The organism is Haloarchaeobius iranensis, assembly GCF_900103505.1.
In the GTDB taxonomy this organism is placed as follows: domain Archaea; phylum Halobacteriota; class Halobacteria; order Halobacteriales; family Natrialbaceae; genus Haloarchaeobius; species Haloarchaeobius iranensis.
In genome coordinates this window covers 1-112109 of the sequence record NZ_FNIA01000005.1, presented here as the reverse complement: position 1 = coordinate 112109, position 112109 = coordinate 1, and the positions used below count along the sequence as shown (strand labels likewise).

General features: G+C 69.2%; 106 protein-coding genes (1 of these 106 running past the window's edge). 49 read left to right on the top strand and 57 right to left on the bottom strand.

Going from position 1 to position 112109, the window contains the following annotated elements:
- Window positions 1-624, bottom strand: partial view of an RsmB/NOP family class I SAM-dependent RNA methyltransferase gene (locus BLT27_RS05880; protein ID WP_089732111.1) — the 5' portion only. The gene continues 303 nt to the left of window position 1, outside the view; only the first 624 of its 927 coding nucleotides appear in the window; the start codon lies at window positions 622-624; its stop codon lies off the left edge, out of view.
- A 94-nt stretch (window positions 625-718) separates the two neighbouring features.
- Here BLT27_RS05880 and BLT27_RS05875 point away from each other — a divergent pair, with 94 nt between their 5' ends.
- From BLT27_RS05875 to BLT27_RS05860, 4 genes are all read left to right on the top strand, one after another.
- A complete protein-coding gene (locus BLT27_RS05875; protein WP_089732110.1) occupies window positions 719-1456 on the top strand; it encodes a proteasome assembly chaperone family protein in 738 nt (245 codons plus the stop codon).
- A gap of 84 nt (window positions 1457-1540) precedes the next feature.
- Window positions 1541-2662 (top strand): pyridoxal phosphate-dependent aminotransferase, encoded by a 1122-nt coding sequence (locus BLT27_RS05870; protein WP_089732109.1) that lies wholly within the window; start codon window positions 1541-1543, stop codon window positions 2660-2662.
- A gap of 112 nt (window positions 2663-2774) precedes the next feature.
- Window positions 2775-4481 carry a bacterio-opsin activator domain-containing protein gene (locus tag BLT27_RS05865; protein WP_089732108.1) on the top strand — a complete coding sequence of 569 codons (1707 nt, stop codon included), beginning with the start codon at window positions 2775-2777 and terminating at the stop codon, window positions 4479-4481.
- 98 nt (window positions 4482-4579) lie between these two features.
- Window positions 4580-5431, top strand: coding sequence for a UbiA family prenyltransferase (locus BLT27_RS05860; protein ID WP_089732107.1), 852 nt, complete (start codon window positions 4580-4582; stop codon window positions 5429-5431).
- 87 nt (window positions 5432-5518) lie between these two features.
- On the opposite strand, the gene BLT27_RS05855 is transcribed toward BLT27_RS05860, so the two are convergent.
- From BLT27_RS05855 to BLT27_RS05840, 4 genes are all read right to left on the bottom strand, one after another.
- Window positions 5519-6181 (bottom strand): DUF7978 family protein, encoded by a 663-nt coding sequence (locus BLT27_RS05855; RefSeq protein ID WP_089732106.1) that lies wholly within the window; start codon window positions 6179-6181, stop codon window positions 5519-5521.
- Window positions 6182-6221: 40 nt separating this feature from the next.
- Window positions 6222-6758 carry a hypothetical protein gene (locus tag BLT27_RS05850; protein ID WP_217639099.1) on the bottom strand — a complete coding sequence of 179 codons (537 nt, stop codon included), beginning with the start codon at window positions 6756-6758 and terminating at the stop codon, window positions 6222-6224.
- A gap of 70 nt (window positions 6759-6828) precedes the next feature.
- Entirely contained in the window at window positions 6829-7284 is a 456-nt protein-coding gene (locus BLT27_RS05845) for a hypothetical protein (RefSeq protein ID WP_089732105.1), read from the bottom strand.
- Between the two features lie 65 nt (window positions 7285-7349).
- Entirely contained in the window at window positions 7350-8531 is a 1182-nt protein-coding gene (locus BLT27_RS05840; RefSeq protein ID WP_089732104.1) for a redox-regulated ATPase YchF, read from the bottom strand.
- Window positions 8532-8697: 166 nt separating this feature from the next.
- Here BLT27_RS05840 and BLT27_RS05835 point away from each other — a divergent pair, with 166 nt between their 5' ends.
- Window positions 8698-9228 carry a hypothetical protein gene (locus BLT27_RS05835; RefSeq protein WP_089732103.1) on the top strand — a complete coding sequence of 177 codons (531 nt, stop codon included), beginning with the start codon at window positions 8698-8700 and terminating at the stop codon, window positions 9226-9228.
- Window positions 9229-9276: 48 nt separating this feature from the next.
- Here the strand turns inward: BLT27_RS05835 and BLT27_RS19040 are convergent, their stop codons facing one another.
- Together BLT27_RS19040 and BLT27_RS05830 are read right to left on the bottom strand one after the other, a co-directional pair.
- The gene (locus BLT27_RS19040; RefSeq protein ID WP_139172262.1) at window positions 9277-9753 is read right to left on the bottom strand and encodes a hypothetical protein; all 477 of its coding nucleotides are present in this window, start codon (window positions 9751-9753) and stop codon (window positions 9277-9279) included.
- A 117-nt stretch (window positions 9754-9870) separates the two neighbouring features.
- Window positions 9871-10725, bottom strand: coding sequence for a polymer-forming cytoskeletal protein (locus tag BLT27_RS05830; RefSeq protein WP_089732102.1), 855 nt, complete (start codon window positions 10723-10725; stop codon window positions 9871-9873).
- A 103-nt stretch (window positions 10726-10828) separates the two neighbouring features.
- Between BLT27_RS05830 and BLT27_RS05825 the strand changes: the two genes are divergently transcribed.
- Both BLT27_RS05825 and BLT27_RS05820 read left to right on the top strand, forming a co-directional pair.
- The gene (locus BLT27_RS05825; RefSeq protein ID WP_089732101.1) at window positions 10829-11023 is read left to right on the top strand and encodes a DUF5800 family protein; all 195 of its coding nucleotides are present in this window, start codon (window positions 10829-10831) and stop codon (window positions 11021-11023) included.
- A gap of 92 nt (window positions 11024-11115) precedes the next feature.
- The gene (locus BLT27_RS05820; RefSeq protein ID WP_089732100.1) at window positions 11116-11361 is read left to right on the top strand and encodes a UPF0058 family protein; all 246 of its coding nucleotides are present in this window, start codon (window positions 11116-11118) and stop codon (window positions 11359-11361) included.
- 49 nt (window positions 11362-11410) lie between these two features.
- On the opposite strand, the gene BLT27_RS05815 is transcribed toward BLT27_RS05820, so the two are convergent.
- The 3 genes from BLT27_RS05815 to BLT27_RS05805 form a co-directional block, all read right to left on the bottom strand.
- A complete protein-coding gene (locus BLT27_RS05815) occupies window positions 11411-12625 on the bottom strand; it encodes a glycosyltransferase family 87 protein (protein ID WP_089732099.1) in 1215 nt (404 codons plus the stop codon).
- A gap of 1 nt (window position 12626) precedes the next feature.
- Complete coding sequence (locus BLT27_RS05810) at window positions 12627-13208, bottom strand: DUF7097 family protein (RefSeq protein WP_089732098.1); 582 nt, start codon at window positions 13206-13208, stop codon at window positions 12627-12629.
- Between the two features lie 80 nt (window positions 13209-13288).
- On the bottom strand, window positions 13289-14299 hold the full coding sequence (locus BLT27_RS05805; protein ID WP_089732097.1) for a hypothetical protein: 1011 nt from the start codon (window positions 14297-14299) through the stop codon (window positions 13289-13291).
- A 155-nt stretch (window positions 14300-14454) separates the two neighbouring features.
- Here BLT27_RS05805 and BLT27_RS05800 point away from each other — a divergent pair, with 155 nt between their 5' ends.
- Together BLT27_RS05800 and BLT27_RS05795 are read left to right on the top strand one after the other, a co-directional pair.
- Window positions 14455-15603, top strand: a complete 1149-nt coding sequence (locus BLT27_RS05800) for an XdhC family protein (RefSeq protein ID WP_089732096.1) — start codon at window positions 14455-14457, stop codon at window positions 15601-15603.
- 69 nt (window positions 15604-15672) lie between these two features.
- Window positions 15673-15945, top strand: coding sequence for a hypothetical protein (locus BLT27_RS05795; protein ID WP_139172261.1), 273 nt, complete (start codon window positions 15673-15675; stop codon window positions 15943-15945).
- Window positions 15946-15950: 5 nt separating this feature from the next.
- On the opposite strand, the gene BLT27_RS05790 is transcribed toward BLT27_RS05795, so the two are convergent.
- Window positions 15951-16553, bottom strand: a complete 603-nt coding sequence (locus BLT27_RS05790; RefSeq protein WP_089732094.1) for a nucleotidyltransferase family protein — start codon at window positions 16551-16553, stop codon at window positions 15951-15953.
- 6 nt (window positions 16554-16559) lie between these two features.
- Window positions 16560-17984 (bottom strand): dihydroorotase, encoded by a 1425-nt coding sequence (locus tag BLT27_RS05785; protein WP_089732093.1) that lies wholly within the window; start codon window positions 17982-17984, stop codon window positions 16560-16562.
- Between the two features lie 332 nt (window positions 17985-18316).
- Here BLT27_RS05785 and BLT27_RS05780 point away from each other — a divergent pair, with 332 nt between their 5' ends.
- Together BLT27_RS05780 and BLT27_RS05775 are read left to right on the top strand one after the other, a co-directional pair.
- Complete coding sequence (locus BLT27_RS05780) at window positions 18317-18862, top strand: (2Fe-2S)-binding protein (RefSeq protein WP_089732092.1); 546 nt, start codon at window positions 18317-18319, stop codon at window positions 18860-18862.
- The gene (locus tag BLT27_RS05775) at window positions 18863-21313 is read left to right on the top strand and encodes a xanthine dehydrogenase family protein molybdopterin-binding subunit (protein WP_089732091.1); all 2451 of its coding nucleotides are present in this window, start codon (window positions 18863-18865) and stop codon (window positions 21311-21313) included.
- A gap of 17 nt (window positions 21314-21330) precedes the next feature.
- Here BLT27_RS05775 and BLT27_RS05770 read toward each other — a convergent pair whose 3' ends face one another.
- The gene (locus tag BLT27_RS05770) at window positions 21331-22683 is read right to left on the bottom strand and encodes an NAD(P)/FAD-dependent oxidoreductase (protein WP_089732090.1); all 1353 of its coding nucleotides are present in this window, start codon (window positions 22681-22683) and stop codon (window positions 21331-21333) included.
- Between the two features lie 131 nt (window positions 22684-22814).
- Here BLT27_RS05770 and BLT27_RS05765 point away from each other — a divergent pair, with 131 nt between their 5' ends.
- Window positions 22815-23483 (top strand): hypothetical protein, encoded by a 669-nt coding sequence (locus BLT27_RS05765; RefSeq protein ID WP_089732089.1) that lies wholly within the window; start codon window positions 22815-22817, stop codon window positions 23481-23483.
- 228 nt (window positions 23484-23711) lie between these two features.
- Here BLT27_RS05765 and BLT27_RS05760 read toward each other — a convergent pair whose 3' ends face one another.
- Entirely contained in the window at window positions 23712-24227 is a 516-nt protein-coding gene (locus BLT27_RS05760) for an SRPBCC family protein (RefSeq protein WP_089732088.1), read from the bottom strand.
- The gene (locus BLT27_RS05755; protein ID WP_089732087.1) at window positions 24224-25129 is read right to left on the bottom strand and encodes an FAD binding domain-containing protein; all 906 of its coding nucleotides are present in this window, start codon (window positions 25127-25129) and stop codon (window positions 24224-24226) included. Before BLT27_RS05755 ends, BLT27_RS05760 begins: the two co-directional genes overlap by 4 nt.
- A 153-nt stretch (window positions 25130-25282) precedes the next feature.
- Between BLT27_RS05755 and BLT27_RS05750 the strand changes: the two genes are divergently transcribed.
- Both BLT27_RS05750 and BLT27_RS05745 read left to right on the top strand, forming a co-directional pair.
- Complete coding sequence (locus BLT27_RS05750; RefSeq protein ID WP_089732086.1) at window positions 25283-26047, top strand: cyclase family protein; 765 nt, start codon at window positions 25283-25285, stop codon at window positions 26045-26047.
- 217 nt (window positions 26048-26264) lie between these two features.
- Window positions 26265-28964: a cation-translocating P-type ATPase gene (locus BLT27_RS05745; RefSeq protein ID WP_089732085.1), complete on the top strand. Its 2700-nt coding sequence runs from the start codon at window positions 26265-26267 to the stop codon at window positions 28962-28964.
- Here the strand turns inward: BLT27_RS05745 and BLT27_RS05740 are convergent.
- From BLT27_RS05740 to BLT27_RS05730, 3 genes are all read right to left on the bottom strand, one after another.
- Window positions 28942-29523: a VIT1/CCC1 transporter family protein gene (locus BLT27_RS05740; protein WP_217639098.1), complete on the bottom strand. Its 582-nt coding sequence runs from the start codon at window positions 29521-29523 to the stop codon at window positions 28942-28944. The genes BLT27_RS05745 and BLT27_RS05740 overlap by 23 nt on opposite strands.
- 2 nt (window positions 29524-29525) lie before the next feature.
- Complete coding sequence (locus BLT27_RS05735; protein WP_089732084.1) at window positions 29526-29813, bottom strand: DUF211 domain-containing protein; 288 nt, start codon at window positions 29811-29813, stop codon at window positions 29526-29528.
- Window positions 29814-29898: 85 nt separating this feature from the next.
- Window positions 29899-31824 (bottom strand): CocE/NonD family hydrolase, encoded by a 1926-nt coding sequence (locus BLT27_RS05730; RefSeq protein WP_089732083.1) that lies wholly within the window; start codon window positions 31822-31824, stop codon window positions 29899-29901.
- A 292-nt stretch (window positions 31825-32116) separates the two neighbouring features.
- Between BLT27_RS05730 and BLT27_RS05725 the strand changes: the two genes are divergently transcribed.
- The 5 genes from BLT27_RS05725 (at window position 32117) to BLT27_RS05705 (ending at window position 37793) form a co-directional block, all read left to right on the top strand.
- Window positions 32117-33751, top strand: coding sequence for a uracil-xanthine permease family protein (locus tag BLT27_RS05725; RefSeq protein WP_089732082.1), 1635 nt, complete (start codon window positions 32117-32119; stop codon window positions 33749-33751).
- 199 nt (window positions 33752-33950) lie between these two features.
- Window positions 33951-34415, top strand: coding sequence for a hypothetical protein (locus BLT27_RS05720; RefSeq protein WP_089732081.1), 465 nt, complete (start codon window positions 33951-33953; stop codon window positions 34413-34415).
- A gap of 79 nt (window positions 34416-34494) precedes the next feature.
- Window positions 34495-35718 (top strand): molybdopterin molybdotransferase MoeA, encoded by a 1224-nt coding sequence (locus BLT27_RS05715; RefSeq protein WP_089732080.1) that lies wholly within the window; start codon window positions 34495-34497, stop codon window positions 35716-35718.
- 60 nt (window positions 35719-35778) lie between these two features.
- On the top strand, window positions 35779-36984 hold the full coding sequence (locus BLT27_RS05710; protein WP_089732079.1) for a CaiB/BaiF CoA transferase family protein: 1206 nt from the start codon (window positions 35779-35781) through the stop codon (window positions 36982-36984).
- A gap of 92 nt (window positions 36985-37076) precedes the next feature.
- Window positions 37077-37793 carry a TIGR00266 family protein gene (locus tag BLT27_RS05705; RefSeq protein ID WP_089732203.1) on the top strand — a complete coding sequence of 239 codons (717 nt, stop codon included), beginning with the start codon at window positions 37077-37079 and terminating at the stop codon, window positions 37791-37793.
- Between the two features lie 228 nt (window positions 37794-38021).
- Here the strand turns inward: BLT27_RS05705 and BLT27_RS05700 are convergent, their stop codons facing one another.
- Together BLT27_RS05700 and BLT27_RS05695 are read right to left on the bottom strand one after the other, a co-directional pair.
- Window positions 38022-38711, bottom strand: a complete 690-nt coding sequence (locus BLT27_RS05700) for an alpha/beta hydrolase (RefSeq protein ID WP_089732078.1) — start codon at window positions 38709-38711, stop codon at window positions 38022-38024.
- A gap of 3 nt (window positions 38712-38714) precedes the next feature.
- Window positions 38715-39701: a ring-cleaving dioxygenase gene (locus tag BLT27_RS05695; protein ID WP_089732077.1), complete on the bottom strand. Its 987-nt coding sequence runs from the start codon at window positions 39699-39701 to the stop codon at window positions 38715-38717.
- 104 nt (window positions 39702-39805) lie between these two features.
- Between BLT27_RS05695 and BLT27_RS05690 the strand changes: the two genes are divergently transcribed.
- Window positions 39806-40405 (top strand): hypothetical protein, encoded by a 600-nt coding sequence (locus BLT27_RS05690; RefSeq protein WP_089732076.1) that lies wholly within the window; start codon window positions 39806-39808, stop codon window positions 40403-40405.
- Between the two features lies 1 nt (window position 40406).
- On the opposite strand, the gene BLT27_RS05685 is transcribed toward BLT27_RS05690, so the two are convergent.
- From BLT27_RS05685 to BLT27_RS05650, 8 genes are all read right to left on the bottom strand, one after another.
- A complete protein-coding gene (locus tag BLT27_RS05685; protein WP_089732075.1) occupies window positions 40407-41633 on the bottom strand; it encodes an MFS transporter in 1227 nt (408 codons plus the stop codon).
- Between the two features lie 75 nt (window positions 41634-41708).
- Window positions 41709-41933 carry a DUF8119 family protein gene (locus BLT27_RS05680; RefSeq protein WP_089732074.1) on the bottom strand — a complete coding sequence of 75 codons (225 nt, stop codon included), beginning with the start codon at window positions 41931-41933 and terminating at the stop codon, window positions 41709-41711.
- A 1-nt stretch (window position 41934) separates the two neighbouring features.
- Window positions 41935-42399 (bottom strand): universal stress protein, encoded by a 465-nt coding sequence (locus tag BLT27_RS05675; RefSeq protein ID WP_089732073.1) that lies wholly within the window; start codon window positions 42397-42399, stop codon window positions 41935-41937.
- Between the two features lie 2 nt (window positions 42400-42401).
- Complete coding sequence (locus BLT27_RS05670; RefSeq protein ID WP_089732072.1) at window positions 42402-44153, bottom strand: VC_2705 family sodium/solute symporter; 1752 nt, start codon at window positions 44151-44153, stop codon at window positions 42402-42404.
- Window positions 44150-44572 carry a DUF4212 domain-containing protein gene (locus BLT27_RS05665; RefSeq protein ID WP_089732071.1) on the bottom strand — a complete coding sequence of 141 codons (423 nt, stop codon included), beginning with the start codon at window positions 44570-44572 and terminating at the stop codon, window positions 44150-44152. Before BLT27_RS05665 ends, BLT27_RS05670 begins: the two co-directional genes overlap by 4 nt.
- 76 nt (window positions 44573-44648) lie before the next feature.
- The gene (gene acs / locus BLT27_RS05660) at window positions 44649-46637 is read right to left on the bottom strand and encodes an acetate--CoA ligase (protein ID WP_089732070.1); all 1989 of its coding nucleotides are present in this window, start codon (window positions 46635-46637) and stop codon (window positions 44649-44651) included.
- Between the two features lie 219 nt (window positions 46638-46856).
- Window positions 46857-48503 carry a bacterio-opsin activator domain-containing protein gene (locus BLT27_RS05655; RefSeq protein ID WP_089732069.1) on the bottom strand — a complete coding sequence of 549 codons (1647 nt, stop codon included), beginning with the start codon at window positions 48501-48503 and terminating at the stop codon, window positions 46857-46859.
- A 156-nt stretch (window positions 48504-48659) separates the two neighbouring features.
- Window positions 48660-50588, bottom strand: coding sequence for an acetate--CoA ligase (locus BLT27_RS05650; RefSeq protein ID WP_089732068.1), 1929 nt, complete (start codon window positions 50586-50588; stop codon window positions 48660-48662).
- A gap of 213 nt (window positions 50589-50801) precedes the next feature.
- On the opposite strand from BLT27_RS05650, the gene BLT27_RS05645 reads away from it, so the two are divergent.
- Window positions 50802-51002: a hypothetical protein gene (locus tag BLT27_RS05645; RefSeq protein ID WP_139172260.1), complete on the top strand. Its 201-nt coding sequence runs from the start codon at window positions 50802-50804 to the stop codon at window positions 51000-51002.
- Window positions 51003-51086: 84 nt separating this feature from the next.
- On the top strand, window positions 51087-52226 hold the full coding sequence (locus BLT27_RS05640) for an acyl-CoA dehydrogenase family protein (protein WP_089732066.1): 1140 nt from the start codon (window positions 51087-51089) through the stop codon (window positions 52224-52226).
- A 1-nt stretch (window position 52227) separates the two neighbouring features.
- Here BLT27_RS05640 and BLT27_RS05635 read toward each other — a convergent pair whose 3' ends face one another.
- The gene (locus BLT27_RS05635) at window positions 52228-53022 is read right to left on the bottom strand and encodes a DUF3179 domain-containing (seleno)protein (protein WP_245707633.1); all 795 of its coding nucleotides are present in this window, start codon (window positions 53020-53022) and stop codon (window positions 52228-52230) included.
- A gap of 104 nt (window positions 53023-53126) precedes the next feature.
- On the opposite strand from BLT27_RS05635, the gene BLT27_RS05630 reads away from it, so the two are divergent.
- Together BLT27_RS05630 and BLT27_RS05625 are read left to right on the top strand one after the other, a co-directional pair.
- Entirely contained in the window at window positions 53127-53633 is a 507-nt protein-coding gene (locus BLT27_RS05630) for a TlpA family protein disulfide reductase (protein WP_089732202.1), read from the top strand.
- A complete protein-coding gene (locus BLT27_RS05625; RefSeq protein WP_089732064.1) occupies window positions 53630-54331 on the top strand; it encodes a cytochrome c biogenesis CcdA family protein in 702 nt (233 codons plus the stop codon). The genes BLT27_RS05630 and BLT27_RS05625 overlap by 4 nt, the downstream gene beginning before the upstream one ends.
- A 720-nt stretch (window positions 54332-55051) precedes the next feature.
- Here BLT27_RS05625 and BLT27_RS05620 read toward each other — a convergent pair.
- Complete coding sequence (locus BLT27_RS05620; protein WP_089732063.1) at window positions 55052-56188, bottom strand: ABC transporter ATP-binding protein; 1137 nt, start codon at window positions 56186-56188, stop codon at window positions 55052-55054.
- Between the two features lie 154 nt (window positions 56189-56342).
- On the opposite strand from BLT27_RS05620, the gene BLT27_RS05615 reads away from it, so the two are divergent.
- From BLT27_RS05615 to BLT27_RS05605, 3 genes are all read left to right on the top strand, one after another.
- Window positions 56343-57563: an aminotransferase class V-fold PLP-dependent enzyme gene (locus tag BLT27_RS05615; RefSeq protein WP_089732062.1), complete on the top strand. Its 1221-nt coding sequence runs from the start codon at window positions 56343-56345 to the stop codon at window positions 57561-57563.
- Window positions 57564-57681: 118 nt separating this feature from the next.
- Window positions 57682-58386 carry a PIG-L deacetylase family protein gene (locus BLT27_RS05610; protein WP_089732061.1) on the top strand — a complete coding sequence of 235 codons (705 nt, stop codon included), beginning with the start codon at window positions 57682-57684 and terminating at the stop codon, window positions 58384-58386.
- 5 nt (window positions 58387-58391) lie between these two features.
- Entirely contained in the window at window positions 58392-58766 is a 375-nt protein-coding gene (locus BLT27_RS05605) for a RidA family protein (protein WP_089732060.1), read from the top strand.
- Window positions 58767-58778: 12 nt separating this feature from the next.
- On the opposite strand, the gene nagZ is transcribed toward BLT27_RS05605, so the two are convergent.
- The 4 genes from nagZ to BLT27_RS05585 form a co-directional block, all read right to left on the bottom strand.
- A complete protein-coding gene (gene nagZ / locus BLT27_RS05600) occupies window positions 58779-60389 on the bottom strand; it encodes a beta-N-acetylhexosaminidase (protein ID WP_217639097.1) in 1611 nt (536 codons plus the stop codon).
- 56 nt (window positions 60390-60445) lie between these two features.
- Window positions 60446-61360 carry a carbohydrate ABC transporter permease gene (locus BLT27_RS05595; protein WP_089732058.1) on the bottom strand — a complete coding sequence of 305 codons (915 nt, stop codon included), beginning with the start codon at window positions 61358-61360 and terminating at the stop codon, window positions 60446-60448.
- A 1-nt stretch (window position 61361) separates the two neighbouring features.
- Window positions 61362-62339: a carbohydrate ABC transporter permease gene (locus BLT27_RS05590; RefSeq protein ID WP_089732057.1), complete on the bottom strand. Its 978-nt coding sequence runs from the start codon at window positions 62337-62339 to the stop codon at window positions 61362-61364.
- Between the two features lie 113 nt (window positions 62340-62452).
- Window positions 62453-63760 carry an extracellular solute-binding protein gene (locus tag BLT27_RS05585; protein ID WP_089732056.1) on the bottom strand — a complete coding sequence of 436 codons (1308 nt, stop codon included), beginning with the start codon at window positions 63758-63760 and terminating at the stop codon, window positions 62453-62455.
- Between the two features lie 127 nt (window positions 63761-63887).
- Between BLT27_RS05585 and dgoD the strand changes: the two genes are divergently transcribed.
- Together dgoD and BLT27_RS05575 are read left to right on the top strand one after the other, a co-directional pair.
- Window positions 63888-65039 carry a galactonate dehydratase gene (gene dgoD, locus BLT27_RS05580; protein WP_089732055.1) on the top strand — a complete coding sequence of 384 codons (1152 nt, stop codon included), beginning with the start codon at window positions 63888-63890 and terminating at the stop codon, window positions 65037-65039.
- Window positions 65040-65085: 46 nt separating this feature from the next.
- The gene (locus tag BLT27_RS05575) at window positions 65086-65829 is read left to right on the top strand and encodes an IclR family transcriptional regulator (protein ID WP_089732054.1); all 744 of its coding nucleotides are present in this window, start codon (window positions 65086-65088) and stop codon (window positions 65827-65829) included.
- A gap of 6 nt (window positions 65830-65835) precedes the next feature.
- Here BLT27_RS05575 and BLT27_RS05570 read toward each other — a convergent pair whose 3' ends face one another.
- The 5 genes from BLT27_RS05570 to BLT27_RS05550 form a co-directional block, all read right to left on the bottom strand.
- Window positions 65836-66897: a glucose 1-dehydrogenase gene (locus BLT27_RS05570; protein WP_089732053.1), complete on the bottom strand. Its 1062-nt coding sequence runs from the start codon at window positions 66895-66897 to the stop codon at window positions 65836-65838.
- Window positions 66898-67326: 429 nt separating this feature from the next.
- Window positions 67327-69171, bottom strand: coding sequence for a carbohydrate-binding protein (locus tag BLT27_RS05565; protein WP_089732052.1), 1845 nt, complete (start codon window positions 69169-69171; stop codon window positions 67327-67329).
- Window positions 69168-71057, bottom strand: coding sequence for a glycosyl hydrolase family 18 protein (locus tag BLT27_RS05560; protein ID WP_089732201.1), 1890 nt, complete (start codon window positions 71055-71057; stop codon window positions 69168-69170). Before BLT27_RS05560 ends, BLT27_RS05565 begins: the two co-directional genes overlap by 4 nt.
- A 241-nt stretch (window positions 71058-71298) precedes the next feature.
- Entirely contained in the window at window positions 71299-73113 is a 1815-nt protein-coding gene (locus BLT27_RS05555) for a S8 family serine peptidase (RefSeq protein WP_089732051.1), read from the bottom strand.
- A gap of 128 nt (window positions 73114-73241) precedes the next feature.
- A complete protein-coding gene (locus BLT27_RS05550) occupies window positions 73242-75038 on the bottom strand; it encodes a glycosyl hydrolase family 18 protein (RefSeq protein ID WP_089732050.1) in 1797 nt (598 codons plus the stop codon).
- Between the two features lie 720 nt (window positions 75039-75758).
- Between BLT27_RS05550 and BLT27_RS05545 the strand changes: the two genes are divergently transcribed.
- The gene (locus BLT27_RS05545) at window positions 75759-77693 is read left to right on the top strand and encodes an archaea-specific SMC-related protein (RefSeq protein ID WP_089732049.1); all 1935 of its coding nucleotides are present in this window, start codon (window positions 75759-75761) and stop codon (window positions 77691-77693) included.
- Here BLT27_RS05545 and rdfA read toward each other — a convergent pair whose 3' ends face one another.
- Window positions 77694-78281: a rod-determining factor RdfA gene (rdfA, locus tag BLT27_RS05540; protein ID WP_089732048.1), complete on the bottom strand. Its 588-nt coding sequence runs from the start codon at window positions 78279-78281 to the stop codon at window positions 77694-77696.
- Window positions 78282-78818: 537 nt separating this feature from the next.
- Between rdfA and BLT27_RS05535 the strand changes: the two genes are divergently transcribed.
- Window positions 78819-79373, top strand: a complete 555-nt coding sequence (locus BLT27_RS05535; RefSeq protein WP_089732047.1) for a diaminopimelate epimerase — start codon at window positions 78819-78821, stop codon at window positions 79371-79373.
- 23 nt (window positions 79374-79396) lie between these two features.
- Here the strand turns inward: BLT27_RS05535 and BLT27_RS05530 are convergent, their stop codons facing one another.
- Genes BLT27_RS05530 through BLT27_RS05505 form a run of 6 tightly spaced genes read right to left on the bottom strand, consistent with a single transcriptional unit; the run spans window position 79397 to window position 88063 of the window.
- Window positions 79397-81271: an IucA/IucC family protein gene (locus BLT27_RS05530; RefSeq protein WP_089732046.1), complete on the bottom strand. Its 1875-nt coding sequence runs from the start codon at window positions 81269-81271 to the stop codon at window positions 79397-79399.
- Window positions 81268-82743 carry a lysine N(6)-hydroxylase/L-ornithine N(5)-oxygenase family protein gene (locus BLT27_RS05525; RefSeq protein WP_089732045.1) on the bottom strand — a complete coding sequence of 492 codons (1476 nt, stop codon included), beginning with the start codon at window positions 82741-82743 and terminating at the stop codon, window positions 81268-81270. The genes BLT27_RS05530 and BLT27_RS05525 overlap by 4 nt, the downstream gene beginning before the upstream one ends.
- The gene (locus tag BLT27_RS05520) at window positions 82736-83404 is read right to left on the bottom strand and encodes a GNAT family N-acetyltransferase (RefSeq protein WP_089732044.1); all 669 of its coding nucleotides are present in this window, start codon (window positions 83402-83404) and stop codon (window positions 82736-82738) included. The genes BLT27_RS05525 and BLT27_RS05520 overlap by 8 nt, the downstream gene beginning before the upstream one ends.
- Window positions 83401-85215: an IucA/IucC family protein gene (locus BLT27_RS05515; RefSeq protein ID WP_089732043.1), complete on the bottom strand. Its 1815-nt coding sequence runs from the start codon at window positions 85213-85215 to the stop codon at window positions 83401-83403. Before BLT27_RS05515 ends, BLT27_RS05520 begins: the two co-directional genes overlap by 4 nt.
- On the bottom strand, window positions 85212-86636 hold the full coding sequence (locus tag BLT27_RS05510; protein ID WP_089732200.1) for a pyridoxal phosphate-dependent decarboxylase family protein: 1425 nt from the start codon (window positions 86634-86636) through the stop codon (window positions 85212-85214). The genes BLT27_RS05515 and BLT27_RS05510 overlap by 4 nt, the downstream gene beginning before the upstream one ends.
- 56 nt (window positions 86637-86692) lie before the next feature.
- A complete protein-coding gene (locus BLT27_RS05505; RefSeq protein WP_089732042.1) occupies window positions 86693-88063 on the bottom strand; it encodes a diaminobutyrate--2-oxoglutarate transaminase in 1371 nt (456 codons plus the stop codon).
- Window positions 88064-88402: 339 nt separating this feature from the next.
- Between BLT27_RS05505 and BLT27_RS05500 the strand changes: the two genes are divergently transcribed.
- Together BLT27_RS05500 and BLT27_RS05495 are read left to right on the top strand one after the other, a co-directional pair.
- Window positions 88403-90772, top strand: a complete 2370-nt coding sequence (locus BLT27_RS05500; protein WP_139172259.1) for a hypothetical protein — start codon at window positions 88403-88405, stop codon at window positions 90770-90772.
- Between the two features lie 247 nt (window positions 90773-91019).
- Window positions 91020-94328 (top strand): S8 family serine peptidase, encoded by a 3309-nt coding sequence (locus BLT27_RS05495; RefSeq protein ID WP_089732040.1) that lies wholly within the window; start codon window positions 91020-91022, stop codon window positions 94326-94328.
- A gap of 36 nt (window positions 94329-94364) precedes the next feature.
- Here the strand turns inward: BLT27_RS05495 and BLT27_RS05490 are convergent, their stop codons facing one another.
- The gene (locus tag BLT27_RS05490; RefSeq protein WP_175526393.1) at window positions 94365-95792 is read right to left on the bottom strand and encodes a right-handed parallel beta-helix repeat-containing protein; all 1428 of its coding nucleotides are present in this window, start codon (window positions 95790-95792) and stop codon (window positions 94365-94367) included.
- 81 nt (window positions 95793-95873) lie between these two features.
- On the opposite strand from BLT27_RS05490, the gene BLT27_RS05485 reads away from it, so the two are divergent.
- From BLT27_RS05485 to BLT27_RS05475, 6 genes are all read left to right on the top strand, one after another.
- Window positions 95874-96266 (top strand): methylglyoxal synthase, encoded by a 393-nt coding sequence (locus BLT27_RS05485; RefSeq protein WP_089732038.1) that lies wholly within the window; start codon window positions 95874-95876, stop codon window positions 96264-96266.
- A 32-nt stretch (window positions 96267-96298) separates the two neighbouring features.
- A complete protein-coding gene (locus BLT27_RS19670; protein ID WP_175526392.1) occupies window positions 96299-96436 on the top strand; it encodes a hypothetical protein in 138 nt (45 codons plus the stop codon).
- A gap of 129 nt (window positions 96437-96565) precedes the next feature.
- The gene (locus BLT27_RS19665; protein ID WP_175526391.1) at window positions 96566-96721 is read left to right on the top strand and encodes a hypothetical protein; all 156 of its coding nucleotides are present in this window, start codon (window positions 96566-96568) and stop codon (window positions 96719-96721) included.
- 60 nt (window positions 96722-96781) lie between these two features.
- Window positions 96782-96907: a hypothetical protein gene (locus BLT27_RS20375; RefSeq protein ID WP_257299128.1), complete on the top strand. Its 126-nt coding sequence runs from the start codon at window positions 96782-96784 to the stop codon at window positions 96905-96907.
- Window positions 96908-97083: 176 nt separating this feature from the next.
- A complete protein-coding gene (locus tag BLT27_RS05480; protein ID WP_089732199.1) occupies window positions 97084-97545 on the top strand; it encodes a YbhB/YbcL family Raf kinase inhibitor-like protein in 462 nt (153 codons plus the stop codon).
- 62 nt (window positions 97546-97607) lie between these two features.
- The gene (locus BLT27_RS05475) at window positions 97608-98096 is read left to right on the top strand and encodes a cupin domain-containing protein (protein WP_089732037.1); all 489 of its coding nucleotides are present in this window, start codon (window positions 97608-97610) and stop codon (window positions 98094-98096) included.
- Here BLT27_RS05475 and BLT27_RS05470 read toward each other — a convergent pair.
- Window positions 98093-98617 (bottom strand): hypothetical protein, encoded by a 525-nt coding sequence (locus BLT27_RS05470; RefSeq protein WP_089732036.1) that lies wholly within the window; start codon window positions 98615-98617, stop codon window positions 98093-98095. The two genes, BLT27_RS05475 and BLT27_RS05470, sit on opposite strands and share 4 nt — an antisense overlap.
- Window positions 98618-98680: 63 nt before the next feature.
- Window positions 98681-98920 carry a zinc ribbon domain-containing protein gene (locus BLT27_RS05465; protein ID WP_089732035.1) on the bottom strand — a complete coding sequence of 80 codons (240 nt, stop codon included), beginning with the start codon at window positions 98918-98920 and terminating at the stop codon, window positions 98681-98683.
- 560 nt (window positions 98921-99480) lie between these two features.
- On the opposite strand from BLT27_RS05465, the gene BLT27_RS05455 reads away from it, so the two are divergent.
- From BLT27_RS05455 to BLT27_RS05440, 4 genes are all read left to right on the top strand, one after another.
- Window positions 99481-99675 carry a cold-shock protein gene (locus BLT27_RS05455; RefSeq protein ID WP_089732034.1) on the top strand — a complete coding sequence of 65 codons (195 nt, stop codon included), beginning with the start codon at window positions 99481-99483 and terminating at the stop codon, window positions 99673-99675.
- Between the two features lie 614 nt (window positions 99676-100289).
- Window positions 100290-100520, top strand: a complete 231-nt coding sequence (locus BLT27_RS05450) for a helix-turn-helix domain-containing protein (protein ID WP_089732033.1) — start codon at window positions 100290-100292, stop codon at window positions 100518-100520.
- A 103-nt stretch (window positions 100521-100623) separates the two neighbouring features.
- Window positions 100624-101154, top strand: a complete 531-nt coding sequence (locus BLT27_RS05445) for a 50S ribosomal protein L16 (protein ID WP_089732032.1) — start codon at window positions 100624-100626, stop codon at window positions 101152-101154.
- A gap of 30 nt (window positions 101155-101184) precedes the next feature.
- On the top strand, window positions 101185-102063 hold the full coding sequence (locus BLT27_RS05440; protein WP_089732031.1) for an ATP-grasp domain-containing protein: 879 nt from the start codon (window positions 101185-101187) through the stop codon (window positions 102061-102063).
- Between the two features lie 39 nt (window positions 102064-102102).
- Here the strand turns inward: BLT27_RS05440 and BLT27_RS05435 are convergent, their stop codons facing one another.
- The 3 genes from BLT27_RS05435 to BLT27_RS05425 form a co-directional block, all read right to left on the bottom strand.
- Window positions 102103-102492 (bottom strand): Hsp20/alpha crystallin family protein, encoded by a 390-nt coding sequence (locus BLT27_RS05435; protein ID WP_089732030.1) that lies wholly within the window; start codon window positions 102490-102492, stop codon window positions 102103-102105.
- A gap of 68 nt (window positions 102493-102560) precedes the next feature.
- Window positions 102561-102824 (bottom strand): hypothetical protein, encoded by a 264-nt coding sequence (locus BLT27_RS05430; RefSeq protein WP_089732029.1) that lies wholly within the window; start codon window positions 102822-102824, stop codon window positions 102561-102563.
- A gap of 51 nt (window positions 102825-102875) precedes the next feature.
- Window positions 102876-103889, bottom strand: a complete 1014-nt coding sequence (locus tag BLT27_RS05425; protein WP_089732028.1) for a type II glyceraldehyde-3-phosphate dehydrogenase — start codon at window positions 103887-103889, stop codon at window positions 102876-102878.
- 218 nt (window positions 103890-104107) lie between these two features.
- Here BLT27_RS05425 and BLT27_RS05420 point away from each other — a divergent pair, with 218 nt between their 5' ends.
- The 3 genes from BLT27_RS05420 (at window position 104108) to BLT27_RS05410 (ending at window position 107037) form a co-directional block, all read left to right on the top strand.
- A complete protein-coding gene (locus tag BLT27_RS05420) occupies window positions 104108-104326 on the top strand; it encodes a hypothetical protein (RefSeq protein ID WP_089732027.1) in 219 nt (72 codons plus the stop codon).
- Between the two features lie 45 nt (window positions 104327-104371).
- Window positions 104372-105325 carry an aminopeptidase gene (locus BLT27_RS05415; RefSeq protein WP_089732026.1) on the top strand — a complete coding sequence of 318 codons (954 nt, stop codon included), beginning with the start codon at window positions 104372-104374 and terminating at the stop codon, window positions 105323-105325.
- A gap of 335 nt (window positions 105326-105660) precedes the next feature.
- The gene (locus BLT27_RS05410; RefSeq protein ID WP_089732025.1) at window positions 105661-107037 is read left to right on the top strand and encodes an NAD-dependent succinate-semialdehyde dehydrogenase; all 1377 of its coding nucleotides are present in this window, start codon (window positions 105661-105663) and stop codon (window positions 107035-107037) included.
- Window positions 107038-107049: 12 nt separating this feature from the next.
- On the opposite strand, the gene BLT27_RS05405 is transcribed toward BLT27_RS05410, so the two are convergent.
- A complete protein-coding gene (locus BLT27_RS05405) occupies window positions 107050-107688 on the bottom strand; it encodes a hypothetical protein (RefSeq protein ID WP_089732024.1) in 639 nt (212 codons plus the stop codon).
- A gap of 128 nt (window positions 107689-107816) precedes the next feature.
- Between BLT27_RS05405 and BLT27_RS05400 the strand changes: the two genes are divergently transcribed.
- The 3 genes from BLT27_RS05400 to BLT27_RS05390 are packed head-to-tail and all read left to right on the top strand — an operon-like array spanning window position 107817 to window position 109968.
- On the top strand, window positions 107817-108164 hold the full coding sequence (locus tag BLT27_RS05400; protein WP_089732023.1) for a hypothetical protein: 348 nt from the start codon (window positions 107817-107819) through the stop codon (window positions 108162-108164).
- A gap of 51 nt (window positions 108165-108215) precedes the next feature.
- A complete protein-coding gene (locus BLT27_RS05395) occupies window positions 108216-109127 on the top strand; it encodes an ABC transporter substrate-binding protein (RefSeq protein ID WP_089732022.1) in 912 nt (303 codons plus the stop codon).
- A 40-nt stretch (window positions 109128-109167) separates the two neighbouring features.
- Complete coding sequence (locus BLT27_RS05390) at window positions 109168-109968, top strand: HAD-IIA family hydrolase (protein ID WP_089732021.1); 801 nt, start codon at window positions 109168-109170, stop codon at window positions 109966-109968.
- Window position 109969: 1 nt separating this feature from the next.
- On the opposite strand, the gene BLT27_RS05385 is transcribed toward BLT27_RS05390, so the two are convergent.
- The 4 genes from BLT27_RS05385 to BLT27_RS05370 all read right to left on the bottom strand — a co-directional run.
- Window positions 109970-110203 (bottom strand): DUF7385 family protein, encoded by a 234-nt coding sequence (locus tag BLT27_RS05385; protein WP_089732020.1) that lies wholly within the window; start codon window positions 110201-110203, stop codon window positions 109970-109972.
- A 64-nt stretch (window positions 110204-110267) separates the two neighbouring features.
- A complete protein-coding gene (locus BLT27_RS05380) occupies window positions 110268-110921 on the bottom strand; it encodes a lactate utilization protein (protein WP_089732019.1) in 654 nt (217 codons plus the stop codon).
- A 146-nt stretch (window positions 110922-111067) separates the two neighbouring features.
- Window positions 111068-111415 (bottom strand): thioredoxin family protein, encoded by a 348-nt coding sequence (locus tag BLT27_RS05375; RefSeq protein ID WP_089732018.1) that lies wholly within the window; start codon window positions 111413-111415, stop codon window positions 111068-111070.
- Window positions 111416-111497: 82 nt separating this feature from the next.
- Window positions 111498-112109, bottom strand: a 612-nt coding sequence (locus BLT27_RS05370; RefSeq protein WP_139172258.1) for an alpha/beta hydrolase fold domain-containing protein, incomplete at its 5' end; no start/stop codon positions are given.

The following is a 112109-nucleotide window of genomic DNA, read 5'->3' as shown; positions in this document are numbered from 1 at the left end:
GGCGACGTGGTCCTCGCTCCAGCCGTCGAGGGCGTCCGGGTTCTTCCGGATGGTGCCCTCACAGGAGCAGGGCGCGTCGACGAGGACGCGGTCGAACTGTGGCCCCTCGTGTTCGCCCCCGGCGGCGAAGGGCTTCAGCGAGAAGTTCCGCGCGTCGCGGTTCGTGACCGCGACGTTGGTGACGCCGAGGCGCTCGCAGTTGAACCGGAGCGCGGAGAGCCGGCCGAGGTTGTTGTCGTTGGCGACGAGCGTGCCCGCATCGTCCATCTCGGCAGCGAGCTGGGTCGCCTTGCTCCCCGGGGCCGCGCAGGCGTCGAGGACGCGGTCGCCCGGCTCCGGCGCGAGGACGGTCCCCGGGATGGTCGAGACCTCCTCCTGCCCGTGGACCCAGCCGTGGATGCTCGGCCAGGTCGCTCCCGGTGTGTCCGTCTCGACGCGCACGACGTGGGGGTGCCAGTCGGCGCGCTCGTAGCCGACGCCCGCCTCGTCGAACGCGCGCTCGACCTGCTCTGGCGTCGCCTTCAGCGTGTTCACGCGGACCGCCATCGGGAGCGAGCGACGACAGGCGTCGATGAACGCCTCGAAGTCGTCGACGACATCCCGGTACCGCTCGAATGGCTCCATCGAGCACGGGTTCGCGGGCGAACGGTTTGTCGGTTTCGAACGGCCGACGCACTGGTGGGGAGCTTTTACTTCACGTCGGTGTGTCGGTCCAGATATGGGACACATCAAACAGCACGCGGAGATGGACGTCGACGGAGCGATGCTCGTCGAAGGGATGCCCGGCGTCGGCCTCGTCGGGAAGATAGCGACCGACCACCTCGTCGAGGAGTTCGACATGGAGCTGTACGGGACGGTCCACTGCGACAGCCTCGCCCCCATCAGCGTCTACCACGAGGGCGAGCGCGAACTGCTCCCGCCGGTCAGGATCTACGCGGCACCCGACGAGGACCTCGTCGCCCTCCAGAGCGACATCCCGGTGAACGCCGCCGCCGTCTCCGAGTTCGCGGACTGCTTGGTCGGCTGGCTGACGGACGAGGACATCACGCCAGTCTTCCTCAGCGGCCTCCCCGCCGAGAAGTCGGGTGTGCCGGAGCTGTTCGGAATCTCGACGGGCGACGCGGGGGGGCTGCTCGAGGAGCTCGACATCGACCTGCCACCGGAGAACGGTGTCGTCAGCGGACCGACCGGTGCGTTCCTCAACGAGGCCGGGGAGGTCGGCCTCGACGGCGTCGGCCTCGTAGTGCAGTCGAACGAGCGGTTCCCCGACCCCGAGGCGGCACGCGTCCTCATCGAGCACGGCATCGGCCCGCTGACCGGCATCGAGGTCGATATCTCCGAGCTGGTCGACCGCGCCGAAGAGATACGCAAACAGAAGGAGAAGCTCGCCGAGAAGATGCGCCAGGCGAAAGACGAGGAGAGCTCGAAGGCACAGCCGCTCCGGATGTACCAGTAGCCCGGCCGCGCTGGCCGACTGCGGTGTGAATCGATATCACGAATCACATCAAGAGTTATCCGCAATCGCTACGCTGGTTGGTGTATGACCGAGTTCTCGAACCGGGTCGAACAGGTCAGTATCAGTGGCATCCGCGAGGTATTCGAGGCGGCCGGCGAGGACGCCATCAACCTTGGCCTCGGACAGCCCGACTTCCCGACGCCCGAGCACGCGCGCTCGGCGGCCGTCGAGGCCATCCAGGAGGGCAAGACCGACGCCTACACCTCGAACAAGGGCACCGAGTCGCTCCGCGAGAGCATCTCGGCGAAGTTCGAGCGCGACCGCGGCCTCGCGGTCGAGCCCGAGGACATCATCGCGACCGCCGGCGGCTCCGAGGCCCTGCACCTCGTCATGGAGGCCCACGTCGACCAGGGCGACGAGGTCATCTACCCCGACCCCGGCTTCGTCGCGTACGAGGCGCTCACCCACGTCGCTGGCGGCGAGCCGAAGCCGGTGCCGCTCCGCGAGGACCTCACGCTCGACCCGGCGACGGTCGAGGAGCACATCACCGAGGACACCGCGGCGTTCATCGTCAACAGCCCCGGCAACCCGACCGGCGCGGTCCAGTCCGAGGCGGACATGCGGGAGTTCGCCCGCATCGCCGAGGAGCACGACGTGCTCTGTGTCTCCGACGAGGTGTACGAGCACATCGTCTTCGACGGCGAGCACCACTCCCCGATGGAGTACACCGACTCCGGCAACGTCGTCGTCGTCTCCGCCTGCTCGAAGACGTACTCGATGACCGGCTGGCGGCTCGGCTGGGTGGTCGGCTCGAACGAGCGCATCGAGCGGATGCTCCGCGTCCACCAGTACGTGCAGGCCTGCGCGTCGGCCCCGGCGCAGTACGCCGCCGAGGGCGCCATCGACGGCCCGCAGGACGTCGTCGACGAGATGGTCGCCACGTTCGAGGAGCGCCGCGACCTCGTCGTCGACGGCCTCACCGATATGGGGCTCGAAGTGCCGGAGCCGAAGGGCGCGTTCTACGTCATGCCGAAGGTGCCCGACGGCTGGGTCGACGAGGTGCTCGACCGCGGGGTCGTCGTCGTCCCCGGCGAGGCGTTCGGCGAGCACGGCGAGGGGTACGCCCGTATCTCCTACGCGACGAGTACGGAGGAGCTCGAGGAGGCGCTGGACGTGATGCGCGAAGCGACCGAGGCAGTCCGCTGAGCCGCGCGCACGCCACGAACAACCGTTTTCGTCGACTCGTCGTCCCCTCCGCGGCCGAGCCAAACTGTTTAGGTCCGACTCCATTTGCGCGTCGGACCCATACGCATCGCCAATGGCAACGAACCTGTCGCGGGACGCAGAGGTGGGGGCCTCTCGACCCACAGTCCTCGTTGTGGACGACGACGAGGACCTCGCGGACACGTGTCGATACTGGCTGGAGGACGACGACTACCGCGTCCGGACGGCCTACAGCGGGGAGGACGCACTCGAGGCGGTCGACGACGAGGTCGACCTCGTGCTCCTCGACCGCCGGATGCCCCGCAAGTCCGGCGACGAGACGCTCGACGTCCTCCGCGAGGAGGGCTACGAGTTCCCGGTGGCGATGATGACCGCCGTCGCCCCGGACACCGACATCGTCGACATGCCGTTCGACGAGTACCTCGTGAAGCCGGTCGACCGCGACGACGTGGTCGACACCGCGGACGAGCTGCTCGCGCGCTCGGACTTCTCCGAGGAGGTCCGCGAGTACTTCGCGCTGGAGGCGACCGAAGCCGCGCTGTCGACTCGCGAACGGGAGGCGCTCCGCGACGAGGACCAGCTCGTCGAACTCCAGAGCGAACTGGACGAGTCGTACGAGGCGAACGAGGAGGCGATCGCACAGCGCGAACAGCAGCTCGAGCGACTGACGACCGTCAACCGCGTCATCCGACGCGTGGACCGGGCGCTGGTCGACGCCGACACCCGGGAGGCCATCGACGCCGCGGTCTGCGAGGCCGTCGTCGGGACCGAACCGTACCGCGCCTCGCTGGTCGTGGAGTACACCGACCACAGCCGGGGTGTGAGGCTCCGTGAGGCCGCCGGCCCGGTGGCCGGGGACGCCGACATCGCGGGAGACGAGCTCGCCGGCGGCGTCGAGTCGGCGGTCGACGACGGCGAGCTCAAGCTGCTGCCCGACCCCGACGTGGCTCTGGACGGGTTCGAGGACGGCGTCGTCCTCGTCACGCCGCTGTCCTACCGCGAGAAGTCCTACGGTGCGCTCGTCGTCGGGACGGCGTCGGACCACACCATCAGCGACCACGAGACCGACGTGTTCGCCCAGCTCGGCGCGCGCATCGCCAACGGCATCACGGCCGTCGAGCAGCGCCGCCTCCTGCTCGCGGACACCGTCGCCGAGCTGGAGTTCCGCCACGGCGACCGGTCGGACCCGCTCGTCCGCATCGCGACCGAGACCGGCGGCGAGCTCTCGCTACGTGGCATCGCCTCGAACGACGAGTCCGGGCTGACGTGCTTCGTCGACCTCGTCGGGGGCGACGGCGAGGAGGCCCTCGCCCTCGCGGCCGAACTGGACGCCATCGCGAACGCACGGCTCGTGGCGGGCGGCGACGAATCGCTGCTCGAGCTCTCCGTGACCGAGGCCGCAATCGAGACGCTCTCGGCCGTCGGCGCGACCGTCCGGTCGTTCGACGTGCAGGACGGCGACGGGACCGTCGTCGTCGAGGCCGCGCCCGACGCCGACCTGAAGGCCATCGCGGGCGCCGTCCAGTCGGCGTACGACGACACCGACCTCGTCTCCAAGCGCGAGGTCGAGCGGTCGGTCCAGTCCACGGAGTCGTTCCGGCAGGGCCTCAGCGACCGGCTGACGGACCGCCAGCAGGCCGCGCTGGAGACGGCCTACTCCGCTGGCTACTACGAGTGGCCGCGCGACTCCACCGCCGAGGAGGTCGCCGAGGCGATGGACATCGCCGCGCCGACACTCCACGAGCACCTCCGCGCCGCCGAGCGCAAGCTGCTGGAGTCGTTCGTCGACGAGACGGTCTGAGCACCGCCAGCGCGGCCAGTGTTCCCGGCTCCTGCATCACTCCGGCAGCCCCGTCGCCCACCCGCGGAGTTATTGGTATCGGTGCCGAATGATACCGCATGACGTTCTCCCGGCACGACTCCGGAGTCGTCGCCGACGCCCGCGCGCTCTCCTCGCAGGTCCATCCCGTGTTCATGCTCCCGCCGCTCGCCGCGTCGTGGTTCGGGAGCGTCCTCGCCGGGGAGTTCGACGTGGTCCTCGGCGCGGTTCACATGGTGGCAGTCTTCCTCGCGGTCTACACCGCCCACGTGAAGGACGGCTACGTCGACTTCTACGTGCGCGACGAGGACGACGACCACCCCCTGACCGAGCGCGGCTGTCGAATCGCCCTCGCGCTCTCGACCGCCGGGTTCCTCCTCTGTCTCGGCGCGCTGTGGCTGTCCGTCGACCCCGTCGCTGCGCTCGTCACGCTGCCGTGCTGGCTCATCGCCTACCTCCACGCGCCACAGCTCGACACGAATCCGGTCACCGCGACGACGGGCTACCCCCTGGGCATCGCGGTCGCCATCGTCGGCGGCTACTACGTCCAGACCGCCGGCTTCGCGGCCGTCCCGGTCGCCTTCGCCGTCGTGTTCCTCGTGCTGCTGTCGGGCGTGAAGGTCATCGACGACGCGAAGGACTACGACTACGACCGCTCCATCCGCAAGCGAACCGTCGCCGTCGTCGTGGGACGCGAGCGCGCCCGGACCGTCGCCTTCGGCCTGATGGCGGTCGGGCTCGTCGCCGTGCTCGCCTTCGCCGCCGTCAGCGTGTTCCCGCCGTCGGCCGCGGCCGCCGTCCTCGTGTTCGTCCCGGTCGCAGCGTTCGCCCGCCGCGGCACCGACGAGCTGGCGACGATGCTGCTCGTGCGGGGCTGCTACCTGTTCCTCGCCGTGCTGCTCGTCGCGGTGTACTACCAGCCGCTCTCGTGACCGGCCCCACTGCGGCGGAGCTCGACGCGCTCCCGAACGCAGTCTCAGTCGCTGCGGGTCGTCGACGGGATCTGCCTGCACGGCCGACTACTTCCGGTGGCGCTGCCGGTCGCGGCGCTGCTGGCTCGGTCGGGTCCACGACGCGCGTCGGCCGAGCACCGCTCCGAGGAGGCCGAACACACAGGGGTAGGCGAGCGCGGCGAGCCCGATGGCGAGCAACGGGTTCGGCCGCAGCCGGGCCCCCTCCGGCACGCCAGGGATCGGTCCCGCGGGCTGGATGGACGCGAGCATGAGGAACACCGCCGCGACGAAGCAGTAGCCGAGTGCGACGGCGGCCCCCGCCCGGGGCCACCGCGTGTTCTTCGGCCGGCGCTTTGCCGTCCGGTAGCCCCCGACCACGAGCATCGCGGGCGGGAGGAGACACAGCCCGTACAGCAGCGGGTCCGCGGCCGCGAGCCGGAGTAGCGTGTTCCCTCCGCCCGCGACCACGGAGACCCCCTCGAGGGCGGCCCCCTCGGTCGGGACCAGGTGGGCGTTGTAGTACACCCACGCCGAGACGCGCCAGCGCCCGATGGCCGCGGCCGCGGCCCCTGCCTCGCCGGCGAACCTGGACCCGAGGATGAAGTGGAACAACCCGACGCCGAAGAGGAACGCGACCGCGCCGAACGCACCGCCCCGGACCCAGAGGAACAGCGTCGCCACCGAGTCGACCTCGGTGTCGCGGGTGAGTCGTTCGTCTCGACGTGACATTCACCGTCAGTAGCCCGCGACAGCGCATGAGTGTACTGGGTCAACCGCCGCCTTCGGCTGCGGCGCGCTGACAGCGGTCGAGCCACAGCCGCTCGTAGGCTCCCTCGCTCACGAGCCGGCTGTGGAGGTCCGCGACCGTCGTGATGTCCACGTCACGGCACCACTCCACGCACCGCCCGTACAGCTCTCGCGGGTGGTCGTCGGTGTCGTGGACGACCCGCAGCTCGTCGGCCCCGGCGAGGCTCGTGCCGAACGCCCGGGTGTGGCCGTCGATGAGCGCCCACTCGCCGTCGCGTTCGATAACCGGCAGCGGGTCGTAGTCGGGCTCGTCCGGGTCGAACCACGAGAGTACGCCGTCGAGCTTCCCCCGGTTGAGATAGGGCTGGCTCGGCTGTGGCTCGTCGAGGGGGAGAGGGTCTCGGCCATGTGGGGGGCGTGGTGGGAGCCGGGGAACTGCGATTTGGTGGTCAGTGAACGGGTTGCACGCTGGGAATCGACCGGGGACGCTATCACGTGGGCTGCATCGGCTGCGGGTTCGCCGCAGCCACAGTTTACAGTTGGTGTGAACTTCCGACATGGCACTGCGGATTTCCCGGGTCGAGGGAGCAGGGCTCTCTCACCGGTCGAGTACGCCCGTTCCCACGATGTTAGATCGTCGTCACCTCGACCGTCAGCTCCAGGGTCGTCTCCTGACCACAGTCGAGGAGTACCGAACCGTTCCCATCGGTCACCTCCGCCTCGATATCGAGCTCCGACACGTCGACATCCCCGGAGACGATGGACTCGGGCCAGCGAGCGCGTTCGACGTTCTCCTCGGTCACCGCGACCGACACCGGCTCGCCGTGGGTGACGGAGCCAGACACCGTCGCGTGTTTCGTGAACGTCCCGTCGAAGAACCAGCCACGAGTTCCGCCGTCGGTCGCCTCGACGGTTCCGTCGAACGTGAACGGGTACGACTCGACACGTGGTACCTCGGTGGTTGGCGGAGTCGACGGTGGCAACTCGCTGGTCGGTGGCCTGGACGGCGATGAGTCGATTCCGGAACAGCCGGACAGGAGCAACACCGGCGTCGCTCGGAGCACGTTGCGGCGGGTGGAGGGCATGGTTTCGAATTCCGACCCCGAATCGGAATACTTTGGGCCTGAGAACGGGGGCCTCCCGTCCGACTCTACTTCGCGGTCGAGACGATCTTCACGACATCGCCCTCCGCCAGTTCGTACGAATCGGAGATCTCGCGCGAACTTCGCGCATCGACGGCGTGCAGGTACCCATCCCCGATGTCGGAGTGGACCGCGTACGCGAGGTCGACGGGAGTCGACCCCCGAGGCAGCAGGAAGGCGTCGGGCAGCACGTTCCCCTTCGCGTCGGTCCACTTCGAGGCGTCCTGCACCGGGTAGGCCGTCAGGTGGTCGAGCAGGTCGTAGACGGCGTAGTCGAGCGCGGCCTGCACCCCCGTCCCGCCGTACTCGGCCACGGTGTCGCGCAGCCCGTCGAGCAGCTCGCGCTGGGCGTCGGACACCTCGCCGACGACGCCGAAGGACTCGTCACCGGGGTCGTAGTCGACGGCACCGGCCTCCGCGCCCTTCCGGAGCGCGAGCTCGCCCTGTGCCGTCGCCGGGATGACGGGTTTGTCGAGAGCGAGCAGGCGCTCGACGTTCCCCTCGGACGCGACGTCGGCCTTGTTGGCGACGACGACGATGGGCTTCGTGCGCCGGCGCACGTCGCGGGCGAGCGCCTCGCGGTCCTCGTCGGTCCAGGCCATCGGGTCGTCGGGGTAGTCCAGCCCGCGCAGCACCGCCTGCACGTCCGCCTGGGTCGCGCCGAAGCCGGTGAGCATGTCCGCGAGCGCCTCGTCCATGTCGAACTCCGGCGAGCGGGACTTGCGCTCGACTGACTCCCAGTTGCGGTCGACGATGCCCGCCAGCCAGAGGTCCATCTCCGACTCGATGAAGTCCACGTCGTCGAGGGGGTCGTGGCTGCCCGGCTCGACGGGCTCGCCCTTCTCGTCGGTCGCGCCGGAGGCGTCCACGACGTTGACGATGACGTCCGCGTTCGTCAGCTCGTCGAGGAACTGGTTGCCAAGCCCCTTCCCCTCGTGCGCACCGGGGACGAGGCCGGCCACGTCGAGCAGCTCCACGGGAACGTATCGCTTGCCGTCGTGGCAGTTGTCGTTCCCGCAGCGCTCGTCGCGGTCGAGACACGGACAGTCGGTCCGGACGTGGGTCACGCCCCGGTTCGCGTCGATGGTCGTGAAGGGGTAGTTCGCCACGTCGACCTCCGCCCGCGTCGCCGCCGAGTAGAACGTGGACTTGCCCGCGTTGGGCTTGCCCGCCAGCGCGATAGAGAGCATACCAGGCCGCTACTCGCGCCGCGGGAAACTGCCTTTCGGTCGGCGTCACGGCCTCCCATCAGACCCATGATAGTATGGGTAAAGTTGGCATGGACCGAGAGACTGCCACACGAAGCGGAGACAAGCCGAAACCTCCTAAAGCCCTATCGTGTGAACAGTTACACGTATGAAACGACGCGACCTCCTCGCCGCGACGACGACGACGCTGTCGACCCTGGGCCTCGCCGGCTGTGTCTCCACGCTGGGCACGGGTGGACCCGGCGGCCAGCCGACCGACCCGACAGAGACAGCGACGACACGTACCGACCCCCGCTCCGCGCCGGAACTGAGCATGGCCATCGAGACCGTCGAGGAGACCTGGCGGAAGGCCGTCCACATGGACGGCGACGAGGTCACCTCCGGCGCGACCGCCTCCGTCGAAGTCCGCGTCGACGGCGAGCGCGTCCCCGTCGTCCCCGACGCCACGTCGACCAGTAGCTTCGCCGGCACGGCCAGCCTCGACGAGCGCGATACGTTCACGTACTGGGTCGCCGACGAGGACCAGCTGAACGAGGGCGAGGCCGCCGCCGTCGACTACCCCATCTCCGTCGGGAACAAGGTGTTCTTCGAGGCCGAGGCCGGCCAGACCGTCACCGTCGTCTGGAACGGCGAGTTCGTCGAGCCCGAGGTGCTGCTGGAGACGACCATCGACGAGTAAGCAGTTCGTTCTGGTCATCGACAGGTTTTGTCCCCGTCCCAACCTGCTCTACCAATCCCAGTTGTCGTCGGAGAAACATCTGTTCGAATCCTCGTCTCCTTCGACCAGCAGCGAACCGCCGTCTCGAACTCTCACTTCGACCGCGCTCCCACGAGCTGGTTTGTCGCGAATCGCTACGTTCCCGGCACAGTCGGTGGTAACGGTCGCACGCCCGGTCCTGTCGCTGCCGACCATCGTCACCTCGACCGTCACCTGTGTGTCCGACGATAGCTGCCCCAGCGAGAACACGGTCCCAACTGCGCGCACCTCGGGCGATAGCGTAGGTGGAACGGACAGACGCTGCTGGATAACTGTGTCTTGTCCTATCGTTCCCTCGACACGGAGTCGTCGGCCTTCATCTGTGTGGTTTCGGACTCGTATCATCAACTCACGCTCTTGTTCGCCGTCAGCACCGAGACAGCCGGCGAGTCCGAAGAGCGTCGGAGTACCGAGGCCGACCAGCAGCGACCGTCTGGAGGGCTGCATCGTCGAGAACATCTATCCATCAGCCGATATGTTTTCCGATGGTACTCACCGTCGGAAACCCGAACCGGACTCCCGGTAGCCAGACGTAAACAGAGGAAGAAACGAGCGAGACTGCGACTACTCCACGTCGCGGCGCGCGATGCCCTGCATCGTGATGTTGCCCCGGGCACGCATCGTCCCGTCGACCTCCGCCCCCTTCGAGAGCTCCAGGTCCGAGCAGGAGACGTCGCCGAGGACGAGCGCGCCGGGCGCGATGCGGACCTCGCCCTTGCGGGTGGTCACGTCGCCGTGGACGCGAGTGCCCTCGCCAATGTAGATGTCGTGCTTCGCGCGCAGGCTGCCGAAGATGTTGCAGTCCTGGCCGACCTCGATGGACTCTGCGCGGATGTTGCCGTGGAGCCGGCACTCGTCACCGATGGACGCCGGCGTCGAGACACGCCAGGCGTCGTCGCTCACCGTCGCGCCCCGCGGGATGATGAGCGGCGGCTCCTCGGGGTCTTCCTCGTCCGACAGTTCGTTCACCAGGTTCTGTGCGGCCTCCTCCTCCCCGAGCAGCATCAGCTGCTTGAGGTAGACGAACAGGAAGACGATCGTCGGCATCGGGTTCCGGATGACGATCCAGCCGTTGGCCTCGAAGCCGTCCTCGATGTCCACGTCGTCGCCGACGTCGAGGTCGCCCGAGACCATCAGCTGGCCGCCGATGTGGGTCCGCTCGCCGATGAACGCGTCACGGCCGACGAGGACGTTCCCGGCCACGTCGGACCACATGTCGAGGCGGCAGTCCGCCTCTGCTTCGACGCCACCGCCGATGCGGACCCCCTCGCCCGCGAGGACGTTCCGTCCCCGGATGCCGAACTCGACGGTCGAGCGACCGCCCATGAGCACGTCGCCGTCGGTCACGAGGTCGTGCTCCTCCACCGTCGTCCCGTCGGGAATGGAGAGTTCGTCGAGTGGGTCCGTACTCAGCGACACACAGCCGTATCCGCTCTACGGCCTCTTAAACCCCGTGTCCGCGTCTGACGCCCGTCAGACGCGCTTCTGTGGGTTTTTACCGTCGCGTCACCTCCGTCCGAACATGACAACCCTCTCGTTCGACGACGACGGCTGCGACGTAGTGTACGAAGGCACCGAGTTCCGACTGGAGAGCGCGCTCATCGAGGAGGCAACGGGGAAGGACTACCGCGACGTGACGGACCACGAGGTGCTCCAGATGGTCGAGGAGAGCCCCGACCTGCGTGGGGAGCCACGGCGCGTCGGCGACATCATCTGACCGCTCGCCGCCAGGAGTGGGGCTGTAGTCCAGTGCTACGCCTCGCGAACGATGCTACACTTTTACACGGCTTGAAGAGTAATCACTGTTGGATGCGAAAACAAGAACTCCTCCACGTACACCAGCTGTTGAACCTGGTGCGTCGAGATATGGAGACGGGGGAGTCGGTTCCACCGGACGCGTTCGCGGCCTACGACACCCTCGGTGTCAGCCCGAACGCGTGCAACCGGAACAAACGAGACCACGAAGCCGCCATCCACCGCCTGCTCGCCGGTATCGAGACCGCCATCGAGGCGCGCACCGAAGACGAACCCACCGACCCGCCGCTGGTCCACTAGGCAGGTCTTCTGCGTTCGTCGGACGCGTCCCCGAGAGCCGCGGCTCTCCTCACGTGGCTGGCTCGCCGGTGGCCGTCGTCAAGTGCAACGCCACACAGGCACCGAGACAACACAGCAGGCCGTACGTCGCTGGCGCGGCGAGCGTCAGCACCGGCCGGAGCACGGCCGCGAGCAGGCCCCCGACGGCGGGTACGGCTCCCGCAGCCACGACGAACTCCCCGCCGGCGTACACCGTCGTCGACAGCGCGGCCCCCACGAGGAACAGCTGTCGGACCCGACCCCCCGGGAACGCGTACAGCAGCGCGAACAGCGGGAACAGGAGGAGCCCGACGTACACCTGGTACGACGGAAAGCCGAGGAGCATCGCGACGAGCGTCGCGAACCACGCGGTGAGCCGGCGGTCCGGCGTCGAGACGTCCCGGTAGCAGACCGCGAGCGACGGCAGCAGCACCGCGGCGGCGAAGCCGTATCGGGCCAGGCTACCGCCGCCGACGAGGTGCGAGCCGGCCCGGTGCAGCGTCAGATACGTCTCCGTCGCCCCGAGCCCGCCCGCGAACACCCCGACACCGGCGCGCTCCGAGAGCGCGACCTCGACGTAGGTCAGGACCAGGTCGGGGCCGAACAGCACCGCCCCGAGCAGGTGCAGGCCGAGGCCGACGCCCACCGCCGCAGCGACCCCGCGCCACGCCCGCCGCCGGAGCAGCCACGCGCCGACGACCACGGGAAAGAGCTTCAGGAACGCCGGCAAGGCCAGTGCCGCGCCCGCCAGCTCCTCCCGCTCCCGCTCCAGTGCGACGAAGCCGACCGCCAGCGCCAGGGCGAGGAACACGTTCACCTGCGAGAAGTACAGCGACGCGCCCCGATAGCCCGACACCGTACACGCCGCCGCCAGCAACCCCACGTCCACCCGGGACAGCGCCACGCCACGCTCGCGGAGATAGCGGACGACTACCCTGGCGAGCGCGAGCCCCGCCCCGACGTTCAGCGCCGAGAAGGTCGCCAGCGCGGCCGCTTCCGAGATGACCGCGAACGGGACGAACAGCAGGACCGAGAGGGGCGGATAGAGGAACGTGAACTCGGGGGCGCGGGCCGGCGACACCTCGTACAGCGCTCCGCCCGAGAGCCACGCGTCCGCCGCAACCCGGTACACCGCGAGGTCGAGCCCGAGGTCAGCCGGGCGCTTCAGCCAGAGCGAACCGAGCATGCTGCAGCCGACGACGACCGCCGCGAGCAGTACCAGCCGGGGTGGCGTGCGCCGGTCCATCTCAGTCCCCGCCACCGGGGGCCCCACCGCGCCGGTCGTCGCCCTCGTGGTCGTCCTCCGACCGCCGCTCCCGCGCGGTGTCGAACGACAGCTCGCGCTGCTCCCTGCTCCGGCGCTCCTCCCGTGCGGCGATGGCCTCGGCGTCCGGGTTCACGTCGTCCGTCACCCGCGCCCACGACTCGTGGACCTTCGCGTGACACCACCGGCAGAGGCACACCGTTATCTCGTGGCTCACCTCCCGGCCCGCGTCGGCGTAGGAGAGGTGGTGCTCCTCCAGCAGCGGCCGCTCGTCGGCGTCGAGCTGCATCGGCTTCGCTTCGAGGCCGCAACGAGCACACTCCCGGTCCGTCGCCGTCGCCCTGAAGTGCGGGCAGTCCCCCCAGTCCCAGTCCGGGGCCGCGTCGTCGCTGACGACCGGGCACGCGAACTCGTCGGCGCGGCGCTCCCGGGCGAACTCCGGGTCGTGCTGGGCGTGTTCGAAGGCGTACCGGCAGGTGGCCTCTCCCGTGAGGTGGTCACAGAGCGTGGCGTGCTCGTACGGGTCGTCCACCCCCACGGAGGTCCCCGTCGGCGTCTTCTCCATCGAGAGGGGGTTGGGCGGTGTGGGATTTGAAACGTCGGGTTCGCTCCACCCGAAGCAGCGAATCGAACCGTGAGGGTCCGCTAGTGGTCGGTCCGGCGTGCGACGTACACGCTGCCGCCCTCCTGTACGCGCTGGCGGCTGGTCTCGCCGAGTCGACGGGCGTGACTGGGGTTGCGCCGGATGGTGTCGGAGTCGATGCGGTCGATACCCATCTCGGCGAGCTTCTCGTCCGAGAGCTCGGAGAGGGCCTGTGGCTGCACGTCGGGGGCGTCCAACGTGAACGACATCGTGGTGTGGGTCTTGCCGAAGTTGTCGTAGGTGGTGGGTTCGTTGTCGAGCGTGATGTCCATCGTGGTGCTCTCGTTCATGTCGGCGCGGAACTTGAGATAGGTCGTGGTCTTGCCCTTCCAGGGGCCGCCGGGAAGCGGGGTCTCGTCGCCGTCGTTGTAGTGCCAGCGTCGCGTGATCTCCTCGGTGTTGTCGATGTTCTCGCTGACACCGGAGGCGACGCCGTCCAGATAGTTCCAGGTCGCCTGCCCGGTCCCCACGTAGGGGACGAAGCCGGCGCCGTACTCGACGGTGTCGAAGGCGAAGTCGTCCCAGCCGTAGGAGTCGTCGCCATCGGTGAAGCCCTTGGCACCGTACCAGCCGTCGAGGTTCTTCTGGTCGAGGGAGGTCCCGGAGCCCTCTTCGTACGTACAGACCGTCTCCTGTTCCATGATGTAGTCGATGTAGCCGTCGAGTGGGTGGTCCTCTCGGGCGGTCGTGCTGACGAACGACGAGGTCGTCATCCAGACCACCCAGCTGTCGACGATGGGCTCACCGTCTCCGTCCTCGGGGACCTGCGGCTCGTACACCTTGGCGACGGACTGGTGCTCGGTGTCGTAGTCGGTGCTGTAGGAGGTCGCGCTGTCGTCGTCGTCGTCGAACATGGGGTAGTCCGGGTACTGCCCCGGACACTCGTAGGGTGAACAGGGCGGGTCGTCGGGGGACGCGCCGGCGGCTGCCGTGCCGCCGGCAAGGAGCGCGAGGCCGCCGGCACCGAGTCGCTTGAGGACTGTACGTCTGCGGGGGGTCGCTGGGTCGGACATTGCATCGAGCGCTACTCGAACCCAACAAAAATAGCTTGTGGAGATTGCTATTAGATATATAGAACTCAGAGCGCTCAGTACCTGTATCCTCAGCCCATTCGACCGACCGGGCGGTCGGGAAAACGGCTAAACCACCTCGACTGCTAAACGATACCATGTACCAATCTACGGCGGACCCCTGGAGCGCGACCGCGCTCGACGTGAAGCGGCGGCTGTCGTCGCTCCGCGAGTCGGGCGAGCCGGGCGCGGTGGCGACGGTGGTCGACGTCGAGGGCTCGGCGTACCGCCGTCCGGGCGCGAAGATGGTACTGACACCCGAGGGCGACCATCTCGGCGGTATCACCGCCGGCTGTCTGGAGGGGCCGGTCGTCGACCTCGCGAACCCCGTCTTCGCGTCGGGCGAGCCCGTCATCGAGACGTTCGACCTGATGGACGACGACGACGAGTGGGGGCTCGGGCTCGGCTGCAACGGCGTCATCGACGTGCTCGTCGAACCGGTCGACGACTCGTGGGACGCGGTGCTCGCGGCGCTCGACACGGGTGACTCGGTCGCGACGGTGACCGCCGTGGACGGCGACGCACCGCTCGGGGCCCGCGCCGTCGTCGAGACGGACGGAACGGTCGCCACGCCGTCGGACCGGGCGGGGCTGCCCGACGGCGTCGTCGAGGCGATCCGCGACGAGGCGGTCGACTGCGCCGAGACGGGCACCTGGGTCGCCCGGACCGTCTCGGCCGAGGCCGGCGACGTGACGGTGTTCGTCGACGGCGTCGAGCCGGCTCCGGAGATGCTCGTCTTCGGCGGCCAGCCCGACACCGGGCCGGTCTCGAACCTCGCACGGCACGTCGGCTTCGCGGTGACCGTGGCGACCGCCCGCGGCGGCCACGCCGACCCGGAGCGGTTCCCGGCCGCCGACGAGGTGCTGTCGCTGCGGCCCGCGAACCTCGGCGAGCACGCCGACGAGCGGACCGCGGTCGTGCTGATGAGCCACAACAAGCTCGACGACGAGCTCGCGCTCGCGTCGGTGCTGGAGAGCGACGCACCCTACGTCGGCCTGATGGGCCCCCGGGAACGGTTCGAACAGATCCGCGAGGAGCTCGCCGCCGACGGCGTCGAGTTCACCGAGGCGCAGCTCGCCCGCGTCGCCACGCCGGTCGGCCTCGACATCGGCGGCGGGGAGCCGGTCCAGATCGCCCTCAGCATCGTCAGCGAGGCGCTCGCCGTGCTGAACGGGCGTGAGGGCGGTCGGCTCCGCGACCGCGAGGGCGCCATCCACGGCGAGCGGGAGATCATCGTCGACGACTGAACTATCGGATCTGGTACGTAAATCCACGCCCGGAACCACCGACGTCGGTGCGGCCGTAACGTGGCACCCATGTCAAACGATTTACCCACACCCGACGGGACGATGCGTGCGGTGCAGATGACCGAGGCCGGCGAGTTCGTCCTCTGCGAGGCAAAGCCCGTGATGGGGCTGCACCGCGACGGCGGCTACGCCGAGTACGCCACCGCCAGGGCCGGGGCGCTCGCCGCCATCCCCGAGGAGGCCGAGACCGCCGTCGAGACGGTCCCCCTCGCCGATGCCGAGGCCGCCTACCGCGCGATGGACGCCGGCGAGGTTCGGTACCGGGCCGTCGTCGTGCCGTAGCGGAGCTACTCCGGACACCGTTCTGCCAGCGCCTGCATGTCGTCCTCGGTGTCGACGTCCAGGTGGATGCCGGGGTCCGCGACCGCCACGCGCTCGACCGGGTAGCTGTCGAACAGCGCCCGGCCGCCACGGTCGCCCGAGACGCTCTGCAGCGTGTCGAAGTGCGCCGCGCCGAACAGTACCGGGTTCCCGCGCCGCCCCTCGGCCGTCGGGACGACGATGTCACTCCCGGTGCCCCGGAAGGCGTCGACGAGCGCAGCCACGGTGCCGGCGTCGACGCAGGGCATGTCCCCCAGCGCGATGACGGCCGCGTCAGCGCCGCGGTCGGCGGCCGCTCGCACACCGCGAGCGACCGTCGTCGCCTGGCCCTCCGCGTAGTCGGGGTTGTGGACCGTCTCGACCCCCTCGGGGAGCGCCGCGGCGACGCGCTCGCGCCGGTCACCGAGCACCGCGACGATGCCGTCGACGTTCGCGTCGAGGAGCGTCCGGGCCGCGTGGTGGACCAGCGGCTCGCCGTCGAGTTCGGCCAGGAGCTTCTGGCCGTCGCCGAAGCGCGAGGCGGTGCCGGCCGCGAGGAGGACGCCGACGACGGAGCGGGGCAGGGTCACGCCGACCTACTCCAGTTCGACGCCGCTGTCGCCGCGGTGGAGGTAGTGCCGGCCGCCGGGCTCGACCTGCAGCTCGTCGTGCTCGACGACGACCTCGCCGCCGACGACGGTGTGGGTCGGCAGGCCGGTCAGCTCCATCCCGTGCATCGTCGAGTAGCGGGGTTCCATCGTGTGGTAGAAGTCGTCGTCGACGACCTTCGACTTCTCCATGTCGACGACCACCATGTCGGCGTCGCTCCCCTCGACGAGCGCGCCCTTCCGGGGGTAGAGGCCCCAGCGCTTGGCGTTGTTCTCGGCACAGATCTCCACGAGGCGCTCCATGCTGATGCGGTTCCTGTTGACGCCCTCGCTCAGCAGCACCGGCAGGAAGTACTCGATGCCGTTGTTGTCGCCGGGGATGGCGTCCCAGATGTCGCCGTGCTTGCCCGTGTCCTTCTCCTTGAACTCTATCTTGTGCGGGCAGTGGTCCGTGCCGAGGTAGTCGACAGTGCCCTCCCGGAGCCCCTGCCAGAGGCGGTCCTTGCTCCACTCGCCACGGAGCGGCGGCGAGATCTTCCCCCAGACGCCCAGCTCCTCCTCGTCCTTCGTGTGGGTGAGGAAGGCCGGCAGCGTCTCCGCGTGGAGGTTCACGCCCCGCTCCTGGAAGCACTTGCAGATGTCGACGCCCTCCCCCGTAGACATGTGGACGATGTACGCCCGGGAATCGGTCAGCTCGGTCATGTGGCCGATCTGCTCGATCTGCATGAACTCACAGATGTTCGGGGCGGACTCCGACCACGCCCCGAGGTCGTTGCGGCCCTCCTCCTGCAGCTCCTGGCGGCGCTCGTAGGCGATGTCCTCGTTCTCGGCGTGGAACATCACGACGCCGCCCGGGATGTCGGCGACCTGCGACAGCAGGTCGTACACCCGGCCCGCGTGGGAGTGCTCGATGCCCAGCTCCGGCGCGGCGTGCTTGTACCAGTTGAAGAAAATCTTGAACGACCGGACGCCTTCCTCTGCGAGCCCGTCTACCTCTTCGAAGTGGTGGTCCTTGTGGATGATGGCGTGGTAGGCGAAGTCGATGTAGGAGTTCTCCTCGCCGGCCCGTCGGAAGAACTCCATGTCCGGCAGGTACGGTTCGGGCTGGAGCAGGAAGTTCACGACCGTCGTCACGCCGCCGTGGACCGCGCCCCGCGTCTCCGTCTCGAAGTCGTGCTCGAGCCCCTCGTGGTACTCGAACTCGTAGCGCGACAGCCCCCAGTGGACGTGCGGGTCGATGAAGCCGGGGACGAGGTAGTTCCCCCCGGCGTCGATGGTCCGGTCCGCGTCGGGCAGCGAGCCGTCGCCGCCGACCGCGGTGATGGTGCCGTCGGTCGACGCCACGCCGCCGTGGATGGTGCCCGACGGCGTGACGACGCGAGCGTCGTGGATGCAGAGGTCTGCTCGTGCCATGGTACCAAGAGACAGTATCGGGGGACTTAGAGCTATCCCAGCGAGGGCAGCGACCCGGGTGTCCTCGCGACGCGCCGACCACCGGACGCGGGCGCCACCTGGGACGCCCGGCGCGGAGCCCACCCCGACAGCGACGTCCTGCTGCCGCCCCTGCGCTCCGGCACCGTGGCCGGCGAGGTCCGGTTCCACCCCGAGACGACGGTGTACGGCGGCGGCTGACCGGCGAGCGCCGGACGGCCGGGACGGCCGCTGGTGGCCCGGAACGGGATGTTTTCACCGCGAACCACGGCAAGGCTTAAGGTCGAATCGCCGAAAGTACGATGGTATCTACCATGGGTATCGAGGACACACCTCACTCGGGGGAGCGTCCGACTCGCGAGATCTCGGTCACCGTCAACGGCGAGGCGGTGACCCGGGAGGTCGAGCCACGCCTGAAGCTCTCCGACTTCCTCAGGAACGAGTGCGACCTTCACGGGGTCCGTGTCGGCTGCGAGCACGGGGTCTGCGGCGCCTGCACCGTCTCGCTCGACGGAGAGACGGTCAAGAGCTGCCTGCTGTACGCGGTCCAGGCCGAGGACCTGGCGGTCGAGACCGTCGAGGGACTGGCCGAGGACGGCAGACTCCACTCCGTCCAGGAGGCGTTCCACGAGGAGCACGCGCTCCAGTGTGGCTTCTGTACGAGCGGCTTCGTCATGGCGACGAAGTCCCTCCTCGAGGAGAACCCGGACCCCGACCGCGAGGCGATCGAGGAGGGGCTCGCGGACAACATCTGCCGTTGCACCGGCTACCAGAACATCTACCGCGCGGTCGACCGCGCCGCCGACAAGCTCGCCGCGGACCTCGAGCCGGCCCGGGACGACGGCGAGGAGGGGGCGTAGATGTCCGAGTCCGAACCGCAGGCCGGCCAGGAGGCCGGGGGCGAGCTCGAGGGCCGGTCGTTCACCGGCCAGAGCGTCCGCCGGTTCGAGGACCGGCGCATCCTCACCGGCGAGGCGGAGTACATCCACGACGTGACGCCGCCGAACTGCCTCGAGATGGCCATCGTCCGGAGCGTCCACGCCCACGCGGAGGTCGTCGACGTGGACACGAGTGCGGCCGAGGACCACCCCGACTGCGAGCTCGTGCTCACCATCGATGACCTGAAGGAGTCGTACAACCCACAGCCCTGCGGGCTGGAGGGGTACGAGGAGTGGTCGCTCGCGGACGGGAAGGCCCGCTTCGTCGGCGAACCAATCGCCGTCGTCGTCGCCGCGGACCGCTACCTCGCCGAGGACATGGCCGACCTGGTCGACGTGACGTACGAGACGCTCGACCCCGTCGTCGACGGGATGGCGGCACGCGAGGCCGACACCCTCGTCCACGAGGACGCCGGGTCGAACGTCGCCGACAACGTGCGTCTCACGTTCGGCGACCCCGACGGTGCGTTCGCGGACGCCGACCGCGTCGTCGAGGGCACGTACGAGTGGGGGCGCGTCTCCGGTGTCCCCCTCGAGACGGCCGGCGTCGTCGCCCAGTACGACGAGGACGGCGACAGTTTCCACATCGACTGCAACATCCAGCTGCACACGCTCGTCGACGACACCGTCTACGAGACGCTCGGCCGGCCGGCCGACCGGGTCGAGCTGAACGTCCCCGCCGACGTGGGCGGGAGCTTCGGGACGAAGATCGCCATCCACCGGTACTGCAACCTCGCGTCGATGGCCGCGGAACAGCTCGGCCGGCCGGTCAAGTTCGTCGAGGACCGCATCGAGAACCTGCAGGGCGGCGACATGCACTGCTCGGAGCGCACCTACGAGATGCGCCTGGCCTGCGACGACGACGGCACCATGCGCGGGCTCGACGTCTGGTTCGTCGACGACTTCGGCGCGTGGCCGCACTACCCCGTCAACCAGGTGCTCAAGCCCCTGTCGGTGCTGACGAACGCCTACGCCATCGACGACGTGGCCTACGAGTACGACCTCGTGCTGACGAACAAGACGGCCCAGACCGCCTACCGCGGCTTCGGCGTCGACCCGCACCAGTACGCGCTGGAGATGCTGGTCGACGACGCCGCACGCGAGCTCGGTATCGACCCGACGGAGTTCCGCCGGCGCAACCTCGTCACGCCCGACCAGCTGCCGTACCGCATTCCCTCGGGCAACATCTACGACTCCGGGGACTACCCCGGCGCGATGGACCGGATGGGCGAGATACTCGACGAGAACGAGCGCTGCGAGGGCGGCCTGCTCGACCCCGAGGTCGTCGAAGAGCGCCGCGAGGAGGGGTTCTACCGTGGCACCCAGACCGCGGTCCTCATCGAGCCGGGCGTCTCGGGCTCGGACTGGACCGACCGCCAGCGCACCGACGACGAGACGCTCGCGAACCGAACCCGCGAGGACGTCGCCGAACTGCCCGAACACCTCCGGGCGGAGGTGAAGCCCGACGGAACGGTGCTGGCCTGGCTCGCCACCGACAGCTCCGGGCAGGGCCACCAGACGCTCGTCGCCCAGCTGCTCGCCGACGAGCTCGGCCTGCTCCCGAGCGACATCGAGGTGGACTACCTCGACAGCGTCGAGGCCCCGACCGAGTACGGCAGCGCGGCCTCGCGCATGGCCGTGATGCTCTCCGGAGCGAGCGTCGGCGTCGGCGAGCGGTTGCGCGAGAACCTCGCCGCGCTCGCCGCCGACCACTGGGGCGTCGAGCGCGAGGCGGTCGACTACCGCGACGGCCGCGTCGAGCTTGGCGGTATCGACGACGCGCTCTCGCTCGCCGACCTCGCGGCGCTGGACGACGAGGGGCGGACCCGCGTCAGCTACGACTACGAGCACCCCGCGACCGACTTCCCGGAGTTCGACGACGCGCTCACGAGCAAGTACCCGGTGTACCCGACCGCGGCGTACGCGGTCAACGCACCGATCGTCGAGGTGGACGTGGAGACGGGCGAGGTCGAAGTGCTGAAGTTCTACACCCTGCGGGACTGCGGGACGATGCTCAACCCGATGATCGTCGAGGGGCAGGCCCACGGCGGCATCGCACAGGGCCTCGGCGCGGCGCTCATGGAGGAGTTCGGCTACGACCAGGACTCCGGCCAGCCCCAGGCCATCACCATGTTCGACTACCTGCTCCCGTCGACGAAGAACATGCCCGACATCGAGATGGAACACACCGTCCACCCGTCGCCGTTCACCGAGACGGGCGCGAAGGGCGTCGGCGAGGGCGGGATGATAGACGCCCCCGCGGCCATCGCCTGCTCCATCAACGACGCACTCGAACCGCTGGGCGTGACCGCCGACCGCCTGCCGTTCACCGCGCACCGGGCGCGCAAGCGGCTCCGCGAGGCCGAGGAGTAGGACCGGTCGGAACGCGCTTATCGCGGCGACAGTACCCGAGCGACGAGAGCCGGGCTGAGCAGCGAGGTCGGCGGCTCCTCCATCGTCACGACCCGGCCGTAGGCGTCGGCGACGGTGGCGTCGTCCTGTGCGGTCCGGACCAGCCGGGCGAGGTAGCGCGTGAACGCCGCTTCGACCACTGACTGCGAGCCCGCCGTCGCCGCGTAGCCGAGGTCCGAGCCGACCGCCATCGACCACGCCACGTCGACGACCTCGCTCGCGCGGTCGAAGAAGCGCACCCCCAGCCCGTCGAGGCCACCGTCGGCGAGCGTGTGGTGCAGCACCAGGGCTTCGAGCGACGCCACCGACATCCCCTGGCCGTAGACGGGGTTGAAGCTCGCGACGGCGTCGCCGAGGACGACCAGCCCGTCCGGGAACCGGTCCAACTGCTCGTAGTAGCGCCTCACGTTCGACGGGAACGGGTAGCTCTCGACACCGTCGCCGACCCACTCGCGCTCGTCGAGCAGCCGCGCGAGGTGGTCGACGGGCAGGCTGTCGGCGAACCCGTGCAGTCCCTCGGGCTCCGTCGGGGGGTCGTCGCCGTGGACGCCCTGGAGCGTGACGAGCCAGCGGTCGCCCTCGACGGGGAACGCGCCGCCGCCCCTGGTCCGGGGTGCCGTCGGCGGGACGAAGAAGGCTCGCCGGTCCGCGGACGGTCGGTCGACGACCGCCGTCGAGTACCGGACGTCCACCGTCACCTCCTCCTCGGGCGGGCGCTCGTAGCCGTGCTCGGCCAGCCACGCCGGCGTCCGCGACGTGCGCCCCGTCGCGTCGACGACGAGGTCCGCCGGGAGCGTGCTGGTGCCGTCCGAGCGACCCGACTCGACGACCACGCCGTCGACGGCCGTCCCGGCGTCGGCGAGCTGGTAGTCCACGAACCGGCATTCGGGACGGAGCCGGACACCGTCGACCGCCGCCAGACACCGCCGCGTGACCGCCTCGAACAGCGGCCGGCTCGCCGCGTACATCGGCCGGCGGCGCGGTCCCGGTTCGAGGTAGCCGCCGTCCTCGTAGTGGACCAGGTCGTGCGTCCAGTCGAGCACCAGCCCGCCGTTCGAGAGCAGTTCCTCGGCGAAGGACGGAAATAGGTCCGCCAGCGTCGCCCGCCCGGCCTCGAGCAGCACGTGGGGCTGGTGGCCCTGGGGAACCCCGCGGCGCGGAACCGGGTCGTCCGCGAGCGCGTCGCGGTCGAGCACCGTCACCCGGTCGAACGCGTCGGCGACGGTCCGCGCGGCGACCAGCCCGGCCATGCTCGCGCCGACGACGACGGCGTGGTCGCCCTGTCGGGCCACTGTCGACTCCTCGTAGCGCGGCACGTTCGCCAGCGTCATCCGGTCGAGGTGAGGGCCGCCACCGGATATAGTGTTACGGAACCGCAGCGTCCGGCCAGTTGGGGGGCTTGTGTCGGAGACGGGGGCGCAACCGGGACAAAGCACTTGCCGGAACCGTCGCACGCTATCGTATGTCCCTCCGCAGACGGCGGCTCCTCAAGTCGGCGTCCGTCGTCGTGACCGGGGCCATCGCGGGCTGCAGCGTCGCGTCGAACGACGCGCCCGACACGACCGACGACCCCCGCGCCACCGGGACGACCGGTGCCCCGGACTACGGCCCGCTCCGGTTCCACGCCGACATCGTCGAACAGGCCTCGCCCGACGCACCGGCCAGCGCCGCGTTCCGGATCGAGAACGCCGGCTCCACGGACGTCGTCACCCGACCCGGCAGCCACGGTGCCGCCCCGTTCGAGTACCTCGAACCGCTCGCCGGCGACCCCGGCGAGTTCCTGCTGCTGCCGACCTCGACGAGTCGCGTCCAGCTCCGTCGCGGCGAGCCGACGAGACGGGACGGCTGCTGGCGGATCATCGACGCCGACGACGGCACGGCCTACCGGAGCCGGATCTCGACATCGGTTCCGACAGCGGTCCCCGCCGGTGCGTCGCACACGGTCCGACACGAGGTGTACTACCGCGGCCCGACCGACGGCTGTCCCACGCCCGGGGAGTACCGGACCGACGTCACGGTCGAGTACGGGCGGGACGACGGTGACGGCTCCGTGGAGTTGCCCACGCAGCGGGAACTGACGTGTCTCCTCCGGGTCGACTCGGAAGGGGAGCACTCGCTCTCGCTGTCCTGAGGCGCTCCCGGTTGGCCTCGGCGGCGAGCACCCGCCGGCTGGATTCGACGCCGGGGACGGCGCCCACGCGGCCGACTGGTTCGCAGAGCGGCACCACGTTCACCCCGGAACCGCAGCCGATGTCGATGACGGCGTAGCGGAGGTCGACGGACATCGGCTTCGTCGACCGTGAGACCGAGCCACAGGGTCGAAAAGTCACCGGCCTGGAGCCGTCGGGACGGTTGCGGTCTACTCCCCGGCGTCGACCTCGACCACCGGCTCGGCGCCCTCGGCCCCCTCCAGCCGCGATTCCGCCGGCTCGCCCTCCTCCGCGGTCGCCTGGAGGTCGTCGAAGAAGTTGTTGACGAGTCGGGTCGTGACGCCGCCGAGCGCGCGCTGGCCGAGGCTCGCGATGAGCCCCGACACCTCGGCGCTGGCCGTCCACGTCGCGAGGGTGCCACCCGCCTCAGTCGGCTGGAGGTCCATGTGTGCGGCCGTCTCGAAGGCGTTCCGGCTGGCGTTGCCGACCGCGCTCATCCGGAGCGTCGAGGGTTTCGTCGCCTCGACCACGGTCACCTCCACGTCGAACGTGGGGCTGACGCTGCCGACCTTCACCGACATCACGGCCTCGAGGTCGGACGGCGAGTTCTGCTTCAGTTCCTTCATGCCGGGCGCACAGTCGGCGATGACGTCGGGGTCTGTGAAGTACGGCCACAGCTCCTCGGGCGGCATGTCGAGCTCGAACTCGCCCTCGAACTCGATCACGCTGGCTCACCTCCCGTGCCGCAGGCCCGGTCGTACGCCGTCTCGAGCGCCCGACGGCCGTACTCCCCCGCCACGTCGAGCTTGAACTCGCGGTCGGCGTGCATCTCCTCGGACGGCTCGGCGGCCTCGCGGGCGGCGTCCCCGGCCTCGTCGAGCGTCGCGTCCGAGAGCGGCTCGCCCTCGACGGCGGCCTCGGCGTCGGGGACGTGCAGCGGGACGTCCGCGGCGTTCGCCAGCGCGAGGCGCGCGTCCTCGACGACGGGCGCGTCCGCGTCGGGGTCGTCGACGCGGACCGACGCCCCCGCCGAGATGGTCGGCCAGGTCTGTGCAGCACGTTTCAGCTCGTCGAACGCCATCCCGGTCCGTTCTGGCGGGAACGGCCCGCGTGGCACCGAGACCGACTCGATGAGCTCCGCCTCGGCCATGTCGGTGAACATGTAGGCGATGAAGAATTCACGGGCGTCGACCGTGCGTGTGCCGTCGGGGCCACGGAGCGTGATGTCGCCGTCGAGCGCGACCAGGGCGGCCGGGTAGTTGCCGGCCGGGTCCGCCTCCCCGAGGCTCCCGCCGATGGTGCCGCGGTTGCGGACGCTCGGGCCGGCGATCTGTGCGGCCGCCTCGGGCAGCATCGGGACGTGCTCGGCGAGTCGCGTCGACTGCGAGATGCTGCGGTGTGTCGTCAGCGCGCCGACGCGGACCGCGTCGTCCTCGACCGCGACGAAGTCGAGCTCGTCGATGCGGCTCAGGTCGACGATGTTCGCGGGCGTCGCCAGCCGGTTCGACATCACGATGCCGAGCGACTGGTTACCTGCCATGAACTCTGCCTCCTCCAGCTCGGCCGCGAGTTCGACTGCTTCAGCGGGCGAGGTGGGACGGTGGTACTGGAACTGGGCTGGCTTCATTGTGGCTGTTGGGACTGACCGACTCGGGCGGTGTTCGACGAACGATACCCAATACCACGGCAGGACGCCGTATTAAATCTTGGCGTGTGTGAGCACACCGCTTGTCGGTGCAGCGGCGAACTTTCATTACCTCCCGCCGTGTGGTTCACTGTCATGCTCGACGGCTACGAGATGCACGACCTGACGCAGCCGTGGTCGCAGGACACGCCGGCCTGGCCCACCTACGATAACCCGAAGATCTGGTACGAGAAGAGCCTGGACACGGAGAAGGTCAACGGCCAGAAGATCGAGTTCATGAACCACACGGGGACACACCTCGACGGCGAGAAGCACTTCATCGCCCACGGGCGTGACATCGAGTCGATGTCGCTCGACGAACTCGTGGGCGACGCCGTCGTCGCCGACATCTCCGACGAGGTCGGGGACTACGACATCTACACCAGCGAGATGATAGAGGACGTCTGCGACGTGCGCGAGGGCGACATCCTGTTCATCCACACCGGCTACCAGGAGTACGCCTGGCACCGCGAGGCGGCCGACCCGCACGCCTTCTTCTGCAAGCACCCCGGCCCGAACATGGAGTTCGCGGAGTGGTGCAAGGAGATGGACCTCAACTACCTCATGCTCGACTGCGGGAGCGCGGACCACCCGATGAACACGGTCATCCGCGACGTGCGCCCCGAACTCGCCCGCGAGGCCCGCGAGAAGCACGGCGTCGACGACCTCGACGAGATATTCCCGCCGGAGGGCTACCAGCTGATGCACACCGAGCTGTTCCCCGAGGGCATCGTCCACGTCGAGAACGCGCAGGTCCCCGCGGAGCTGCTGAACGAGCGCTGCCAGATCGGGACGTTCCCGTGGCGCTTCCGCGGCGGCGAGTCCTCGGTCTCCCGGTGCGTCGCCTTCACCGAGGCCTGAGCGGCCGTGTCGACCCAGCGTGCGGTCGCCCTCGACGAGTGGAGCGGCGACCTCGGGGGCGAGACGGGCGACCGACCCGAGCCAGGGCCCGGGGAGGTCCGGGTTTGCGCGCGCCTGCGGCGTCACGACCGACGTGGCCTCAACTCTCCGGACGGGCAGGCGGTGCCGGCGACAGTAGCCCTAACTTCCCGGCCCCCGTCGTCCCAGTCGACACCAGATGGCGTGGCACACCGAGGACGTCGAGGCGGTGTTCGAGGAGCTCGACTCGTCGCCCGACGGGGTCGACCCCGGGGAAGCGGCACAGCGGTTGGCGGAGCACGGGCCGAACGAGATACACACCGAGGCGGCCCGCGGGCCGCTGCGGGTGTTCCTCTCGCAGTTCACCAGCGCACTCATCTGGGTGCTGCTCGCCGCCGCCGCGCTCTCGCTCCTCGTCGGCCACGCCGTCGACGCCGTCCTCATCGCCATCATCCTGCTCGCGAACGGTATCTTCGGCTTCGTCCAGGAGTACCGCGCGGAGCAGAGTCTCGATGCGCTGCGGGAGCTGTCCGCGCCGGAGGTCGTGGTCCGGCGGGGCGGGGCGGAGCGGACCGTCCCCGCGTCCGAACTCGTGCCGGGCGACGTGCTGGTCCTCAGTGAGGGCGACGTGGTGCCGGCCGACGCGCGCCTCGTCGAGACGCACTCCATCGAGGTCGACGAGGCCGCGCTCACCGGCGAGAGCGTCCCCGTCGAGAAGTCCCCCGGCACCCTGCCCGCGGAGACACCCCTCGCGGAGCGCTCGAACACCGTCTACCGGGGCACGAGCGTAACCCGGGGGCGCGCCGTCGCGGTCGTCGTCGAGACCGGGATGGAGACCGAGGTCGGTGCCATCGCGACCGAGCTGCTCACCGCCGCGGAGACACAGACGCCGCTCCAGCGTAGCCTCGACGCGCTCGGTCGGCGGCTCGGTTTCGCGGTCATCGCGCTCGCCGGCATCGTCATCCCGGTGCTCGTCTACGGCGGCACGTCGTGGGTGCAGGCCGGACTGACGGGCGTCTCGCTCGCCGTCGCGGCCATCCCCGAGGGACTGCCTGCCATCGTCACGCTGACGCTCGCGCTCGGGGTGCGCAAGATGGCCGACGAGAACGCGCTCGTCCGCACGCTGCCGGCGGTCGAGGCGCTCGGGTCGGTCGACGTGGTCTGTACCGACAAGACCGGCACCCTCACCGAGGGCGAGATGCGCGTCCAGGCCGGCTGGGTGGCCGACGAGACGGTCGACCTCGCTGACGGGTCGGACGACGGCACCGCGGACACGGGTTCCGCCGCCGAGCCAGCCAGCGACGGCGGCGAGGTGCCAGACACCGCCGACCCGGTCGCAGCCGCTGAGACGGGCGACCGCGTGGGCCTCCTGCTGGAGATCGGCGCAGTCTGCAACGACGCGACGGCCGACGACGGCGACCCGACCGAACGCGCACTCGTCACGGCCGCCGCGGACCACGGCATCGACGTGGCGGCGCTCCGGGAGGCGCGCGAGCGCGTCGACGAGATATCGTTCTCGGCAGAGCGCAAGCGCATGGCGACCGTTCACGACGACGTGGTGTACGTCAAGGGCGCGCCGGGCGTGGTCCTCGAACGGTCGACGAGAATCCTCACCGCTGACGGCCCCGTCGAGCTGGACCAGGCGACCAGGGACCGCGTCAGCGAGCAGGTCGAGACGTTCGCCGACGACGCACTCCGGGTGCTCGCGTTCGCGTACAAGGACCGGAGCGACGACGGCGATACCGAGGAGAACCTCGTCCTCGTCGGGCTCCAGGGATTGCTTGACCCGCCTCGCAGGGAGGTGCGGGACGCCATCGCCGACACCCACCGCGCCGGCATCGGCGTGAAGATGATAACCGGCGACAACGCGGTCACGGCGGGCGCCATCGCCCGCGAGGTCGGCATCGAATCGGACGTCATGACCGGGAGCGAGGTCGCCGCGCTCTCCGACGAGGAGCTCCAGGCCCGGGTCGAGGCAGTGGACGTGTTCGCCCGCGCCGAACCCGTCCACAAGGTGCGCATCCTCCAGGCGCTACAGGCGGTGGGCTACGACGTCGCGATGACCGGCGACGGTGTCAACGACGCGCCGGCGCTGAAGAACGCCGACGTGGGCATCGCGATGGGTATCCGCGGCACCGACGTGGCCAAGCAGGCCAGCGACATCGTCCTGCTCGACGACAACTACGCGACCATCCGCACCGCCATCAGCCGCGGGCGGAAGATCTTCGACAACATCTGGAAGTTCGTCGCGTACCTGCTGAGCGCGAACGCCGCCGAGGTCGCGCTCGTGTTCATCGCGTCGCTCTTCGGCTACCTCGTCCTCCCGGCGGTCCAGCTGCTCTGGATCAACCTGCTCACCGACGGCCTGCCGGCACTCGCACTCGGCACCGACCCCGCCGGCGACGTGATGGACCGCGAGCCGCGCAGCCGGACCGCCGGTATCATCGACCGCGAGATGCTCACGTTCATCGGCGGTGCGGGACTCACCGTGACCGTCGTGATGCTCGGCCTGCTCGTCTACGTGCTCGACGGCGCGGCCAGCGTGACGCCGTACGCCATGACGATGGTGTTCACCGGCTTCGTCGTCTTCGAGTTCCTGAAACTGTACGTCGTGCGCTGGTCGCGGGGGACGCCGCTCGTCTCGAACCGGTGGCTCGCGCTCGCCGTCGGCGCGTCGCTCCTGCTCCACCTCTCGGTGCTGTACACGCCCCTCTCGGCGTACTTCGGCACCGTCGCCCTCGGGCTGGCCGACTGGGGCGTCATCGGCGCGGCGCTGCTCGTCGGCCTCGGCCCGCTGCTCGCCGTCGGCTCGCTGGTGCGGCGGCACACCGGCCACCAGGAGGACGACGATGACAACGACGGCGAGGGCGGCGGACTTACCCCGGAAGCAGCAGGTTGATGGCGGCGACGACGAGCCCCGCGACCCCCATCCGCGCCGCCGAGACGTACCACCGGTGCCCCGAGATGGAGCCCATGTACGCGCCGAACGTCGAGAGCACGCCGACGCCAAGGGCGACGCCGACGACGGCGGCCTCGGCCATGCTGAACACCGTCCCCTCGAACAGGAACGGCGAGAGGGGGACGAGCACGCCGATCAGCGGCCCGAGCCCGCTCGCGACGGCGTGGAACAGTCGCGCGCCGCGCTGCTCGCGCTGGATGCGCGTGTCGTCGAGGTCGGTGAGCATCGCGCGCTCGATGCGGCGTCTCTCCGCGCTCGTCTCGGCGCGTTCGATCTCCCAGACGCTCCAGACGGCCGACGTGGTGAGCCCGACCGCCGCGCCGAGGCCGATCTTCACGACCGTGATGCCATCGGGCACCCCGGTCAGCACCGCGCCGACGACGACCCCGATGCTGGTGAGCGTCCCGTCGAAGCCGTTCGAGATGAAGTACCGGCGGGCGATGGAGCGGACGTCCTCCTTCCCGAGCAGCCGCAGGAGCCGCTGGTAGGTCGAGGGCACGGTCAGTCCTGCGGGGTCCGGCGGACCTCGACGACCTGCTCCCCGCAAGCGACCTCGTCGACCGAGTGGACCGTCGCGCCGAGGCCCTCGACGGTCTCCTCGACCGCGTCGAACTCCACGGACTCGCCCTCGATGGAGAGCTTGACGTTCTGTACCTTCTTGTCGAGCTCGATGAGCGACGACGTGACGCCGTCGACGCTCTCTACATCCGAGAGCTGTCTGGTGAACTCGACGAGCGGTGGCTCGTGTGGTTTCAGGACGTCGACGACGAGACGGCGGACGGGAGCCATGGGGGCACCTTCCGGGGCTGAGGGCAAAAGCGTGGCTTCGATTCCGGCCCGGTGGGAGTCGCCGGCCAGCTCCGCGGTGTCGCCATCACTCCGTCGGCCGGACCGGGAGCTCGACGTGGGTCGGGTTCTCCGCCTCGTGGAAGACGGTGTTCTCCGCGACGCGCGTCTCCTCGCCGCCGTAGAGCGGCCCGCCGGTGTTGTGGTTCACGTCGAAGCGCGGCCAGTTCGAGGAGGAGACGTCGAGCCGGATGCGGTGGCCGGCGTCGAAGCGGTTCGCGGTGTCGTACGGCTCCATGTAGAACTCGTAGACGGTGCCGGGGTCGAGCAGGTCCGGCTCGTCGCGGTACCCCCGGTAGCGCCCGCGACAGATGGAGTCGGAGAGGTTGAGCGCGTAGCCGTCGGGGGAGCCCTCGCTCGCGGGGTACTCGTCGATCAGCTTCGCCGTGAAGTCGGTGTCCGGGCCGTCGGTCGCGCCGTAGACGCGGACGCGGATGGGCCCCGCTATCTCGACGGGCTCGTCCAGCGGCGGGGTGCGGAACACCTGCACGTCGTCGCGCTCCGAGAGGGGGCCGTACGGCTCGTTCGCGCCGAAGGTCCCCTCGTGCGTGCGCTGGTCGTAGCCGCCCCGCCCCGCGAAGTCGACGATGTTCCGGTCGCCGAGCGGGTACGCCTCGACGGACTCCTCGCGCGGCTCGTAGGTGAGGTAGGAGGAGGTGTTGCCGCCGATGGTCGGGACCGGGTCGTCGGGGTCGAACTCGTAGGTCGTCGCCGAGTCGGTCGCCGTCGGCGGGTCGGTGGAGAGCGTGCCGTCGCCGTGGGCGTAGAACCGCGTCATCTCCGTGCCCGCGGGCGGCCACTCGTCGGCGCTTCGCCACTCGCCGCCGTGGAACAGCTGGCCGTCGTCGGTCCGGTGGCCGTCGCCGGTGCCCATCAGGAAGTACTCGACGCGGGGCTGGTCGCTCCAGGCGTCCTCCCCGCGGAGGTAGTGGTCGAAGAAGCGCTTGCGCGTCTCGCGGTACTTCCGTGTCGCGTTCTCCCCGAACGCGAGGTCGCCGGCCGTCGGGTGCTCCCACGTCAGCGGCGGAAAGAGCAGTTGCTCGCTGTGGTCGTGGCCGCCGGGGAGCCGGGCGAGGTGGGTCCACGGCCCCAGCAGCAGGTAGTGGTCGGCGTCCTTGCGGTCCGCGAGGCCGACGAAGCTGTCGCAGGTCGCGCCGGTGTAGGAGTCGTACCAGCCCCCGGCGTAGACGGTGGGCACGTCCGCGCTCTCGTCGTAGTAGCGCTCGAAGTTGACGCCGGGGTTCCGCCAGCGGTCGTCGCTCGCGCTTCCCGTCTCCATGATGTCGAACGCCCACTCCTCGTACGCCGGGAGTTCGGCGAGCGCCGTCTCACCGCGTTCGACCGGACCGTCGCGCAGGACCTCGCGGAAGTCCACGTCAGCGAAGGTCTGCTGGACGTCTGGGTCGGCGAGGCTCTCGTGGGCGAAGCCCGCCCCGAGCGTGAACGCCCAGGAGAGCCAGCGCTGCTCGAACGCGCCGTTGTGCCGGAAGGTCTTCTCCCGGCCGTTGGCCGCGCCCATGTTGACGAACATCCCCGCGAGGCCGTCGGGGTCCTGCGTGGCGAGCGCGCTCTGGACCCACGCCCCGTAGGACGTGCCCAGCGTGGCGACCTGGCCGTCGCAGTAGTTCCGTTCGGCGAGCCACTCGACGGTGTCCGCGCCGTCCTCGGCCTCGTTGACGTGGATGTCGAACTCGCCCTCGCTGTCGAAGCGGCCGCGCACGTCCTGGATGGCGATGACGTAGCCGCGCGAGGCGTACCACTCGCCGTGCCGGGTCCGTCCGCCGGTCTTGTCGTACGGCGTGCGGTCGAGGATGACTGGCCGTGGCTCGTCGACCGGCTGGCGGGTATCGGGGTCGGCGGGTCGGTAGACGTCCGTGGCGAGCCGGGTCCCGTCCCGCGTCGGTACCATGACGTTCAGGTCGGCGTGGACGGCGTAGCGCGATTCGTTTGTCATGCTCCCACACACCGCCACGGCCCGCAAATAGCTTACCCCGCCGTCGGTCCCGCGCGACGAGGCTCGCGGCACACGGGGGCGACCAGTTTCAGTTTCTACGTGTCTGGGCCCGTGGGGTAACTGGTTGGGGTTCTGTGCTGTCCAGAACGGGGGCCGAACGTGTCATACAGCCCGTTTCCCGGCTTCAACGGCCAATTTGCCGTCCGAAACGACGACAGTTTTAATTACGATGTTTCTGATTGAAGCGGTATAGTGTGGCAGGTGGACACGTGGCACACTATCGGAGGCACGCATGAGTAACGAAGACGACACCGACGACCTGGAAGAGTTCGAAGAAGCAACGACACCGGAGGGGCCACAGGCGAGCCCCGAGGAATCGGCGGAATCCGATTTCGTCGAGTACGGAATCGAGGACAAACCACCGCTTTTGGAGTCGATTTTCCTCGGCTTCCAGCACTATCTGACGATGATCGGTGCGACGGTCGCGATCCCGCTCGCACTCATCAGCGTGATGTCCCTCCAAGGAGTCACCATCACGGACAGCCAACAGGCACAGCTCATCGGGACGTTCTTCGTCGTCTCGGGAGTCGCGACACTCGCACAGACGACGATCGGGAACCGGTACCCACTCGTGCAGGGTGGAACGTTCTCGATGCTGGCACCAGCTATCGCGATAATCTTCGCGCTCACCGCGGACGGTGCCGGCTTCGAACTCGTGATGCGCGAGCTTCAGGGCGCGATCATCGTCGCCGCCCTGGCGGAAGTCGTCATCGGCTACGCCGGCATCATGGGGACGCTCAAGCGCTACCTCTCGCCGGTCGTCATCGCACCGGTCATCGCACTCATCGGGTTGGCGCTGTTCAACACGCCACAGATAATCAACCCGACCGGGGCCGAGACCAGCCAGCAGAACTGGTGGCTCCTCGGTCTGACGCTCCTGCTCATCGTCGCGTTCTCACAGTACCTCGACAAGTACAGCCGCTACGTCCGGCTGTTCCCGGTGCTGCTCGGTATCGTCGCCGCCTGGATCGTCGCTGCCGCACTGTCGTTCACCGGGATGTACAGCGAGGGTGCCGTCGGGTACGTCAACTTCGAGGCAGTGACCAGCGCAACGCTCATCCAACCGGTCACACCCCTGCAGTGGGGCATGCCCGAGTTCACGCCGGCGTTCGCCATCGGGATGTTCGCCGGCGTCGTCGCATCGATGGTCGAGAGCTTCGGTGACTACCACGCCGTCGCACGGCTCTCCGGGGTCAGCGCGCCGAGCAAGAAGCGCATCAACCACGGCATCGGGATGGAGGGCCTCGGCAACATGTTCGCCGGCGTCATGGGGACGGGCAACGGCTCGACCTCCTACTCCGAGAACATCGGTGCCATCGGTATCACCGGCGTCGCGTCGCGCTACGTCGTCCAGGTCGGTGCCATCGTGATGCTCGTCGTGGGCTACGTGGGCTACTTCGGGCAGCTCGTCGCGACGATTCCCGCCCCCATCGTCGGCGGGTTGTTCATCGCGATGTTCGGACAGATCGCCGCAGTCGGTCTCTCGAACCTCAAGTTCGTCGACCTCGACTCCTCGCGGAACGTGTTCATCATCGGGATATCGCTCTTCGCGGGGCTCGCGATACCCGCGTACATGGGCACCTTCAGCGGGCCGGCCGAGTTCCAGACCGGTATGGAGAACGCGGCAGTCATCGGCCCGGTTCTCGGTGAGAAGCTCGTCTCGGATACCATCTTCGTCGTCGGCTCGACCGGGATGGCAGTCGGTGGGCTCATCGGGTTCGTCCTCGACAACACCATCGACGGGACCCGGGAGGAACGTGGCCTGGAGGACTGGGAGCGCATCGCCGAGGACGAGGGCGACTTCCAGTCCATCGTCGACCGGCTCGGTGGTGGGAGCGACGACGAACCCGCACCCGGTGCGGACTGAGTCGTCCACCGGCCCCGACGGTCCTCTGTTACCGAACGCTCGGTGCCGGACTCACTCGGACACGACGTCGACGTTGCACGTGTACTCGTCGGACACCGAGTTGTAGTGTATCGTGCCGGTCTCGCCGCACATCAGCTGTGTGGTGACCTCGTTCGTCGCGTCGGTGTGGTTAAGTGGACGTCGTGACTCGTGGTACCTGATGTCTGGGTCGCAACTCGACAGCGTCCTCCCCAGCGGCGAAGCACTCCGCTACACGGAGACCACGCGCTCGGGTGACCCACTGGGGCTCACGGACGAACGGCTACTCGTTCGGGTCGACGGGACCGTGACGAGCGTCGCGTACGACTCCATCGACGAGGTGACCGCGCAAGAGGTCGACTGGTTCGTCGGCGTGTTGAGCGTCGGGCTCGTCGGGTTCGGGCTGCTCTCGGTACAGCGAAACCCCCTCCTCGCCAGTGGCTTCGTCCTCGCAGGCGTCGTGAGCCTCGCCCTCGTCTACCGGAAACGGGGGAAGGTGGCGGTGAACGTCCACGACCGGCCGAAGCCACTCACGTTCCGCCTCGACGACGTACAGACGTTCCTCTCGCGGCTCGAGTCCCACATGAACGACTACGAGCAACGGTTGCACGAGCAGGGTGCTCCGTCCACCGACGGTCCCGGGTAGGTTTGCGCGTTCGAGCATCGCTCGACCGACGAGCACTGCCGTGACAACCGTTAACACGAGCCGGGGCGAAGCCGCGACCATGACCGACGACCTCCTCCCACGTGACCGCGCCGTCGAGCGCCTGCTGTCCCTCCGGGACGACGCGCTGGCCGCCCACGGCACCGATACCGTCGGTCCCGACGCGGTCGCGGGCCGCGTGCTGGCCGACCCCGTCGTCGCACCCGACGCCGTCCCGCCGCACGACTACGCGACGATGGACGGCGTCGCGTGCGACGCCGCCGACGACTACCCGCTCGCCATCGTGGGCGACGAGGTGACGCCGGACGACGACCCGCCGGAACTCGGGCGGGGCGAGGCCGTCCGCATCGCCACGGGCGCGCCGCTGCCCGACCGCGCGACCGTCGTCGTCAAGCGCGAGGACACGACAGTCGAGGACGGCGAACTCGCCGGCCCCGACCTCGCGCCCGGCACGCACGTCTACGAGCGCGGGAGCACCGTCGCGGCCGGCGAGACGGTGTTCCAGGCCGGCGAGCGCCTCTCGCCGAAGGACGCCGTGCTGCTGGACGACCTCGGTGTGGGGTCCGTCCGGGTTCGCGAGCGCGCGAGCGTCGGCGTCGTCGCGACGGGCACGGAGATACACGAGGGCAGCCAGCCCGACCGCGACTCGAACATGCTGCTCGGGCTGGCCCGCTCGTGGGGCCACGACGCCGTCCACGCCGGCACCGCGCCCGACGACGCCGACGCGGTGCGGGCGCTCCTGGCGGAGGCCGCCGAGGCCCACGACGTCGTCGTCTCGACCGGCGGCACGAGCGTCGGCCACGGCGACCACGTCGTCGACGCGCTGGCCGCGCTCGGCGGACTCGTCGTCCACGGCGTCGCGCTACGGCCCGGCAAGCCCGTGACCGTCGCGCACCTGCCCGAACACGACGCCGTCGCGGTCGCGCTGCCCGGCAAGCCCGTCGCCGCCCACACCGCCGCCTGTCTCGTCGCGCGGCCGTTGTTCACCGCCTCGCGGTCGCTCCCGACGGTGGCGGCGACCGCGACGGTCGACCTCGATGTCCCCGAGACGGACACAACCGGCGGAACGGCGGTCGAGTACGCCGTCCCCGTCGCCCTCGACGACGGTCGGACGACGCCCCTCGGCCACCCGGACTCCGGGCACGTCATCTACGGTCGGACGTTCGATCCGAGCGTGCTGGCCTCGTCGACGCATGCGACCCGGGCCGACGGACTCGTGCTCACACGGGACGGGTTCACGGCTGACGAGACCGTCGCCGTCGTGCCGTACGGGGCGGTCGAGTAGGTGTGAGTGGTGGCCGCCACGGGGCGAACGTTTTTGCCGTGGGGCGCGTCCACTTGTGTCATGGACCCCGACGGCCAGATTCTCGACGGTGTCACCGTAGTCGACCTGACGACGTTCGTCACGGGGGGGTTCGCGTCGCTGATGCTCGCCAACCAGGGCGCGGAGGTCATCAAGGTCGAACGCCCCGGTGTCGGCGACGACAACCGTCACTCGGGTCCGCCCTTCATCGACGGCGAGTCGCCCTACTTCTGGACCATCAACTACGACAAGCGCAGCGTCGAGCTGAACCTCAAGCACGAAGCGGGCCTGGCGGCGCTGTACGACATCGTCGCCGAGGCGGACGTGTTCGTCCAGAACTACCGACCCGGCACCGCCGATAAGCTACACGTCGACGAGGAGTCCATCCGCGACGTGAACGGCGACGTGGTGTACTGTGCCATCTCGGCGTTCGGCCAGACCGGGCCGTGGCACCAGCGCCCCGGCTACGACCTGCTCGTGCAGGGGATGAGCGGCATCATGAGCGTCACCGGCGAGCCCGACGGCCGACCCGTCAAGGTCGGGCTTCCCCAGACCGACCTCATCACCGCGATGTGGGCCGCCTTCGGCATCGTGACGGCGCTGTACCGGCGCGAGGTGACCGGCGAGGGCGAGTACATCGACCTCGCGATGCTCGACGCGACGCTGCCCTGGCTCACGAAGCAGGCCGGGAAGGTGTTCGCCGGCGAACAGCCCGAGCGCATGGGAACGAAGGACCCCGTGCTCGCACCGTACCAGACGTTCGAGACGGCCGACGGCCACCTCAACGTCGCCTGCCTGAACCGGAAGCTCTGGCGCGGGCTCTGTGACGCCATCGGGCGACCCGAACTGGCCGACGACGAACGGTTCGAGACGAACGCCGACCGCGTCGAGCACATGGACGAGCTGGAGGCCGAACTCGCGCCGGCGTTCGCCGAGCGACCCACCGACGAGTGGATGGACGTGCTGGTCGAGGACGCGGGCATCCCCGCCGGGCCGGTGAACGACCCCGAGGACGCGCTGTACAACGAGCAGACCGAGGCGCGAGGCGTGCTGTCGGAGCTCTCCGACGGCGAGCGGACGGTGCCGGTCATCGAACATCCGCTGCACTACGGCACGGCCGAGAGCGGCTTCGACCGCCTCCCACCGCAGCTCGGCGAGCACACACGGGACGTGCTCGCAGAGGTCGGCTACGACGAGGCCCGGCTCAACGAACTCGCCGCCGCGGGCGCGTTCGGCGGCGCGGAGTGAGTGCCACGCGGCCCGGTTATCAATATTAAAAACGGAAGGCGTTGTCATCGGTATGAAAACACATTAGTCGGATGGCACTCGACACCACTCGTATGGAGTTCGACATACGGAAGCGACCGAGCAACGCGATACTGCAGGTCACGATGGAGCGGGGGGAGTCGATGAAAGCGAAGACCGGCGCGATGGTCAGCCGGAGCGAGACCATGGACACGGAGGCCAACGTCGGCGGCGACGGCGGGCTCGGCGGCATGGTCAAGAGCGCAGTCAGCAGCAGCAAGGACCTCGTCACGAACGAGTTCACGGCACGCGAGTCCGGCGCACGCGTCGTGCTCGCGCCCGACCATCCCGGCGACATCGTCGCGTTCGACCTCGCCGAGACGGGTCGAATCAAGTCCCAGTCCGGTTCGACGCTCGCGTGGGGGGCGAACGTCAACAAGTCCTCGGCGATGAACGAGGCCGGGAACCTGTTCTCCTCGGGCCAGCTGAAGGTGCTCGCGCTCGACGGCACCGGCATGGCGTTCCTCTCGGCGTACGGCTCGGTGTACGAGGTCGACGTCTCCCCGGGTGACCCGGCCATCGTCGACGAGGACCACCTGGTCGCCTGGACCGACGGCCTGAACCTCGACCGGCAGAAGGACGGCGGCGTCAAGTCCGCCATGCTCGGCGGCGAGGGCTACGTCTCGAAGTTCTCCGGCGACGGCCGCGTCTGGCTCCAGACGCGCGACCCCATCGTCTTCCAGAACATGGGGGGCGGCGGTGGCGACGAGGAGAGCGGCGACGGTAGCCCGAGCGTCTCCGACTTCCTCTGAGGCGACGGCCCACCGCGACCGCGTTCTTGCAGACTGGAGACGAACGAGTACCGCCCGGTTCGACGCTTCCGCGGACTGTCCACGGAACCGACGGGCGACGGCCAGCTGTCTCGCTGGCGGCGGAGGCACGACAGATGTACCCCCGGTTGTATGCTCCTCATGGAGCCCAGCCTCCTCGAACAGGCCGGCGTCTCGCTCTGAGCCGTCCGGCACCCGCGCCGGGAGCGCTCAGGGCTCCAGCAGGTCGTCCAGCAACTCCCGAACCACGTCGAACTCCGCCTCGCTGATGCCGTGTTCCAGCCCCTCGTAGACGCGCTCGGTCACGTCGCCGTCGAGCGCGCGGAAGAGGTCGGCAGTCGCCCGAATTCGCTCGACCGGGACGTACTCGTCCGCGTCCCCGGCGCCGACGAAGACGGGTGTGCCGGCGAGCGAGCCGTCGGTCCCGGACGGCCGGGCGCGGCCCACCGGGCCGACGAGCCCGCCCGAGAGCACGACGGCGCCACCGAGCCGTCGCGGACGGCGGCGGAGGAGCTCCGTGACGACGGCCGCACCCTGCGAGAAGCCGAAGAGCACCGTCCGCTCGGGCGGGATGCCGGCGTCGTCGGCCTGGCCCAGCGCGCGCTCGACCGCATCGACCGCCGAGGAGAGGTGCGGTTCGTTGCGCTCGACAGTCCCCCGCCCGTCGTAGGGGAACCAGCGGCTCCGTGCCGCCTGCGGCGCGAAGAACGCGACCCCGTGCCGGTAGAACGATTCGGCGAGGTTGACGACCCCGTCGGCGGTCGCCCCGCGTCCGTGGACGAGGACGACGGCGACCTCGGCGGCCATGCTCGGTGCGCCGGCGGTGACGACCGGCTGGTCGGCGTGGGGGTCCGGCTCCTCGTCGCCCGCCGCGGCTGCGTCGGTGTCGTCGCCCGCCATCGCTCAGTCCAGCCCCGGCGCGGAGAGCGGCGGGAGCTGGGACTCGATGAGCTCGCGGTCCTCCTCGAACCAGTCCGGCAGGACCAGCGACTCGCCGAGCGTCTCGACGTCCTCGTCGCTGGTCAGCCCCGGCGTCTCAGTCGCCAGCTCGAACAGGATGCCGCCGGGGTCCCGGACGTACAGCGAGTGGAAGTAGTTGCGGTCCCGCACCCGCGAGACGTCGAAGTCGCGCTCGCGGAACAGCGAGTGCCAGTCGTACAGCTCGTCGACGCTGTCGACGCGGACCGCGACGTGCTGGACGGTGCCGATGCCCTCGCGACCGTACGCCGCGCCGCGGTCGAGCACGTCGACGACGGTGGCGTGGTCGCCGCCGGCGCGGTAGCGGACGCGCGTGCCCTCGGCGTCGTCGCCGTCGCGCTCGTCGGACTCGGCCCCCGCCGGCTCCTCGCCGACCAGCTCGAAGCCGAGCGTGTCGAGCATCCCGGCGGTCGCGTACGGGTTCGCCGACAGTGCGGTGACGCCGTGGATGCCGCGGATGGCGTGCTCCGCGGGGACGGAGCCGTCGGTCCAGGGCTCGACCGGGCTCTCGGCGGCGACGAGTTCGATGCTGGTGTCGGACGGGTCCGAGAACTGGAGCAGGCGCTCGTCGAAGCGCTCGACCGGCCCCGTGAACTCGATGTCGTGGTCGTCGAGGCGGTTGGCCCAGTACGCCAGCGACCCGGGGGGGACGGCGAAGCCGACCGACGCCCACTGTGGCTTGCCCAGGCGTGCGGGCACGTCGTTCGGGTACGGGAAGCAGGTGAGGACGGTGCCCGGCTCCGCGGTGCGGTTGCCGTAGTAGAGGTGGTAGGCGAGCATGTTCTCGTAGTTCACCGTTCGCTTGACGAACCGCAGGCCGAGCACCCCGACGTGGAACTCGACGTTCGCCTGTGGCTCGCCGACGATGGCTGTCACGTGGTGGATACCGGGCGAGTCTGTGAGCGTCGGCATTGGTCGTGGTTCGCGGGCCGACCCATTGTACCTGCCGCCGCTTCGTGACACCCTGACGGGGTCCCGGGACAGCTTTGGGGCCGCCGCCGAAACCGACGGCCACCATGGAGTACCTCCCGGCCCTCCGCGAGTACTGCGAGTTCGGCCCCGAACGCGTCTACATGCTGGTCGCGCTGGCACGGTCGAAGGAGAACGAGGGACGCGACCCCGACGGGCCGTCGGCCATCCGGAAGGTCGTCCGCGACGCGGACGGCCTCGACCGCGCGGTCGCGGAGCTAGACCACGCCGTCTCGCGGTTCGACGCGACGTACCGGCTCTACCTGACCGCCAACGCGCGCGACACCCAGCAGGCGCTGTTCGCGCTCCGTCGGTCGATGGACGACTGGCTGGAGGCGCGGCTCAACGGCTCCGAGGACGTGCTGCGGAAGTTCGGGCGGGTCGACAGCGAGTTCAAGTCCACGCTGCAGTCCGACGGCTGCCGCGACGAGACGAACTTCGTCTTCGACCTGGACGACGCGACGGCGGCCGACGCGGACGCCCTCGAAGCCGACCTCCGCGAGCGGACGACGGTCCAGCTCCGCCGGGAGACGCCGAACGGGTTCCACCTCGTCACCGCCCCGTTCGACTACAACGCGCTGGCGACCGACCTCGAGTACGAGCTGAAGACCGACGGGCTGGTGTTCGTCAGCTACCTCGGCGAGTGAGTCAGTCCGCCGGGGCGTCGTCGACCTGCGGGTTCAGCGAGCCGGTGTGGCTGTAGACGCCGACGAGCAGGACGACGCCCGCGGCGAGCGGGAGGACGGCGCAGGCGGCGTACACCGGGACGAACCCGAACGCCTCGACGGCCGGGAGCCCGACGAGCGGGCCGAGCCCGCCACCCACGTCGCCGAGGACGTTGTTCGTGCCCGTCGCACGGCCCATCCGGTCGCCCGGCGTGAGGTCCGCGAGCAGCGCGAGGAGCGGGCCGCCGACGCCGCCCTGGCCCGCGCCGATGAGCAGACACCCGGCGAGCAGGCCCGCTGCGGAGCCCGCCATCGAGAGCACCAGGAAGCCGGCACACGCGGCGACGAGGAACGCGAGCACGATGGGCACCCGCGCACCGACGCGGTCGCTCAGGCTCCCGCCGACGAGCATGAACACCGAGCCGGCGAGCACCGTCCCCGCCATGAGGAACCCCGAGGTCCCCTGTGCGGTGTAGCCGAAGACGGCGATGCCGCGTTCGCCGAGGAAGACGACGAGCGTCGAGAACAGCACGCCGACGTACGAGAAGTACAGGCCGAAGTTGACGAGGCCCGCCGTCAGCGCGGGGACGCTCCGGTCGATCTCCCAGGGCTTCACCGAGGACTTGGCCTCGGTCGCGTGGGTCTCGGGGACGATGGCGTAGGCGAGTCCGCTGGCGACGAGCGCGAACGCGGCGGCGACGGAGAACGCGACCGGGACGCTGTAGAGGTCGCTGACGACGCCCCCGAGCACGAGCCCGGCGGGGAAACCAAAGGTGATGCCCGCCCGGACGAACCCCATGCTGGTCCCCCGCGATTTGGCCTCGCTGACGTCGGCGGTGATGGTGTACGCCGTCGCGAACACGAGCGCGCTGCCGAGCCCCCAGGCGACCCTCGCGAGCAGGAACCACGCCTCGGGGGCCGCCGCCTCGATGGCGACGTTGTAGCCGAGCGTCGCCACCCCCTCGATGGCCAGCCCGGCGATGAACGGTTTCCTGGTCCCGATCCGGTCGACGAGCGCGCCCGCCGGCGCGTTGGCGACCAGCCTGACGAACCGGTTCGCGCTCAGGATGAGCCCCACCATGAACGACGAGATGCCGAGCACCGCGCCGAGGTTCGGCAGGATGGGGAAGACGACGCCGCCGCCGAACCCGACGAAGAACGTACAGGCGATGACGGCGGCGACGACGGCGCGCGGTCGGGTGGCCCGCATGGCTCGGACGTGGACGGGGCCGCACAACTGTCCGTCGGTCCCGGCGAGCCGCCGGGTCGGCCCCCTGCTGCCCGGCTACGGCTCGCTGCCCCGCCGCCGCGCACCGGCGAGCGACCCGAAGAAGCCGTAGTAGGCGACCACGCCGCCGGCCAGCGCGAGGTGGTACGCCCACCGCGGGCTGCCGAGCCCCCGGAACAGCGCGGTCACGACGGAGACCCAGACGACCGCGAACGCGAGGTCGACGGCCATCCCGGAGCGGTGCTCGCGGACGTGGTCGACGAGGCTGGCGGTGTCGACCATCTCAGTCGTCCTCCCCGCGCTCGTCGACGACCATGACGGGCCGGTGCGTCGAGCGCAGCACGTTCTCGGTCACGCTCCCGAGCAGCACCCGCCGGACGCCCGAGCGCCCGTGGCTGCCCATCACGACGAGGTCCACGTCGTGGTCCTCGGCGACGTCCGCGATGACCTTGTGGGGCTGGCCCGCCCGGAAGTGCGCGCTCACGTCGACGTCGCGCTCGCGCCCCGCCTCGACGACGTGGTCCGTCGCCTCGCGGGCCGTCGCCTCCAGTTCGTCCATCTCGCCGAAGCGGCCGGACCGGACGCGGTCGACCTGTTCGGTGCCGAGGCTCAGCTCGAGCGCGTCCGTGTCGACGACGAACAGCGTGTCGACCGTCGAGTCGAACCGCTCGGCGATGGCGAGTGCACGTTCGACGGCGAGTTCGGCGGTTTCGCTACCGTCCGTGGGGATGAGGATTCTATCGTACATCGTCAGTCCTCCGTGGATTCGTTCGTATCGTCGGCAGCGGCGTCGGGGTCGTCGGCAGCGGCGTCACCGTCGAGGGCGGTGCCACCGTCGGTCACCGCGTCGGTGCCGCCGTCAGTGGCGGCGACCTCCTCGGCCGACTGCTGCTGTCCCATCGGCTCGGGGCTGTGGCACTGCCGCACGATGCGCTTTATCTCCTCGTCGGGCTCCGCGGTCGCCATCGAGACGAGGATGGTGACGGCGAAGACGATTGGCGTCCCCGCCAGCGCGGCCCCGATAGCCGGGAAGACGTCGGCGTAGAGGGGCACGATGGCACCGCTCTCGCCGGCGGTGAGGAAGCCGACGTACGCCGGCAGCACCTCGTTGACGATGGCGGCGAGCCAGATGAGCAGGCCGGTCGTCATGCCGGCGAGCGCGCCCTGCCGGTTGGCGTTCTCCCACCACAGCCCGAGGAAGAACATCGGGAACAGGACGAGCCCAGCGAGGCTGAACGCGTAGGAGACGAGCTCGCCGACCAGCGCGGGCGGGTCGAGCGCGAACAGCGTGACGACCGCACCGAGACCGACGATGGTCGCGCGGCCGACGAGGAGCTGCTGGCGCTGGCTCGCGTCGGGGTTGACGATGTTCGTGTAGATGTCGTGGGCGGCCGCCGACGAGGCGGCGATGAACAGCCCGGCGGTGGTCGCGATGGCGGCCGCGATGCCGCCGGCGGCGACCAGTCCGACGAACCAGGTCGGCAGGTTCGCGAGCTGGCTGGCGATGACGACGATGACGTCACCCTCCGCGCCGGACATCCCGTTCGCGCCGTACACCTCGCCGACGTTGTTCGCGTAGAGGTCGGTGCCGAAGGCGGCGAAGGCGGGTGCGGAGAGGTAGAGCAGGCAGATGAAGAAGAGGCCCCAGACGGTCGACCAGCGCGCGGTGCGCTCGCTCTCGACGGTGTAGAACCGGACGAGCACGTGCGGGAGCCCGCAGGTGCCGACGATGAGCGAGAAGGCGGTGGCGACCCAGATGTAGACGCCGCCGGTCGCGAACGGCTCGGTGAACTCGGCGTCGAGCTGTGAGAGCAGCGCGCCGTACTCGATCTGCGGGGCGACGGTGGAGTAGCCCTGGGTGAAGCCGACGGCGTACAGGCCGGCGAGGAACGCGACGATGAGGATGACGTACTGCACCGCCATGTTCTTCGTCGCCCCGAGCATGCCGGAGAGGGCGAGGTAGCCGACCGTGATGGCCATCAACAGCACGACCATGGTGACGTAGTCACCCCCGAAGACGTAGATGCCGACGAGCCCCATCCCGCGGGCCTGCCCGACGGAGTAGACGAAGCCGATGAGGATGGTGGTCAGCGCGGCGATGGCCCGCGCGGCGTCGGAGTCGAAGCGGTCGCCGACGAAGTCCGGCGCGGTGTACTTCCCGAACCGGCGCATCTGCGCGGCCAGGAAGATGAGCAGGATGAAGTAGCCCGTGGACCAGCCGACGACGAACGCCAGGCCGTAGTAGCCAGAGAGGGCGATGAGCGCCGCCATCCCGAGGTACGACGCCGCGGACATCCAGTTCGCGCCGATGGCCATGCCGTTCTCGACGTTGCCGATGGAGCGCCCGGCGACCCAGAGGTCCTCCGTGTCCGCGACGCGGAAGGCGTAGCCGATGCCGAGAAAGAGCAGGAGCATCAGCGAGACCATGATGGCCGGCACGAGTTTGAACGAGGCGTTCAGCGCGTCCGGCAGGAGCTGGAGCGGTCCGACTGCCGTCGTCATTCGTCGGTCCCTCCGTCGGTCGCGGGGACGGCGTCGGCGTCAGGCTCGGCCGTCCCGCCGGTCGAGTGGTCGATACCGTACTTCGTGTCGAGTTTGTCGCGCTGCCGTGCGTAGACGAACGAGAGCAGGAGCGCGCCGCCCGGCGCGCCGATGGCCGTCAACAGGTAGTGCAGCGGGAAGCCGAGGAGCGTCGTGCTCGTCATGAGGTCCGTCGCGAGATAGGTCGCGACGACCGGGCCGAAGACGAACAGGGCCCACACCGCGAACATCGTCCAGATGACCTTGAGGTGGTCCCGCATGAACGGCGTCGCGGGTTTGAACAGGTGTATCTCCGCGTCGAGGTAGTCGGCGGTGTCGTGGCCGCCGTCGGTCTCGACGGGTGCGTGTGCCTCCGTGTCGTGAGTGTCTGTGTCTGCCATGGTCCGTGTCGTGGTCGTGTGTCGTGTGGTCGTCAGCGGTGCAACAGCGGGAGCGAACGGTCGCGGGCCGGGACTGTCAGTCGTCCCCGACGCTCGCGGCGATGTCGTCGACGATATCCGGATTCCGCAGGGTGGAGGTGTCGCCGAGCGCCTCGCCGTTCGCGATATCCTCCAGGAGTCTGCGCATGATCTTGCCCGAGCGCGTCTTCGGCAGTTCGGGCGTGAAGACGACGGCCTCGGGGCGGGCGATGGGGCCGATGGCGTCCTCGACGGTGTCGATTATGTTCTCGCGCAGTGGCTCGTCGGGGTCGTAGCCGTCCTCGGTGATGACGTAGGCGTAGACGGCCTCGCCCTTCACGTCGTGGTGCCCGCCGACGACGGCGGCCTCCGCCACACCGGGCACGCCGACGATGGCGCTCTCTATCTCCATCGTCCCGAGCCGGTGCCCGGAGACGTTGAGGACGTCGTCGACCCGCCCCAGCACCGTGATGTAGCCGTCCTCGTCTATCTTCGCGCCGTCCTCCGGGAAGTACACCCAGTCGTCGGGGTCGTCGCTGTCGGTGTCGGAGTACTCGCTCCAGTACTCGGAGACGAAGCGCTCGTCGTTGTCGTACAGCGTGCGGAGCATCCCCGGCCACGGTCTGTTCACGGTGAGATAGCCGGCCCGCCCCTCCTCGACGGGGTCGCCGTTCACGTCGACGATGCGGACGTCGAGCCCCGGGAGTGGCGGGCCGGCCGAGCCGGGCTTCATCTCGCCGACACCGGGGAGCGTCGTCACCATCATGCCGCCTGTCTCGGTCTGCCACCAGGTGTCGACGACGGGACAGTCCTCGTCGCCGATGTGCTTGTAGTACCACTTCCAGGCGCGCGGGTTGATCGGCTCGCCGACCGTGCCCAGCAGCCGCAGACTCGACAGGTCGTGCGCCGCGGGGTACTCACTCCCCCACTTCATGAACGCACGGATCGCCGTCGGCGCGGTGTACAGCTGCGTGCAGTCGTACGCGTCGACGATCTCCCAGAGGCGGTCCTTCTCGGGGAAGTCCGGGGTCCCCTCGTACATCACCGACGTGGTGCCCAGCGAGAGCGGGCCGTAGACGATGTAGCTGTGCCCGGTGATCCAGCCGATGTCCGCCGAACACCAGTACGTGTCCTCGGGCTCGATGTCGAGCACCGCCTGGCTCGTCCAGGTGACCCACGAGAGGTAGCCGCCGGTGGTGTGTTTCACCCCCTTCGGCTCGCCGGTCGTGCCGGAGGTGTACATCAGGAACAGCATGTCCTCGGCGTCCCGGGACACCGGCTCGACGGTCGTGCCCTCGTTCGCCGCGACGAGGTCGGCGTACGCGTGGTCGTGCTCGCCCGTCGGGTGGTCGTAGGCGTCGCCGAGGCGGTCGACGACGACCGTCTCCACGTCGTGCTCGACGCCCGCGAGGCCGTCGTCGGCCTTCGCCTTGTGTTCGAGCGCGTCGCCGCGGCGGTAGTAGCCGTCGCAGGTGATCAGGTACTCCGAGTCGGCGGCGTTCATCCGCGTCGCGAGCGCGTCCGCCGAGAACCCCGCGAACACGACCGAGTGCGGCGCGCCGATACGGGCACACGCCAGCATCGCGATGGGGAGTTCGGGCACCATCGGCATGTACAGCGTCACCACGTCGTCCGCCTCGACGCCCAGGTCGCGCAGACCCGCGGCGAACTCGTTCACCTCGCGGTGGAGCTCCGCGTAGGTGTACGTGCGGTTCGCTTCGTCGGTCGGCTCGCCGATCCACTCGATTGCGGCCTCGTCGCCGCGTTCGTCGAGGTGGCGGTCGAGCGCGTTGTACGAGGCGTTCAGCTGACCGCCGGTGAACCACTCGAAGAACGGCGGGTTCGAGTCGTCGAGCACCTGGTCGTACGGCTCGTCCCAGTCGAGCAGGTCCGCCGCGCCCTCCCAGCACGCTGGCCAGTTCGCCTCGAACTCCTCGTAGATGTCCGGGTCCGAGACGTTTGCCTGCTCGACGAACTGTTCCGGTGGCTGAAACGCTGCCGTCTCCTCGAGCCGCGCCTCGAGGTCGACGTCGGGGTCGTCCGACATATGCCATCAGCCGACATGGCACGTAAAAAGCGGGGGCGCTAATCGGGGCTGGTCTGGTCCCGATCCAGACGGAACGGCCGTTCTCGGGCGCTCCAGCGGCTGAAACACGCGTTCGGCTGTCGCGGGTTTCTCCCCTGGCCGTCACCGTTGGCTTCGGCTCGCCACCGGCCGTCTCTAGACAGTTAGCCGCCGGTCGCGCTCGCCGCCGCCGAGCGGCGGTCAGCCCTCGAAGTACGCGTCGAGCAGCTTCGACTGGGCGACACGGAGGTGATTGTGCAGCGTCGGCGATGCGACGTCCAGCGAGTCCGCCAGCTCCTCCGCGGTCGACTCACGGGGCCACTGGAAGTAGCCGCCGTGGTACGCCGCCCGGAGGACCGCGGCCTGGCGCTCGGTCAGGTCGTCGCGCAGCGACGTCGAGAAACCCGCGCCGGGGTCGACCGTGCGCTCGACGGTCTCCTTCGCGCCGAGGCTCGCCGCCGGGTACTGCTCGGTCAGGGCGTCGACCACCGCACGCACGTCGGCGTCGGCCGCGACGGTCGCGACGAGCGAGCCCGCGCCGTCCTCGGCGACGTAGGACTCGACGCGGGCGTCGAGCTCGACGAGCGTCAGTGCCGGCGAGGACGCCAGCGCGAGCTCGACGACCGGGCCGTCGGCGGCGTCGTCGACGTAACGCACCCGTTCGACGCGCTCGTCGTCGGCGAGTGCGTCGGAGACGGCGTCGGGTGTCGCTCCCGCGACGACGGCGTACAGCACCAGCCCTGGGCCGCCCGGGACGACGCCGGTCACCTCGACGCGGTCGGCCGGCCCGGTCGAGATGTCGACGAGGACGGCCGCGGGGTCGCGGACCGAGAACCGCAGTTCGGTGACCACGTCGGCGACGAGCCGGCGACGGCGACGGAGCGCGTCGAGTGCCCGGCCGGCCAGTCCGCCAATCGCGACGAGGGCGTCGGTCTCGGCGTCGTCGACCGGCCTCGCGACGCCGACGCCGAGCAGCCGCTCCGCGCCCTCGGTCGCGCCGAAGGGGACACAGACGGCCACGTCGTCGCCCCCGAGGTCGAGGACGCGGTGTGTGCCGGACCGCAGGACAGCGTGTAGGTCGTCGGCGTGGTCCGCGAGGATGGTGTCGACGACGCCCCCGTCGAAGCCGGCGTGTGCCTGCCGCGCCAGCCCGTCGTCGGTCGCGCGGGCGACCCACGCCGACTCGTAGCCGTCGACGGCCACGAGACGGTCGCAGAGGCGGGTGGACAGCTCGTCCGTCGTCGTCACGGACGCGAACTCGCCGGCGAGCGTCGCGAGGAGTGCCACGGCGGCACGCGACCGGGCCGACAGGGTACCGTCGTCCGGCCCGTCCGCGGCGAGTGCCGCCGCGAGTTCGACGCCCGAGGGGTCGTCGAGGTAGGGCGCGAGGCCGGCGACGCTGTCGAACCCAGCCGCCGCAGCGACGACGCGCGGGTCGACGCCGGTCCGGAGGTGCCGGAGCAGGAACCGCTCGCGGAGGTCCCGGCTCGACACGTCCGCGAAGCGGGCTTCGCCCGTCGCCTCGGCCGCGCGGTCGGCCACTTCGCGGACGAGCATCTGCACGCGCCGCGGCGACACGTCGACGACCGGTTCCTCGGGGGCGCAGTCGGTCGCGTCGACGTACAGCCGGAGGTCGTGCGCCACGTCGGCGGGCAGGAACGCGGTCCGGTCCGGGAGGTCGAGCAGGAACGCGTCGTCGACCGGGACGACCGCGTCGGGCGTGACCTGTGTCACCTCCGCGGGACGGAGCCCGGCCTCGCCACAGAGGCGGCAGACGAGGTCCTCGCGGTGGCTCTCGGCGTGCCGCCGCAGTCGCTCGTAGCCAGCGTCGCCGAGGTGCCGACTCATCTGTTTCGTGGTTCCACAGCCAGCGAAATAGTTCTACTGCCTCTCGCATGCGTTCACCGGCAGTATAGAGTAGTAGCCCCTGTTGTCCCTCGGCTCCGGCCTGATTCGTTTCGCTTCCCTGCTGGTGACGAAACGAGGTCGACGAACCGGAGCGAGCTACTCGCGCTGGCGCGCCTCCAGCTCGCCGACGACCTCCGGGTTGCGCAGGGCGCTCGTGTCGCCGTAGTCCTCGCCGTTCGCGATGTCGCCGAGCAGTCGGCGCATTATCTTGCCGGAGCGCGTCTTCGGGAGGTCGGGCGTGAACACGACCTCGTCGGGCGTCGAGCCAGCGCCGATGGCCGCCGCGACGGCCGCGTCGACGTCGTCGCGCGCGACCGCGGCGCCCGCCGGCCCGTCCTCGGTGGTGACGTAGGCGACGATGGCGGTCCCGATGTCGGGGTCGTCACGGCCGATGACCGCCGCCTCGGCGACGCCGTCGACCTGGACGATGGCGTGCTCGATCTCGGCGGTGCTGAACCGCCGACCGGCGACGTTGAGCACGTCGTCGACCCGCCCGAGCACGGTGACGTAGCCGTCTTCGTCGACGACCGCCTCGTCGCCGACGCGGTAGCGCCAGCGCTCGGGGGCGTCCGCCACCGCGCCCCAGTCGCTGGCGGTCGCGAGCTCGCGGGCCATCGCTGGCCAGGGTCGGTCGACCGAGAGCCAGCCGCGCTCGCCGGGCGCACAGACGGCGTCCGCGCCGTCGCGGACGGTCGCTTCGATGCCGGCCAGCGGCCGACCGACCGACCCGGGCCTCATCGATTCGACGCCAGGCAGGGTCGTCAGCAGCACCGCGCCCGTCTCGGTCTGCCACCAGGTGTCGACCACCGGACAGTCGCCGCCCCCGACGTGCTCGTGGTACCAGTGCCACGTCTCCGCGTCCAGCGGCTCGCCGACGCTCCCGAGCAGGCGCAGGCTGGACCGGTCGTGGGCCTCGGGGTACGCCGTGCCCCACTTCATGAACGAGCGGACGACCGTCGGCGCGGTGTAGAGGACGTTCACGTCGTTCGCCGCGACGATCTCCCACGGGCGGTCCCGGTCGGCGGCGTCCGGGCTCCCCTCGCTCAGGACCGTCGTCGCGCCGAGCGAGAGCGGGCCGTAGACGACGTAGGAGTGTCCCGTGATCCAGCCGAGGTCGGCGGTCCCCCAGATGGTCGTCTCGGAGTCGACGTCGAGGACGCGCTCGGTCGTCCAGGCCACCTGTGCGAGGTAGCCGCCCGTGGTGTGGGTGACGGCCTTCGGCTCGCCCGTCGTGCCCGATGTGTACATCCGGAAGAGCGGGTCGGACGCTCCGCGTGGCACCGGCTCGACGGTCGTGCCCTCGTGTGCGGCCAGGAGGTCGTCGTAGCGGGCACCGTCCTCGGTGTGGCTGCTCCCGGCCGCGAGCCGGTCGACGACGACCGTCGCGTCGAGGTCGTACGGGAGCGCCATCCGCGCGTTGTCGGCGCGGCGGCGCTGGTTCACCGCCTCGCCGCGGCGGTAGTAGCCGTCGCAGGTGACGAGGTAGCGCGAGCCCGCACGCTCCATCCGAGTGGCGAGTGCGTCCGCCGAGAAGCCGGCGAAGACGACGTTGTGGACCGCCCCGATGCGGGCGCAGGCGAGCATCACCGCGACCGCCGCCGGCATCGAGGGGAGGTACGTCGTCACCACGTCGTCCTCGCCGACGCCGAGGTCGCACAGCCCGGCGGCGACGGCGTTCACCTCGTCGAACAGCTCGCGGTACGTGTACGTGACGCGCTCGTCGAGGTGGCCCTCCCAGACGAGCGCGACGTCGTCGCCCCGCTCGTCGAGATGCCGGTCGAGACAGTTCACGCAGGCGTTCAGTTCACCGCCCACGAACCAGCGGAACGGCGGGCCGCCGTCCCCCGAGTCGAGGACCGTGTCGTACCCGCGGTGCCAGTCGAGCCGGTCAGCCGCCGCGGCCCAGCAGTCCGGCCACGGCGCGTCGAACGACGCCGCCTCGGCCGCCGCCACGTTCGCCTGCGTGACGAACCCCGTCGGTGGGTCGACCACGTCGCCCGCCTGCGGTCCGTCCGGCGCAGTCATCGGTTGGACATACGGGTTCGGCCGCATAAGGCTTCGGCCCCACGGAGTGCCGGCCGACGCGCTGACGCCTAATAACCCCTTGCAGCCACCCCACCCCTACCCATGTTATATGGCAACAGACTCCGTGTATTAAGTATCATTAGGGTAAAGCAGTCGGTCGAGTACGGTTAACGATGGTAATCAAAACAGTTTCACGCACACAGTGTAAACCAGATGCGGGGCAGATTGCACCCGCGACGCCATCGTCCGTCGCCGGCCGCTGCTGAAGGCGGCCGGGCGGGGACCGGACTCGCGCTCACGGCGGGCTGCCTCGACAGCTTCGCCGGGAGCGGTGGTGGCGGACGCGAGGAGCTCGACGGGCTCGAACGCATCCGCGACGACGAGTCCGTCCGCGAGGTGTACCTCGGAACGTGAGCCGATCCGATCGACCCTGCACGCTCAGTTAACAATCGTAACTTTCTGGAACAGGTTCTTTACGATGGAATACGTGGGTGGGGTATGTCGTTCCAGCTATCCGACGAACAGCGGGCCATCCGCGACGCGGTCCGCGAGTTCGGCGCAAACGAGATCAGACCCGTCGCCCGTGAACACGACGAGGCGAAGCAGTACCCACACGACCTCGTCCAAGAGGCCGCCGAGTACGACCTCGTCGCGCCGACCATCGACCCCGAGTACGGCGGGGCCGGGATGGACCTGCTCGAGAGCGTCGTCGTCACCGAGGAGCTCTGGCGGGCCGACCCCGGCATCGGGAGCGCCATCGGCTCCCGGGGCTTCGGCTCGACGATGATACAGGAGTTCGGCGACGACTGGATGAAGGCGGAGTGGCTCCCCCGGGTCGCGAGCGGCGAGTCGGCGACCTGCTCGTGCATCTCCGAGCCCGCCCACGGCTCGAACGTCGCCGGTATCGAGACGCGCGCCGAACGCGACGGCGACGAGTGGGCCCTGAACGGCACCAAGATGTGGATTACCAACGGGACCGTCGCCGACGTGGCCGTCGTCATGGCCAAGACCGACCCCGACGCGGGTCACCGTGGCATCACCGCGTTCCTCGTCCCGACCGACCTGGACGGGTTCGAGACGACGAAGATAGACAACAAGCTCGGCATCCGCGCCTCCGACCTCGCCGAGATCGTGCTGGACGACGTGCGGGTGCCGGCCGAGAACGTCATCGGCGAGGTCGGCAAGGGGTTCTACCAGCTCATGGCCTTCTTCGCCGACGGCCGGACGAACGTCGCCGCACAGGCCATCGGCACCGCACAGGCCGCCCTCGACGCCGCCGTCGACTACGCCGCCGAGCGCGAGCAGGGCGGCCAGCGCATCGGGGAGTACCAGGCCATCAGACACAAGCTGAGCGAGATGGCGACGAACGTTGAGGCCGCCCGGTCGCTCGCCTACCGCGCCGCGACCCACGTCGAGGACGGGGACGACGACGTGGCCGCGAAGTTCGCCAGCATGGCGAAGCTGTTCGCCAGCGAGCACGCCGTCGACGTGGCCGACGAAGCGATCCAGGTCCACGGCGGCGCGGGCTTCGTCACCGACCACCCCGTCGAGCGGTTCTACCGCGACGCCCGCATCACCAAGATCTACGAGGGGACCAGCGAGATACAGAAGAACATCATCGCCGACCGGCTGCTGTAGCTCACTCGCTCAGCTCGGAGTGTGGCGCGGGCAACAGCACGTCGGTTTCCGGCTGTGCGGCGCGCCACTGGCCCCAGGTCGAAAGCGTCGAGGGACGGATGGTCAGCCGGGTCCCGGTGTGTGGGCCGCAGATGGCCGTCGCGAGCAACTGGCTCCAGTAGCTCTCGGTGGCGGTGTCGTACAGCACGAGGTTGGCGGTGTTCCGGACCGACTCGTTCTCGTCGGGCACCCCGCGGCTCCCCGCGACGAACACGTCGCCGCCCCGCTCCGCGGACCGCGAGTGGATCTCCGGCGGGACCCAGAGCTGGCCGGAGGCGTCGAACGTCAGGGCCTCGCCGTCGACGACCCGGGAGGCGACCATCCCGCTCCGACAGAGCGGGCAGTAGGTGACGAGGAGCGGCCCGCCGAACTCGTCGTTGACGACCTCGTGTCGCCAGAAGGCGTCGATGGGGTACGCCCGGGCCGCGCCGTCGGCGACGACGCCGATGACCGCGCGCTCCTCGCCGAGTGTCGGCTCGCCGTAGACGAACTCGTTGTCCGGGTCGACCGCGCTCCAGTCCGACGCGAACGCCGGCTCGACGATGCCGCGGATGCCCTCGACGACGGGGGCGCTACAGATGCTCGCGGGGTTGCCGTTCGCCGCGAGCGAACTCGGGTCGACGGCCGTCGTCGGGCGGCTCGTCGGCGACCCATCGCCGTCGCTCCCGTCGAACCGCGCGGTACAGCCAGCGAGCGCACCGACACCCGCAGCAGCGGTCACGGCGAGGAGCCGCCGTCGGCTGGTCGTCCCCGTCACGCTGGAGGCGTAGGTACGACGGCGGCATAACCCCCCTGCGGTCGTGCGACACGGTCTCACGACCGGCGCAAGGCTATTGACGGGTGCTCCGTCTACTGTGGCGTATGCACCCATCTCGTCGGTCTCTCCTCCGCGCCGGCGGCCTCGGGCTGGCGACCGGGCTGGCCGGCTGCCTCGACTCGTTCCGTCCCGGCGGCGGGACGAGCGACGACCTCGCCCTGGCGTCGGTGGACGTCGGCGGCTCCCCCGGCGGCGAGGTCGTCGTCCAGCCAGCGGGCAGCACCGTCGTGCTCGACTTCTTCGCGACGTGGTGCCAGCCGTGCAAGCCCCAGATGGCCGAGCTCGGCGCGGTCCGCGAGCAGTTCCCCGACCTCGCGATGCGCTCCGTCACGACCGAGTCTGACCGCGACGCCGTCCGGGCGTTCTGGCGCGAGTACGACGGGAACTGGCCCGTGCTGCTCGACCCCGAGCTGCAGGCGTCGAGCACCTACGACCCGCGTGGGTTCCCCACGCTGTTCGTGTTCGACGCCGACGGCGAGCAGGTGTGGAGCCACACCGGCCTCGCCCGCTCGCAGGACATCGTCGCCGCCGTCGAGCGTGCCCGGTCGTGATCGGGGGCTCGCAGCTCTCCTTCGCGTTCAGCGCCGGGGTGTTCACCTTCCTCGCACCCTGCGCGTACCCGTTGCTGCCCGGCTACGTCGCGTACTTCCTCGGCGAGGGCGACGGGCAGTCGACCACGCCGCCGCTCGTGACCCGCCTGCGCCGGGCCGTCGTCGTCGCGAGCGTCACCAGCCTCGGCTTCTTCCTCGTGTACGCCGTCCTCGCCGGTGTCGCCGGCGCCCTCGGCGCGAAGGCCCTCTCGAACGTGAGCACGCTCGAACTCGTCGTCGGTGTGTTGCTCATCGGCCTCGGGCTGGGGATGGCCAGCGGCCGGTTCCAGCCGTCGATGCACCTCCCGCTGCCCGAGCGTCGCCGCTCCGTCGGCGGCTTCTTCGCCTTCGGGGTCGTCTACGCCGCGGCCGCGGCCGGCTGTACCGCGCCGCTGTTCGTCGCCATCGCGGGCGTCGCGCTGAACGCGAGCCCCACCGGCGCGGTGCTCCTCTTCGGCGCGTACGCGACCGGCATGAGCCTGCTGATGCTCGCGGTGACGCTGCTCGCCGCGCTGGGGCGAGCCGCCATCCTCCAGCGGCTCTCCGCCTCGACGGGCCGGGTCACCCGCGTCGCGGGCGTCGTCCTCGTCGTCGCCGGAGTCGTCCAGCTCTACTACTACCTCGTCGTGTTCGACGGGCTAGCGACGCTCGGGCTGTAGGTCAGGGGTCCCCCGCCTGCGGCGCGGACGACGCCGGGTCGGCCGTCGTCCCCGGCCCCGCACCGCGTCTCGCCGTCGGGCCCCCGAGCACTGCCGCGCCTATACGTTTACTTTTTTATATAGATATCTTCTCAATATATTGGTAGTCGTGAATCTCTGCCAGCCGTTCGGTCGACCGGTCGCGGTTCAGCACCAGAACCACCACATATCCCCCCAATACACCGTTCTATGGGGTTTTCTCCATCGACACTTCGTTGTCACGCCGCGTCCAGCTGGGAAAGCTGGTCCTGTGTTCGAAGCTCCCCTTAAGCTACGCAGCAACCTTCTCCAGCCTTTTTCTACCGTCTTTCACCAGCCAGGCGCACTGGAGGAACTGGAGCAAGTAAATAGGTTCGAAATATGAAACTAATCTATTACGGTGATTTTTCTATCAAGTCATGACGGTAGGTGGTTGCGCACGGTGCAGTGGCTGGTCGGTCGGGACCAGCAATCCCAGCGAGCGCGTCGTCGGGCAACGACGCGCCGCGGGAGACGGCGGACACGGAATGGGTCAGACGGGTAGAGCGACGCAACCGGCGGTCCACGTGGTGGCAGATGGACACGCGATCGCGTCGCGATGCGTCGGAACGTCGCGGTCGCTGCACGTGCTACTGGCGTCGCGACGTCCCGTTCGTTACGATGCGAGCAGTTCGTATAAATCTGGCGAACCCGCAGCCGCGGTCACCGTGCACGGACCGCGGCCGTCTCGTCGTCCACGGTGCCGTCGCTGGTCTTCAGCGACTCCCCCGTCGTGATGTCGAACAGGTGGCAGTCCGCCTCGTCGAAGGTGAACCCAACCGTCTCGTTCCGGTCGTAGGTCCGGCCACTCGGTGCCGTCGCTGTCAGCTGTCGGTCGCCGCAGTTCAGCGTGACGTGAGAGAGATCGCCGAGCGGTTCGACGAGGTGGACCGACGCCTCGACGACGTTCTCACCCGCCGGGTCGTCGACGATGCGGATGTCCTCCGGGCGGACGCCGAGGGAGACCTTCGGCCGGTCCCCGATGGCTTCGGTGGTCTCCGCGGAGACGCGGTACTGGAACTGGTCGTGGACGAGCAGTTCGCCTTCGACGACGACGTCCAGGAAGTTCATCGACGGCGCACCGATGAACCCGGCGACGAAGCGGTTCGCCGGACGGTGATAGCACTCCAGCGGGGTGCCGACCTGCTGGAGCTCGCCGTCGTCGAGGATGGCGATGCGGTCGCCCATCGTCATCGCCTCCGTCTGGTCGTGGGTGACGTAGACGGTCGTCACGCCGAGGTCGTCCTGGAGTGCTTTCAGCTCGGTGCGCATCTGCGTGCGCAGCTTCGCGTCGAGGTTCGACAGCGGCTCGTCCATCAGGAACACCTCGGGGTCGCGCACGATGGCTCGGCCCAGCGCGACCCGCTGTTGCTGCCCCCCGGAGAGTTCGCGCGGGTGGTCGTCGAGCAGGTCCTCGATCCCCATCGTCTCGGCGACGTCCTCGACCTTCCGGTTCCGCTCGTCGGCGTCGAGGCCGGTCGTCATCTTGAGGCCGAAGCCGATGTTCTCGCGGGTGGTCATGTGCGGGTAGAGCGCGTAGTTCTGGAACACCATCGCGATGTCGCGTTCGCGGGGCTCCAGGTCGGCGACGGAGTCGCCGCCGATGCGGATGTCCCCCTCGGTCACGGACTCCAGCCCGGCGATCATGCGCAGCGTGGTGGACTTCCCGCAGCCGGAGGGGCCGACGAGGACGAGGAACTCGCCGTCCTCGAGCGTCAGGTCTACGTCGTCGACCGCGAGCACGCCGCCGCTCTCCCCCGGATAGGTCTTACTAAGGCTAGCCAGCTCTAACTGTGCCATGGCGTACCGTGTCGATTCAGGTCGCGCCTATTTAATCCTTTATGTGACCGCAGAACTCCCCGGGCTGCACCGAGGCGAATCTTCTTATACCCCGACAGAATTACTACGAGGTACCCGACTGCCTCGGCCACCAGCGTGCCGAGTGTGCTCAACCATGTCAGACCAACGCCACAGGAGCCACGCCGGCTCCGTCTACGATGAGTTGAACGTCCCCACCGTCGTGAACGCCGCCGGAACGAAGACCCGTATCGGCGGGAGCCGCATCCGTACGGAAGCACTCGACGCGATGGGCGACGCGGCCGAGGAGTTCGTCGAGCTGGCGGACCTCCAGGCGGCCGCCTCCGACCGTATCGCGACCGTCACCGGCGCGGAGGCGGGCTACGTGACCAGCGGGGCCGCGGCCGGGCTCTGTCTCTCCGCCGCGGCCGCCATCGCCGGGTACGACGTCTCCGTGATGGACCGACTGCCCGACACCGACGGGGTCCCCAGCGACATCGTGATGCCCCGAACCCACCGGACGGGCTACGACCACGCCTTCCGGACCGCGGGCGCGGACATCGTCGACGTCGGGACGAACGACCACCACCTCGGTACCGGCTCGACCAACGTCGAGCCCTGGGAGCTCGCGGCGGCCATCGACGAGGACACCGCCGCGGTCGGCTACGTCCAGAAGTCCTACACCCAGCCCCCGCTGCCCGTCGTCGCCGAGGTCGCCCACGAGCACGACGTGCCGGTCATCGTCGACGCCGCCGCCGAGGTCCCCCCCGTCTCGAACAGCTCCCGGTTCGTCGAGCAGGGGGCGGACATGGTGGTCTTCAGCGGCGGCAAGGGCATCCGCGGCCCGCAGACCACGGGCATCGTCGCGGGCAAGCGGGAGTACGTCGAGTCGATCGCCCTCCAGCACCTCGACATGCACGTCGCCGCCGACGCCTGGAACCCGCCCGAGCGGCTTGTCGACCCCGACAACGTCGAGGGTGTCCCCCGCCAGGGCATCGGCCGCCCCATGAAGGTCGGCAAGGAGGAACTCGTCGGCCTGCTCTACGCCCTCGACGCGTTCGTCGAGGAGGGCGAGTCCCGCGTCCCGGAGTGGCAGCGACGCGCGGACAGCATCGCCGACGGCCTCGCCGCCGCCGGCGTCCCCACCCAGGTCACGCCCGGAAACGAGACCAGCGTGGCCCCCGAGGTCGTCGTCGCCGTCGACGAGGCCGGGACCACGGCGACCGAGCTGGTGACCGACCTCCGGGCCGAGCGCCCCCGCGTCTACGTCGGTGCGGACCGCCTCGACGCCGGCGAGGTCGTCGTCAATCCGATGTGCCTCACCGACGACGAGGCCGACTACGTCGTCGAGCGCATCGTCGCGAACGTCCCCACCTGAGCACCCTGCGTCCCGAGCTGACGCGGCCCTCCCTCTCCCACACGCGTTCCGCCTATTCCTACCGCGAGTGCCGCCGCGAGGGGAACCTATTTGTGCGTCATCGTCGCATCGTGGAACGATGCATCTGTTAGCGATAGTCGCACATCCAGACGACGCTGCGATATTCTGTGGCGGAACGCTCGCCAAGCACGCCGACCGGGGTGACCGGGTCACGGTCGCCCACATGACACGGGGAGAGTACGGTGGCCTCGGCTCCCAGTCGGAGGCGGCGGTGGCAGAGACCCGCGAGGCGGAGGCCCGCGCCGCCGGCGAGGTCCTCGGCGTCGACGACGTGACGTTCCTCGACTTCGAGGACGGCCGCGTCACCGACTCGCTCGCGAACCGCCTCCTGCTAGTAGACGTCCTGCGCGAGCACGACCCGGACCTCGTGCTGACGCACTTCCGCGACGACATGCACCCCGACCACCGCGCGACCGCCGGGCTGGTCACCGACGCCTACTACATGGCGTCGCTCCCGCTGTGCGAGACGGACCACCCGCCGTGTGACCCGGACAACGTGTACCACTTCGGGAAACCGACCTCCTCGTTCGAGCCCGAGACGTTCGTCGACGTCTCCGACCACCTCGACCGGAAGCTCGACGCGCTCGAACGCCACGAGTCACAGGTCGAGTTCCTCGTCGAGCACGGCGGCATCGACGCCGAGTTCGACAACCTCGCCGAGAGCCTCCGCGCAGAGGGGCTCGTTCTCGGCAAGCAGGCCGGCTGCACCGCCGCGGAGGGGTTCGTCCCGCTCCACGAGACCGCCCGCGACTACCTCGACTGACAGCCATGCGCGAACTCACCACCGACGACGCACCCGAGAGCATCGGCCCCTTCTCGCAGGGAATCGAGTCCGACGGCCGCATCTACGTCTCCGGCCAGGGTCCCATCGACCCCGACACCGGCGACGTCGTCAGCGAGGACGTGCGCGAGCAGACCCGCCGCACGCTCGACAACCTCGCCGCAGTCCTCAGCGCGGGCGGCGCGAGCCTCGACGACGTCGTGAAGGCGACCGTCTTCGTCAGCGACATGCGCTACTACGACGCGGTCAACGAGGTGTACGGTGAGGCGATGTCGCCGCCATATCCCGCCCGCAGCGCCGTCGAGGTCGTCAAGCTCCCCGTGGACATCAAGGTCGAGATCGAGGTCGTCGCCGAGGCCTGACCCGGTCGCGACTCATTCTGGCAGCGACATCGGCAGTTCGCCGGTCGCCGTCGCCGCCCCGACCACGACCGCCGCGAGCGCGTCGACCGTCGCGGGGTCGTAGCCGTAGCCCGTGAGGTACGTCCCCGCATCGGGCAGCGCTGCGACGTCGTAGGGGTCTCGGAGCGAGACGACGACGAGGTCGACCGGCGCGTCGGCCAGCGCCGCGACGGCCGCCCGCTGTGCCTCGTCCGCCCGGGCGCGGTGCGTGGCGACGACGACCTGCGCGCCGGGGTCGAACGACGGGGTGTACTCGTCGCCCGTTACCGCGTGCGAGTACACCTCGACGCCCCTGTCCGCGAGCGCGGCGAAGAACGCCCGCGGGTCGTAGCGGTCGTCCTCGGCGTCGGACTCTCGGCCGCCGTCGAAGCCGACGACGTGGCACGGCACGGACGGGTCGAGCGGGAGCGTCCCGCCGCGGTCACGCACGACCGTGACGCCCGCGCGGGCGACCTCGCGTGCGACATCACGCGCCGCGCCGCCGGCGACCTCCCACGAGGGGGCCGCCTGCTCGTCGTCCGGCGTCACGCTCCCACCGGACGGCTCGCGCTCCATCGCGCCCCCGGCCGGCGCGTACCGGCGCTTGTGGCGACGGACGCGCTCGAACGCCTCGTCGACGCGCCCCTCGTCCAGCCGCCCCGACTCGACGGCTTCGACCACCGCGTCGATGGCCCCGCGCTGTGCGCCGGGCGAGTGCGAGACGAGCACGACGTCACAGCCGGCCTCGATGGCCCGGATGGCACCCTCCTCGACGCCGACGGTGCCAGCGATGGCGTTCATCTCCAGACAGTCGGAGACGACCAGCCCGTCGAAGCCGAACTCGTCGCGGAGCACGTCGGTCAGCAGCGTGCGCGAGAGCGTCGCGGGCAGCCCGTCGTCGCCGGTCACCGCCGGGAACGCGATGTGGGTCGTCATCAGCGCCTCGATGCCGGCGTCGACCGCCCGACGGAACGGCCGGAACTCGACCGCGTCGAGCCGCTCACGGTCGTGGTCGACGACCGGGAGCGAGCGGTGTGAGTCGGTGTCGGTGTCGCCGTGCCCGGGGAAGTGCTTCCCGCAGGCCGCGACACCCGCGTCCTGGAGCCCGTCCGCGAACGCCGCGCCGAGCGCGCCGACGCGGTCCGGGTCGTCCCCGAACGACCGTACGCCGATGACTGGGTTGTCCGGGTCGCTGTTCACGTCCAGCACGGGCGCGAGGTTCGTCGTGACGCCGACGGCGGCGAGCTCGCGGCCGACCGCACGGCCGGCGCGGCGAGCCAGGTCCGGGTCGTCGGCCGCCCCGAGCGCCATCTGGCTGGGAAGCTGGGTCCCCCAGTCGAACCGGGAGACGACGCCGCCCTCCTGGTCAGTCGCGACGAGCAGCGGGGCACCGGTGGCCTCCAGCGCGAGCGACTGCAGCTCGCGCGAGCAGTCCGCGAGCTGGTGCGGGCGCTCGACGTTGCGACTGAAGTAGATGACGCCGCCGAGGTGTCGGGACTCGATCAGGTCCTCGATGGCCGGTGTGGGACGGGGCCCGTCGAATCCTCCGACGAACAGCTGCCCGACCTTCACCTCGGTCGGGACCGACTGCACTGGACGCTCCATGACGGCAGGTCGCTCGACCATGTCGGTTCGACCGTCGGGGGCCGGCGTCTTAGTTCCTACTCCTTGACGCTGCCCGTGGTCAACCCCGCGACGATTGGCTTCTGGAACAGCACGAACAGCAGCAACAGCGGGACCGTCGCGACGGTCGAGGCGGCCATCATCTGCCCCCAGTACGTCTGGCTCTGGGTCTCGAACTGCTGGATGCCGATGGCGAAGGGCGTGACGTTCTCCGAGCCCAGCACCGACGCGAACAGCACCTCGTTGAACGCCATCAGGAACACGAACATCCCGGTGGCGGCGATGCCCGGCGCGGCCAGCGGCATCACCACGCGGAACAGCGCGCCGAGGCGCGTGCAGCCGTCGATGCGTGCGGCCTCCTCCAGGGCCTCCGGGATGGTGTCGAAGTACCCACGCAGCATCCAGATGGCGAAGGGGACCGTGAACGTCGAGTAGAGGAACACGAGGCCGTGGTAGGTGTCCTTCATCGGGAGCCCGACGTGTATCTGGACGTTGATGAACAGCAGGTACATCGGCAGCAGGATGAGCACGCCGGGGATCATCTGCGTGCCGAGGATGGAGAGCTCGAGCTTGCTCTTGCCCGGGAAGTCGTACCGTGAGAAGGCGTAGGCCGCCAGGCTCGCGACGAGCAGCGAGACGACCGTCGTCGCCGACGCGATGATGAGGCTGTTCGTGAAGTACTCCACGAGCGGGAACCGCGACCACATCTCCACGTAGTTCGACGGGTGGAACGTCCGCGGGACCAGCGAGGGGTTCTCCGTCATCACCGCGCTCCGCGGTTTGAAGCTGTTCATCACCATCATCCAGATGGGGAACAACGCGAACACGAGTATCAGCCCGAGCGCGAACCGCGAGACGGCCGTGACCAGCAGCTCCCGGCCCGCCTTCGTCAGGCGCAGCTCCGACGGGACGCGACCCTCGGCGGCCTCGTCCGTCCCGGCCGACCCGAGCATCTCAGATGGCACCCCCGTCGAACTCGCCGCCGATGATGCGCCGGTAGTAGGCGTACGCGAGCACCATCGCGACGAGGAAGAGGACGGTGCTCATGGCCGCGCCGAGGCCGAACGACCAGTTCGAGAACGCGTAGTTGTAGATGAACAGCATGAGCACCTGGCCGGAGTCGCTCGGGTTCGAGCCCAGCAGGATGTACGGGACGGTGAAGTTGATGAACGACCAGACGGTCAGCAGGAGCACGATGACGACCGAGACGGGCTTGAGCTGTGGCAGCGTGATGTATCGGAACTTCTCCCAGCGCCCCGCGCCGTCGGTCTCGGCGGCCTCGTACAGCTGCTCCGGGATGGACTGGAGGCCGGCGTACAGCATGATGGTCGCCCACGGGAAGTTCTGCCACGTCCAGACGACGGTGATGGCGACGATGGACCGGGGACCGATGAGCCAGAAGAACGTCCCCTCGACGAGCCCTGCCGACCGGAGCAGGTGGTTGATGATACCCGTGTCCGAGCGGAACATCATCTGCCACGTCAGCACCGCCGGGACGGCGGGCGCGATCCAGGGGATGAGCACGAGCGTGCGGGCGATGAGATTCCCACGGAAGTCCTCGTTGAGCAGCAACGCGGTGCCGAGCCCGAGCGTGTAGATGCCGACCACCGAGCCCGCGGTGAAGATGACGGTCTGCTTCAGCGAGCTCCAGAACTCCGCGCCGACGATGGTCGACGGGTCGAAAATCTTCGCGTAGTTCTCCAGGCCCACGACGGGCGCGGTCCACCACTTCGAGATGAACTGGGCGTCGAGCTCGACGAAGCTGATGTAGAACCCCCACCCGATGGGCAGGAAGTGGATGATCGCCATCATCAGGAACGCCGGGAGCAACAGCTTGTACGCGAATCTGGTGTCCGCGTCGAGCGACGGCCGCAGCCGGCTTGCCCACTCGGGGGTCCGGCCGGCGACGCCGCTTCTGACGGCTTCGAGCATGTGACACGAGTTCTCACTGCCCGTATATATCGTTTTCTACAGCGACACCGCCGAAATAATCGCCCGACGCGTCGCTGTTCGGCCCCCGACGGGCCGTCCGTCGATACGCCGCGTCAGTTCTCGTCGAGGACGCTGTTGGCCTGCTCCGCCGCGGTCTCCAGCGCGTCCCTGGTGTCGCCCTCGCTCCAGCCCCCGCTGACGGCGCTGGTGAGCACGTCGGTCACGGCGTTCTTCATGATACCCTCGACCTGGCCCCAGCCGAGCACCTGCGGGAACGTCTGTGCGACCGGCAGGACCTCGTCGGCGAACGTCTGGTAGAGCTCCCCGGCGAACTGCTCCTGCTCGAAGCCGTCCTCGATAGTCGGCAGGAAGCCGGTGTTCGCGGCGATCTCGGCGTTGACCGACGGACGCATCAGGTACTCGAGCCACTGCGCGGCCTCGTCCTCGTGGTTCGTCCACGGGTGGATGCCGACGAGGTTGACGCCGTAGAACGTCGCCGAACTCCCGCCGGGGCCGACCGGCGGCTTCGCCACCGACATCGACTCGCGGGTCGCGTCGCTCTCGGCCACGACGCGGTCGACCGTGTTGAGCGCGCTCCAGGTACTCGCGATGCGGCCGTTTATGAACGCACTGTCGCGTGCCGGGCCGTCCCACTCGGCGGACGACTCGGGGGCGACGCCGTGGGTCGTCGCGAGGTCCTTGTAGAAGTTCAGGGCCTCGACGGCACGGTCGCTGTCGAACTGCGCGGTCGAGTTGTCCTCGGAGAGGAGCGAGCCGCCCGCCTGCCAGACGAGCATCGCGTAGTACTGGGTCACCGCCCAGTTGTTCGCGCCGGGCAGCCCGAACAGGTTCTTCTCCGGGTGCGCATCCGAGAACTGCTCGCCCTGCTCGACGAGCTCGTCCCATGTACCGGGCGCGTCGGAGATGCCGGCCTCCTCGAGCATGTTTCCGTGCATCAGGTGCCCACGCGGCCCCCAGAACCACGGGAAGCCGGCGGTGACGCCGTCGTACTCCGCGATTCCGGTCGGCTGGTCGAACACCCCGTCGAGCGAGATGTCGAGCTCGTCGAGGTCGAGCCACGCGTCGGACTGGATCTGCTGGGGCATCCACGTCGAGGCGATCTCCTCGACGTCGGGGCCGTCGCGACTCGTGATGCTGTTGAGCTGCTTCTGCTTGGCGTTGCCCCAGCCCATTGTCTCGAGTTCGACCGCGATACCGGTCTCCTCCTCGAACTTCGCCGCATGCTTCTCGTAGAACGATTCGACTCCGTCCGTCGCGAAGTGACGCGCCTGCAGGGTGACGCCGCCGCTTCCCGAGCTGGTCAGCTGTCCCAGACAGCCAGCCACGCTCAGTGAAGCGGTCGTCCCAGCCCCCGCGAGCAGCGTCCTCCGGGATACCGAAGGTGTACTATCGTCTCGCATAGCCGTTAGCACAATTGCAAACGGAGTATAAATAAGTACCCCTCACGGTAACGACTAGCAACCGGGGCACAGGAGCGTGTGACCGACACCACGCCCGTTTATGACCGCGTAGCCGGAACACGTCGCCATGGAAATCACGGGCTACGAACTCTACGAAGTGCCGCCACGCTGGCTGTTCCTGAAGCTGGAGACGGACGAGGGCATCGCGGGCTGGGGGGAGCCAATCGTCGAGGGCCGGGCGAAGACAGTCAGGACCGCTGTCACGGAGATGCTCGACAGCTACCTCGTCGGCCGTGACCCACGGCGCATCGAGGACCACTGGCAGGCGCTCTACCGCGGCGGGTTCTACCGGGGAGGCCCCATCCTGATGAGCGCTATCGCGGGCATCGACCAGGCGCTCTGGGACATCAAGGGTCGGTACTACGACGCCCCCGTCTACGAACTGCTCGGCGGGAAGAGCCGCGAGCGCATCCGCGTCTACCAGTGGGTCGGCGGCGACCGCCCCTCGGACGTCATCGAGGAGGCCGAACGGCTCGTCGACTCGGGGTACACGGCGCTGAAGATGGACGCCACGAACCAGACGCGCCACATCGAATCCCCGGCGGTCATCGACGAGACGGTCGACCGCATCCGGCAGGTGCGCGAGGCGCTCGACGATACGGTCGACATCGGCGTCGACTTCCGCGGCCGCGTCTCGAAGTCGATGGCGAAGACGCTCACCGACAGGCTGGCCGACCTCGACCTGCTCTTCATCGAGGAGCCGGTGCTCCCCGAGCACAGCGAGCACCTGCCCGACATCGCGGCGCAGTCGCGGACCCCGCTCGCGACCGGAGAGCGACTCTACTCCCGCTGGGACTTCAAGGAGCTGTTCCGGGGCGGCGGCGTCGACCTCATCCAGCCCGTCGTCTCCCACGCCGGCGGCATCTCGGAGCTGGTGAAGCTTGCGAACATGGCCGAGGCCCACAACGTCGCCATCGCACCGAACTGCCCGCTCGGCCCCATCGCGCTGGCGGCCTCGCTCCAGGTCGACACGGTCGTCCCGAACCTCGTCGTGCAGGACCACGGCTTCGACGTCCACTCCGCGGAGCGTGGCCCGGCCTACGACTACCTCGCCGACACCTCGGTGTTCGACTTCGAGGAGGGCTACCTCGACACGCTGGACGAGCCGGGACTCGGCATCCGCATCGACGAGGAGACCGTCGCGGAGCGGTCCACGGTCAACGTCGAGTGGTACAACCCGACCTGGCGCAACGAGGACGGGAGCATCGCCGACTGGTAATTTCGTCACGCGAAATCCTTAACCGAGAACACGTCGACGTACCGGTATGACCGAGAGCGACCAACCGGCGACGCTCACCGCACCGCGGAAGACGTTCGCCGTGGTGGAGGCGATGGCCGACGCAGGGGGGACGGTCCGCGTCACCGCGCTCGCGGACGAGCTCGGCTATACGCGGAGCACGACGTACAAGCACCTCGCGACGCTGCGCGAACTCGGCTACGTCGTCAAGGAGGGCGTGGAGTACTCGCTGTCGTACCGCTTCGTCTCCGTCGGCGAGCGCGTCCGACAGGGCTCGGCGCTGTACCACGCGGCGAAGCCCCACGTCGACCAGCTCGCCGAGACGACCGACGAGACGGCCGGCATCGTCGTCAAACAGGGGTCGAGCGCGGTCGACCTCTACCAGTCCACGGACCACCCGTCCGAGGCCGTCCTCACCGCGCCGGAGCTGCACTGCAGCGCGCCCGGGAAGGCCATCCTCGCCCGGCTCGACGCGGCGGCCGTGGACGCCGTCGTCGAGGCTGACGGGCTGCCCGCGCGCACGGAGAACACGATTACCGACCGCGAGGCGCTCGACGCCGAGCTCGCAACCGCACGGGAGCGCGGCATCACCATCGAGCGGGGCGAGCAGCGTGAGGGCATCCACGGCGTCGCCGTCGCGTTCGAGACCGACGAGACCGTCGCCGCCGTCTACGTCGCCGGCCACGCCGACCGCCTCAGCAGCAAGCGACTCGAGGAGAACGTTTCCGGGATGGTGCTCGGGACGGTGCGTCGAATCGAGGAGTCCCTCTGAGACGGGCTACAGCGGCGCGAATTCGACGGCGGTCTTGATGGTCCCGTCATCGGTCGCGAACGCCGCCGCGGGCTCTTCGGCGGGGACGACCGTCGTCACGAGGTCGTCGACGAACCAGTCCGGAAACGCCGCGACGGAGTCGATGGCCGCCTCGAAGTGCGGGACGTGCGAGTTGACGCTGCCGACGAGCGCCTTGTTCTCCATGACCAGCTCGCGGTGGACGCGGCCGCCGTCGACCTCGAACGTCCAGTCCTCGGGCACACCCAGCAGCGCGCCGACGCCGTTCGGTGCGAGCGCCCGGACTGTCTCGAAGGCGTGTTTCGCGTGACCGGTCGCCTCGACCACCAGGTCGGCTGGCTCGTGGACCGCCGGGACGTCCGGAACCGGGGTCTCCCGCGAGTCGACGTACGTCGCCCCGAGCCCCTCGATGACGTCGATTGTCGGGTCCGGCCGGTCGCGCCGACCGAGGCAGTACAGTCGGTCGAAGCTGTCTGCGACGAGCGCCAGCGTCAGCAGCCCGAGGGGCCCGTTGCCGAGCACGAGCGCCGACTCCGGCCGCCAGTCGAACGCCGAGCGCGCCGAGAACGCGTGGTCGAGCGCCTTCTCCGCGTTGCTCGTCGGCTCGACCAGGAAGCCGTGGGACGCGAGCGACTCGGGGATGGGGACGAGAAACTCGGCGGGGCTGGTGAAGTACTCCGCCATGTACCCGTGTGCGCCGACGATGCCGCGTTCGAGGTACCGGCCGTCCGGGGCCATGTCGGGCTCGCCGCGCTCGAAGTACTCGTTCGTCCCCTCAGGTGGCCGACGGACGGTCGGGACGACGACGTCGCCGACCTCGAACCCGGTCCCGTTCGGGTCGACGACGGTCCCGACGGCCTCGTGGCCGAGTATCTGGTAGTCGTCGCCCGCGGGGAAGCCGCCGTGGTTGCCCGCGATGACCTCGTGGTCGGTGCCGTCGACGCCGACGCGGTGCGTCTCGACGAGGACCTCTCCCGGGCCCGGCTTGGGCTTCGGGACTTCCACGACGCGGGGCGTCTCCTCCCCGCGGTGGACGGCTACCGCGCGCATCTTCCCCCGGCGGTCGGTCTGCTGGGGTGGTCGTCTCGCTGCGATACGTCGTCTGCTCGGTGGCCCGCACCGGGGCGTGTCCGGCACACGTCGCTGGTGCTGGGCCGTGGTCGTCCGGTCGCCATTATGACGTTCGTCGTGGAGTCGAGACAAATAAGTTCGGGTCGGTCGGCGGACGGAAGGAACCGCCACTCGGGCGAGGGTATCCGCCGCCGATGCCGCTGCGCTCGTGCCGACGACCGACGCGGCGAGTGCCGGTGCGTTCCCGAGGCAGGTCCTGCGCTTCCGTGTCGTGGGTGCCTGCTGCGAGACCGTCCACGCCAGGACGGCTGCACACAGGCTGCATGCATATCGCCTCACACGTCAAATAATTGTACGCGGTGCGTGACGGCACGCGAACCGGCGGGCTCGGCCAGGCCCGCGCTCCGGTCAGTTCCCGACGCGGTTGTACAGCTCGATGGCGTCGACCACGTCGTCGTTCAGGTCCATGTCGGTCTCCAGTTCGACGTGGGCCGTGTCGGCAATCATGTCGACGACCTGCTGGCGCTGCTCGGCCGTGTCGAACTTCTGGTGCAGCGGTTCGCCCACGCTGATCTCCAGCGACCAGTACTGGCCGGGGTAGGCCGTCCGCATGTTGTACGGCGAGTCGTGGTACGCCAGCCTGACGGCGTACGCCGACAGCGTCGAGTCGACGTCGGCGTACTCGTCGGGGACGTGCTCGTCGGGGAGCGTTATCTCGACGATGTCGCGCTGCGGGTGGCCGTAGCCGGGCTTCGGGCGCTGCTCGTTGTTGTACGCGCCGGCGGACATCGTCTTGCCGAAGTTCGCCGGACCGAGCCACCAGACGACCGCGCCGTCGAGGTGGTACGGCACCGGGCCGGTGTTCTCGAACAGGAGCACCTGGTACCAGAACCAGTCGCTGCCGTGGACCTCCGTGCTGACCTCCATCGGCGCGTTCGCGGTGAAGCTATCGCCACCCAGCGGCTCGCCGGTCGCCGGGTGCGTGTTCTCCTGCAGCGTCTCCAGCAGCGCGCTGTCGTAGTTGTCGAGGTACTCGAAGTCGTCCGACCACGCGGGGTCGTCCTGCGCCTGGAAGTAGACCCGGTCGCGCTCGGCGACCTCCTCGTCGTCCTCCCCGCGTGCGTCCGTGGGCCAGGGGTCCTGGACGAGCGCGGATGGGTCGTTGCTCGCGGCGACGGGGCCGGCCGTCTCGTCCCAGGCCGCGTCGCGCCCCGGCCCCTGGAACGTCGGGGCCTCCCGCTCGTCGGGCAGGAGCATCAGCCGCGGCAGCAGCTGGGCGACGGCGTGGTCCGGCAGGCCGGCGGCGCGGAACTCGCTGGCCCAGTCGAGCGCCTGGGTACCGAGCGAGCCGAACTGCAGCGAGCCGTCCTCGACGTTGTTCCGGATCGCGTCGAGGTCGACCGCGAAGTCGGCCGCCTTCTCGTCGTCCGGCCACGCGACCGCCGCCGTGGCGTGGCCCCCGTGGCCCCCGCCGCTGTCCACCTCGTCGGGCATGAAATCGAGGAAGACGTCCGGGATGTGCCGCTCCTGGTAGTTCGGCAGGAACTCGGCGATGGTCGTCTCGGGCGTGAGCTCGTCCGGCGGCTGGTCCTCGGGCTCGACGGTCAGCGTCGTCTCCGCGCTCGCGGTCGCACCGTCGGCACCGGTCACGGTCAGCGTGACGGCGTACTCGCCGGGGTCGTCGAAGGTGACGGCCGTCTCGACGCCCGTGACGGGCTCGCGGTCGCCGACGGCCCACTGGTAGGACGCCACGTCGCCGGTCGAGCCGGAGCCGTCGAGGGTCACGCTCTCGCCGACGGTGACGGTCGTCGCGCTCGCGTCGATGGCCGCCGCGAGCTCCTCGCCACCGCCGCCACCGCCGTCCTCGACCAGTTTCCAGGGCCCCCACTCGCTCGCACCGGGCTCGTCGCCCCGCGTCCACCACTTCGCCTCCCAGACGGACTCGTCGTGGGTGACCCGGTCCCCCTCGGTGTACGTCGCGTCCGGGCTCCAGGCCGGCGGCCCGTCGCCTCCACTGCCGCCGTCGACCGGTTCGATGCGGGTCCAGACGTTGGCCGCGATGGTGGGCTCGTCGCCCTTCGTCCACCACTCGGCCTCCCAGACGTACCCCTCGTACACGACGCGGTCGCCGCCCGTGTAGACCGTGTCGGCGTCCCACTCGGGGGGCGTGTCCGAGGCCGCCGAGGCCGCCGAGGCCGCCGCGCTCGCGCCGAGGAGCGAGGAGACCGACCGGAGGTACGTCCGCCGTCTCATGGCTTGGCCTCGTTGATGGTGTCGATGAGCGTCTCGTCGTAGTCCTGGGAGAGCTCCCAGAACATGACGCCACCGAGACCCTCGTCCTTCGCAAGCTGGACCTTCTCCTCGATGGAGGCGGGGTCGTCGTAACTGATGAAGACGCCCTCGTACTCGTTCCAGAGGTAGGGCACCTGGCCCTGCTCGTTCACCTGCTTCTCCCAGCCGTCGGCCCCCTCGTAGTTCGCGGCGAGGTCGCCGTAGTCGTACGCGCCGGTGTTGGCCTGGTCCGGGCCGAGGAGGTCGTTCCACGTTCCCGGCGGGATGACATCGTTCTGGTGCTCGGGGTCGCCCTGCTGCCAGTCCGGCAGCGAGAACGAGTCCCAGATACCGTCCTCGACGATGCAGCCGCGGCCGTAGAACGGCAGGCCCATCACGAGGCTGCCGGGGTCCTCGACGGGCTCGCCGTGGTCCTCCCACTCCATCCAGTCGACCCAGTATCCCTGGTTCTTCCATATCTCGAGGGTGGTCTCCAGGGTGTACTGCTGGGCGTCGCCGGAGGGCGGATAGTCGTCGGGGGTCCCGTAGATCGGCGCGTTCAGCCCGGCGGTCTCGTGCCAGACGCCGGTGAAGTCGTACGCCATCATGTAGATGTCGTCGACGACCTGCTCGACCTCGCGGTGGTTGATGAGCGCGGCGTTCCAGTCGGAGCCGCCGTTGGCGACCGAGAGGTAGTACGTGCGGTCGTCCTCGGCCTCGGCCTCGTCGAGTCGCTCGCGGACGGCCTCGAGCAGTTTCACGTGGTTCGCCGGCCCCTCCGAACTGCCGCACTCGCAGACGCCGCGGTTCGGGCCGGGGTGCTCCCAGTCGATGTCGATGCCGTCGAAGTCGTACTCGCGCATGAGCGCGACCGCGGTGTCGGCGAACTGCTGCCGGCCGCTCGGGTCGTCAGCGGCATCCTCGAAGCCGGGTGAGAGCGCCCAGCCGCCGATGGAGAGCTTGAGCCGCGTGTCCGCCGCCGGCCCCTGCTTCAGGTCGGCGAAGGACTGGAGCAGCGACTCGTGGTCGACCTCGCTGTCCGGGATGGTGACCGTGCCGTCGGGCTGCACGTCCAGGAACGCGTAGAGCACGTCTGTCACCTTGTCGAACGGGACGTCCTCGGGGTAGTAGCCGTAGTCCTCGTTGCCCTTCCAGCTCGGATAGTAGCCGACGACCTTGAACTCGTCACCGGCCGCGTTCTCGTCGACCGTCAGCGTGTCCGTCGCGGTGTCGCTCGCGCCGCTCCCGTCGGTGACGGTCAGCTCGACCGTGTACTCGCCCTCGTTCTCGTAGGCGTGGCTGACGACCTCGCCGGTCGCCGTCGCGTCGTCGCCGAACGCCCACTCGTAGGACGACACGTCGCCCTCGGAGCCGCTGGCGTCGAACTCGACTGCGGTGCCGGGTTCGACGTAGCGATCACCCACGGTGAACGACGCCGTCGGGCCGGCCGGTTCGTCGGGGTCCTCGACGGGCTCGACCTGGGTCCAGACGTTGGCCTCGACGGTCGGCTCGTCGCCCCTCGTCCACCACTCGGCCTCCCAGATGTAGCCCTCGTAGGTCACCCGGTCGCCGCCCGTGTACGTGGCCTCGGCGCTCCATGCCGGCGGCAGCTCGCCGCCGCCACCGCCGCCGTCGACGGGCCCGATCTTCGTCCACACGTTCGCGCTCTCGCTCGGCGTGGTGTCCTTCGTCCACCACTCGGCCTCCCAGATGTAGCCGTCGTAGACGACCCGGTCACCGCCCGTGTACACCGTCTCCGAGTCCCACTCGGGCGGCGTGTCCCCCGCCGATGCTGCCGCGCTCGCGCCGACGACCGACGCGACGAGTGCCGATACGTTCCGTAGGTAGCTGCGTCTGTCCTGTGTCATGGTCGGATTCCGGTCCACCGGAGTCGTGCGTGCGGTCGCGGCCGCCCCGCTACCGACGGCCGGTGCCGTCGACCCCACGCGTGCTCGTGGACGCTGGCCGAATCTTCCGGCCAGAAGATAATAAGTATTCTTCTACGAGTTAATCTAACTATATTTGTACTGAAAATAGAGATGCTGCTCGTCGGCCCCCACCCCATCGGTGGGACGGGGACGGGCGGTCAGTCACCGACGGCGGACGGCCTCACTGCGAGCCCTGGCAGTCGCCGAGCATCTCCCAGACCGGCGCGCTCGTCGCGGGTTCGGTGCCCCGGGTCCACCACTTGGCACGCCAGAGCGTGCCCTCGAAGACGACCTCGTCGCCGTCGGTGTAGACGGTCGTGCCGTCCCAGCTCGGGATGCCGGAGCAGTCGGTGCTGGGGTCGTCGTCCTCGACCATCTCCCAGACGTTCGCCTCGCTGCTAGGTTCGGTGCCCTGGGTCCACCACTGGGCCTCCCAGACCTTGCCGTCGTACGTGACACGGTCGCCCTGGGTGTAGACCGTCTCGGGGTCCCACGCGGGGTACTCGCCACCACCGTCGTCGGAGACGGTGACGGTCTCGGTAGCCGTCGCGGTGTTCCCGTCGTCGTCGGTGACGGTGAGTTCGACGGTGTACTCGCCTGCGGCCCCGTAGGCGTGGCTGGCCGTGACGCCGGTCGCGGTGGCCCCGTCGCCGAACGCCCACTCGTAGCTCGCGATGGTCCCGTCGTCGCTGCTGCCGGACGCGTCGACCGACACGGTCTCGTCGACGGCCGGGTCGGTCGGTGAGACGGTCAAGGAGGCGGTCGGGTCACCGCCGCCACCGTCGCCGACGATGTTCGCCGCGTCCACGCGACCGTCGCCCTGCTTCTCCTCGCCCAGGCCGACGTCGACCGCAGTGTCCTGGAGCTGGCTCCGCAGTTCCTCGGCGGAGAGCCCGGGGTTCGCGGAGAGGCCGAGCGCCGCGACGCCGCTGGTCGCCGGACACGCCATCGAGGTGCCGGAGAGACGCTCGTACGACCCGCCGGGGACGGTCGAGAGCACGTCGACCCCCGGTGCGACCACGTCGAGGTCGGGCCCGTACTGGCTGAAGCTCGCCAGGTTCTCGTTCTGGTCGAGCGCGCCGACCGCGACGCACTCGCTGTATTTCGCCGGGTAGGCGACGCCGCGCTGACCGCTGTTCCCGGCGGCACAGATGGGCAGGGTCCCGTTGCTCAGCGCGTAGGAGACGGCGTCCTTGAGCGTCTGGCTGTAGCCGCCGCCCCCGAGGCTCATGTTGATGATGTCGGCCCCCTGGTCGGCAGCCCACTGGATGCCGTCCGCGATGTCGCTGAGCGACCCGCCGCCGCCCCCGCCGAGCACGCGGACGGAGAGCAGCGTACAGTCGGACATGCCGGCGACGCCCGTGCCGTTGTCGGTCGTCGCGGCGGCGATGCCGGAGACGTGGGTGCCGTGGTTCTCGCTCGCCGCGTTCGGGGCCGGGTCGCCGTCGTCGTCGACGAAGTCGCACCCGTCCTCGCTGCCGAAGCGGGCCGAGAGGTCCGGGTGGGTGTAGTCGGTCCCCTGGTCGACGACCGCGATGGTGACGCCCTCGCTGCCGAGGGTGGTGTCCCACGCCGACGGGGCGTTCACCTGCTGTGGCGCGTACTGCTGCCCGTACTGCGGGTCGTCCGGCGTCAAGAACGCGTGGTACGTCGCGTTCTCCTCCACGTACGCGACGCCCGACTGCGCGCGGATGCCGGACGCGGTGCTCGACTCGCTGCTGGCCTCGGACCCCGGGACCCGCACCGCGAGGTAGCCGAGCGTCTCGTTTCGGTGGACGACGCTCGTGTCGGACGGGGTGGCCGACTCGACGGTCGACGCGGCCGCCGAGACGCTGGCCGTCGGCTCGACGCCGACGAGGAGTTCGTCCTCCTTCGGCCCTGGCTGCCGGCCCGGGGTCGCACCGGCGACGCCGCCGATTCCCGCGGCAGCCCCGAGGGCACCGAGTGTTCTGAGGAAGCTACGCCTGTCTCTGTCGTAGGGTTCGTCTTCGGACATGCTGGTAATTGCGAACTGTGGTTGCTTTCGGTGGTTGTTCAGACCGTATACGACCAGCGCCCCGGACATCGCCCGTTACGGGAGCGACGGACGGGAGCGGGCCGCGATGTCATGCAGCGGTGCCGGGGTCAGAGGTGGTCGAGGACCGTGTCGAGCAGCACCTCGTTCTTGTCGCCGGAGAACGTCCAGAACATCATCCCGCCGAAGTCGTTCTCGACGGCGTAGTCCGTCTTGATGCCGACTGATTCGGGGTTGTCGTAGCTGACGAGGACGTCGTTCGACTCGGAGTAGATCCAGGGGACCTTCGCGGTGTCGTCCCAGTAGTACTCGTACTCGCCGCTGGGTTCGAGGTTCTGGTCGATGTCCCAGAACTCCATGATGCCGTTGTCCTGGCCCCAGGTGCCGTCGGGCGAGCCCTCGAAGGACTGGTAGAGCCCGCCGTTGTCGCTGCTGGCGACGTTCCCGAAGCTGCGCCCGTAGAACGGCAGCCCGAGCGAGAGCTGGTTATTGTCGAAGGCGGTGTCGGCCCAGAACGACATCGACGCGTCGATGTTGAAGTCGTCCGCGCGCGGCGACGGGTCGTTCTCCTTGTAGTACAGCGGGGCCTGGTGGTTCGTGTTGTCGTCGAACGCCCCGTGATAGTCGTAGGTCATCACGTTCAGGAAGTCGAGCGCCTGGGCGTTCGCGGCGTGGTCTAGCCCCTCGTTCTTGTTGGGGTCGGCCGACAGCGCGGTCGTCAGGAGGTACTCCTGTCCGTCCTCGTCCTCCGCCTCGTCGAGCTTCTGGCGGACCGTCTGGAGGAGCTCCGTGTACCGCTGCTTGTCGCCATCGCGGACGATGTTGCCGGACTTGCCGCCGCCGCCGGGGTACTCCCAGTCGATGTCCAGTCCGTCGAAGTCGTGCTCGCGCATAATCTCGACGGCCGTGTTCGCGAAGCGCTCGCGGCTCTCCTGGGTCTGGGCGGCGTTCGAGAAGTACTTCGAGTCGTTCCAGCCGCCGATGGAGAACAGGAACTGCGTGTCGGGGTCGTCGACGATTTCGTCGAAGCCGGTGTGGTCGTGCCAGGACTCCGGTTCGAGCACGCGCATCGCCGCGTTCTCGCTGATGTAGTTCACCGCCCCGTCCTGCTCGACGGTGAGGAAGGCGTAGTTGACGTGGGTGACCTTGTCCAGCGGGATGTCGCCGGGATAGTACTCCCGGTCCCACTGCGACCACTGCATGTAGTAGCCGACGACACGGTCCTCGGTCGGGGTGCCACCGTCGGCGACGATAGTGTCGGTCGCCGTGTCGCTCGTCCCGCTATCGTTCGTCACGGTCAGCTCGACGGTGTACTCGCCCGCCGTTGCAAACGTGTGCGAGACAACCTCGCCGGTGGCGGTCCCGCCGTCGCCGAAGCTCCACTCGTAGCTGCTGATGCTGCCCTCGGAGCCGCTGGCGTCGAAGTCAACCTCGGTACCCGGGTCGACGACCGCCTCGCTCGCGGTGAACGACGCCGTCGGGCCGGCCGGTTCGTCGGGGTCCTCGACGGGCTCGACCTGGGTCCAGACGTTGGCCTCGACGGTCGGCTCGTCGCCCCTCGTCCACCACTCGGCCTCCCAGATGTAGCCCTCGTAGGTCACCCGGTCGCCGCCCGTGTACGTGGCCTCGGCGCTCCATGCCGGCGGCAGCTCGCCGCCGCCACCGCCGCCGTCGACGGGCCCGATCTTCGTCCACACGTTCGCGCTCTCGCTCGGGGTCGTCCCCCGGGTCCACCACTCGGCCTCCCAGATGTAGCCGTCGTAGACGACCCGGTCACCGCCCGTGTACACCGTCTCCGAGTCCCACTCGGGCGGCGTGTCCCCCGCCGATGCTGCCGCGCTCGCGCCGACGACCGACGCGACGAGTGCCGATACGTTCCGTAGGTAGCTGCGTCTGTCCTGTGTCATGGGTTGGATGACGAGGCCACACTCGTCGCTTCCGCGACCGTGCCGTAGTGTGCGACCTCGGCAGTAGTTTACGGTGGCTATATTAAAAATCTATTCTAGCAAACTATATAATTCACATACGTAAATACTGCAAATAATATACCTGTCGCTCTCGCGGCGGCGGTCCGGCGAGCACGGATCGCCAGCGACACCGGAGCTAGTGGTGATGTGGATTGGTATGCGTTCACAGCCGACAAAAGTCTATCGGCGCCGGACGTGGCCGATGTCGAGCCGCCGAATTTCGTCATAGTGACGATCGGGCCGCGAGTCCCACCCGACCCATCCGGACGCGAACCGACCGGAAAACGGGGTGAAACCCACGACGTGGGTGTCGTGGAACGCATCTCGCCGGCAGGAGCCAGCGCGGTCGGTTGCGAACGCCACCCACTCCGGAATTTCGTAATGCGAAATCAGTGCGCGGGTCGACCGCACCATCTCCGTCCTGGGACAACCCACAATCGCCCGACGGACCGGCCAGACAGCGCCTGGCGAGCACCGCTCCGGGGGCTCGTGACCGACGCGCATCGACGACTCCCCCCCGGACCGTTTCGTCACGTGAACAGGTCCATCGATGGAGTACTCCGGCCGAGCCCAGTCATAACAAGAGTACTGCTGTTATTCTCCGCGTATGCGGGTGCCCGACCACGAACGTTTATATCCACCACGTTCGACGTGCGGAACATGGATTCGGTAGAGACTGCAGACCATGCGGTGTTCTCGGTGTCGAACGTCGGCGGCATCGACGACGCGACAGTCGAGCTCGAACGGGGCGTAACAGTCCTGTCCGGGCGGAACGCAACGAACAGGACGTCGTTCCTCCAGAGCGTCATGGCCGCCGTCGGTAGCGACGACGCCAGCCTCAAGCGCGACGCCGACGAGGGACGCGTCGATCTCGAACTGGGTGACGAGACGTACACGCGGACGCTCCGACGCACCGCCGGTGGGACCGTCACCACCGATGGCGACCCATTCACCGACGACCCAGAACTGGCCGAACTCTTCGCGTTCCTCCTCGAGGACAACGAGGCCCGACGGGCGGTCGCGACGCGTGGCGACCTCCGCGAACTGCTCATGCGCCCCATCGACACGACCGCCATCGAGCAGGAGATCGCCGACCTCGAACGGGAGAAGGCGGACCTCGACGAGCGCCTCGACGAACTGGACTCGCTGAAGGGAGAGCTCCCGGAACTCGAGGCCGAACGGACCCGCATCGAGGACGCCATCGACGAGAAGCGGGCCGAGCTGGCCGAGGTCGAGGGGCTCATCGAGGACGCCGACGCGAGCGTCGAGGCCAGCCAACGCGAGAAACAGGCTCTCGAGTCGAAGCTCTCGGCGCTCTCCGAGACGCGCTCGGAACTCGAGTCTGTCCGCGGCGACATCGAGTCCCAGAAGCGCAGCATCGAGTCGCTCCGGGCGGAGCGGAGCGATGTGGAGAACGAACTCGCGGAACTGCCCGAGACGCCGATGGGTAACAGCGCCGACCTCGAACGCGAGATAGACCGACTCCGGACCCGAAAGAACGAGCTGAACGCCCAGCTCTCCGAGCTCATGAGCATCGTCGAGTTCAACGAGGAGCTGCTCGACGGGGACACGAGCCTGCCCGACGACGTGGGCGGGGACGACGAGGACGGCGCGCTGACGGACCAGCTCGTCGACGACACCGTGACCTGCTGGACCTGCGGGACGCGCGTCGAGGCCGACCAGGTGGCGGCCACCGTGGCGGAGCTCCGTTCCGTCAGGCAGGACCGGCTCGACGACCTCGCCGACGTCGAGGACGAGATAGAGACGCTCCGCGAGGAGCAACGCGAGCTCGAACGGGCGCAGTCCAGCCGCGAGTCGGCCGAGTCCCGCCTCCGACGGGTCGAGGACGAGCTCGACCGACGCCGCGACGCCCTCGACGACCTCCAGGCGCGACGCCGCGAGCTGACCGAGGACATCGAGGCACTCGAGGCCGAGGTCGACGAGCAGCAGACCCGCGAGCACGGCGAGGTGCTCGACCGCCACCGCGAGGCGAACCAGCTGGAGTTCGAGATCGATGGACTCGAGGACGACCTCGCGGACGTGGAGGCGGAGATCGAGCGTATCGAATCCCGGCTCGACCGTGAGGCGGACCTCCAGGGGGAACGCGACGCGGTCGCCGACCAGCTCACCGACCTCCGGACCCGCGTCGAGCGCATCGAGCGCGACGCCGTCGAGGCGTTCAACGAGCACATGGAGACGGTGCTGGGCGTCCTCGACTACGACAACGTCGAACGGGTCTGGATCGAACGACGGGAGACCGACGGCGGCCGCGGGGGCGACGTCGAGTCGACGTTCGAGCTCCACATCGTCCGGAGCACCGCGAGCGGCACCACCTACGAGGACACGGTCGACCACCTGAGTGAGAGCGAGCGCGAGGTGACGGGGCTCGTGTTCGCGCTCGCGGGCTACCTCGTCCACGAGGTGTACGAGTCAGTCCCGTTCATGCTGCTGGACTCGCTGGAGGCCATCGACGCGGAGCGACTGACCGACCTCGTCGCGCACTTCGCCGACTACGCCGACTTCCTCGTCGTCGCGCTGTTGCCCGAAGACGCCGCCGCCCTCGACGACGACTACCGCTACGTCACCGAGATATAGCTACGAATCGCAGTCGCACCCGCCCGTCTCCAGCACCTCCGTCGCCTCGAACTGCGAGCCGCAGTCCTCGCAGTAGACGGTCACGTCGACGAACAGCCGGTACTCCCCGAGCGTGAGCCGGTCCGCCCGCCGGCCTCGGTCGAGCCGCTCCTCCGTGACCGAGGCGAGCCGCCCACGCAGCCGCTCGATGCTCTCGACGTCCTTCGCGCGCTGCTCCTCGGCCGACCGCCCCTCGTAGCTCGCCCCCCGTGCCTGGACGTAGGTCCGGATAGACTGGTACGAGACGAACTCGCCGCGCAGTTCGTCCACGTCGATGCCCCGGTCTGCGAGCTCGACCTCGACCTCCGTCCGCACCCCCGCGCTCGCGTCGTCGTCGGTCAGCGCCTCGTGGTAGCGCTCGACCTGCGTCGGCCCAACGTCCGGAAGCTCGGCCGCCAGCAGCCGTCGGTTGAACGCGTCGGCGAGCTGTCGCAAGCTCTTCCGTTCGTCGTCCGGGCGCGTCCACTCCTCGACCAGCCAGTCCCCGTCGAGGTCGTGCTCGTCGATCAATCGCGCGACCTTGCCGCGCCGGCTCCCGTCACCTGCCATGTCCCCGGATTGTCGGGCTATCGGGAAGTAGCTTGCGAAACGTAACATCAGTACGGACGTTAGGTTTGGGGATGGTCGGCCGGGCAGAGCACGCGCAGGAGCTATCAAAATATTACATATGAGTTATATTTCTGTACTAGCTTTGATTATAAATTATTTCTTGTAGTATTCTATAACGTGGTTATTCTGAGAATAAATACTGTTTTGCTAATTATATAGTCTGAATACGGCCTCAATATTTAAAATCTAATTTTTTCTTGTGAATTTTATTATCTAGTTCGTGTCATATTATCTGCTTAATAACCATAAATTTCCTTATCTTAAAGACAGACAGTACTGTCGAGCACCGCCGGTAGCGTCACCGGCCCGTGGCACCCGTCGAAAGGTGAACTCTCCCTGTGGGCGGACCGGACGGCTTAAGTTTTAGGTCGACCTAAAACTGGCTATGTGTCCCCCGATTCCCGTACAGCAGACGACCCGCCTTCACCGGAATCGACCCGCCGAACACCCGAAACTGGAACTCGAGGTGAGGATCAGATGAGTGACCGCCCGGCCCGAACCTACCGTACCGCGGGGCGCGCGTACCTCGTGGTCGATACACAGGCGTGCATCGCCGACCGGCGGGCGTTCGCCCGGTCGCGGTGTCGAGCAGACGGCGCGCCGGCGCTCGACGGTGTCCTGTTCTGTGCGCTGGAGGAGCGATACGACCCGCCACGCGTCGTGCTGACCGCCTACGGACCCGACGGGACGACCGAAGCGGTTCCCGCGAACGGAGCACTCTGTGCGGCACGGTGGGCGATGGACCGGGCCGGGACCGACGCGGTGATGCTCGACACGCTCGCGGGCACGCGGCGGGCGGAGAGCCACGGCCGGGAGGTGTCGGTGGAGGTCGGTGACAGGGTCGCTCTCCCGACCCACGCGACCGGACTCGCGGTGTCGCTCCCCGAGAGCCGGCCGCCCGTCGTCAGGGGTCCGGTGTCCGACGGGCGCGATGATAGTCCGTGGACTGCCGACTCGTCGTGTGACGACGGCGGTGGCGGCGAACCGGATGACTGGACGACGGACGGGGCCGCACAGACCACGGACCGGTGACCGCTACAGCCGTCGCATGACGCTCAGTCGTCCGCGGGGCCCGGCCGCGGCGCCTCCACCGCATCGACCTCGTCGAGGACGTTCGTCACCGAGCCGTGGACCGACGCGTGCGGCCGGCCGGGCGCGTCGTCGTAGCCGTAATCGAAGATGCGGTTCCGGTTCAGTGCGAGCTTGAAGAACTTCGGCTGGAACATGTCGAACAGCTCGAACCGGTCCTCGAGCTCGGGGAACCGCGCCTGGTAGTCGAGGACGGCCCGACGGGCGTGCCCCCAGAACCGCTCCTCGGGGTACCCCTCGCGCTCGACGAGGACGTCGGCGACGTACCGGAGGACGCAGACGAACAGCCCCCCGAAGATGAACTGACAGAGCCCCTCCGGTGGCTCCTTCCTGAGGACGTCGTCCATCCCGGCGGTCAGCCGGTCGAGCTCGGGGAGTGGCTGGTCGCTCACGTTCACGTCGTCGACGAAGTCCTTGACCGCCAGCCGCGAGGGACGGCCGTCCGAGACGACCAGCATCGCGTTCTGCCCGTGCGGCGAGAACACCGTCCCGTACTTGTAGAGGAAGTGCAGCAGCGGCGGGAGCACCGTGTCGAAGAACTCGGCGAGCCACTCGTCGAGGGTGAGACCGGAGGCCTCCACCAGCCGCGAGAGGTAGGGGACGCCCTCGCCGTCGACGTGCATGAGCGCCGAGAGCGTGACCACCTGCTCGTCGTCGTCGAGGAACGTGTAGACGGACTCGCGCCAGACCGCGCCGAGGAGCTCGTGGTACTGGTACGGCGAGTCGTCGACCGCGGTGAAGTCGCCGTGGTCGTAGTGGACGCCGGCTATCTCCCCGGGGAGGACGACACCCTGCTCCTGCAGGAACGCGTCGTCCTCGTAGATGTCGGTGATGTACTCGGTGACCGTCGGCGCGAGCTTCGTCCGCTCGCCGGGGAGCCCGCGCCAGACGAGCGTGTTGAGGATGCGCATCGGCACCTTCACGTGGTGCTTCTCGTCGTGGTCGACGTTGACGAACGTCCGCACCGACTGCTGGGGGAGGTACTCGTCGGGCCCCTCGCCCAGCGGGACGACGTCGTCGGCGGCGATGTCGCCGGCGAACAGCGGCACGACGCTGTTGGACCACTGCCAGTCGTGGACGGGCAGGAAGTAGTAGTCGTCGGGGTCCAGCCCCTTCGTCGCGAGCCGGTCACGGAAGCGGCCGTAGTGGTCGCCGAGCTCGCCGCGGACGAGCGACTCGTGGTCGTGGTCGTCGGTCGCGACGAACGTCGCCCGCTCGCGGCTGACGGCGGCCCACGAGAGCGTCACGGGCTGTTTCAGCTCGGGGGCGTACTGCCGGTAGTCGTCGTAGCCCCACCCGAGCCGGCCCTTGTTGTAGGTGATCCACGGATGACCGTCCATCTCGCCCTCGAGGTGCGCGTAGTCGAGTTCGGTCGGGTCGAAGCCGTCGCGCTCGCGCCGCCGGGCCTCAATGTGAGCGTCGGCGAGCAGCGTCCGTCTGTACTCGCGGACGAGGTTCCCCTCGGTCAGCCCGTCGAGGTCGTCGGTCGAGGCGCCGAGGTCCCGCAGCAGCCGGAGCGGGTCCTCGACCGGCCGCCAGCCGTCGTCGCTCCGTCGCTCGACGGTCCCCTCGTGCACCGACAGGGTGTCGAGCAGCCGCTCGCTCGCGGCGAAGCGGTAGGCGGCGTCGCCCAGCTCGAAGCGATAGCGTCCCCAGTCGTCGTGGTCGGCACGGCTCGTGTCGGCGTGCACGTCGTCGGCCCTCCCGTCGGCCACGGGCTCGGGGACGACGATCGTCTCGTAGGCGAACTCCTCCACCATCTTCGTCAGGAGGCGGCGCTCGACGGTCTCCCATATCTCGGGGCGCAGTGCGTCGTCTCGGAGCGTGTCGTTCGGGTTCATCTGTCGTCGGAGGTAGCTGCGGTGGTCGGTTCGCCCGCGCGCTGGCGGGTCGCGCCCGGGGCGTGCTCAACGAACTGTTCGACCGAGAAGTCCTGGTAGACCGTGTCGCTGTCCTCGGGGTAGCGCTCGCGACCGAGGAGCCGGTTGACGAACCGGGCGTTCCGGTCCGGCCCCAGCCCGAGGTCCGGGACGCCGACGCCGTGCGTGTGGACCTCCGCGTTCTGGAGGAACACGTCGCCGGGGTGGTCGATCGCCAGTCGGTGGTCGGCGGTGACCGCGAACCGCCCCCGCTCGTCCCAGTGGATCGCCTCCTCGAGCGGCTCGAGGAATCCCGGGACGGGTCGCTCGTAGCCGGTCCCGAGGACGACCACCTCGCTCTCGTGGACGAACGACTCCTCGGCCTGCCACTGGTGGCAGTCGAGCGCGTAGCCCTGGCCGGTCGCCACGATGTCCCGGACCTCGGTCATGGCGAACAGCCCGACGTCGGGCGCGCGGTCGCCGACCGACCGCCGGTAGAGCAGGTCGTAGATGGCGGCGCTCGTGTCCGGGTCGACGCCCTTGTACAGCAGGTCCTGGTCCGGGATGAGGTCGTCGCGCACGTCCTGGGGCAGGTCGTAGACGTACTGCTCGTACTCCGGCGCGAAGTGCTGGAGGCCGAGCTTCGAGTACTCCATCGGGAAGAAGCCGTCCGACCGGGTGAGCCAGTCGAGCCGGTAGCCGTGGTCGGGCTGGCGCTCCAGCAGGTCGTGGAACACCTCGGCCGCGCTCTGGCCCGAGCCGACGACCGTGACAGAGTCGGCGTCGAGCGCGCCCGCCCGCTCGTACCGGTACCGGGCGGTGTGGAACACCTCGTCGGTGGGGTGGCCCTGCAGCGACTCGGGGACCTGCGGACGGGAACCGACGCCGAGTGCGAGGTGCTCGCCGCGGTACTCGAACTCCTCGCCGGTCTCGGGGTGGTGCGCGCTCACGAGGTAGTGCCCCTCGTCGGCGGTGCCGTCGGGGTCGTCGCCAGCCCCGTGCCCCCCCGGCGCGACCCACTGCACGGAGGTCACCTCCCGGTCGAAGCGGGGGCTGTCGAGGCGCTCGGCCACCCAGCGCAGGTAGTCGTCGTACTCCCGCCGCGGGGTCTGGAACGTCTCGTAGAAGTAGAACTCGTAGATACGGCCCGTCTCGCGCAGGTAGTTGAGGTAGCTGTGGGGGTTCGTCGGGTCGACGAGCGTCACGAGGTCCGCGAGGAAGGGCACCTCGAGCGTCGTCCCCGCGAGCAGCATGCCCTCGTGCCAGTGGAACTCGGCGTCGCGCTCGCAGAACACGGCGTCGACGTCCGCGTCCACACCGTCGAGCAGCGCGGCGAGCCCGAGGTTGAACGGGCCGACGCCGACGCCGACGACGTCGTGGACCCGCTGGTCGTCGGTGCTGGCGGAGGACGCCGCATCGGTTCCCGTCGCGGCGTGGTCCGTCGTCTCAGTCATCGCTCCCTCCGCGTGCGAGCGTGGCGGGCGAGCTCGCGAGCAGCGCGTCCTCGAACGCCTCCCGCTCGCAGACCATCAGCAGCGCGTCCTTCTCGGCCTCCTCGAAGTGGAACTCCTTGCGTGGCTCGAAGCCGCACTGTCGGAGGACGTGGATGACCACGTCGTTGCGGGCGTCGGGTTCGACCACGGCGCGCTCGGTCTCCGGGTGGGAGAACTGCATGATGCCCAGCGCCCGGATGAGCGCCGTCGCGTAGCCCCGGTCGAGGTACTCGGGTGGGCCCACGAGCAGATGTGCGCCCTGGTCGGCCGGGTCGGCGTCGTAGTGGTTCGCGAGGTCGTCCGCTGCGGCCCAGTACACCTCCCAGTAGCTCATCGGGACGTGGTCGACGTAGCCGATGTACGGCGTCATGTGGTCGTCGGCCAGCTTCTCCGCGAGCCGGTCGCGGAACTCCGGCAGCGGCAGGTCGAGCTGCCAGAACGGCTTCACGTGGTCGTAGCCGAGCCACGCGTGGAGCCGCCCGAGGTCCCGCTCCATCGAGGCCGGCCGGAACGATACCGTCCGTTCGATGTCGCGGTCGTACCGCTGGAACACGTAGTTCGACCGGATCGTCTCGTCCGGGCCCGGTGCGTACGCCAGGTCGTCGGGGTCGGATGCCGTCATCTGTCGAGTTCGGTGACGAGGGGGTTGGTCACGTTCTTGTACACGGACTGGTTCTCGATGTCGTTCTCCAGCTCGTCCATCCCGCGGAACCGCGTGAGCAGGTTCGCCTTGCAGGGCACGGTCGCGGAGTCGAGGAACAGGTCGAGCACGTTCGACGCCGCGTGGTCGTACCGGTCGCGGGCGCGTTCGAGCTCGTCCCGGAGCGCCCCGAGCAGGCGTCGCTCGTCGACGACGCCGGCACAGCCGAGGGCGTTGACGACGCCGAGAGCGTTGTTCTGGAGGACGTAGTAGCCCATCGCGATGTCGGTGAGGAGGTCGGGTTCGACGGTGCCCAGCCGGTCGCCGACGCCGGGCAGGTACCGCTCGACGTCGGCCGCCTTCGACTCGGGGAGGTAGAACCCCTGGTTGTCGCGGTAGCGGAACGTCTCCGGATAGCCGTCGTCGTCGAGCGTGAGCACCGCGTTCTGCTGGTGGGCCTCGACGCCGAGACCGCGGTCGAGGTAGAGCCAGAGGACTGGCCGCACCGACCGCTCCAGATACCGGCGGTACCAGTCGAGCGCGACGTCGGCGGTGCTCCGGCCCTCCCGCTCGGCGATGGTCCCGACGAGCCGCCCGATGCGTGACTCGCCGGCGATGGCGTCCTGGCAGAGCGAGACGACCGGCGTCGCGTTCGTGGTGCCCTCGCCGCCGAAGGGGTTCGCCCGCAGCACCGTCTCCAGCCCGGACTCGGGGCCCTCGCCGACATCGAGTGCGAGGTACGCCGGGTCCCGGACGACGTCGAAGTCGGGGAAGCGCTCGGCGAGCGCGTCGCCCAGCTCGGTGTCGAGGAGCTCGGCGACGGCGACGCCGCGTTCGAGCTCCCGGCGCTTGTTCGTCCGCACGGAGTTGGTGATGCGCACCGAGAGCGACGACTTCACCATGAACGGCGCTGCCGGGCTGTACAGCGTCCTGACCGAGGTGGTCGGGTGGAACGTCTGGCCGACCTGCCCGAGGTGCTCGAGCCCGTCGCCCAGGTGGCGCGCGACGTGTGGCTGGTCGCGGAGGTAGTCCGCCTGCCACGGGTGGACCGGCAGCAGCACGTCGTCGCTCTCGACGTGCGTCTCCACGAAGTCGGTCGTGACGGCGGGGTCCTCGCGGAGCGCGCTCTTCACCCACTCGGCGGCGGACGTGTCCAGGGCGGACGCCGTCGCCACCAGCTCGGGGTCGGCCCGCACGTACGACAGCGGGAACGACCCGCGGAGCTCCGGCGCGTACGTCGCCCGGTTCCGCTCGGCGATGCCCGCCCGGCTCTTCGGGGTCGGGTGCCGATGGTGGCCGAAGACCAGCGCCTGCTCGGCGTCCCGGAACGACAGCCGCTCGGCGTACAGCCGGTCGTCGTCGCCCGCCCGTGCGTCGACGAACGACGCGACGGCGCGCTTGCTCCGGAGGACTCGTTCGAGCAGCTCCTCGGGGACCGCGTCGCCGTCCTCGGTACGGCTGAGGTCCCGCACGACGAGCGCGGCGAGCGTGGCCGCGTCCGCGGGGTGGACCGAGCCGTCCGGGAGCCGGTACCGGACCGGCGTCTCGAACAGGTGGCGCTCGGTCGGCGAGCGGTACGCCAGCGGGGCGAGCAGGTCGATGCCCTGGGCGGGCAGCGTCGTGCGGGCGAGCCCGTCGGCACCGGGGTCGACGCCGCCGACGGCCTCGTCGACGACCTCGTACGCCCCGGTCTCGCGGAGGTAGCTGTTGAGGAACGCGTGGACGGCCGCATCGTCGGCCCGGGCGTCGGGGTCGACGTCGGCCGTCGCTTCCGCCTCGACGCCGAGGCTCATGCCGACACCTCCCCGGCGAGGGCGTCGGCGCCACACTCGCGCAGCACGTCGAGGGTCGCGGCGAGGTCCTCGACGGTGCAGGTCGGGTTGAGCAGCGTCCACTTCAGGCTCTGGACGCCGTCGACCTCGGTCCGGGCGACGAGCGCGCGCCCGTCCTCGAGGAGTCGTTCCCGGACCGCCGCGTTCAGCCGGCCGACGGCCGCGTCCGCCATCCCCTCGCGGGGGCGGTACCGGAACACGAGTGCGTTCAGCGTCGGGTCGTGCAGCCGCTCGAAGTCCTCGGCCGCGTCGAGGAGCGCAGCCGCCTCGTCGGCCAGTTCGAGCGTCCGCCCGACGAGGGTGGCCATCCCCTCGCGGCCGAGGGCGCGGAACGCGAGGTACGGCTTCAGCGCGTCGAACCGCCGCGTCGTCTGCGTCGACTTGGCGACGAGGTTGGGCACGCCGCCGTCGTCGTGGGCCTCGGGGTTGAGGTAGGCCGCGTTCCGGGCCATCCACTCGAAGTCGTCCCCGTCGCGCAGCAGGAACGCCCCGCAGCTGATGGGCTGGTAGAACAGCTTGTGGAAGTCGACGGCGATGGAGTCCGCCCACTCGATGCCGTCGAGCAGCGACGCGTACTCGTCGGTGAGCGCGACCGCACCGCCGTAGGCCGCATCGACGTGGAACCAGCAGTCGTGGGCGGCGGCCCGCTCGGCCAGCGCGTCGAGCGGGTCGATGCTGCCGAAGTCGGTCGTCCCGGCGGTCCCGACGACCGCGAACGGCTGGCGGGACATGGCCTCGAGGTCGGCGAGCGTCGCCGCGAGCGCGTCCGGGTCCATCCGCTGCCGGTCGTCCGTCGGCACCGTGACGACCGCGTCCTCGCCGAGCCCGAGGTGGTGAGCGGCCTGCTGTGCGGTGAAGTGGGCCGCCTCGGAGCAGACGACACGGAGCGCGTCGGCCTCGGCGGGCAGCCCCGCACTCTGGACGTTCCGCCCGAAGACCCGGGCGCAGTAGCGGTCGCGGGCGAGCAGGAGCGCCTGCAGGTTCGACTGCGTCCCGCCGCTGGTGAACACGCCATCGCCCTCCTCCGGGAGCCCGAACAGGTCACAGAGGGCGTCGACGACCCGCTCCTCGAGGACGGTCGCCGCGGGTGCCTGGTCGAACGAGTCGAGCGACTGGTTCGTCGCCGTCAGCAGCGCCTCCGCTGCCAGCCCGGGCACCATGGGCGGACACTGGAGGTGTGCGGCACAGCGCGGGTGCGACGTGGCGACGGAGTGCGGCAGCACGGCCGCGGTCACGTCGTCGATGGCGTCCGGGAGCCCGACGCCCTCCTCGGGGAGGACCGGCTCCGCGACGGCGTCGGCCAGCTCGGCCGGCGACAGGCCGGAGTACGGCCGCTCGCGGTCGGCCACCTGCGCCAGCACCGCCTCTGTCGTCCGCTGCATCGCCGCCCGGTACGCCTCGTCACCCCCGCGTGAGCCGAGGAACGTGTCGTCGACGGTCACGCCGCCACCCCCGGCTGGTCGGCCGCACCGACGACGGCCTCGACGGCCGCGTCGAAGATGCTCGCGACCTCGTCGACCTCGACAGCGGAGATGGTCAGCGGCGGGAGGAACCGGACCGTCGCGCTGTCGCGTCCGCCCAGTTCGACGATCAGCCCGCGGTCGAAGCACGCCGCCTGAACGGCCTCGGCACGGTCGCCGTCGGGTGCGTGCGGCCCGGCCCCCTGCCAGTCCGCGTCGGGGTCGACGAACTCGACGCCGAGCAGGAGCCCCCGACCGCGCACGTCGCCGATCGCGTCGACGCCCGCGGCGGTCTCCGTGAGCGCCGTGCGGAGCCGGTCGCCCATCTCGGCCGCGTGGTCGGCGATGTCGTGTTCGATCACGTAGTCGATGGTCGCCTCGCCCGCCGCCATGGCGAGCTGGTTCCCGCGGAAGGTCCCCGCGTGGGCGCCGGGCTCCCAGACGTCCAGTGCCTCGTCGTAGACCACGACCGCGAGGGGGAGCCCGCCACCGATGGCCTTCGAGAGCGTGACGACGTCCGGCGTGATGCCCGCGTGCTCGAACGCGTAGGTCGCGCCGGTCCGGCCGAGGCCGGCCTGTATCTCGTCGACGACGAGCGGGACGTCCCGCTCCCGCGTGATGCGCCGTATCTCGCGGAGCCACGGGTCCGGCGCGGGGACGGCACCGCCCTCGCCCTGGACGGGTTCGAGTATCACCCCGGCCGGGTCGGTGATGCCGCTCTCGGCGTCGTCCAGCAGGTTCTCGACGTACTCGCTGGCGACCTCGTGACCGGCGTCGCCCCCGATACCGAACGGGCACCGGTACTCGTACGGGAACGGCAGGTGGTGGACGTCGTGCTGCGTTCCCCCCACGGAGGACTTGACCTCGGTGTCGCCCATCAGCGCGAGCGACCCGTCGGTCATCCCGTGGTAGGCTCCCTGGAACCCGAGGATGCTCCGGTTCCCCGTGGCGGTGCGGACGAGCTTGAGCGCGGCCTCGACGGCGTCGGTGCCGGCGGGGCTGCAGAACTGGACCCTCGCTCGCTCCGCGAACTCGTCCGGCAGGCTCGCGAGCAGCGAGTCGACGAACCGCTCCTTCGCCGGCGTCGAGATGTCGAGCGTGTGGAGGGGCCGGTCCGCGTCGAGCACTCGCTCTACGGCCTCGACGACGCGCGGGTGGTTGTGCCCGAGCGCGAGCGTGCCCGCACCCGCGAGGCAGTCGTAGTACTCGGTGCCGTCCATGTCCGTGACGACCGTACCCTGTGCCTCGCGGATGGCCAGCGGGAGGTGCCGCGGGTACGACCGCGCGCTCGACTCGCGGTCGGCCTGCTGTGCCAGTATCGCGTCGTTCCCCTGCTGCTGGTAGCTCACGCGTCCGTTCCTCCGCGGTTTCCCGCATCGTCTCTGTGCCGAATTACCTTTGGTAGTTCCATATCTCGCATCAGATTTTAGGCTAGCCTAAACAGGTATAAGTGCTGTGGTTTTTAGGCTTGCCTAAAGAACTGATGACATTTTGCAGTAACATATTTCGGTTGCGCTCTTGCCAGCAGTACGCCGGCTTGCGACCGACTCGGCCGGAAACTACTACTCATCACCACGAGCAGTCCAACTCAGATGCTGAGAGGAGGGACCGTTCCAGGTCGGTCAGCCGCCGCACGGGTCGGGGTCACGCTCTCGAATCTGTATCGAGTACTCCTGTATCCTGGTGTCGTGACGCACGAACTCAGTCACGCCGCCGTCTGCCGTCTTCTCGGAATCGAACTGCAGGAGGTAGTGCTGTTCCAGTGGCCGGGCAGCTTCACCAGGGACATCGTCGGACGGGCGTACGTCAGCCACGAGGACGTCGATTCGACCTTCGCAGTGTTCGGGGTCGCAGTCGCACCACTGGTACTGAGTACAGTCGGGTCCCTCGGCGGCTTTCTCCTGGCGAGACTCCTGCTCTTCGGTGCGCTCCAGCCATCGAACCCGTCTGGTTTGACGCTGGACCGGTACGTCGAAGCCCTGTCCGGGGCACCGCTACAGGTCTCGCTCCCGGCCATGGCCGCGTTGTGGCTCGGCGCCTCCTTGGCGTTCACCGGCTTCCCGAGCAAGACCGACCTGGCGAACGTCGGCCGTCGGCTCGACAGACTGGCTACCATCAGGGGCTCGTCGAAGGGGCTTGACTACCTCCTCCGACACGGGCGGGCCGAACTGGCGACGTTCCACACCCTCGGTCTCGGCGTCGTCGGTCTCTTCGGCGTCGGCGCCCTGCTCTCGGTCGCGCTGGATGACCTCGTGTTCCTGCTGCTCCTCGGGGCCCCGGTCCTGCTGGGCGAAGTCGCAATGGGCGAGGTGGACCGCTTGCCCGACCGCAGCGTCGACCAGTACAACCGACTGCGGCGCCTCTCACGCGATGCCTACGATGGGAAGACCCTCTCGGACGAAGAGCTCGCTGCGGTGGTTGGTTCGCTCAACGACGACGACGACCGCCCGATACGGGAACTGGCAGTTCACTGCGTCTATCACGTCGCTGACGGCCAGCCGGAACTGCTGGACGACTGGCACAACGAGCTCCTGACCGGTGCCGAGACGGAGCCGTCGTACCGACTCAGAGCCGCCGTGCTCGGAGCACTCGGGGAAGCCGCGGATCGTGTCGACGACACGGAACGGCTCGCCGCCACCAGCCTCTCCGCCGTTACCTCGGACCACGAGGACCTCGTCCTCCAGGCGCTTCCAGCTCTGATGTCGGTCGCCGACGACGAACACGCGCTAGTCAGGGAGCGGGGCACCGACCTGCTGGGCACGCTCGGTCGGTGGGACATGGCCGATGCCGGGTTTCTGGTCGTCCTGTCGAAGGCCTACGCGGCCAACACAGCGTCACGACCGTCGCCATCGAATCCGGTGGGTGGGGACGACGAACCGGATGCGGCGCACGCACCGACGGACAAGGAACTCGTCTCCCGGGTCGTCCCACCGGGCGGCGAACCGGTCGTGAGTGCGGCGTTCGATCGACTCGACCACACCGAATGGCACCTCCGGAGTGCCGCCGTGGAGGCGCTGGGGCGGCTTGGTGAGAGCGAGTCCCCGACGGCAGGAGCTGTCGCTCGAACACTCGTCCGACAGCTTGACGATGAAGAGTGGCGTGTCGTCGACGAGGCGCTGAACAGGCTCCAGAAGGTCGAGGCTGCGGAACCGGGCGCGACGACGTTACCGACCGAGCGTGTCGCGGAACTGCTCGACTCCGACCACGAACTGCTCCGTCTCGGCGCGTTGCACTGGCTCCGAACGGTCGCGGAGACGGACGTAGACGCGGTGGTTCCTCTCGTCGATGCGATCTGTGTCCGCCTCAACGACCCCGAGCCGGGTTTCCGGAACAAGGCTGCACTCGTGCTCGCTACCGTCGCCGACGAGCAACCGGACGCCGTCCTGCCTGTGAGGGAGGCACTGTACGACACGCTGACAGACGAGAACAGGAGGGCTCGTGCACACGCGGCGCTCGTGCTGGCCAGACTCGCGGAGCATTCCCCTGCCGCGCTCCTCCCCGAACTAGAACGTCTCCTGCAGTTCGCGGCGGACGACCTCTCGAACGGGAACCTCGCGTTGGTGCCCGCCCATCTGGCCGACGAATACCCCGAGACCGTCGCCGACTCGGCCGCGGTGCTACGACCACACCTCGACAGCTCGACCGACGCCACGCGGGTCAACGCCACCTTGCTGTTCAGCCGACTCGCCGAAACGCAGCCGTCGGTGGTCCAGCCCTCGGTACCGGCGATAAAGCGCTGTCTCGACGACGACAACCCGAAGGTACGGGAGAACGCCGCCGAGACGTTCGACGCACTCGCGACGGTGCGACCAGACCTCGCCGTCGACGCACACGGCGAGCTGCTGGCACTCGTGTCGGCGGACACGACGGCAATCAGAGAGGCTGCAGCGGGTACCGTCGTGTCCCTCGCCGGGTCGTATCCACTCCTGTTCGAGGCACACGTGGGGACACTCGTGTCGATGCTCGACGACGAACGGCTCCGCAACGAAGGGCTCGTCGCGATCAAGGCAGTCCACCACGGCCGACTCGCCCAGTCATCGGCCCTCACGTCCGAGTGAGGGAGTTGCTTCAGGCGAACCGTTCCGGTCCCGTGCCGACCGCCACCAGCAGCTGAATGAAGCACGGCTACGGACGACTATCGAACTAGACCGAGACGGTCGAAACCAGGGAATAATTTGTTTTTCCTAGCTACTAGCACCAATTCTTTTGAGGTTAAATTCATCTTCTGTCTTCCAAATATTTAACCCCCGGTACGCCAACAATCCACGTGCACTGTCGAACACGGTTCGACACCGACCAACATCAATGACGAGATCACGACTCCTCGCGGTCCTGTTCGTCTGCATGCTGTCGCTGTCCATCGTCGCCCCAGCGGTGGGCGCGACGGCGGCGACACCGGCGACATCGTCGTCGCCGTCCGAAGTGGCGGACACGACCGCGGCCAGTACCGAATCAGTTGCACCGAGCGAGAAGATACACAGCTCCCTCCAGAACAGCGAGGGGACCATCGAGGTCATCGTCCGCATGGAGGACGCCGAACTCGGCCAGAGCGTCAGCCAGGCACAGGCCGTATCGCAGCTCCAGCGACGGGCCACACGGAGCCAGGAGCGCATCGTCCGCTTCGCCGACCGGCGCGACGGCGTTACCGTCGAGAACCGCTTCTGGATCACCAACGCGATGCTCCTCAGCGTCGACACGAGCGAGGTCACATTGACCGAGATCGCCGAGATGCCGACGGTCGAGGAGCTCCACGCGAACTTCGACGTGCAGACCCCCGAGCCGCGCGAGGCGTCCTCGGCACCCGAGGCGGCCTCGACGAGCGGCTACGACACCACGTACGGGCTGGACCAGGTCAACGCGACGGAGGTCTGGGACAGCTACGGCACCCAGGGCGAGGGCGTGAAGGTGGCCGTGCTCGACACGGGTATCGACCCGTCCCATCCCGACATCGACCTCTACACCGAGGAGCCCGGCAACGCGACCTACCCCGGCGGCTGGGCCGAGTTCAACGGCAGCGGTGCCGTCATCCCCGGTAGCGAGCCGTACGACGCGGACGGACACGGCACGCACACGTCCGGGACCGTCGCCGGCGGCGACGCCAGCGGCGAGCACATCGGCGTCGCGCCCGGCGCGACCCTCATCCACGGTGGCGTCCTCACCCCCGAAGGCGGTACCTTCGCCGCCATCCTCGGTGGCATGGAGTGGGCCATCCAGGAGGACGCGGACGTGATGAGCATGAGCCTGGGTTGCATCGTCGACGACACCGCGTGCTACACCGACTCCACCATCGAGCCGATACAGAACGCCGAGGCGGCGGGCACCATCGTCATCGCCTCCGCCGGCAACGACGGCGAGGGCTTCAGCAGTTCGCCCGGCAACGTCTACGACGCCGTCGCAATCGGCGCGTCCAACGAGAGCTACGGCATCGCCGACTTCTCCAGCGGCATGACCGTCAACACGAGCCAGGCATGGGGCGACGCCGCCCCCGAGCACTGGCCCGACCAGTACGTCGTGCCGGACGTCTCCGCGCCCGGCGTCGCTGTCAAGAGCGCACAGCCGGGCGGCAGCTACGCGGAGCTCTCCGGCACGTCGATGGCCGCACCCCACGTCGCGGGCGTCGTCGCGCTCATGGAGTCCGCGGCCGGTTCGGACACGCTGAGCAACGGCGACATCCGGACCACGCTGCGCGAGACCGCCTGGAAGCCCGAGGGTGAGCCCGCCGAGAACGACACCCGCTACGGCTCCGGTCTCGTCAACGCCAAGGCCGCCGTCGACACGGTCGCCCTCGAACAGGGCGTCGAAGGGACGGTCACCGGTCCGGACGGCACCCCCGTCGAGGGAGCGACCGTCGTCCTCGGTGACGGTCGCTCCGACACGACCGACGAGAGCGGCCAGTACAGCATCGTCGCACCGAACGGCACCTACGACGTGACCGTCAGCGGCTTCGGCTACGAGTCGGCGACGACGACGGTGACGGTCGACGGCGACTTCACCGCCCAGAACGTCTCGCTCTCGCCGACGCTCGACGTCGAACTGCTCGACGGGCAGCGCGACATCGTCGAGGGTGGCGAGAACGTCACGCTCACCGTCCGCGCGGCGAACCTCGAGTCGTACACGGCGACGCTCGCCGACGGCTACAGCGAGGCGGACGCGACCCTGTACGTCGACGGCCAGGAGGTCCCGTGGGGCGAGAGCATCGGTGGCGAGCCCACGACCGGGACCGGCACCATCACCATCACCACGGCCGAGGGCACCAGCGGCAACATCTCGGTCACGCACACCTTCAGCGGGCTCGGTGAGACCGTCGAGGTCACCACCGGGCCGAGCGCGGTGTACGGGAGCGTCACCGACGTCGCCGTCGTCGAGGACAGCGGGTCCAACGCGGCCGGTATCGTGGAGACACTCGACGGGTCCCTGCCCGACGCCTACCGCGTCACCAGCGTCGACTCGTCGACGGCCGTCGCGAACGTCGACAGCTACGACGCGCTCGTCGTCCAGAACCTCGACCCCGCGAACGCGGGTTCGTTCACCGCGGCAACTGCCGACGACTCGACCGGCGTCGTCTACCTCGACAACTACGGCGGCGTGGACACCGCGAGCAACGGCATCGACGCCCGCGCCGTCGCGCTCGACGACCCGGCCAACACCAGCTTCGGCTACGGTGACGGCGTTCTCTCCTACGAGGCGACCGCCGAGCACCCGATCCTCGACGGGGTCGCCGCACCCGGCGAGAGCGTCCAGCTCCAGCAGTCGACCTCCTTCAACACCCATTCGTGGTTCAACGACACCGACGCGCAGGTGCTCGCGAACCTCGAGACCGCCAACGCCGGCGTGAAAGGCGCCGGTCTCGCCGTCGACGAGGAGCGCCGTGACGTGCTCGCGGCGACGCTCGGGCGCTGGTCCTACAGCCCCGACGGCTCCTACACCGCCGCGGCCGACCAGCTTCTGGCGAACTCCGTGCAGTGGGCCGCCGGTGACTCCGTCGTCGAGCCCGCGGGGACGGTGGACGTGACGGAGACGACGGTCCAGCCCGGCGAGTCCGGCAGCGTCACGGTCCGCTCGCAGGACCTCTCGGGCCTGGCCGGCTACCAGGCCAAGCTCACGTTCAACGCGAGCCGACTCCAGGTCACCGACGTCTCCGGCGTCGACATGGCCGACCCCGTCGTCAACATCGACAACGAGAACGGCGTCGTCTACATGGCACAGGCCCAGGCCAGCGGCGTCGACGCCCCCGAGTTCGTCGACGTCCAGTTCGACGTGCTGATGGACGACTACGACCGGTCCGCCAGCGTCGAGTGGGTCACCGAGGACTCGCTGGTCACGTACACCAACGGGACGGCACCGACGGTCGAGTACGAGGCTGGCGCGGTCGAGACCGCGGCCTGTGCGGCCGGCGACGTGAACCAGGACGGCTCGCTCACCGTCCAGGACGCGACGCTCGTCCAGCAGTACATCGTCGGGCAGGAGCCCGCGAACTTCCAGGCGTCCTGCGCCGACATGAACGGCGACGGCCAGGTCACCTCCGCCGACGTCACCCTCATCCTCGAGGAGATCGTCGGCGACAACGTCGTCGCGCCGCAGTCCGCCGACGGCAGCCTGGCGCTCGCTGCGTAACGCAGGCCAGCCACGACGCCGATTTTTTCGCGGCGGTCAGAGCTCGTAGTTCCGCTCGACGACGAGGTCCGACTGCACGTCGATGCCTGCGCCGTCGGTCACGTTGCCGGTGACGACGCCGGCCGAGCACTCTTTGACCTCGAGACGCCCGCGGTCGCCGCTGCACGCGAACAGGTTGTCGCGCACGAGGAGCCGCTCCGCGCTGGCGAGCAGCCCGACATCGTTCGGAACCCGTTCGAACGTGTTGTGCTCGACGACGAGGGTCCGGAGGCGGCGACCGGTCTCGGTGAACCAGGTGAGCGCCTGGGGACCACCGCCCTCGAAGTGGTTGTTCCGGACCCGGACGCTCCCGAGGGATTCGTCGGAGTCGAAGAGGACGTGCGCCGAGGTCTCGGTGGCGTCGATGTCGGGGAGGACGAACGTGTTGTCGCTGACGTGGACCGAGTCGACGGTCGTGTCGGCGAACTCTATCTGCCCGGAGGCGACGTCGGGCAGGTAGTTGTCGACGAACACGTTGCCAGTGACGACGATGCGGCCGCCCTCGGCGTCCGAGTCGTCTATCTTGATGCCGTGGCCGTTGCCCTCGAAGTGGTTGTTCGCGACGACGGCGTCCGTGGCGGCGAGGTCGAACACGTCGCCGGTCTCTTTGGCGTTGTTCAGGAACGTCGAGTCGACGATGCGGACGTGGGGGGCGGAGGTGTGGTAGCCGTGGCGGTCGCTGTCGCGGACGACGCAGTTCTCGATGGTGACGTAGTCGGCGTCGTCGTCCTCGCCGATACCGTAGCCGCCGTCGCCGTCGACGCTCTTCCCGCCGAAGATGACGCAGTCTCGGAAGGTCACGTGGCGAGTGTCGGCCCGGACGTCGGCGGTTCGAGTCCGCGCCGTCCGTGCGTCCTTGTTCGCATCGAGGACGAGGCCGCGTACCTCGACGTGCTCGGTCGTGCCGTCACGGGATTCGACGGTGAAGTCGGCCTGGGACTCCCCGTCGTCGCGGGGGTGGTCCTGGAACGTCAGCCACGCGAAGTCGGAGCGGACCTCGGTGTGGCTGCTGCTGACCGACAACTGGCGGTCCGGCGTGTACTCCGCGCGACGGATGAACACCCGTCCACCAGTCACGCGTCCGCTCGCCATCGCGTCGAACGTCGCCTGCAGGACGCGGCCGTCCTCGCCGCCGGCCGCACCGCTGAACTCGACCTCGAGCGTCTGTCCGTTGTAGGCCCGGATCTCGCCGTCTTCCTTCGTGACGACGTAGGCTGCCGGAAGCAGCCCGGAGCCGTCGGCGACCGGCTCCTGGGTGGTCGTCTCCGCCTGCTCGGTGGTCCCTGCAGTCGGCTCGGCACTGGTCGTGTCGTCGCTCCCGGTCGCCGTTCCGGCGTCGTCGCTGCCCGAGCAGCCCGCGATGCTGCCCATGCCGATGGTCGCACCCGCACCGAGCAGCCGGCGTCGCGTGACGTCTTTTTCCATGCGAGTTCGTGTCATTCAGCGAGTATAGTTGTTTCCGCCGTCGGAGGAACGCTCTTGCCGGCAGCGCCCGACACGGGAGACATGACACGCGTCGCGCTCATCGCCCACGACGACGAGAAGCCGGAGATGCTCGACTTCGCCGACGCGCACCGCGAGTACCTGGCGACCATCGACATCGTGACGACGGGGACGACCGGCACGCGGATCCAGGCGGAGACCGGGCTCGACGTCGAACGCAAGGCGTCCGGCCCGATGGGCGGCGACCTCCAGATCGGTGCCGAGGTCGTCGACAAACGGCTCGACGGCATCGTCTTCCTGCGCGACCCGCTCACCGCACAGCCCCACGAGCCTGACATCTCGGCGCTGTTGCGAATCTGTGACGTGCACGACACGCCGCTGGCGACGACCCGGTCGGGCGCGGAGTACCTGCTCGCCGGCATCGCGGCGGAAGACGGCGTGGAGCTCGAGCGCTGAGCGAGCACCGACGCCCGACGCCCCGCTGCTCGGTGACGGTCGACACCACCGTCCCCGCCGACGGCGAGGTCGTGCTGGCGTTCCGCCTCGAACCCTCGGGTCACTGCGGCAACGGCCTCCACGCGGACACGTTCTTCGAGGGACGGAACATCGACGTCGAGCGGGCCTGAGTCGGCGGTCTTCCTCCGCTCGAACCCCCACCTCACTCTCCGGGCTCGCTGTGTCGGCCCCACCGCTACCGGCGTGGGCTTGCTGTGTAGGCCGGTGCTTGAACCCGCTCGCGGCCGTCTCTCCGGTCCATGAGTGACGAAACCCATGGCATCGACATCGAGGAGGACACCGAACTCGAGACAGCGGACGACGCGGCCGGGGCGGAGCGCGAGGCGGCCGCAGCCGAGGCGAACGAGCAGGAGAACCCCCACAACCACCGCGACGAGGAGCCGTTCCAGTCGTAGCGAGCGGGTCGTATCGGGCCGCAAGCAGGCGCTTCGCAGTCGTCGACCCCATCCACCATCATGAACGCATCCACAGTCGCCATCGCAGCTGGTCTCGGACTGTTCGTGCTCCCGATTCCCGGTACGTTCATCACCGGTGCACTGGTCGTGCTGGCCGGCGGCCTCGCGCGCTGGCTCGGGTCGTAGGTCCCCCTGCTCCCGGCTTTTTGTACCAGTACGACGAACTAGCGACCGTGCAGGAGCGGTGCGACCGGCCGGCCACTCGGCGGACGGTCGGCGCGGCAGCGTGTGCGCTCGCGGCCGGCTGTGTCGGTCTCGACGGCCCGTCGCCCGAGAACCCCGCACGTGGGGAGGTGACCCAGATGACAGCACTCGAACTCACGAGCCCAGCGTTCGACGACGGTGAACAGATACCCCGGAAGGACGGCTATCGGGCCGAGAACGTCAACCCGCCGCTCGCCATCGACGGCGTGCCCGACGAGGCGGTCTCGCTCGCGCTGGTGATGGACGACCCCGACGCGGTCGAGCCCGCGGGGAAGGTCTGGGACCACTGGGTGGTCTGGAACGTCCCGCCTGACCGGCGGGAGATTCCCGAGGACTGGACGCCCGGCGACGCGATGGAGGGCACCAACGACTACGGCGAGGTGGGCTACGGCGGGCCGAACCCGCCGGACCGCGAGCACCGCTACCGGTTCAAACTGTTCGCGCTCGATTCGTCGCTGTCGCTCCCGGCCGACACCGACACCGACGCCGACGCGCTCGGCGAGGCGATGGCTGGCCACATCGTCGGACAGACCCAGCTCGAGGGGACCTACCCCGCCTGAGTTCGCGGCGACCACCGCGAGTCGTCCGAACCATTACGTCGGTCGTGTCTGAACCTCGCTGTATGCCAATCGTCAACGACGACGACCTGGGATGGACGACGGTCGGCGACGGCGAGGACGCCCTCCGGCGGAAGAAGCTGGCCGACCCAGCCGGCGGCGAGGCGCTCGGGTGCAGCCTCTACGAGCTGCCCGAAGGCGGCAGGTCGTGGCCCTACCACTACCACACGGGCAACGAGGAGGCGATGTACGTCCTCGACGGCGAGTGCACGCTCCGGCTCGACGGCGAGATGGTCCCGCTCGAGGCGGGCGACTACGTGGCGCTCCCGGCGGACGAGCGCGGCGCCCACAGGGTGGTCAACGACAGTGAGGGGCGCGTCAGGTACCTCGCGATGTCGACCATGACAGAGCCGGACGTGACGGTGTACCCCGACTCCGAGAAGCTCGGCGTGTTCGCCGGCTCGCCGCCGGGTGGCTCGGACGAGCGCAGCGTCCACGGCTACTACCGCGTCGACGACGACGACGTGGACTACTGGGAGGGCGAGGAGGCCTAATCCCACTCGAACTCCAGCCCGGAGCAGTGCGGCCGGTCCTCGAGTTCGGGACAGCCCTCGCAGTCGTCGAGCGCGGTCACCCCCTTGTAGCCGACGTACGGGACCAGGAAGCCGACGAACAGGACCGCCCCGACCAGCCGGTCGCCCGGCCGGAAGAGCGGCGGGAGCGCGGCGACGGCGAGTCCGACCGCCAGCAGCGCCTTCGTCAGCATCCGCCAGCGGATGCTTCGGACGTCGAGCAGCGCCTTCGAGACGAGCAGGGGTGCGGCCAGTGCCCCGGCGACAGCGTACAGCGCGACCGTCGGGACGGCGAACACGCCCGGGACCACCAGATAGAGCAGCGACAGGAGCGAGAGCGAGACGAGCCCGACCGGGTAGACGACGAAGCAACCCAGACATAGCTGTGCGCCGTAGAGCTCGAACGTGTGGTGCGAGTAGTACGCACAGGACGGGTGGTGGGCGAGTACGATGGGCTTTCGCTGCCAGACGTACTGCACGAGCCGTTCGAGTGGGTTCGACATGTGAGCGGTATCCGTTACTGACCGGAGTGGCGACCGACAAAAAACTACGCCAGACGGGTGGTCCTAGAACTCCTCGGTCTCGCCTGCGGTCCCGTGCTCGTGGCCCATACCACCGGTGTCCTCGAGGTCCTCACCACAGTTCGGACAGGTGTTCGCACCCTTGCGAACGGCCTCCCGACACTCGGGGCAGACCCACATCTCCTGCTTGTTGCTGATGTAGTAGTAAATACCAACGGGGAGGCAGAGGAACAGCCCCACGATCAGCCCGGCCATGCTTCCGTCGAATTCGGATGTCGTCTCCATACAGGGTTCAAATCAAAGACTGGTCACTTAAATGTGTCGTCGGTGAGACCTTTCCACGGCGGTGCAGAAGAGGGTTCGTCCCGGCGCGCGGAACTCAGCGCGACGCGGCCTGGTTGACACCAGACTGGATCCAGTACCAGGACAGCACGCCGAAGACGAGGAACAGGATGAACAAGATCTCCTTGTGCTGGTCGGTGATGGCCTCCGCGGCGTCGGCAATCTGCTAGGCACAGACGAAGTTCAGCACCGGGATGATGCCGAAGGTGGGCGTCAGGTTGTCGCCGCGTCTAGCTGCTTGGCCGTACTGTAGAACCAGTACAGCGGGTAGAGCCCGACCGTGACGACGGCCGACCTGCATGCCGAGCGATTTCTGTTCGAGTGCCGTGCGGTCAGTCAGTTGAGCCCCTACTGATTCGGCCGAGCGGTCGTTCACGGTCGCCCGCGCCCCGAAGACCCCCAATAGGTGCTTATTCGCCGGAAATCTGCCGTTTCGGGAGCCCAGGGTCGCTCGAACCGAACGCGGAAGCCTTATCGGTCTCCCGCTCGTTGGTCCAGTTGCAATGGCGAAAGGCAAGGTTGACTTCTTCAACGACACTGGCGGCTACGGTTTCATCGAGACTGAGGACGCGGACGAGGACGTTTTCTTCCACATGGAGGACGTTGGCGGACCGGACCTCGAAGAGGGACAGGAGATCGAATTCGAGATCGAGGACGCCCCGAAGGGCCCGCGCGCGAAGAACGTAACCCGTCTCTGAGCGTCGCTTCCTAACGGACGACCACGATTCGATTTACGCTCGCGCCTCTTTCGGCGCGAGCCACAACTTCGACCACGAGGAGCACCGCTCCTCGCATCCATCCTCGGCACGACTGCTCGACCGCGAGTGACGACACTCGGCGGCGGGCACGCCGGCCCCCTACACGAACGAACAGTTTCTCGAGTACGTGCACCCCACTAACACACATTTGCACAGATTTTCTGAGCTTTCTACCGATAGTAGCACTATTATAGGAATATAAGTGTCCAATCTTGCTCTATTGGGCAATATTTTAATACATCAGCACGTATCATCGAGTGCAGCGGTGACCCGCTGTGCGCTGGAGTGCACCTGCCGACGCGAGTCCGCAGGGTCTCCGTGTGCTGCCGTCACTCATGCTCTGACGGCGGCCGTGAGTGGCTGCACGGCCGCCGTCCCCGTGTCCTACACACCGACGAGCGACCGCGTTCTGCGCCTTCGATATCTCCGGCTCCTACTGAGTGATACATACCCGCTCGTGAGAAAGTGTATCATTATGTATCGAAGGTAGTATTAGGTATTTTCACCGCATGGGGCATAACTTTATATCTGATGCAGACATCGTTTGTAGTACGATGAGCACCCAACGCGCCGTCCTCAGACAGACCACCGAACCGATTCCGGCCGAGCTGACCTCGCCGACCGCGAAGCTGATCTACCTCTATCTCGACACCACCGGGCAGTCGACCGTCGACGAGATGCAGCAGTCGCTCGACATCCCGAAGCTCGCACTGTTCTCGGTCCTCGGCTCCCTGACCGACACCGGGCTCGTCGAGTGCGACGGCGACTGCTACGCCGCCAGCTGAACCCGCCGTCCCGGTCGCTGCGACCCTGCGACCGACCGCTTTGTCGCCGGCTCCGCTTCGAAGCCTTTATTCGCGCGCTCGGCCTCAGTTGCCCGTAATAACCATGTCCGACAAACCGGCGTCGATGTACCGGGAGATTTCCAAGCCCGCGTACACCCGACGCGAGTACATCACCGGCATCCCCGGCTCGAAGATCGCACAGCACAAGATGGGCGACACCGCCAGCGACCCCGACGACTGGCCCGTCCAGATCTGGCTGGTTCTCGAGGAGGAGTGCCAGCTGCGCCACGGCTCGCTCGAAGCCTCCCGCCTGTCGGCCAACCGCCACCTCATCAAGACCCTCGGCGAGGGCAACTACTCGATGATCCTGCGCAAGTTCCCGCACCACGTCATCCGCGAGAACAAGCAGGCCACCGGCGCCGGCGCCGACCGTGTCTCCGACGGCATGCGCCAGTCCTTCGGCAAGATCGTCGGCACCGCCGCCCGCGTCCAGAAGGGCGAGCGCCTGTTCACCTGCTGGTGCACCGTCGACCAGGCCGCCGAGGTCAAGGACGCCTTCCGCCGCGCCTACAACAAGATCTCCCCGCCCTGCCGCGTCGTCGTCGAACGCGGCGAAGACAAACTCATCGCGTAGGCTTTTCCCGTCGGGGTCGAACCCACTCGCATGGTCGACCTCGCAGTCGTCAACCGCGCCGAGACGTTCGAGCGGATGCAGTCGCCGCTCGCCGAGCGCGGCATCGCGGTCCACCACGTCCAGGTGAAAGAGCGCACAGTCCCGCTCTCGGCCGGAGCGGCACCGTTCTCCGCCGAGCAGTTCGACGCCGGCTTCGTCTACCCGGGCCGGATGATGGAGGGCGGCGTCGCCGACGCGCTGCTCGACGTCCCCTGGCTCAACGGCCGCGACGCGGTGCTCGCCTCGCGGAACAAGGCGGGCGTCCTCGTGCGGCTCGAACGCGCGGACCTCCCCGTTCCGCGGTCGGTGTACGTCTCGAACCCGGCCGACGAGTCCGCCGTGGCCGAGGCCGTCGAATCACTCGCCCCGCCGGTCGTCCTCAAGCCGAACTCGACGACGAGAGGCATCGGCGTCGCGAAGGTGCCGGACCTCGATTCGGCGCTCGGCGTCACGGACTACCTCGACCTCGTCCACGACTTCCGCGCGACGGGCGACCGCTCCTATCTCGTCCAGGAGTTCGTCCCCGACGCGCGTGACTACCGCGTGATGGTGCTCGACGGCGAGTACGTCGGCGCGGTCGAACGTCGGCTCTCGGACGCGGACCGCGAGGCAGGGCGCTGGAAACACAACGTCCACCGCGGAGCCGAGGCGACGCCGGTCGACCTCGACCCGGAGTACCGCCGGCTGGCCGAGCGGGTCGCCGACGAACTCGACATCCGGTTCCTCGGGGTCGACCTCCTGGTAGGTCGGGACGGCGTGCTGGTCAACGAGACGAACGCGCGCCCGACCATCGACGACGCGGCGAAGTACGAGGACGGGTTCTGGGACCGGCTCGCCGACGCCATCCGGGAGACTGCCGAGGTGGCGTAGCCGGGGCTCGCGGTGGAGAAAACGGAGGACGGTGGGTCGCTACTTCAGGTCGATGCCCGCGGAGGTGTCCAGTCGCTCGAAGACGACCTCGAGGACGCCGTTGTTGTAGGTCGCCGTCGCGTTGTGCTCGTCGACGCGGCTCGGGAGCTCGACGCGCTCGTGGTACTGTCGGTGCTCGCTCTCCGCACCGATGGTGAGCGCCTCGCCGTCGCACTCCAGCTTGATGTTCTCTTTCTCGACACCCGGGAGGTCCGCCACCACGCGGATCTCGTCGTCGGTCTCGTGGATGTCGACGTGCGTGTCCGAGCCGAAGCCTGCGTCGCCCTCGAACTGCATGTCGACCGACCGATCGCCCATCATCTCGTTCATCATCCGCTCGATTTCCTTGAAGAAGTCGTCGAACGGCTCGTCACGGTCGTCACGACGCATGGGCCACCCTAACGGCCGTCACGTCAAAAGCCTTCTGTCCCGGTCAACGTCGCCGGTTCTGGGCCGTGCTAACGCTCGAAATCGGCGAGTGCGCCCACTCCGACGACGACGTTGACCAGGCCGGCCAGTGCGGGGAGCAGACTGACCCCGCAGTCGTTGCAGTCGTCCTTCCAGCCGATTGCCAGCGTGTCGAGGTGGAGGACCAAGTCCCTGACTCCCTGGTCCGGCCCGGTACAGTCGGCGGCAGTACAGCTGATGAAGAAAGCCGAGGAGACGCCGAGCAGGATACCCGCGACGACGAGACCGAGGCCGAACCGGACGTTCCGTGCCATCGTGACCGGCCGGTTCGACCGAGCCGCGTAAAAAGCTGTGCCGCCGCTGACCTACAACCCCATCCCGAGGGCCTCGTTCGTCGTCTCGATGCTCTCTGCGGCGTCGCTCTCACCGAGGATGGCCCGCACCGCGTCGACGTTCTCGGGCACCACGTCGGACTCCTGGTGGATTGCCTGGAAGAGGTAGCAGTCGTTGTCCTCCATCGTGATGGACTCGCCCCAGATGCAGTTCTCCCAGATGTCCGCCCGCGGCCGGCCCACGTCCTGGGCGTACTCCTTGAGCTTGCCCGCGCCGTCGATGGCCATGTGCTCGTCGATGACGAAGGTGCGGGACTGGGATTCGAGCAGCTCGCGGACCTCGTCGGCGTCGGGCGCGGACTCGAGCTCGACGTTGATGCTGTGGGTGTGCATCAGCGTCGCGGGGACCTTCAGCCCGAGCGTGTCGATGGCCAGGTCGGGGAAGATGGTGTTCACGTCGGGGCCGTGGTGGCTCGGCAGGCTGACCGGGTTCGGCAGGATGTCGTTGATGGGACCGCGGCCGGTCTGGGCGGGGTCGCCGCCGCGACGGACGAGCGTCGCGCGCACCTTCTCGATGCCGTACTCCTCCTGGAGCGGCGCGACCAGCCGGGAGAGGCCGGTCGTGTTGCAGGAGACGACGCGGGCCACGTCCGCGCCGGTCGTCTCGTCGAAGTTCGCGCGGGCGTTGAAGCTCACCTCGGCGGCGTCGGCGTCCTCACCGCCCTGGAGCAGCGCGGGCGTGTCGTGCTCGCGGTACATCGCCACGTTGTCCGCGCCGATGCCGGACGGGCAGGCGTCGACGACGACGTCCGCGGTCGCGACGAGCTCGTCGACGGCCCCGGCCAGCTCGATGCCGGCGTCGTCGAACTGGTCCATCCGGTCCTCGATGGCGGCGTAGAGGGGGTATCCGTTCTCGACGGCGGTCTCGGCCTCGAAGTTCGGGCGCGTCTTCGCGACGCCGACGACCTCCATGTCGGGCTGGGCGCGTACCGCGTCCGCCACGCGCTTGCCGATGGTACCGTAGCCGTTGATGGCCACCTGAATCATACCCGAACGTCGATAGCCCCGCGAGATAATCGTTTCGAGGCTGTGCCCTACTTCGGCGGCGAGTAAGTCCTCCCGAGCTGACGGCGGGGTCGGTGACTCGGGGCGCTAATCGCCCGTTAGCCGAGCAGTGCTGATTTCCTTGATAGGTCTAACAGTTCATTTCTCCCAGTATACGATGAAAGAACTTTTGTCGAGTATCGGCGTAGGGGGAAGCAACCATGCTCTCCGCGGGGCTGTTCATCGCCGGGCTGGTGCTGTTCGTCGGTGGGGTGAGTGCTATCCGGACCACGCCTGGCGAGACCGAGCCCGCGGACACCTTCCTTACCGGTCGGGGACGCCGCCACCACCGCGACGGCCCGATGGACTACGTGCAGGTCGACGGGGCCGTCCTCGGTATCCTCGGGCTGTTCGTCATGCTCGGGACGACGCTGTTCTGAGCGCAGACGGTAAACCCTAACAGGGCTCCCGCCGACCGGTCGGATATGACCGACCTCCGCGAGCCCGCAGAAACGGCAGTCCGCCAGTGCCTCGACCTCTCGGCCGACGAGTCCTGTGTCGTCGTCACCGACGACAAGCGCCGCCCCATCGGCGAGGCGCTGTACGAGGTCGCCAGCGAGATAACGGACGACGCGACGCTCTGCTGCTACCCGCCGGGGGACCAGCACGGCGAGGAGCCACCCGCCCCCGTCGCCGACGCCATGGCCGCAAGCGACGTGTTCCTCGCGCCGACGACCAAGAGCATCAGCCACACCCGCGCCCGGAGCGAGGCGTGCGAGGCCGGCGCGCGCGGCGCGACCCTCCCCGGTATCACGGAGGAGGTGTTCCTGACCGGACTGGACGCCGACTACGCGAACATCGCCGCCGAGTGCGAGTCGATGCTCGCGCAGGTCGAAGACGCCGACGAGATCCGGGTCACCACCGAGCTCGGCACCGACATCACGTTCGAGCCCGGCGACCGCGACTGGCGCTCGGACACCGGCATGGTCCACGAGCCCGGCCAGTTCTCCAACCTCCCCGCCGGCGAGGTGTTCGTCTCCCCCGAGACCGCCACCGGCACCTACGTCGTCGACGGCACCATCGACCCCCACGGCCTGCTCGACGAGGGCGAGACCGTCACCATCGAGGTCGCGGACGGCTTCGTCACCGCCACCGACTCCGACGAGATCGACGCGATGCTCGAGACCGCCGCCGAGGCGGTCGGGCAGGACGCCTACAACCTCGCCGAGCTCGGCATCGGGACGAACGTCGCCGTCACCGAACTCGTCGGGAGCGTCCTGCTCGACGAGAAGGCCGGCGGCACCGTCCACATCGCCTTCGGCGACGACGCCGGCATCGGCGGCGACACCAGCGCCCCCCTCCACCAGGACGGCATCATCCGCGACCCGACAGTGTACGCGGACGGTGAGGAAGTCGAACTGCCGACGGTCGAATGGTGACACCGCGAGACGGCGAGGGAGTCGAACTGCCACCCGTGGAGTGAGGCTACTGGAGTACAGTTTCGGACGGATTTTTCGCCCGAAAGTTTACAATCAGTGTAAACCCTGGCCGGCGTCGATACCGAATCAGCCGGCAGGCGCGCGGTCTGGCGAACGTGCCGAGCGAAGCGAGGCCGTTCGCAGACGCTCGCGCTCGGGGCTTTCTGGCTGTTCGCGGTTCCAGAGACTCCCACTACCGACAGAGCGGTTACACGAATCGAGCCACAGTTACTCAGCCGACAAATCGCGTTACCGACGGCCAAAACTAGTAGTACCAAGTCCGCGAATCACGGGACATGGAGCGCATCAACCCAGCGACCGGTGAGCACGTTGAGACGGTCGCCGAGCACGACGACGAGGCGGTCGAAGAGCGTCTCGCGACGGCGGCAGACACCTACGAGTCCTGGCGCGAGGTGCCGATGAACGAGCGGCGGCAGCTGCTGGAGGAGGCCGCCGACGTGCTGCGCGAGAACGAACAGCACTACGCGGAGCTGATGACGGTGGAGATGGGCAAGCCCATCTCGCAGGCGAAAGGCGAGGTGCGCAAGTGCGCGTGGGTCTGCGAGCACTACGCGGAGAAGGCACCGGAGTACCTGCAGGACGAGGTCATCGGCGGGGCGAGCCACGCGACGACGTACGTCCGGCACGAACCCATCGGGCCGGTGCTGGCAGTGATGCCCTGGAACTTCCCGTTCTGGCAGGTGTTCCGGTTCGCCGCGCCGAGCCTGGCGGCGGGCAACGTCGGGCTGTTGAAGCACGCCTCGAACGTGCCGAAGTGCGCGCTGGCCATCGAGGAGGTGTTCCGCGAGGCGGGCTTCCCCGAGGGGGCGTTCCAGACGCTGCTCGTGGGCGGCTCGGCGGCCAACGAGGTCATCCGCGACGACCGCGTCCGGGCGGTGACGCTGACCGGGAGCGAGTTCGCGGGCAAGCAGGTCGCCAAGACGGCCGGCGAGGAGCTGAAGAAGACCGTGCTGGAGCTCGGAGGCTCGGACCCGTTCCTCGTCCTCGACGACGCGAACGTCGACGCGGCGGTCGAGACGGCGGCGACGGCACGACTGCAGAACAGCGGGCAGTCCTGCATCGCGGCGAAGCGGTTCATCGTCCACGACGACGTGTACGACGAGTTCGTCGACGAGTTCGTCGCGGAGATGGACGCCTGGACCGTCGGCGACCCGATGGACGAGGAGACCGAGGTCGGCCCGCAGGCGCGCGAGGACCTGATGCAGGACCTGCACGACCAGGTCGAGCAGAGCGTCGACGCGGGCGCGGACTGCCTGCTCGGCGGCGAGCCGATGGACAGGGAGGGCTACTACTACCCGCCGACGGTGCTTGCGGACCTCGAACCTGACATGGCCGTCGCCTGCGAGGAGACGTTCGGCCCGGTCGCGGCGGTGTTCCGCGTCGAGAGCGAGGCCGAGGCCGTCGAACTCGCGAACGACTCGCCGTACGGGCTCGGGGCGTCAGTGTGGACGGACGACCTGGAGCGCGGCGAGCGCGTCGCCCACCGTATCGAGGCCGGTGCGACGTTCGTCAACGAGATGACGAAGTCCGACCCGCGCCTGCCGTTCGGCGGCGTCGGCATCTCGGGCTACGGCCGCGAGCTGGCGGCCGACGGCATCCGCGAGTTCGTCAACCGGAAGACGGTGTGGGTGCAGGCGGCCGACGACGAGTAGCCGGCTCAGCTGTCAGCTTTCTTCCCGGCTGAGTTCGAGCGAGAACCCCCAGTCGAAACTGCGGTACTCCTCACCCTCCGACGACGCGGCACGCGTCGAGATGGTGTCCGCCCAGCGGTACTCGCCGGGCTCGAGGTAGCCGTCGACCCGACCGTCGTCCCATATCTCGTACGTGTTCCGAACCGACTCGCCGGGCTGGTACTCGACCCGGCGACAGCCGTAGCCGCCGAACCCCTGCTCACCAGTGGGGAGGCCCCGTCGCATCCAGCCCTCGTCGTGCGGCGTCGCCGTCGAACCGCTCTTATCCGTGGATTCCAGCCACAGCCCGCGCGGGGCGCTCGAACAGGTCCGGCGGTTGAGTATCGCGCACGACCCCTGCGTGACCGGCAGCGCCGTAGCGTCGCCGACCACCGTCGTCTCGACCACGATTTCAGCCGTCTCCGAGGCGGTGATGCGGTCGTCGAGGACCCGAACGTCGATCGTGACGCCCGACTCGTCGGGGACCGGATCGACCCCCAGCAGTGAGATACGTCGCTCGTCGTCGACGGGATTCGCGGGGTCGCCGGTCCCGATGCCGACCGCCGCGAGACAACCGCCGAGAGCGGCTGCGCCCGCGGCACCGACCGCCGAGAGGAGGGCTCGCCGGTGCATACGTCCGGTAACCGTTGGCAACGGTGAAAATATAGGGGTGGGTCCCGGCGGCTCCGAGTTCGACCGTCGTATCCCGCCGTCGACCACGCTTCGGCAGGGCTAAACCGCCTGGGCGTCACGCCCCGGACATGAGCAGGGAAGCGCAGTTCGACCGCGCGAAGTGGCACCTCGCCGGCGTCATCGTCGGCTTCGTCGTGCTGGTAGTGGTGGTCGTCGCGACCGGCGCGTCGGTGCCCGCGCTGGGGCTCGACGCACCCTCGACGCGGTTCGCGGCCATCGGCGCATTCCTCGCCGCCGTCGGCGGCGTCTACACGATACACGCGAAGATAGTGACCATCTGGCTGACCGCCCGGACGCAGGGTATCGACGACCTCGAAGCGGTCGAGGTAACCGACGAGGACGTGTCACAGCGCCGCAACGGCGCGCTGCTGATGTTCGTCGGCGGGGTGGTCGTCCTCCTCGTCGGGTTCCTGTAGCGCCTCGTTCTCGACCGTCGATTTATACCGTCGCCGCCCCGAGCACCGAGCATGAACGTCGTGACGCTGCTCCCCTCCGCCACGGAGGTCGTCTTCGCGCTCGGTGTCGAGCCCGTCGGGGTCTCCCACGAGTGCGACTACCCGCCCGCCGCCGCCGATCTGCCCGCCGTCGAGTACAGCCGCATCGACGCCGACGCCTCGACCGCCGAGATCGACAGGCAGGTGCAGGAGGCCGAGGAATCGGGCGGCGTCTACGGCATCGACGTCGACCTGCTGGACGAGCTCGACCCGGACCTCGTCGTCACGCAGGGCGTCTGTGACGTCTGCGCCGTCGACGAGGTGCTCGTCCACGACGCCGTCGAGCGCATCGACGCGAACCCCGCGGTGCTGACGACGGACCCCCACAGCGTCGGCGACGTGTTCGACGACGTGCGCGCGGTCGGTGCGGCGCTCGACCGCGAGGAGCGGGCGGCCGACCTCGTGGCATCGCTCCGCGAGCGCGTCGAGCGAGTCCGCGAGCGCGCGGCCGACGCCGAGCGCAGGCGCGTCGCCGTGCTGGACTGGACCGACCCCGTCATGGTCGCTGGCCACTGGGTGCCCGAACTCGTCGCGGCCGCCAACTGCGAGTACGGGATGGCCGACACTCGCGACCCCTCGACGCCCCGAGAGTGGGTCGACGTCCGGGAGTACGACCCCGAGGCGCTGGTCGTCGCCCCCTGTGGCTACGACCTCGCCCAGACCCGCGAGAACCTCGCCGACCTGACCGACCGGCCGGGCTGGGACGAGCTGACGGCCGTCCAGAACGGCGACGTGTGGGCCATCGACGGCAACCACTTCCTGAACCGGCCGGGCCCGCGCGTGGTCGACTCGCTGGAGCACCTCGCGGGCGTGCTCCACGACGGGTTCGAGACGCCGAGCCGCGACGTGGCCGCACCGCTGTCGGAGTTGGCCGCGGCGCGCTGACCGGGAAGCGTTACGGCCCCGCCGCCCCAACCCCCACCCGATGACACGACGCGCGGCAATCGTGGACCTCGACGGCACGGTCTGGCGCGGCGAGACGGTGATTCCGGGCGCGGCCGAGGGTATCGACGCGCTCGTCGACGCCGGGCTCGCCATCCGGTTCGTCACGAACAGCACGAGCGTCGACCGCGAGGCGTTCCCCGACACGCTCGAATCGATGGGCATCCCCGGCGACGTCGGCGGCATCTCGACCGCGGCGTCCGCGACCGCGACGTACCTCGCCGAGCACCACCCCGACGCCGAGGTGTACGTCGTCGGCTCGGACGTGCTGTACGACGAGATCCGCGAGGCCGGCCTCACCGTCGTCTCGGGGCGGGACCCGTCGTCGCGGCCGCGGGACGTGCCGCCGGCCGACGTCGTCGCCGCCGGCAAGGCCTACGACATCGACTTCGCCCTGCTCACGGAGACGCTCCGGGCGTTCGACCAGGGGACGCTGTTCGTCGCGACGAACACGGACCAGACGTTCCCCACCGAGGAGGGACTCAAACCCGGCGCTGGCTGCACCGTCGGCGCCATCGAGGGGATGACCGGCCGCGACCCGCTCGTCGTCGGCAAACCCTCGGAGCACATGGCCGACGCTGTCACCGAGCGCCTGGGCGTCGCGCCCGGAGAGTGCCTCGTCGTCGGCGACAACCTCCACACGGACATCCTGATGGGCGAGCGCGCGGGGATGGAGACGGTGCTCGTGCTCACCGGGGCGACACGACGCGAGGAGATCGGCGGCTCGGGCGTGGAGCCCGACCACGTCGTCGACTCGCTCGGCGACGTCGCCGGGATACTCTGAGCTACTGCTTGTGCGTGAAGATGACCGCCTGGTCGTCGACGGTGCCGACACAGAGGTCGAGCTGCATCGTGAGGTCGAGGCTCGTCGGGTTCTCCTGGCAGACCACGAGGTCGTCGAACGGCTCCCCGCAGGCCGGACAGGCGACCGCGACCGTGTTCTGGTAGCTCTTCACCGACTGGTTCTCCTCCCGTAGCGTCAGCGACGCCACGAGTTCGTCGAAGTCGACGTCCTCCATACGTCCCCGTAGCGGGGCACCGTACATAAAATCAGACGCGTTGCCAGGTCGGGTCGCCCCCGGCTCAGTAGCCGAAGTCGTCGCGGACGAGGACGACCGTCGTCCGGCCCGCCTCGTTCTCCTGCCGGTAGACGAGCTGCTTGGCGACGACCGAGCCTGCACCGTAGGCGTCCTGCGCCCGTGCGTCCTCCAGCGGGAAGACGAACTCCTCGAGGCGCTCGAAGGCGGCGTCGAGGTCGTCGACGATCTTGTTCACGCCGGAGACCAGCAGCAGGTTGCCGGCGGCGAAGGGGTACGCGCCGATGCGGCTGCCGGAGGCGTCGGCGGCGACGAGTGCGCCCGTCTCGGCGATGGCGTTGACGCTGCCGAGGAAGTAGTCGGCGGCCTGGGCCTCGCGCCGGAACTGCTGGCGCTCCGCGTCGTCGTCGATGCTCCATACCTGCCCGGCGAGGTTCTCCCAGTCGTGCTCGTCGCCGTTCAGGTAGTCGACGAAGCCGATCTCCTCCAGCGTCGTGGAGTGGCCGTTCATCACCGACGCACCGGCCGGGATGGCGTCGACGACTGTGTCGAGGGCCTCCTCTGCTGTGTCGACGACGACGACGTCGAAGCCCCTCGCCTCGAGGTTCTCGACCGTCGCCTGGATGGTCTCCTCGTCCGGAAGCTGGTCGTACGATTCGTCCGCGGATACCGTCGTGAGATACTCGGCTTTTTCAGACATGATGAGGTGTGGGTCTCGCGACGGTTGGAGCCGTCACGCGTCGACTCACACTCGGGGCGGAACCCTCATAACTGCTCTCGGACGACCGTGTAAGCAAGTTACAGCGGTGTTACGACACGCGTTCACGCGGCCCTGTGAACCGCCGTTCAGCGCTCGCTCTCCCCACCCGACTCGACGAACGTGACCATCCGGTCGGTCTCGACGAAGCCGTCGGCGAGCGTCGCGACCTGTTCGCCGTCCCGGAGCAGGACGAACGTCGGCGTGCTCCGCACCTCGAACCGGTCGAGCAGCGTCATGTCGTCGCCGGGGTTGGCCATCGCGACGGTCGCGTCGGTGACCCGGGCGACGGTGCCGATGACGGGCTCCATCGCCTGGCACTTGCCACAGCCGTTTGTGTACAGTTCGAGGAGGACGAGCGGCTCCGCGGCGAGGAGGTCGTCGAGTTCGTCGGCGTCCGCGAGTCGGACGGGCTTGCCGTCGCTTCGTGTGCTCATACCGTCAGTACCCCGTCGAACAACCTAATGGCTCCGCCGCGTGACGCGGCCCGCGCATCACCGTCGAAACGGACGGCGTCGCTCACCGTCGCGCCGGCACGGCCGCCGCGAGGTCCTCCCAGGCGTCGGCCGCCGCCGGCACCGTGTCGGCCAGCGAGAGGAAGCCGTGTGGCGCGCCGGGGTAGTGGCGTCGTTCGACGGTGCCGCCGGCGTCGGTGAGCGCGTCGGCGTACCGCGCCCCGTCGTCACGGAGCGGGTCGCAGCCGGCGGTGACGACGACCGTCGGCGGCGAGTCCGCGAGCGACGACGGTCCCCCACCGGCGGCCGGAAGTGGCGAGAGCCGCCGGTCGTCGACCGGAATCGCACCGTCGTCGCGGTACAGCCGCCAGAACCACTCGATGTCCGCGCGGGTGAGCAGCGGCGCGTCGGCGTGCTCCGCGTGCGACGCCCCACCGAGCGTCGGGTCGAGCATCGGGTAGAACAGGACCGCGATGTCGACCGCGGCGTCGGCGCGCAGCGCGGCCATCGCCGCGAGGTTCGCGCCCGCGCTGGAGCCCGCGACGCCGACCTGTGCCGGGTCGACGCCGAGCTCGTCGGCCGACGCCACGGTCCACTCGACGACTGTCGTCACGTCCGCCAGCCCCGCCGGACACGGGTGCTCGGGTGCGAGCCGGTAGTCCACCGAGACGACGAC

Bases quoted from the DNA above. Each gene is read 5' to 3' on its own strand.
- BLT27_RS05875 (WP_089732110.1), top strand. From the start codon at position 719: ATGGGACACATCAAACAGCACGCGGAGATGGACGTCGACGGAGCGATG.
- BLT27_RS05870 (WP_089732109.1), top strand. From the start codon at position 1,541: ATGACCGAGTTCTCGAACCGGGTCGAACAGGTCAGTATCAGTGGCATC.
- BLT27_RS05865 (WP_089732108.1), top strand. From the start codon at position 2,775: ATGGCAACGAACCTGTCGCGGGACGCAGAGGTGGGGGCCTCTCGACCC.
- BLT27_RS05860 (WP_089732107.1), top strand. From the start codon at position 4,580: ATGACGTTCTCCCGGCACGACTCCGGAGTCGTCGCCGACGCCCGCGCG.
- BLT27_RS05855 (WP_089732106.1), bottom strand. From the start codon at position 6,181: ATGTCACGTCGAGACGAACGACTCACCCGCGACACCGAGGTCGACTCG.
- BLT27_RS05850 (WP_217639099.1), bottom strand. From the start codon at position 6,758: ATGTCGGAAGTTCACACCAACTGTAAACTGTGGCTGCGGCGAACCCGC.
- BLT27_RS05845 (WP_089732105.1), bottom strand. From the start codon at position 7,284: ATGCCCTCCACCCGCCGCAACGTGCTCCGAGCGACGCCGGTGTTGCTC.
- BLT27_RS05840 (WP_089732104.1), bottom strand. From the start codon at position 8,531: ATGCTCTCTATCGCGCTGGCGGGCAAGCCCAACGCGGGCAAGTCCACG.
- BLT27_RS05835 (WP_089732103.1), top strand. From the start codon at position 8,698: ATGAAACGACGCGACCTCCTCGCCGCGACGACGACGACGCTGTCGACC.
- BLT27_RS19040 (WP_139172262.1), bottom strand. From the start codon at position 9,753: ATGCAGCCCTCCAGACGGTCGCTGCTGGTCGGCCTCGGTACTCCGACG.
- BLT27_RS05825 (WP_089732101.1), top strand. From the start codon at position 10,829: ATGACAACCCTCTCGTTCGACGACGACGGCTGCGACGTAGTGTACGAA.
- BLT27_RS05820 (WP_089732100.1), top strand. From the start codon at position 11,116: ATGCGAAAACAAGAACTCCTCCACGTACACCAGCTGTTGAACCTGGTG.
- BLT27_RS05815 (WP_089732099.1), bottom strand. From the start codon at position 12,625: ATGGACCGGCGCACGCCACCCCGGCTGGTACTGCTCGCGGCGGTCGTC.
- BLT27_RS05810 (WP_089732098.1), bottom strand. From the start codon at position 13,208: ATGGAGAAGACGCCGACGGGGACCTCCGTGGGGGTGGACGACCCGTAC.
- BLT27_RS05805 (WP_089732097.1), bottom strand. From the start codon at position 14,299: ATGTCCGACCCAGCGACCCCCCGCAGACGTACAGTCCTCAAGCGACTC.
- BLT27_RS05800 (WP_089732096.1), top strand. From the start codon at position 14,455: ATGTACCAATCTACGGCGGACCCCTGGAGCGCGACCGCGCTCGACGTG.
- BLT27_RS05795 (WP_139172261.1), top strand. From the start codon at position 15,673: ATGTCAAACGATTTACCCACACCCGACGGGACGATGCGTGCGGTGCAG.
- BLT27_RS05785 (WP_089732093.1), bottom strand. From the start codon at position 17,984: ATGGCACGAGCAGACCTCTGCATCCACGACGCTCGCGTCGTCACGCCG.
- BLT27_RS05780 (WP_089732092.1), top strand. From the start codon at position 18,317: ATGGGTATCGAGGACACACCTCACTCGGGGGAGCGTCCGACTCGCGAG.
- BLT27_RS05775 (WP_089732091.1), top strand. From the start codon at position 18,863: ATGTCCGAGTCCGAACCGCAGGCCGGCCAGGAGGCCGGGGGCGAGCTC.
- BLT27_RS05770 (WP_089732090.1), bottom strand. From the start codon at position 22,683: ATGACGCTGGCGAACGTGCCGCGCTACGAGGAGTCGACAGTGGCCCGA.
- BLT27_RS05765 (WP_089732089.1), top strand. From the start codon at position 22,815: ATGTCCCTCCGCAGACGGCGGCTCCTCAAGTCGGCGTCCGTCGTCGTG.
- BLT27_RS05755 (WP_089732087.1), bottom strand. From the start codon at position 25,129: ATGAAGCCAGCCCAGTTCCAGTACCACCGTCCCACCTCGCCCGCTGAA.
- BLT27_RS05750 (WP_089732086.1), top strand. From the start codon at position 25,283: ATGCTCGACGGCTACGAGATGCACGACCTGACGCAGCCGTGGTCGCAG.
- BLT27_RS05745 (WP_089732085.1), top strand. From the start codon at position 26,265: ATGGCGTGGCACACCGAGGACGTCGAGGCGGTGTTCGAGGAGCTCGAC.
- BLT27_RS05735 (WP_089732084.1), bottom strand. From the start codon at position 29,813: ATGGCTCCCGTCCGCCGTCTCGTCGTCGACGTCCTGAAACCACACGAG.
- BLT27_RS05730 (WP_089732083.1), bottom strand. From the start codon at position 31,824: ATGACAAACGAATCGCGCTACGCCGTCCACGCCGACCTGAACGTCATG.
- BLT27_RS05725 (WP_089732082.1), top strand. From the start codon at position 32,117: ATGAGTAACGAAGACGACACCGACGACCTGGAAGAGTTCGAAGAAGCA.
- BLT27_RS05720 (WP_089732081.1), top strand. From the start codon at position 33,951: ATGTCTGGGTCGCAACTCGACAGCGTCCTCCCCAGCGGCGAAGCACTC.
- BLT27_RS05715 (WP_089732080.1), top strand. From the start codon at position 34,495: ATGACCGACGACCTCCTCCCACGTGACCGCGCCGTCGAGCGCCTGCTG.
- BLT27_RS05710 (WP_089732079.1), top strand. From the start codon at position 35,779: ATGGACCCCGACGGCCAGATTCTCGACGGTGTCACCGTAGTCGACCTG.
- BLT27_RS05705 (WP_089732203.1), top strand. From the start codon at position 37,077: ATGGAGTTCGACATACGGAAGCGACCGAGCAACGCGATACTGCAGGTC.
- BLT27_RS05700 (WP_089732078.1), bottom strand. From the start codon at position 38,711: ATGGCGGGCGACGACACCGACGCAGCCGCGGCGGGCGACGAGGAGCCG.
- BLT27_RS05695 (WP_089732077.1), bottom strand. From the start codon at position 39,701: ATGCCGACGCTCACAGACTCGCCCGGTATCCACCACGTGACAGCCATC.
- BLT27_RS05690 (WP_089732076.1), top strand. From the start codon at position 39,806: ATGGAGTACCTCCCGGCCCTCCGCGAGTACTGCGAGTTCGGCCCCGAA.
- BLT27_RS05685 (WP_089732075.1), bottom strand. From the start codon at position 41,633: ATGCGGGCCACCCGACCGCGCGCCGTCGTCGCCGCCGTCATCGCCTGT.
- BLT27_RS05680 (WP_089732074.1), bottom strand. From the start codon at position 41,933: ATGGTCGACACCGCCAGCCTCGTCGACCACGTCCGCGAGCACCGCTCC.
- BLT27_RS05675 (WP_089732073.1), bottom strand. From the start codon at position 42,399: ATGTACGATAGAATCCTCATCCCCACGGACGGTAGCGAAACCGCCGAA.
- BLT27_RS05670 (WP_089732072.1), bottom strand. From the start codon at position 44,153: ATGACGACGGCAGTCGGACCGCTCCAGCTCCTGCCGGACGCGCTGAAC.
- BLT27_RS05665 (WP_089732071.1), bottom strand. From the start codon at position 44,572: ATGGCAGACACAGACACTCACGACACGGAGGCACACGCACCCGTCGAG.
- acs (WP_089732070.1), bottom strand. From the start codon at position 46,637: ATGTCGGACGACCCCGACGTCGACCTCGAGGCGCGGCTCGAGGAGACG.
- BLT27_RS05655 (WP_089732069.1), bottom strand. From the start codon at position 48,503: ATGAGTCGGCACCTCGGCGACGCTGGCTACGAGCGACTGCGGCGGCAC.
- BLT27_RS05650 (WP_089732068.1), bottom strand. From the start codon at position 50,588: ATGACTGCGCCGGACGGACCGCAGGCGGGCGACGTGGTCGACCCACCG.
- BLT27_RS05645 (WP_139172260.1), top strand. From the start codon at position 50,802: ATGCGGGGCAGATTGCACCCGCGACGCCATCGTCCGTCGCCGGCCGCT.
- BLT27_RS05640 (WP_089732066.1), top strand. From the start codon at position 51,087: ATGTCGTTCCAGCTATCCGACGAACAGCGGGCCATCCGCGACGCGGTC.
- BLT27_RS05630 (WP_089732202.1), top strand. From the start codon at position 53,127: ATGCACCCATCTCGTCGGTCTCTCCTCCGCGCCGGCGGCCTCGGGCTG.
- BLT27_RS05620 (WP_089732063.1), bottom strand. From the start codon at position 56,188: ATGGCACAGTTAGAGCTGGCTAGCCTTAGTAAGACCTATCCGGGGGAG.
- BLT27_RS05615 (WP_089732062.1), top strand. From the start codon at position 56,343: ATGTCAGACCAACGCCACAGGAGCCACGCCGGCTCCGTCTACGATGAG.
- BLT27_RS05610 (WP_089732061.1), top strand. From the start codon at position 57,682: ATGCATCTGTTAGCGATAGTCGCACATCCAGACGACGCTGCGATATTC.
- BLT27_RS05605 (WP_089732060.1), top strand. From the start codon at position 58,392: ATGCGCGAACTCACCACCGACGACGCACCCGAGAGCATCGGCCCCTTC.
- nagZ (WP_217639097.1), bottom strand. From the start codon at position 60,389: ATGGAGCGTCCAGTGCAGTCGGTCCCGACCGAGGTGAAGGTCGGGCAG.
- BLT27_RS05595 (WP_089732058.1), bottom strand. From the start codon at position 61,360: ATGCTCGGGTCGGCCGGGACGGACGAGGCCGCCGAGGGTCGCGTCCCG.
- BLT27_RS05590 (WP_089732057.1), bottom strand. From the start codon at position 62,339: ATGCTCGAAGCCGTCAGAAGCGGCGTCGCCGGCCGGACCCCCGAGTGG.
- BLT27_RS05585 (WP_089732056.1), bottom strand. From the start codon at position 63,760: ATGCGAGACGATAGTACACCTTCGGTATCCCGGAGGACGCTGCTCGCG.
- dgoD (WP_089732055.1), top strand. From the start codon at position 63,888: ATGGAAATCACGGGCTACGAACTCTACGAAGTGCCGCCACGCTGGCTG.
- BLT27_RS05575 (WP_089732054.1), top strand. From the start codon at position 65,086: ATGACCGAGAGCGACCAACCGGCGACGCTCACCGCACCGCGGAAGACG.
- BLT27_RS05570 (WP_089732053.1), bottom strand. From the start codon at position 66,897: ATGCGCGCGGTAGCCGTCCACCGCGGGGAGGAGACGCCCCGCGTCGTG.
- BLT27_RS05565 (WP_089732052.1), bottom strand. From the start codon at position 69,171: ATGAGACGGCGGACGTACCTCCGGTCGGTCTCCTCGCTCCTCGGCGCG.
- BLT27_RS05560 (WP_089732201.1), bottom strand. From the start codon at position 71,057: ATGACACAGGACAGACGCAGCTACCTACGGAACGTATCGGCACTCGTC.
- BLT27_RS05555 (WP_089732051.1), bottom strand. From the start codon at position 73,113: ATGTCCGAAGACGAACCCTACGACAGAGACAGGCGTAGCTTCCTCAGA.
- BLT27_RS05550 (WP_089732050.1), bottom strand. From the start codon at position 75,038: ATGACACAGGACAGACGCAGCTACCTACGGAACGTATCGGCACTCGTC.
- BLT27_RS05545 (WP_089732049.1), top strand. From the start codon at position 75,759: ATGGATTCGGTAGAGACTGCAGACCATGCGGTGTTCTCGGTGTCGAAC.
- rdfA (WP_089732048.1), bottom strand. From the start codon at position 78,281: ATGGCAGGTGACGGGAGCCGGCGCGGCAAGGTCGCGCGATTGATCGAC.
- BLT27_RS05535 (WP_089732047.1), top strand. From the start codon at position 78,819: ATGAGTGACCGCCCGGCCCGAACCTACCGTACCGCGGGGCGCGCGTAC.
- BLT27_RS05530 (WP_089732046.1), bottom strand. From the start codon at position 81,271: ATGAACCCGAACGACACGCTCCGAGACGACGCACTGCGCCCCGAGATA.
- BLT27_RS05525 (WP_089732045.1), bottom strand. From the start codon at position 82,743: ATGACTGAGACGACGGACCACGCCGCGACGGGAACCGATGCGGCGTCC.
- BLT27_RS05520 (WP_089732044.1), bottom strand. From the start codon at position 83,404: ATGACGGCATCCGACCCCGACGACCTGGCGTACGCACCGGGCCCGGAC.
- BLT27_RS05515 (WP_089732043.1), bottom strand. From the start codon at position 85,215: ATGAGCCTCGGCGTCGAGGCGGAAGCGACGGCCGACGTCGACCCCGAC.
- BLT27_RS05510 (WP_089732200.1), bottom strand. From the start codon at position 86,636: ATGCAGCGGACGACAGAGGCGGTGCTGGCGCAGGTGGCCGACCGCGAG.
- BLT27_RS05495 (WP_089732040.1), top strand. From the start codon at position 91,020: ATGACGAGATCACGACTCCTCGCGGTCCTGTTCGTCTGCATGCTGTCG.
- BLT27_RS05490 (WP_175526393.1), bottom strand. From the start codon at position 95,792: ATGGAAAAAGACGTCACGCGACGCCGGCTGCTCGGTGCGGGTGCGACC.
- BLT27_RS05485 (WP_089732038.1), top strand. From the start codon at position 95,874: ATGACACGCGTCGCGCTCATCGCCCACGACGACGAGAAGCCGGAGATG.
- BLT27_RS19665 (WP_175526391.1), top strand. From the start codon at position 96,566: ATGAGTGACGAAACCCATGGCATCGACATCGAGGAGGACACCGAACTC.
- BLT27_RS20375 (WP_257299128.1), top strand. From the start codon at position 96,782: ATGAACGCATCCACAGTCGCCATCGCAGCTGGTCTCGGACTGTTCGTG.
- BLT27_RS05480 (WP_089732199.1), top strand. From the start codon at position 97,084: ATGACAGCACTCGAACTCACGAGCCCAGCGTTCGACGACGGTGAACAG.
- BLT27_RS05475 (WP_089732037.1), top strand. From the start codon at position 97,608: ATGCCAATCGTCAACGACGACGACCTGGGATGGACGACGGTCGGCGAC.
- BLT27_RS05470 (WP_089732036.1), bottom strand. From the start codon at position 98,617: ATGTCGAACCCACTCGAACGGCTCGTGCAGTACGTCTGGCAGCGAAAG.
- BLT27_RS05465 (WP_089732035.1), bottom strand. From the start codon at position 98,920: ATGGAGACGACATCCGAATTCGACGGAAGCATGGCCGGGCTGATCGTG.
- BLT27_RS05455 (WP_089732034.1), top strand. From the start codon at position 99,481: ATGGCGAAAGGCAAGGTTGACTTCTTCAACGACACTGGCGGCTACGGT.
- BLT27_RS05450 (WP_089732033.1), top strand. From the start codon at position 100,290: ATGAGCACCCAACGCGCCGTCCTCAGACAGACCACCGAACCGATTCCG.
- BLT27_RS05445 (WP_089732032.1), top strand. From the start codon at position 100,624: ATGTCCGACAAACCGGCGTCGATGTACCGGGAGATTTCCAAGCCCGCG.
- BLT27_RS05440 (WP_089732031.1), top strand. From the start codon at position 101,185: ATGGTCGACCTCGCAGTCGTCAACCGCGCCGAGACGTTCGAGCGGATG.
- BLT27_RS05435 (WP_089732030.1), bottom strand. From the start codon at position 102,492: ATGCGTCGTGACGACCGTGACGAGCCGTTCGACGACTTCTTCAAGGAA.
- BLT27_RS05430 (WP_089732029.1), bottom strand. From the start codon at position 102,824: ATGGCACGGAACGTCCGGTTCGGCCTCGGTCTCGTCGTCGCGGGTATC.
- BLT27_RS05425 (WP_089732028.1), bottom strand. From the start codon at position 103,889: ATGATTCAGGTGGCCATCAACGGCTACGGTACCATCGGCAAGCGCGTG.
- BLT27_RS05420 (WP_089732027.1), top strand. From the start codon at position 104,108: ATGCTCTCCGCGGGGCTGTTCATCGCCGGGCTGGTGCTGTTCGTCGGT.
- BLT27_RS05415 (WP_089732026.1), top strand. From the start codon at position 104,372: ATGACCGACCTCCGCGAGCCCGCAGAAACGGCAGTCCGCCAGTGCCTC.
- BLT27_RS05410 (WP_089732025.1), top strand. From the start codon at position 105,661: ATGGAGCGCATCAACCCAGCGACCGGTGAGCACGTTGAGACGGTCGCC.
- BLT27_RS05405 (WP_089732024.1), bottom strand. From the start codon at position 107,688: ATGCACCGGCGAGCCCTCCTCTCGGCGGTCGGTGCCGCGGGCGCAGCC.
- BLT27_RS05400 (WP_089732023.1), top strand. From the start codon at position 107,817: ATGAGCAGGGAAGCGCAGTTCGACCGCGCGAAGTGGCACCTCGCCGGC.
- BLT27_RS05395 (WP_089732022.1), top strand. From the start codon at position 108,216: ATGAACGTCGTGACGCTGCTCCCCTCCGCCACGGAGGTCGTCTTCGCG.
- BLT27_RS05390 (WP_089732021.1), top strand. From the start codon at position 109,168: ATGACACGACGCGCGGCAATCGTGGACCTCGACGGCACGGTCTGGCGC.
- BLT27_RS05385 (WP_089732020.1), bottom strand. From the start codon at position 110,203: ATGGAGGACGTCGACTTCGACGAACTCGTGGCGTCGCTGACGCTACGG.
- BLT27_RS05380 (WP_089732019.1), bottom strand. From the start codon at position 110,921: ATGTCTGAAAAAGCCGAGTATCTCACGACGGTATCCGCGGACGAATCG.
- BLT27_RS05375 (WP_089732018.1), bottom strand. From the start codon at position 111,415: ATGAGCACACGAAGCGACGGCAAGCCCGTCCGACTCGCGGACGCCGAC.